This is a genomic window from Vibrio phycocola (assembly GCF_054404255.1).
Map to the genome: position 1 here is coordinate 230687 of NZ_JBTAMQ010000007.1, position 95932 is coordinate 326618.

General features: G+C 40.5%; 80 protein-coding genes and 1 pseudogene (1 of these 81 only partly in view). 45 read left to right on the forward strand and 36 right to left on the reverse strand.

Annotated features, from left to right (window positions below):
- The 3 genes in view from ACXJY6_RS11370 to ACXJY6_RS11380 are tightly spaced (at most 15 nt apart) and all read left to right on the forward strand, a layout consistent with a single transcriptional unit that may run on beyond the window.
- Positions 1-414 carry the 3' end of an ATP-binding cassette domain-containing protein gene (locus ACXJY6_RS11370; protein WP_456050355.1) on the forward strand. The gene continues 414 nt to the left of window position 1, outside the view, so 414 of the gene's 828 nt are visible here — the last part of the coding sequence; its start codon lies off the left edge, out of view; its stop codon occupies positions 412-414.
- On the forward strand, positions 411-1214 hold the full coding sequence (locus ACXJY6_RS11375) for an ATP-binding cassette domain-containing protein (RefSeq protein ID WP_456050356.1): 804 nt from the start codon (positions 411-413) through the stop codon (positions 1212-1214). Before ACXJY6_RS11370 ends, ACXJY6_RS11375 begins: the two co-directional genes overlap by 4 nt.
- Positions 1215-1229: 15 nt before the next feature.
- Positions 1230-2612 carry an amidase gene (locus tag ACXJY6_RS11380; RefSeq protein ID WP_458768400.1) on the forward strand — a complete coding sequence of 461 codons (1383 nt, stop codon included), beginning with the start codon at positions 1230-1232 and terminating at the stop codon, positions 2610-2612.
- On the opposite strand, the gene ACXJY6_RS11385 is transcribed toward ACXJY6_RS11380, so the two are convergent.
- Positions 2593-3546 carry a P1 family peptidase gene (locus tag ACXJY6_RS11385; RefSeq protein ID WP_458768401.1) on the reverse strand — a complete coding sequence of 318 codons (954 nt, stop codon included), beginning with the start codon at positions 3544-3546 and terminating at the stop codon, positions 2593-2595. The genes ACXJY6_RS11380 and ACXJY6_RS11385 overlap by 20 nt on opposite strands.
- A 312-nt stretch (positions 3547-3858) precedes the next feature.
- On the opposite strand from ACXJY6_RS11385, the gene ACXJY6_RS11390 reads away from it, so the two are divergent.
- Positions 3859-4365, forward strand: coding sequence for a paraquat-inducible protein A (locus ACXJY6_RS11390; RefSeq protein ID WP_458768402.1), 507 nt, complete (start codon positions 3859-3861; stop codon positions 4363-4365).
- Between the two features lie 52 nt (positions 4366-4417).
- On the opposite strand, the gene ACXJY6_RS11395 is transcribed toward ACXJY6_RS11390, so the two are convergent.
- A complete protein-coding gene (locus ACXJY6_RS11395; protein ID WP_458768403.1) occupies positions 4418-5287 on the reverse strand; it encodes an endonuclease/exonuclease/phosphatase family protein in 870 nt (289 codons plus the stop codon).
- 324 nt (positions 5288-5611) lie between these two features.
- On the opposite strand from ACXJY6_RS11395, the gene nrdD reads away from it, so the two are divergent.
- Both nrdD and nrdG read left to right on the forward strand, forming a co-directional pair.
- Positions 5612-7732: an anaerobic ribonucleoside-triphosphate reductase gene (gene nrdD, locus ACXJY6_RS11400; RefSeq protein ID WP_458768404.1), complete on the forward strand. Its 2121-nt coding sequence runs from the start codon at positions 5612-5614 to the stop codon at positions 7730-7732.
- Between the two features lie 9 nt (positions 7733-7741).
- Positions 7742-8218 (forward strand): anaerobic ribonucleoside-triphosphate reductase-activating protein, encoded by a 477-nt coding sequence (gene nrdG, locus ACXJY6_RS11405; RefSeq protein WP_456050363.1) that lies wholly within the window; start codon positions 7742-7744, stop codon positions 8216-8218.
- A gap of 127 nt (positions 8219-8345) precedes the next feature.
- On the opposite strand, the pseudogene ACXJY6_RS11410 reads toward nrdG, so the two are convergent.
- Positions 8346-9956, reverse strand: a pseudogene (locus ACXJY6_RS11410) (methyl-accepting chemotaxis protein); the annotation flags it as partial.
- Between the two features lie 237 nt (positions 9957-10193).
- Between ACXJY6_RS11410 and ACXJY6_RS11415 the strand changes: the two are divergent.
- From ACXJY6_RS11415 to ACXJY6_RS11445, 7 genes are all read left to right on the forward strand, one after another.
- Entirely contained in the window at positions 10194-10664 is a 471-nt protein-coding gene (locus ACXJY6_RS11415; protein ID WP_458768405.1) for a YcxB family protein, read from the forward strand.
- A 290-nt stretch (positions 10665-10954) separates the two neighbouring features.
- A complete protein-coding gene (gene cra / locus ACXJY6_RS11420; protein ID WP_456050366.1) occupies positions 10955-11938 on the forward strand; it encodes a catabolite repressor/activator in 984 nt (327 codons plus the stop codon).
- Positions 11939-12020: 82 nt separating this feature from the next.
- On the forward strand, positions 12021-13166 hold the full coding sequence (locus ACXJY6_RS11425; RefSeq protein ID WP_458768406.1) for an exonuclease SbcCD subunit D: 1146 nt from the start codon (positions 12021-12023) through the stop codon (positions 13164-13166).
- Positions 13166-16210 carry an AAA family ATPase gene (locus ACXJY6_RS11430; RefSeq protein ID WP_458768407.1) on the forward strand — a complete coding sequence of 1015 codons (3045 nt, stop codon included), beginning with the start codon at positions 13166-13168 and terminating at the stop codon, positions 16208-16210. The genes ACXJY6_RS11425 and ACXJY6_RS11430 overlap by 1 nt, the downstream gene beginning before the upstream one ends.
- 117 nt (positions 16211-16327) lie before the next feature.
- On the forward strand, positions 16328-18370 hold the full coding sequence (locus ACXJY6_RS11435; protein WP_458768408.1) for a hybrid sensor histidine kinase/response regulator: 2043 nt from the start codon (positions 16328-16330) through the stop codon (positions 18368-18370).
- Positions 18371-18491: 121 nt separating this feature from the next.
- A complete protein-coding gene (locus tag ACXJY6_RS11440) occupies positions 18492-20099 on the forward strand; it encodes a putative bifunctional diguanylate cyclase/phosphodiesterase (RefSeq protein WP_458768409.1) in 1608 nt (535 codons plus the stop codon).
- A gap of 119 nt (positions 20100-20218) precedes the next feature.
- Positions 20219-21079, forward strand: a complete 861-nt coding sequence (locus ACXJY6_RS11445) for a DMT family transporter (RefSeq protein WP_458768410.1) — start codon at positions 20219-20221, stop codon at positions 21077-21079.
- Between the two features lie 57 nt (positions 21080-21136).
- Here the strand turns inward: ACXJY6_RS11445 and ACXJY6_RS11450 are convergent, their stop codons facing one another.
- The 5 genes from ACXJY6_RS11450 to ACXJY6_RS11470 all read right to left on the reverse strand — a co-directional run bounded on the left by ACXJY6_RS11450 (position 21137) and on the right by ACXJY6_RS11470 (position 25827).
- Positions 21137-22006 carry a dioxygenase family protein gene (locus tag ACXJY6_RS11450; RefSeq protein ID WP_458768411.1) on the reverse strand — a complete coding sequence of 290 codons (870 nt, stop codon included), beginning with the start codon at positions 22004-22006 and terminating at the stop codon, positions 21137-21139.
- A gap of 11 nt (positions 22007-22017) precedes the next feature.
- A complete protein-coding gene (locus ACXJY6_RS11455) occupies positions 22018-23325 on the reverse strand; it encodes a TRAP transporter large permease (RefSeq protein ID WP_456050373.1) in 1308 nt (435 codons plus the stop codon).
- The gene (locus tag ACXJY6_RS11460; protein WP_458768412.1) at positions 23322-23870 is read right to left on the reverse strand and encodes a TRAP transporter small permease subunit; all 549 of its coding nucleotides are present in this window, start codon (positions 23868-23870) and stop codon (positions 23322-23324) included. The genes ACXJY6_RS11455 and ACXJY6_RS11460 overlap by 4 nt, the downstream gene beginning before the upstream one ends.
- 41 nt (positions 23871-23911) lie before the next feature.
- Complete coding sequence (locus ACXJY6_RS11465; protein WP_458768413.1) at positions 23912-24997, reverse strand: C4-dicarboxylate TRAP transporter substrate-binding protein; 1086 nt, start codon at positions 24995-24997, stop codon at positions 23912-23914.
- Between the two features lie 149 nt (positions 24998-25146).
- A complete protein-coding gene (locus tag ACXJY6_RS11470) occupies positions 25147-25827 on the reverse strand; it encodes a malonic semialdehyde reductase (protein ID WP_458768414.1) in 681 nt (226 codons plus the stop codon).
- A 213-nt stretch (positions 25828-26040) separates the two neighbouring features.
- Between ACXJY6_RS11470 and ACXJY6_RS11475 the strand changes: the two genes are divergently transcribed.
- On the forward strand, positions 26041-26442 hold the full coding sequence (locus ACXJY6_RS11475; RefSeq protein WP_458768415.1) for a YciI family protein: 402 nt from the start codon (positions 26041-26043) through the stop codon (positions 26440-26442).
- Between the two features lie 160 nt (positions 26443-26602).
- Positions 26603-27466, forward strand: a complete 864-nt coding sequence (locus ACXJY6_RS11480) for a fumarylacetoacetate hydrolase family protein (protein ID WP_458768416.1) — start codon at positions 26603-26605, stop codon at positions 27464-27466.
- 54 nt (positions 27467-27520) lie between these two features.
- Here ACXJY6_RS11480 and ACXJY6_RS11485 read toward each other — a convergent pair whose 3' ends face one another.
- The 8 genes from ACXJY6_RS11485 to ACXJY6_RS11520 form a co-directional block, all read right to left on the reverse strand.
- Positions 27521-28042, reverse strand: coding sequence for a DUF2058 domain-containing protein (locus ACXJY6_RS11485; RefSeq protein WP_458768417.1), 522 nt, complete (start codon positions 28040-28042; stop codon positions 27521-27523).
- A gap of 121 nt (positions 28043-28163) precedes the next feature.
- The gene (locus ACXJY6_RS11490) at positions 28164-30086 is read right to left on the reverse strand and encodes a putative bifunctional diguanylate cyclase/phosphodiesterase (protein WP_458768418.1); all 1923 of its coding nucleotides are present in this window, start codon (positions 30084-30086) and stop codon (positions 28164-28166) included.
- 849 nt (positions 30087-30935) lie between these two features.
- Positions 30936-31943, reverse strand: a complete 1008-nt coding sequence (locus ACXJY6_RS11495; protein WP_456050381.1) for an MBL fold metallo-hydrolase — start codon at positions 31941-31943, stop codon at positions 30936-30938.
- A gap of 30 nt (positions 31944-31973) precedes the next feature.
- On the reverse strand, positions 31974-33011 hold the full coding sequence (locus tag ACXJY6_RS11500) for an MBL fold metallo-hydrolase (RefSeq protein ID WP_458768419.1): 1038 nt from the start codon (positions 33009-33011) through the stop codon (positions 31974-31976).
- A gap of 183 nt (positions 33012-33194) precedes the next feature.
- On the reverse strand, positions 33195-33638 hold the full coding sequence (locus ACXJY6_RS11505) for a MarR family winged helix-turn-helix transcriptional regulator (protein ID WP_458768420.1): 444 nt from the start codon (positions 33636-33638) through the stop codon (positions 33195-33197).
- A gap of 212 nt (positions 33639-33850) precedes the next feature.
- Positions 33851-34684 (reverse strand): 5'-nucleotidase, lipoprotein e(P4) family, encoded by an 834-nt coding sequence (locus tag ACXJY6_RS11510; protein WP_458768421.1) that lies wholly within the window; start codon positions 34682-34684, stop codon positions 33851-33853.
- A 254-nt stretch (positions 34685-34938) separates the two neighbouring features.
- Complete coding sequence (locus tag ACXJY6_RS11515) at positions 34939-35550, reverse strand: glutathione S-transferase family protein (RefSeq protein WP_456050385.1); 612 nt, start codon at positions 35548-35550, stop codon at positions 34939-34941.
- Positions 35551-35599: 49 nt separating this feature from the next.
- Positions 35600-36757: an iron-containing alcohol dehydrogenase gene (locus tag ACXJY6_RS11520; RefSeq protein WP_456050386.1), complete on the reverse strand. Its 1158-nt coding sequence runs from the start codon at positions 36755-36757 to the stop codon at positions 35600-35602.
- 145 nt (positions 36758-36902) lie between these two features.
- Here ACXJY6_RS11520 and ACXJY6_RS11525 point away from each other — a divergent pair, with 145 nt between their 5' ends.
- Both ACXJY6_RS11525 and ACXJY6_RS11530 read left to right on the forward strand, forming a co-directional pair.
- Positions 36903-37832, forward strand: coding sequence for a LysR family transcriptional regulator (locus tag ACXJY6_RS11525; RefSeq protein WP_456050387.1), 930 nt, complete (start codon positions 36903-36905; stop codon positions 37830-37832).
- A 61-nt stretch (positions 37833-37893) separates the two neighbouring features.
- Positions 37894-39072 (forward strand): GGDEF domain-containing protein, encoded by a 1179-nt coding sequence (locus ACXJY6_RS11530; RefSeq protein ID WP_456050388.1) that lies wholly within the window; start codon positions 37894-37896, stop codon positions 39070-39072.
- A 149-nt stretch (positions 39073-39221) separates the two neighbouring features.
- Here the strand turns inward: ACXJY6_RS11530 and ACXJY6_RS11535 are convergent, their stop codons facing one another.
- Complete coding sequence (locus ACXJY6_RS11535) at positions 39222-40355, reverse strand: Gfo/Idh/MocA family protein (protein ID WP_456050389.1); 1134 nt, start codon at positions 40353-40355, stop codon at positions 39222-39224.
- A 57-nt stretch (positions 40356-40412) separates the two neighbouring features.
- Positions 40413-41630: a D-mannonate dehydratase ManD gene (gene manD / locus ACXJY6_RS11540; RefSeq protein ID WP_458768422.1), complete on the reverse strand. Its 1218-nt coding sequence runs from the start codon at positions 41628-41630 to the stop codon at positions 40413-40415.
- A 137-nt stretch (positions 41631-41767) separates the two neighbouring features.
- Between manD and ACXJY6_RS11545 the strand changes: the two genes are divergently transcribed.
- The gene (locus ACXJY6_RS11545) at positions 41768-42793 is read left to right on the forward strand and encodes a LacI family DNA-binding transcriptional regulator (protein ID WP_458768423.1); all 1026 of its coding nucleotides are present in this window, start codon (positions 41768-41770) and stop codon (positions 42791-42793) included.
- Between the two features lie 75 nt (positions 42794-42868).
- Here the strand turns inward: ACXJY6_RS11545 and ACXJY6_RS11550 are convergent, their stop codons facing one another.
- Complete coding sequence (locus ACXJY6_RS11550; protein WP_458768424.1) at positions 42869-44185, reverse strand: NAD(P)/FAD-dependent oxidoreductase; 1317 nt, start codon at positions 44183-44185, stop codon at positions 42869-42871.
- A gap of 454 nt (positions 44186-44639) precedes the next feature.
- Between ACXJY6_RS11550 and ACXJY6_RS11555 the strand changes: the two genes are divergently transcribed.
- Positions 44640-45395 carry an SDR family NAD(P)-dependent oxidoreductase gene (locus ACXJY6_RS11555; protein WP_456050393.1) on the forward strand — a complete coding sequence of 252 codons (756 nt, stop codon included), beginning with the start codon at positions 44640-44642 and terminating at the stop codon, positions 45393-45395.
- Between the two features lie 201 nt (positions 45396-45596).
- On the opposite strand, the gene ACXJY6_RS11560 is transcribed toward ACXJY6_RS11555, so the two are convergent.
- Positions 45597-46220 carry a bifunctional 4-hydroxy-2-oxoglutarate aldolase/2-dehydro-3-deoxy-phosphogluconate aldolase gene (locus ACXJY6_RS11560; RefSeq protein ID WP_456050394.1) on the reverse strand — a complete coding sequence of 208 codons (624 nt, stop codon included), beginning with the start codon at positions 46218-46220 and terminating at the stop codon, positions 45597-45599.
- A gap of 17 nt (positions 46221-46237) precedes the next feature.
- Positions 46238-47170 (reverse strand): 2-dehydro-3-deoxygluconokinase, encoded by a 933-nt coding sequence (gene kdgK, locus ACXJY6_RS11565; RefSeq protein WP_458768425.1) that lies wholly within the window; start codon positions 47168-47170, stop codon positions 46238-46240.
- Positions 47171-47532: 362 nt separating this feature from the next.
- Here kdgK and ACXJY6_RS11570 point away from each other — a divergent pair, with 362 nt between their 5' ends.
- Both ACXJY6_RS11570 and ACXJY6_RS11575 read left to right on the forward strand, forming a co-directional pair.
- Positions 47533-49713 (forward strand): heparinase II/III domain-containing protein, encoded by a 2181-nt coding sequence (locus ACXJY6_RS11570; protein WP_456050396.1) that lies wholly within the window; start codon positions 47533-47535, stop codon positions 49711-49713.
- Positions 49714-49739: 26 nt separating this feature from the next.
- Entirely contained in the window at positions 49740-51890 is a 2151-nt protein-coding gene (locus ACXJY6_RS11575) for a heparinase II/III domain-containing protein (protein WP_458768426.1), read from the forward strand.
- A 221-nt stretch (positions 51891-52111) separates the two neighbouring features.
- Here ACXJY6_RS11575 and ACXJY6_RS11580 read toward each other — a convergent pair whose 3' ends face one another.
- Positions 52112-52828, reverse strand: a complete 717-nt coding sequence (locus ACXJY6_RS11580; protein ID WP_456050398.1) for a FadR/GntR family transcriptional regulator — start codon at positions 52826-52828, stop codon at positions 52112-52114.
- 425 nt (positions 52829-53253) lie between these two features.
- Here ACXJY6_RS11580 and ACXJY6_RS11585 point away from each other — a divergent pair, with 425 nt between their 5' ends.
- From ACXJY6_RS11585 to ACXJY6_RS11610, 6 genes are all read left to right on the forward strand, one after another.
- The gene (locus ACXJY6_RS11585) at positions 53254-53985 is read left to right on the forward strand and encodes a FadR/GntR family transcriptional regulator (protein ID WP_456050399.1); all 732 of its coding nucleotides are present in this window, start codon (positions 53254-53256) and stop codon (positions 53983-53985) included.
- Positions 53986-54108: 123 nt separating this feature from the next.
- Positions 54109-55977, forward strand: a complete 1869-nt coding sequence (locus tag ACXJY6_RS11590) for a putative nucleotidyltransferase substrate binding domain-containing protein (protein WP_458768427.1) — start codon at positions 54109-54111, stop codon at positions 55975-55977.
- 812 nt (positions 55978-56789) lie between these two features.
- On the forward strand, positions 56790-57776 hold the full coding sequence (locus ACXJY6_RS11595) for an ABC transporter substrate-binding protein (protein WP_456050401.1): 987 nt from the start codon (positions 56790-56792) through the stop codon (positions 57774-57776).
- A gap of 206 nt (positions 57777-57982) precedes the next feature.
- Entirely contained in the window at positions 57983-58882 is a 900-nt protein-coding gene (locus ACXJY6_RS11600; RefSeq protein WP_456050402.1) for an ABC transporter permease, read from the forward strand.
- Positions 58875-60095: a quaternary amine ABC transporter ATP-binding protein gene (locus ACXJY6_RS11605; protein ID WP_458768428.1), complete on the forward strand. Its 1221-nt coding sequence runs from the start codon at positions 58875-58877 to the stop codon at positions 60093-60095. Before ACXJY6_RS11600 ends, ACXJY6_RS11605 begins: the two co-directional genes overlap by 8 nt.
- Positions 60096-60581: 486 nt before the next feature.
- Positions 60582-61463 carry an NAD(P)-dependent oxidoreductase gene (locus tag ACXJY6_RS11610; RefSeq protein ID WP_456050404.1) on the forward strand — a complete coding sequence of 294 codons (882 nt, stop codon included), beginning with the start codon at positions 60582-60584 and terminating at the stop codon, positions 61461-61463.
- Positions 61464-61771: 308 nt separating this feature from the next.
- On the opposite strand, the gene ACXJY6_RS11615 is transcribed toward ACXJY6_RS11610, so the two are convergent.
- Both ACXJY6_RS11615 and kdgR read right to left on the reverse strand, forming a co-directional pair.
- Positions 61772-62287, reverse strand: coding sequence for a YgjV family protein (locus tag ACXJY6_RS11615; protein ID WP_458768429.1), 516 nt, complete (start codon positions 62285-62287; stop codon positions 61772-61774).
- A gap of 59 nt (positions 62288-62346) precedes the next feature.
- Positions 62347-63129 (reverse strand): DNA-binding transcriptional regulator KdgR, encoded by a 783-nt coding sequence (gene kdgR / locus ACXJY6_RS11620; protein WP_458768430.1) that lies wholly within the window; start codon positions 63127-63129, stop codon positions 62347-62349.
- Between the two features lie 206 nt (positions 63130-63335).
- Between kdgR and ACXJY6_RS11625 the strand changes: the two genes are divergently transcribed.
- Together ACXJY6_RS11625 and ACXJY6_RS11630 are read left to right on the forward strand one after the other, a co-directional pair.
- Positions 63336-64529 carry a DEAD/DEAH box helicase gene (locus tag ACXJY6_RS11625; RefSeq protein WP_458768431.1) on the forward strand — a complete coding sequence of 398 codons (1194 nt, stop codon included), beginning with the start codon at positions 63336-63338 and terminating at the stop codon, positions 64527-64529.
- 22 nt (positions 64530-64551) lie between these two features.
- Positions 64552-64725: a hypothetical protein gene (locus tag ACXJY6_RS11630; RefSeq protein WP_456050408.1), complete on the forward strand. Its 174-nt coding sequence runs from the start codon at positions 64552-64554 to the stop codon at positions 64723-64725.
- Here ACXJY6_RS11630 and ACXJY6_RS11635 read toward each other — a convergent pair.
- Positions 64722-65969 (reverse strand): GGDEF domain-containing protein, encoded by a 1248-nt coding sequence (locus ACXJY6_RS11635; protein ID WP_456050409.1) that lies wholly within the window; start codon positions 65967-65969, stop codon positions 64722-64724. The two genes, ACXJY6_RS11630 and ACXJY6_RS11635, sit on opposite strands and share 4 nt — an antisense overlap.
- Positions 65970-66202: 233 nt before the next feature.
- On the opposite strand from ACXJY6_RS11635, the gene ACXJY6_RS11640 reads away from it, so the two are divergent.
- The 8 genes from ACXJY6_RS11640 to ACXJY6_RS11675 all read left to right on the forward strand — a co-directional run bounded on the left by ACXJY6_RS11640 (position 66203) and on the right by ACXJY6_RS11675 (position 74361).
- Entirely contained in the window at positions 66203-66565 is a 363-nt protein-coding gene (locus ACXJY6_RS11640; RefSeq protein ID WP_456050410.1) for a late competence development ComFB family protein, read from the forward strand.
- Positions 66566-66585: 20 nt separating this feature from the next.
- Positions 66586-66876, forward strand: coding sequence for an HlyU family transcriptional regulator (locus ACXJY6_RS11645; RefSeq protein ID WP_456050411.1), 291 nt, complete (start codon positions 66586-66588; stop codon positions 66874-66876).
- A 257-nt stretch (positions 66877-67133) separates the two neighbouring features.
- Complete coding sequence (locus ACXJY6_RS11650) at positions 67134-68666, forward strand: Re/Si-specific NAD(P)(+) transhydrogenase subunit alpha (protein WP_458768432.1); 1533 nt, start codon at positions 67134-67136, stop codon at positions 68664-68666.
- Positions 68667-68677: 11 nt separating this feature from the next.
- Positions 68678-70054 carry a Re/Si-specific NAD(P)(+) transhydrogenase subunit beta gene (gene pntB, locus ACXJY6_RS11655; RefSeq protein ID WP_456050413.1) on the forward strand — a complete coding sequence of 459 codons (1377 nt, stop codon included), beginning with the start codon at positions 68678-68680 and terminating at the stop codon, positions 70052-70054.
- A 164-nt stretch (positions 70055-70218) separates the two neighbouring features.
- On the forward strand, positions 70219-71658 hold the full coding sequence (gene vxrA / locus ACXJY6_RS11660) for a sensor histidine kinase VxrA (RefSeq protein WP_458768433.1): 1440 nt from the start codon (positions 70219-70221) through the stop codon (positions 71656-71658).
- On the forward strand, positions 71633-72289 hold the full coding sequence (vxrB, locus tag ACXJY6_RS11665) for a response regulator transcription factor VxrB (RefSeq protein ID WP_456050415.1): 657 nt from the start codon (positions 71633-71635) through the stop codon (positions 72287-72289). The genes vxrA and vxrB overlap by 26 nt, the downstream gene beginning before the upstream one ends.
- 3 nt (positions 72290-72292) lie before the next feature.
- Positions 72293-73156 (forward strand): DUF2861 family protein, encoded by an 864-nt coding sequence (locus ACXJY6_RS11670; protein ID WP_456050416.1) that lies wholly within the window; start codon positions 72293-72295, stop codon positions 73154-73156.
- 65 nt (positions 73157-73221) lie between these two features.
- The gene (locus ACXJY6_RS11675; protein ID WP_456050417.1) at positions 73222-74361 is read left to right on the forward strand and encodes a conjugal transfer protein TraF; all 1140 of its coding nucleotides are present in this window, start codon (positions 73222-73224) and stop codon (positions 74359-74361) included.
- A 581-nt stretch (positions 74362-74942) separates the two neighbouring features.
- On the opposite strand, the gene ACXJY6_RS11680 is transcribed toward ACXJY6_RS11675, so the two are convergent.
- A complete protein-coding gene (locus ACXJY6_RS11680) occupies positions 74943-75323 on the reverse strand; it encodes a VOC family protein (RefSeq protein WP_456050418.1) in 381 nt (126 codons plus the stop codon).
- Between the two features lie 484 nt (positions 75324-75807).
- Between ACXJY6_RS11680 and ACXJY6_RS11685 the strand changes: the two genes are divergently transcribed.
- From ACXJY6_RS11685 to ACXJY6_RS11700, 4 genes are read left to right on the forward strand one after another with little or no spacing between them, the layout of a single operon-like run.
- Positions 75808-77340 carry a site-specific integrase gene (locus ACXJY6_RS11685; protein WP_458768434.1) on the forward strand — a complete coding sequence of 511 codons (1533 nt, stop codon included), beginning with the start codon at positions 75808-75810 and terminating at the stop codon, positions 77338-77340.
- Positions 77303-78964, forward strand: coding sequence for a site-specific integrase (locus ACXJY6_RS11690; protein ID WP_458768435.1), 1662 nt, complete (start codon positions 77303-77305; stop codon positions 78962-78964). Before ACXJY6_RS11685 ends, ACXJY6_RS11690 begins: the two co-directional genes overlap by 38 nt.
- A gap of 4 nt (positions 78965-78968) precedes the next feature.
- A complete protein-coding gene (locus tag ACXJY6_RS11695) occupies positions 78969-81539 on the forward strand; it encodes a hypothetical protein (RefSeq protein ID WP_458768436.1) in 2571 nt (856 codons plus the stop codon).
- Positions 81532-82026: a hypothetical protein gene (locus ACXJY6_RS11700; RefSeq protein ID WP_458768437.1), complete on the forward strand. Its 495-nt coding sequence runs from the start codon at positions 81532-81534 to the stop codon at positions 82024-82026. The genes ACXJY6_RS11695 and ACXJY6_RS11700 overlap by 8 nt, the downstream gene beginning before the upstream one ends.
- A 142-nt stretch (positions 82027-82168) precedes the next feature.
- On the opposite strand, the gene ACXJY6_RS11705 is transcribed toward ACXJY6_RS11700, so the two are convergent.
- Both ACXJY6_RS11705 and ACXJY6_RS11710 read right to left on the reverse strand, forming a co-directional pair.
- Entirely contained in the window at positions 82169-82408 is a 240-nt protein-coding gene (locus tag ACXJY6_RS11705) for a hypothetical protein (protein ID WP_458768438.1), read from the reverse strand.
- 242 nt (positions 82409-82650) lie between these two features.
- Positions 82651-83109, reverse strand: a complete 459-nt coding sequence (locus tag ACXJY6_RS11710; protein ID WP_458768439.1) for an Lrp/AsnC family transcriptional regulator — start codon at positions 83107-83109, stop codon at positions 82651-82653.
- A 128-nt stretch (positions 83110-83237) separates the two neighbouring features.
- On the opposite strand from ACXJY6_RS11710, the gene ACXJY6_RS11715 reads away from it, so the two are divergent.
- Both ACXJY6_RS11715 and ACXJY6_RS11720 read left to right on the forward strand, forming a co-directional pair.
- Positions 83238-84122 (forward strand): EamA family transporter, encoded by an 885-nt coding sequence (locus ACXJY6_RS11715; RefSeq protein ID WP_458768440.1) that lies wholly within the window; start codon positions 83238-83240, stop codon positions 84120-84122.
- 463 nt (positions 84123-84585) lie between these two features.
- Entirely contained in the window at positions 84586-85032 is a 447-nt protein-coding gene (locus ACXJY6_RS11720; RefSeq protein ID WP_458768441.1) for a hypothetical protein, read from the forward strand.
- 277 nt (positions 85033-85309) lie between these two features.
- On the opposite strand, the gene ACXJY6_RS11725 is transcribed toward ACXJY6_RS11720, so the two are convergent.
- The 6 genes from ACXJY6_RS11725 to ACXJY6_RS11750 all read right to left on the reverse strand — a co-directional run bounded on the left by ACXJY6_RS11725 (position 85310) and on the right by ACXJY6_RS11750 (position 91511).
- Positions 85310-86236, reverse strand: coding sequence for an Abi family protein (locus ACXJY6_RS11725; protein ID WP_458768442.1), 927 nt, complete (start codon positions 86234-86236; stop codon positions 85310-85312).
- Positions 86237-86416: 180 nt separating this feature from the next.
- Positions 86417-87382, reverse strand: a complete 966-nt coding sequence (locus tag ACXJY6_RS11730) for a putative phage abortive infection protein (protein ID WP_458768443.1) — start codon at positions 87380-87382, stop codon at positions 86417-86419.
- A 336-nt stretch (positions 87383-87718) separates the two neighbouring features.
- On the reverse strand, positions 87719-88186 hold the full coding sequence (locus tag ACXJY6_RS11735; protein ID WP_458768444.1) for a GNAT family N-acetyltransferase: 468 nt from the start codon (positions 88184-88186) through the stop codon (positions 87719-87721).
- A 58-nt stretch (positions 88187-88244) separates the two neighbouring features.
- Positions 88245-89018, reverse strand: a complete 774-nt coding sequence (locus tag ACXJY6_RS11740) for an N-formylglutamate amidohydrolase (protein ID WP_458768445.1) — start codon at positions 89016-89018, stop codon at positions 88245-88247.
- Positions 89019-89074: 56 nt separating this feature from the next.
- Positions 89075-89872, reverse strand: a complete 798-nt coding sequence (locus ACXJY6_RS11745; RefSeq protein ID WP_458768446.1) for a class I SAM-dependent methyltransferase — start codon at positions 89870-89872, stop codon at positions 89075-89077.
- Between the two features lie 304 nt (positions 89873-90176).
- Positions 90177-91511 (reverse strand): trypsin-like serine protease, encoded by a 1335-nt coding sequence (locus ACXJY6_RS11750; protein ID WP_458768447.1) that lies wholly within the window; start codon positions 91509-91511, stop codon positions 90177-90179.
- A 565-nt stretch (positions 91512-92076) separates the two neighbouring features.
- Between ACXJY6_RS11750 and ACXJY6_RS11755 the strand changes: the two genes are divergently transcribed.
- Both ACXJY6_RS11755 and ACXJY6_RS11760 read left to right on the forward strand, forming a co-directional pair.
- Entirely contained in the window at positions 92077-92565 is a 489-nt protein-coding gene (locus ACXJY6_RS11755; protein WP_458768448.1) for a mobile mystery protein A, read from the forward strand.
- Positions 92566-93303: 738 nt separating this feature from the next.
- Positions 93304-93906 (forward strand): hypothetical protein, encoded by a 603-nt coding sequence (locus ACXJY6_RS11760; protein WP_458768449.1) that lies wholly within the window; start codon positions 93304-93306, stop codon positions 93904-93906.
- Between the two features lie 222 nt (positions 93907-94128).
- Here the strand turns inward: ACXJY6_RS11760 and ACXJY6_RS11765 are convergent, their stop codons facing one another.
- Positions 94129-94674 carry a hypothetical protein gene (locus ACXJY6_RS11765; protein ID WP_458768450.1) on the reverse strand — a complete coding sequence of 182 codons (546 nt, stop codon included), beginning with the start codon at positions 94672-94674 and terminating at the stop codon, positions 94129-94131.
- Positions 94675-95026: 352 nt separating this feature from the next.
- Positions 95027-95710 (reverse strand): GIY-YIG nuclease family protein, encoded by a 684-nt coding sequence (locus tag ACXJY6_RS11770; protein ID WP_458768451.1) that lies wholly within the window; start codon positions 95708-95710, stop codon positions 95027-95029.
- Between the last annotated feature and the right edge of the window lie 222 nt (positions 95711-95932).

The window sequence follows — 95932 nt, forward strand, 5'->3', positions numbered from 1 at the left end:
ATTCCCGATGCAAAAAGAAAGATGCACGTATATCCGCATGAAATGTCCGGTGGACAACGTCAACGAGTGGGTATCGCAATTGCGTTGGCTTTAGAGCCTGATTTACTTATTGCCGATGAACCGACTACTGCTCTGGATGTTACGGTGCAAGCAGAAGTCCTCGATATTCTTGACGATTTAGTGAGTCAATTGGGGATTGCTCTGATATTGATATCACATGATTTAGGGGTGATTGCTCGCATTGCAGACCGTACGTTAGTGATGTACCAAGGAAATGAAATGGAGCAGGGGGAAACCGCACAGATATTGCGCCACCCTCGCTCAGAATACACTCGACAACTGATCGATGCTCAACCCCGGCGAGTTCGTGAAAATGCGACCTTGACGCAAGTGAATCAGGGAGAAGTGGTATGAGTGAAACACTTTTGGAAGTCATCGGTGTCTCGCGCGAGTTCAAGCTTGCAGATACCACGATTAAAGCCGTTAATGATGTCACTTTAACGCTTAAAAAGGGTGAAATTCTCGGCGTTGTCGGTGAAAGTGGTTCTGGGAAATCGACGTTGGCCCGTATGGTGATGGCACTCGATAGACCCACAGAAGGAAACATATTGTTTGAAACGTGGGATCTTTTCAAGCAACGAGCGGCTCGATTACAAACCATGAGGGTTAACTTTCAGATGGTATTTCAGGACCCATATGGCTCATTAAATCCGCGTCATAAAGTGAGTCGAATCGTCGCTGAACCTCTGCACTTGGAAGAGAACCCACCTAAAGGGAAAGCATTGCGTGAGCGAGTTACAACGCTTCTTGAAGAGGTTGGGCTATCGGCTTCTGATATGGATAAATACCCCCATGAGTTTTCCGGTGGACAACGTCAGCGCATTGCGATTGCACGAGCGCTGATTACCAAGCCAAAGTTGCTCGTTGCTGATGAAGCTACGTCTGCACTCGATCTTACCGTTCAAGCTCAGATTCTAAAATTGATTCTTAAAATGCGTGACACGCATGGTATCTCTGTACTTTTTATCACTCATAACATTGGGGTGGTTGATGCGATTTGTGACAGTGTCGCGGTGATGCAATCGGGGAAAGTCGTTGAAGCGGGGCCTGTTAGGCAAGTGCTTGATAACCCGAAAGAAGCCTACACCAAACGCCTTCTTTCTGCTGAGTTGACGTTGGATAATATTGGTCGTAAAGGCCATAGGGATATTTGATAGGGATATTAAACAATGACGGATTTTTCAAAGCTCAATACTCGAACCCTCGTGCAAGCGTATGCGAGTGGTGATACCAGTCCGACTGAGTATATGAATTGGTTAATAGAGAAAGTTGAAAGAGTAGAACCTAAAATTTGCTCTCTATATGCATTTAAACCTGAACAAGCATTGAAACTTGCCACACAATCGACGACTCGCTGGTTAAAAGGAGAACCTCTGAGCAAGCTTGACGGAGTTCCTGTAACGGTGAAAGAGTTGATCGCGACCAAAGGTGATCCGATTCCCATGGGGACCGCTGCCAGTGATAAAACTCCTGCTGAAGAAGATGCTCCAACCTCTGCACGTTTAAAAGAGGACGGTGCGATTATCTTTGCGAAAACAACATGCCCAGATTATGGGATGCTCTCTTCCGGACTCTCTACCTTTCATCATTTAAGTCGCAATCCGTGGGATTTGACTAAGAATCCTGGTGGCTCATCAGCTGGAGCCGCGGCAGCAGCAGCGGCAGGGTTGGGGCCATTGCATATCGGTACAGATATTGGTGGGTCAGTACGCCTTCCCGCAGGGTGGACTGGGCTGTTTGGTTTTAAGCCAACACTTGGGCGTATTCCTATTTATCCCTATTATACCGGGCGTGCAGCTGGACCAATGACGCGTACTGTTGACGATGCGGTTATGGTGATGCCAACGATTTCACGACCAGATCGCCGTGATACCACTTCTGTGAATTACCAGAAGTTGGACTGGGATGTTTCTGCGGCATCGATTCGAGGAATGAAAATTGGGTTAATGTTGGATGCTGGTTGCGGCATTGACGCTGAGCCAGAAGTCAAGGCAGCAGTGATTGAAGCAGCAAAGCGATTTGAAGCTGAAGGGGCGGAGATTATCGAGTTAGCACCGGTATTAAAACGTGAACACCTAGATGGTTTAGATGTGTTTTGGCGAGCTCGCTTTTGGGACACGATGCTAAAACTCACGCCTGAGAAAAGAGCGACTATTTTGCCTTATATTTATGAATGGGCAAAAACGGGCGGAGATGCAAACCCACTTGATGTAGTTAAAGGTTTCGACGGCACAATGGCGATGCGGGATGCATGCGCTGAGGTGTTTAATCGAGTTGATATCGTCCTTTCACCTGTGAATCCTAATGTTTCATATCCGGCCGACTGGGCTTCACCGACGAATGATCCACAAAAGCCTTTTGAACACATAGCATTCACTGTTCCTTGGAATATGGGAGAGCAGCCAGCGGCATCAATTAATTGTGGGTTCTCCAAATCAGGAATGCCTATTGGCTTGCAGATCGTCGCTCCAAGATTTGATGATCTTAAAGTGATTGCGTTAGCAAAAGCCTATGAACAGTGGCGTGGAGCGATTAATTGGCCATCCCTTTAATACCATAGCGCGTTTCGGCTGATTGAACTGCTTTCAGTACGGCGGTAGCCATGACTTCTGCAGCAAGAGCACCGATAACAGACACGTCTGCTTCATATTCACCCGTGGAAAGCGTAAATATGGTGTCACCATCATGAAGAGTGTGTATTGGGTTAATTACTCGAGCAAAACCATCATGTGCCATCATTGATACTTTTTGGGCTTGCGCTTTTGTCAATTTCGCATTGGTTGCAATGGTGCCAATGGTGGTATTTGACATCTTTGGGTTAATCCCAGTTGATATTATCTCTTTATATACATTGATCGTGCCGGCAAAATGAGTTTTATCTTCCGTTAACATTCCAGCAATCACTTTTCCAGAAGAGGGATCGATAACGTCACCTAAGCTATTTACTGCTACAATTGCCCCAATTACGATATCGTTACATCTTAGACTCGCAGTACCGAGTCCACCTTTCATTGCAAACTCTATTCCTTTAGTTTTACCGACCGATGCACCTGTGCCTGCACCGACGTTACCGCAGCGAGCTTCGTCATCGGTGGCGTTAACACACGCTTGGTATCCCATCGCTTTATCGGGACGAGCATGATAATCAGCAACAGGTAAATCAAACAGAACAGCACTTGGAACAATTGGAACAACACCCACACCGACGTCATACCCTCTGCCATGCTCTTCACACCAACTCATTACGCCATCTGCGCCGGCAAGTCCATAAGCACTGCCACCACCTAAATAGACGGCATGGACTCCTTGGATTAGGTTGACAGGATTGAGTGCATCGGTTTCACGAGTTCCGGGACCACCACCTGCAACGTCGACACCACAGACCGCATCTAAATCGGGTAATATCACCGTACATCCAGTTCCGCCTTGGTCATCTTGAGCATGCCCTACTTTAATTCCAGGGACATCACAGATAGAATCCAACATACTCCAGCTCCTTGCGCATTATAGTTGATCGCTTAATGGGTCATTCACGATTTGATTTCCTAACCTAACAATGAGAAATAATTTAAGCCAGTTATTTAAGCATAAAAACCCATGAATTTTTTGCATCGAATTCACTGTTCACTATTTTTTGAGCTTGAGTCTTGAACACCGGTTGCCTAACGTTAGCTGGAAGTCTATTATCGAACAGCTTTAGAGCGAGTTAACCGCTAGAAAAGCGATGTAAACTAAGTAGATTTACTACGGGCTGTTAGCATTTTATGGCAGAGGAGATCCCCGATTAAAGCGCAACCAATGAAAGATGAATCAGTTCTAATTCCTGCTATTGAAGCTAAAAAGTTACGTTGGTTATTACTTACGGCTACCATCTTCTTTGCCATTGGTATTGTGACTCCGATGATGACCGTTACTAAGTTTTTTGTCTTTGAAAATTCCTTTTCGGTGCTTTTCGGCGCGCTTGAGTTGCTGCTTGGCGGTCATTTCGTTTTGTTTCTGGTTGTCGCTGGGTTTAGTATTCTACTGCCACTACTCAAGATTTACGTACTTTATAATCTCTTATTACCCCGTAACAGATCATCACGAAAGACAAAACAATTCTTAAACCTTATGCATGAGTATGGTCGATGGGCCATGCTTGATGTCATGGTGGTTGCGGTCTTGATTGTTTCCGTCAAATTGGGAGCGATAGCCAGTATTCAAATTCATTTTGGCTTATTTGTCTTTGGTGCTAGTGTGTTGTTAATTATGCTTATCACCAACAAAATTGTTCATTTCACTAAAGTTGAAAGCGAGTTAGTGTAAACGGAAGAGCAATCGTACTCTGCTAAGTCCGACATATGCTGACATTCTCATTTCAATAATTAAGCGTTGCCGCAAGAGGGCAGTGATCACTCAATTGATATCTCTGGTCTTCTAGTGAATACAGAATTTGAGAGATCGATTTTGCGCTTATATCTGAGCTGGCAATCATGTGATCGACCAGATAGCGATGACGTTTCGTCTTACCACTCGGAACACATTCGGATTCTAGCTTACTTGATAACAGGTTCGGTGATGGCTTGGTATCCGCAGAGATTTCTCTCCACATCCAATCCCCACGATAGGTGAGATCGTGATTAAAATCACCAAGGATTAAGAAAGGCTGATTTTTCGCATTCCTTTGGTTAATCCATTCATGTAACTGCTTGCTTTGTTGTTTGAGGGTCACACAACTTTCTTCTTTTGATAGGTATTTTCCAATACACCCAGCTTTTAAATGTACTGAGAGCAGATGTATCGGTGACGAATTTTTGGGTTCAAGTACAACGTAGCTTGCGAATCTCAGTTTTCTGTTGGGAGAGAGAACAATATCTTTTGGATCACTGTAAGTGAGCGATTTGTTGATGGCGACACCAGTATATTGATTGATATCGCGATATTGGAGAGATTGATTTGATGACGTTGCTCGGTCGGACATGATGATATTAAAGTTTTTCCCGAGAACTTTGTTTAATACTCCTAAATCGTTCACTTCTTGAAAGGCAATAACATTCGGCTTGCGTTTTTCAATAATGGTTCGGTATGCATTTAAATCGGCTTTAGAACGTTTCGATTCATTAACCTGGGTTGCCTGTGTCGAACTCAGCCATTCAAAATTCCAACTCATTATATTTAGCGACTGCGCGTTAACGTTAAATGCTGTGCTAAGTAAAGCGAATAATACAAGAGGGTTTTGTATCGACAATGGCAGACTCCTTTGGTTGATTGTAGAACTTAAATTTTGCTAAAACCGGTTGATCTTGTGCAAAGCCTTATGCAGAAAGCCTGACGAAAATACTTCGCTATCTCTCACAAAAATAGAGTTTCATTATAAATTTTCACTAAATGAGACCTGTGATAAAAGATCGTAGCTATCTTATCCAAGAGCTAAATTTTCTTGATCTAAATCAATACATGTCTAGGTGATTAGAGTTTAATACACCACAACATATAGTGTCAGACAGTAAATATAAATCCCTATATAGTGTATCTGCCGATGCAACAAAAAAATCAAGGGAAGGAGAATATAATGAAACCAGTAGTGATTAAGCGTGATGGATCAAGCGCTGTATTTAACCGAGATCGTATCCAAGCAGCTGTCGAAGCGGCTGCAGACCACGGAAACAAAGAGATTGCCATTTACGCACTCAATGTAGCGTTGGCTGTCGAACTACAACTCGAAGGCAAACAGCAGGTTCACATCGCTGACATCCAAACTCTGGTTGAAAACGAATTGATGCAAGGACCGTACAAAACATTAGCGCGTTCTTACATCGAATATCGTCATGATAGAGATGTTTCCCGTGAGAAGCAAAGTGCATTGACGAGAGAAATTGAGGGGTTGATCGAAGAAAGCAACGCTGACCTACTCAATGAAAATGCGAACAAAGACGGTAAAGTGATTCCAACTCAGCGTGACTTACTTGCTGGTATCGTGGCAAAACATTACGCGAAAACTCGCATCTTACCGCGAGATATTGTGCAAGCGCACGAAGAAGGTGAGCTGCATTATCATGATTTAGATTACGCGCCATTCTTCCCAATGTTTAACTGCATGCTGATTGACCTAAAAGGTATGCTTACCCACGGTTTCAAAATGGGCAATGCTGAGATTGATACGCCTAAATCTATTGCTACTGCGACAGCGGTTACCGCACAAATTATTGCTCAAGTTGCGAGCCACATATACGGTGGTACCACGATTAACCGTATCGACGAAATTCTCGCGCCTTATGTTACTGCAAGCTACGATAAGAACCTCGAAATCGCGATGGAGTGGGACATTCATAACCCAGAAAAGTTTGCGACAGAGCGAACTGAGAAAGAGTGTTATGACGCATTTCAGTCGTTAGAGTATGAAGTTAATACATTGCACACCGCGAATGGTCAAACACCGTTTGTTACCTTTGGTTTTGGTTTGGGAACAAGCTGGCAGTCACGTTTAATTCAAGAGTCGATTTTGAAGAATCGTATTGCCGGTCTTGGCAAGAATCACAAAACACCGGTTTTCCCAAAATTGGTTTTTGCAATCAAAGATGGCTTAAACCACAAGAAATCGGATCAAAACTACGATATCAAGCAACTGGCGCTGGAATGTGCTTCTAAACGCATGTATCCCGACATCTTGAACTACGACCGGGTAGTTGAAGTAACTGGCTCGTTTAAGACGCCAATGGGATGCCGTAGCTTCCTAAATCCTTATGAAGAAAATGGCGAGTTAGTTCATGATGGACGTAATAATTTAGGGGTTGTCAGTTTAAATTTACCTCGCGTAGCAATTCAAGCTAAAGGCGATATCAACGCATTTTACGAACTGCTTGATCAGCGTTTATTAACCGCTCGTCGAGCACTAGAAACTCGTATTAGTCGCTTAGAAAAAGTCAAAGCGCGTGTCGCTCCTATTCTCTATATGGAAGGGGCATGTGGAATCCGTTTGAAAGCGGATGACTCGATTGCAGACCTATTTAAAAATGGTCGAGCGTCTATTTCACTCGGTTATATTGGGGTTCACGAAACCATTAATGCCTTGTTTGATAATGATAGCCACGTTTTTGATGATCAAATGCGTCGTGAAGAAGCGATCAAAGTGATTCAGTACTTAAAAAGAGCAACCGAGCAATGGGCAGAAGAGACTGGTTACGCATTTAGTCTTTACGGCACACCTAGTGAAAACCTATGTAACCGTTTCTGTAGTCTTGATGCAAAACAGTTTGGTGTTATTGAAGGCGTAACGGACAAGGGATACTACACCAACAGTTTCCACCTTGACGTTGAGAAAAAAGTAAACCCGTACGATAAGATTGATTTTGAAATGCCATATCCAAATCTTTCAACCGGTGGCTTTATTTGCTACGGCGAATTTCCGAACATGCGACGCAATGTCGAAGCGTTAGAGAATGTGTGGGATTACAGTTACTCACGTGTCCCTTACTACGGAACTAACACTCCAATAGATGAGTGCTACGAGTGTGGTTTTACTGGAGAATTTTCCTGTTCGAGCAAAGGCTTTGTTTGCCCTAAGTGTGGAAACCATGACTCTACGAAAGTATCGGTGACTCGCCGAGTGTGTGGCTATTTAGGCAGTCCTGATGCGAGACCTTTTAACTTCGGCAAACAAGAAGAAGTGCAGCGTCGAGTGAAGCATTTGTAAGGACAAGGTATGAACTACCATAACTATTATCCTATCGACGTGGTGAACGGGCCTGGAACTCGTGCAACGCTTTTTGTTTCTGGCTGCGAACATGCGTGTCGTGGGTGTTATAACCAGAGTACGTGGTCATTGCGCTCAGGGCACTCGTTTGATTCAGCAATGGAAGATCGAATCATTGCTGACTTGAACGATAAGCGTATTTACCGACGAGGGTTGTCGCTATCCGGCGGCGATCCAATGCATCCAGAAAATGTTGCAGATGTTTTGAATTTGGTCAAGCGTGTAAAGCAAGAATGCCCCGATAAGGATATTTGGCTGTGGACAGGGTACTTACTCGGCGAATTATCTGAGCACCAACGTCAACTTGTGCCTTACCTAGATGTTGTGATTGATGGGAAGTTTGAGCAAGATTTGGCTGACCCATCATTAGAGTGGCGAGGCAGCAGCAATCAGGTTGTTCACTATCTAACGCAGTCATCTCAGTAGTGAAATTAAGCTTATTCTTGAGCTATTAGTCACTTATTAGCAACAATTAAAAACGGCTCATACTTTGATATGAGCCGTTTTCTATTTTAGATTGTCAATTTTGCACAATACGTATTGATAATTTGGTTTAGTGGTTACGGAAGAAAGCGAGGAGTCGTTTCTGTTTCTCTGCCTCTTCAGACAACACTCGGCTGAACTTAGTGCTTTCACCGATACCGATTACATTTTCGTTGACCATCTCAACGGTGGCAGAAATGTTGCTTGAAATATCTTCTGTTACACTCGATTGCTCATTTGAAGCTGTTGCGACAAGTGTATTGATGTCAGAGATAGAGTTAACTGACTCAGATATCCCACTAAAAGCTTGTTGTAGTTGTTGGGCGACAGTCTGTGATTCATCAATTAATTTTGAGTTTGATTTCATATAATCATCGGCTTTACCCGCTTGGTCTTGAAGCTTGGTAATGATCTCTTGAATATCGACGGTTGATTGCTGAGTTTTCGCGGCTAACGAACGGACTTCATCTGCCACGACTGCGAATCCTCGTCCATGTTCACCTGCACGAGCGGCTTCAATAGCGGCATTGAGCGCGAGTAAGTTTGTTTGTTCTGAGATGCTGTTGATAACATCGATCACCGCTCCGATTTCAGTCGAGTATGATTTGAGTTGGTCGACAATTTCAGCCGATTCACGCACCGAATCGCCAATTTTTTGTGAAATCGTGTCTGAATCGCCAAGCGAGCAGTTACCGCCATCAACGTTTTTCATTGCTTCGGTCGCTGATTCGTGAGCTTGAGTGGCATTTTGACTCATTTCTAGGGCTGTACTAGACATTTCATTTACGGCCGCGGCTACCTGTTCAACCTGACAAAGCATTTGTTGTGAATTGGAATCAGCCTGTGTCATCGTCGACGCTAACGTTTCAGAGGAAGAGGAAACGTTGTCGGCAACCGACGTGAGTTGACCTACCATTGTCGAGAGTTTTTCAGCAGTTTTGTTATAGCCTTCTGCAAGCATTCCTAATTCATTGTTTCCTTGGTCGGGAACTCTTACCGTGAGATTTCCTTCCGACATCGTGGTCATTGCATTTTGCACTGTATTAATCGATGTCACTAAGTTTCTTGCGATGACAAGTGCGATGAAAATGACACCAACAGATACCGCAATCATTAATCCAACCATCATCATGACGGATTGGTCATAGATGATATCACCGTATTGACTGGCTTCTTCAGCTCCGGCTTCGTTAATGTCTGATAGTTTTAAAAGTGTATTGGAATAATTATTGTAGGCAGTTAATGATGCGCCCAAAAATAACGTTTTTGCTTCATCATTTTTATTTTGCTCAGATAACCTCAGGAGGTTGCCTTGTATAGTTAGGTAATCTTGATATTGACGCTTAAATTGCGACAGTAACTCGCGTTCTTCGCTGCTCGACACCAGTTTGCTGTAGGTATTAACTGAATCATTGACGTCGTTTTTAACACTATTGATCGAAGTTGTTGCACTGCGTATTTGAGAAGAGTCAGTAGAAATAATATGCACGGCTTCTTGGTTACGAAGATCAGCTGTTTGTGTATTAATCCGTTCTACAAGTTGAACGGAAGGTAACCAATTTGTTGAAATCACCGTTGATTGGTGGTTGATAATTTGCATTTCGTAAATGGATAAAAGCACTAAGCCAATTAATGCAATAATTGGGATGCAAAACCCACCCAATAATAGCTTACTGATCTTGATGTTTTTCATGCTGATGTTCTCTTTAAAATGGGCAAATAAGAAATAAAATGAGTAGAATTTTAGTATGATGTGAAAGTAGTTACCTAACACCATCCTGTATATACTAGTTGCTACTTTTGAGTTTTGTCGGAAATGTGACAAATTTTTTCTACGTGTTTTTGTGTTTGTTTAGGACGACAGTGTCACATCTAAGATTCTGTTATTATTTAACTATATTTCAATGAATGATTGACGATGAAAACCATTTACCAGATCAATGAATCAGATTATGTATTCGCTTATATGCTTTCTCGACGCCTGAGTCGATCGAGCTGGTTTATTCGCGGGTTCGTTGTATGCGTGTTTATCGCGGCGTATGTATGGCTTCCATTGGCTTTAAAACCCATCATTGTGAGTATCGGGGTCGTGGGGTTTGGGATCTGGGTTGTTGCTAGGTTAGGTTCGCCACATATTGCTCGGCGCTATTACCGACGACATAAAGCGGTACGAGAGCCTTATAGTATTGAGTTATTTCCGGAGTCTGTCGTGATTGCATCGACACGAGGTCGTTCACGCCTTCGGTGGAATACCATTCACAGTTGGCGTGAGGATCAACATAATGTGATTATTTTTCTTTCAGCGAAACAGTTCTATATTGTGCCGAAGCGAATAGCTGAAACGGGATTCAGCATTGATGAATTACTGCTGCGGTTACGCCAATTTTGATCATTAGCGAGTTTTTAGATGTTTTTGCAGTTTATCACCTGTGAAATCAAGCAGGGGATTGAGACTAATTATGTTTCGGGAGAAGTAGAACCTTGAGAAATCTTAAACTAAACTCCAATTAAGTCATCATAAATGAAAAGTAAAATCTCATTATTGTCTACTAGACCAAGGGAAAATGTAGATGTAGATGCCATTTATTAAAAATAGCCATGTAGTACTACGTTTTATTTTTATACTTAAATGTATGCGAGTAAAACGAACTGAGAATATATACGATGAGAGCCATTGATATGACTATAGGTGAAGTAGCAAAGCTAGCTGGTGTTTCAAAAACAACAGTGAGCTGTGTTATCAATGGCCAAGCAGCCCAAAATCGCATCAGTAAAGAGACGCAAAAACGAATTATGACCATTGTTAAGCAATACAACTCTCAGCCAACTCGCCCTGACTCGGTACTATCTGACGATGAAAGCCGTTGTTTTGGTTTGATTATTACGGATATTGAAAATACGAGTAACGCTCGATTTATCAAACGATTCGAAAAGCTGGCTCGTGAAGCAGGATTTACGGTATTGGTCTCAAGTACTGAAGATGATCCGGAAATAGAAAAGTCGATTGCACAAGCACTCGTTACTCGTCGGGTCGATGCACTAATTGTTGAAACGTCCCTAGGTGATGGGACGGGCTTTTACAAAGCGATTCAAGACACCGGAACGCCTGTTATTGCGATAGACCGTTCGTTAGATGATGAATTTTTTTCGTGTGTTATTAGTGAAGATTTTGGCGCTGCATTTGATTTGTCTGCCTCTATCATTTCTCCAAGTATCACGTCAATTGGGCTGATTGGAGCACTGCCTGAATTAAGCGTATCACGCGAGCGACAACTAGGCTTTGAATTTGCGGTGAAAAAGAAGGGGATCCGCTCTGTTGTCGCACATGGCCAATCGTTTAGTCGTGAAGAAGGCGCACGCTTGTTTTCAGAATGGGTAGAGCAAGGGTGTGTGCCTGATTCTATTGTGTGTACATCACATAGCCTTCTTGAAGGCGTATTAGATGTGCTAAATCAGCACGATGAACTGCTGAGTATGGTTCGTTTGGCAACTTTTGGAGATAGTAACTTGCTAGACTTTTTGCCATTTCGGATCAACTCTGTACCTCAGCAATATGACTTGTTTGCGAAAAGCGCTCTAGCGTTTGCTTTAGATGCTGCAGATCATAATTACCAATCCGGTGTTGAACTCATCCCACGTATCTTGAAAGTGCGTAAGAAATAAGATTTATCTCCCATTTCATCCTGTGTTAACGGCTGTTGATTGCTGTATGATTAAGTCATTCGTGGCTAACACATTCTAATTCATGAAATTTATCCATACCTCTGATTGGCATCTAGGGCGAAGCTTTCACAATCGCTCTCTTATCGATGATCAAGCTTATATATTGCGCCAATTGACTCGTTATCTCGGTGAGCATTCTGATATCGATGCACTACTGATTGCTGGCGATATTTATGACCGCTCAGTGCCACCAACTGTCGCAATTGAATTGTTAGAACAGGTTATTGATCAAGTCTGTCAAAAGCTTAACGTGCCGATTATCCTAATTCCAGGAAACCATGATAGTGCCGTGCGTCTGGGGTTTGCTGCTTCTCATATGAGTGGCTCAGGGCTGCATATCTTATCCGAAATCAAATCGATCACAACACCGGTAATTTTAGAAGACAATAAAGGTCAACAGGTGGCATTTTACGGTATTCCATACGTGGATCCAGAATTCATTCGTAACGACTTTTCAGTACAAATAAAAACCCATGATGAGATGTATCAGTTTTTGATTGGGGAAATTACCCGTGACATTAATTCGAATATTCCTAATGTGCTTCTTGCCCATTGTTTTGTGGATGGTGCCGATGAATCTGATTCAGAGCGCCCCTTATCATTAGGTGGGTTAGATAAAGTTCGTCCGAGTCAATTTGAAGCTTTTGATTACGTCGCCCTCGGTCATTTACATCAACCTCAAAAGAGAATCAAAGAATCGATTCGTTATTCGGGTTCGTTGTTGAAATACAGTTTTTCAGAGCATCAGCAGAATAAGTCAATGACGATTGTTGAGCTGAATGAAGATGGAGAGTTTTCCACGACTCCGTTGAAATTTAGTCCGATGCGTGATGTTCGGGTTATTGAAGGTGAGCTTTCCGCTATTATCGAAAATGCGAGCAGAGATGCGCATTCAGAGGATTATCTATTAGTACGCCTGCTAGACAAACATGCGATGCTCGATCCTATGGAAAAACTGCGAACAGTGTATCCCAACGTACTCCATATCGAAAAGCCGGGCTTAATGCGAGAAGGTTTAGATATGCCAAGTTCAAGTCAGCTAAAACGTGGTGAGCTCGATATGTTTGGTGATTTCTTCCAAGAAATTCAAGGTGAAGCGCTCACCGATTCGCAATTGGAAGTGATCAAACAGACTTTGAGTGAGATTAATCAAGGTGGAGGTGAATAATGCGTCCACTAAAGTTAACTCTATCTGCGTTTGGCCCTTTTCCTCATCAGGAAAATATTGACTTTGGTAAGCTTGGTCATACGCCCTTTTTCTTGATTAATGGCCCGACGGGGAGTGGCAAAAGTACCATTTTAGATGCGATCTGTTATGCCTTGTATGGTTCAACCACCGGTAATGAGCGCACTGGTGACCAAATGCGCAGCGATCTCGCCAGTGAAGGCACTGAAACTCAAGTGTGTTTCGAGTTTGAATTGGGGGAGCGGCGATTTAGAATTGAACGTAAGCCAGAGCAGTGGCTCCCAAAGCAGCGGGGGACGGGGTTAACTCGACATGTGCACCGAGCATCTTTAGAGCAGTGGGTGTCAGAAGATTGGGAAACTGTCGCGGTTAAACCGAATCCCGTGAACACGAAAATCAACGAACTGATTGGCTTGAGCGCCGATCAATTTCGCCAAGTCATGGTGATTCCTCAAGGTAAGTTTCGTGATTTATTACTGGCCAGTTCTAAAGATCGAGAACAGATCTTCGGGCAATTATTTAGCACCAATGTTTACAGTCGTTTAGAGAGTGCATTGGCAGAACAAGCGAGTGGAATTAGAAAGGAAAAAGACGCATTTGATCAGCAGCTGAAAGGTATTTTAGATTTAGTTAGCGTGGAGAATGAACCGGAATTGGTGAGCAAGTTGGATGAGCTTGCTCCTGAGCTTTCACATGTTAAACAAGAATGTGATGTGTTAGCGAAAGCGCTGGATGATGCAAAACGTAGTCATCAGAAACAAGAACATCTTGTTTCACGTTTTGCTTTGAGAGATCAATTATCTCAACAGATAAGTCTAAATACGCAGAAGCGCACTGAGATTGAAGACCAAAGAGTGGTGCGAGACCGAGCGTTAGAAGCACAAAAAATTGCTCACTTACATCTTGCTCAAGTTGAAAGTGATAAAAAAGTAGCGACCTTGAGTTTGACATTAGAGAAGTTACGCGCTCAAGAACAGACGTTAAATCAACATATAAAAACCGCAACCATTGAGCTTGATAAAGCGACTAAGGCTTTGGAAGCGAAACCGAAATTGCAACAAAATATATTTGAGATTGAGCAGCAACAAGATCGACTTTCTGAGATTCAAAAGCTACAAAAAAGTATCGAGCAATCAAATGGAAAGCTTAGTGCAACCGGGCTTAGTATTACTAAGAAACAGGAAGAATTAGTCCGTTATCAAACTAAACTTGATCAACTTGAACGCGATAGTAAAGTCGCCAGTGATAGTAAGCAGCAAATTGCGCTGTTGCGTTTAGAACTTGAAAAGCTGTCATCGGTTAAAAAGATGCTTTCTCAACGCAGAGATTTAGCTCAACAAGACGCTAAACTCAATAATCAGTTAACAGGTTGGTTGAAGACATTAGAAAAACAGCAACTGCAAGAGCGCAGTGCAAGAGCCGAAGCATTAAAACTGGAAGGCCAGTGGTTGCTGAATCAAGCCGCTAATATTGCCCAGACCTTAGGTGAAAATAGCCCGTGTCCAGTATGTGGTTCCCTTGAACATCCAATACCTGCGCAATTTTCAGGTGACACGGTCACTAAAGAGCAAGTTGATAAGGCCCGCCAACACGCAACTCAGTCGGAGCTAAAACTCAAGGAGATTGAGAATACTATCTCATCATTACGTCTAGAGCTTGAGCGCATTTCTCAACAAATAAAAGGACTTAATGTCGATGTTATGGCGCTTTGGTATGGTTCAGAAACAGAACTTGAAAGCCATTACACTGTCACAAATAATGGACTCAATGAGCTCACCAATCTCGATTTAGACATTATTAATCAACGTTTAGAAAAAGGGCGTGCTCTGGTTGAGCAAGGTAATGCAGAGCTTGTGACACTTGATAAGCAACGAGAACAATGCGCTCTTGAAGTCGCAAGTTATCAAGCACGATTAGATACGTTAATGTTGGTGGATATAAAAGCAGTGAGTCGAAACCAACTGGAGATTAAACTTAGCGAACTACGCACTCAGGTATTGTTAATCGATCAACATTTTGAGAAAGCGCAGAAAGATGTTACGGATTTAAATACGCAATTAACCGTTATCGAAACCAAACTGACGAGTGGCGAGAAAGAACTGCAGCAGTCGACGGCCCAACACCATATAAATTGTGAATCATGGGAAAGCGGGCTCACGGATAGCCCATTTAGTCATCTGCAGGAGTATCAGAACGCGTTTAGAGAAAAAGAAGACATAGACAGGTTAAGTATTGAAATTAAAACCTTTGATGAATTACAGGTCAAATTGTCGTCACAGCTTGAACAGATTAAAACGGAACTGGTCGATCAAGACCTCCCTAATCTAGATCTTAGCCAACTGAAGATAGAGCGTGCAAACGAGGAGCTCGTCAATCGTTCTGCGCAGCTAAGCAAAACTCAGTCCCGTTACGATGCGCTACACAGCGCTCATTCGCGCTTAGAAGTACTTAAGAAGAGAAATCAGGTACTAGAAGAAGAGTATAAGATTTTAGGGACGTTAAGTGATGTGGCCAATGGGAAAAACCATCTTCGAGTGAGTTTACATCGCTTTGTGCTAGGAGTACTACTAGATGACGTTCTAATTCAAGCATCCATTCGTTTACAAGCCATGAGTTTTGGTCGCTATCATCTTGTGCGCAAAAATGAACGCAATAAAGGTAATGCAAGTTCAGGGCTCGATTTGTTAGTCGAAGATTCCTACACCAGTAAAACACGTGATGTCGCGACCTTGTCAGGAGGAGAGTCGTTTATCGCGGCATTGTCACTGGCATTAGCCCTTTCGGATGTTGTCCAAGCTCACAGTGGCGGAGTTCGTTTAGATACATTGTTTATTGATGAAGGTTTTGGCAGTTTAGATACAGAATCACTCGATCTTGCAATAGAGTCGCTTATCGAGCTGCAGAAAGGAGGACGTACGATAGGAATTATTTCTCACGTCAATGAATTGAAAGAACAGATGGAAAGCAGGATTGATATAGGAAGAAGTGAGCATGGCAGCAAAATTACGCTCATTTCCTCACAATAGTGAATGACATCATAAATCATATGAAATAATGATTTTGTGTAGGTCATTGCTATAATAGTGGCTTCTTTTATACATTTTGGTTCTGATAAACACAAAAAAGGTTATCGTACATATTTTATGGATTCGATTAAGCAAATTTATCATGATTCCGAGCCTAACCTTTCGCCGATTGGGTGGGGGGGATTTATATGTTTCCCTTTATTCTATTTTATTTGGGCCGAACTCTTTCCTCAGCCTTATGAGAATTTAGTTTTTCGCCTGTTCCTAGGCTTTATGATGCTTGCTATTGTGAAGCGTCGCTCTGTTCCTGTAAGGTTTCAGAAATATCTACCCTATTATTTCATCGTCATGACGACGATGTGCTTACCCTATTTCTTTTTCTATATGTTGGTGATGAATAATTGGTCCAACGTATGGGGTATGTCATGTATGTCGGCTATTTTACTCCATGTACTCATTGTTCCGCGGGCAAAAATTGTATTTTGTCAGGTAGTGGTTGCAGTTTTAGCGGCCTATCTGGCAGTATTTTGGGAGATTGGGTATGCACCGTTCACCGTGGTCGACTGGCCACAAGCCTGTATTTTTATTTTCGCATACGTTTTGGGTGAAGTATTTGTACACCGAAATCAAAGCACCTATGAGACTCAAGTCTCTATAGCTAAATCTTTTGGAGCCGGTATTGCTCACGAAATGCGAAATCCAATGAGCACGATTAAGACGTCTGTCGATGTTCTTAAAGCGCTAACACCGGTTCCAGATGAGTCAGATTCAACGCTAAATATTAGTAAGAAAGATCTTGTACAGATTCATGCGGTATTAAACGATGCAGACAATGTTCTTCATTCTGCGAGTGATGCGATTGATCTATTACTGGCTTCTATCGATAGCAATCGCATTAGTTCGACAAGCTTTAAACGTTGCAAGGCTTCAGAGGTTATTCGAGATGCAATTTTTAGCTTTCCATATAAAGAGAGTCGAGATAGAAACCGAGTTAATATTATTGTCCACGATGATTTTGAATATTTTGGAAGCCAAACGTTACTCAAGTACTCGATATATAACTTACTTAAGAATGCTTTTTACTATAACTATTCTGAAACGTTTTTTATTCAAATAGAGCTGATGCAATATGGTGCTAAGAACGTTATTCGAGTTCGTGATAATGGCGTTGGTGTTGAGAATGATATACTCGAGCATATTTTTGATGACTTTTATTCTTCTGGGAAACACGATGGTTTCGGATTAGGTTTACCATTCTGCCGTAAAGTAATGGAGTCTTTTGGTGGTACTATCACCTGCCAATCTGAGGTTGAGCAATGGACCGAATTCGAACTTAATTTTCCTTTATATGAGTCCAGTAAGGTTAGGGATACCAAATCGAATGTTCTGAAAACCAAGCATGTCTTATATATTGGAGAAAGAGATGAGATAAGTGGTAACCTGGCATCATGGGCGAACTCCCAAGGTTTTAATTATAGCCGGATGCACCTTCATCGAGCCTGCCACTCGAAAAGTACCTACTTTGACTTGGTCATCGTTGATATTGAAAAAGCGTACTTTCAGCTAACTGATTTGCTTGCATTTGAAGATAATTTGCATTTTTCAAAGTCTAAAATTTGTTATTTACATGATAAGAACAGTAATTCAGTACATACACTGCCTAACAATTTAGGCGCGCTTTTAGTGACATCACAGCGTTGGAAAGAAGAAGGGAATGAATTACTGGATGAATTAATATTCAATAATCATCAGCCTGAACGTCAAAAGTACCAACTCTCTATTAAGCCTTATAATCGTAGGGTCCTGATAGTTGATGATAATCGCTCTTTACGAATGATTACGTCGATTCTTTTAGAAAGAGAAGGCTATATCGTTGAACAAGCTCAAAATGGCCGAGAAGCGTTAGAGTTGATCCGGGCGCATCAATATGACGTGGTATTACTTGATATAGAAATGCCTCAGCTTAATGGATTAGAGCTGACTTCGTTGGTTCGTTCCTCACATGAAGATTTTAATAATATCGTGATTATTGGTTACACCGGAGATAACAGTCCAGCGACGATTGAGCAGTTGCGTGAAGCTGGTATGAATGACTATCTTGTCAAACCCGCAGATAAGCAGGTTCTGCTAACTCAATTAGAGAAGTGGTGCTCTAAATGATATCCACTCATCCCGACATATTTAAACCTTTCAATTATGCACATTGTTTAATTGTGACTACTATTATAATTGGTATCTTGTCTGTAAACTTATCGTCATTATATTACTAGAGTGAGTCTTTGTGATTACACAGTTAATTTGTTTGGTTCTTGTTGTTGTTGGTTTACTCCTTATTGTTTCTAGTATCCGGCCGATTTATCGTATTTCTAAACTAGAAAAACTTTCTGGTTGGTTGATACTGACCTTTCTTTTGGTTTTCTTCGTATTTGGTTATGGTTTTTTCTTTTTTGACTTGTTCGTGAGTGAAACAGTAGATAGTACGCGTCAGTTTATTTCTATGATTATGTTTGGAGGTTCAGTTTTTGTCGCTCTGGTGTCTAAACTTTCTTTTCAAACGATTTTAAAAGCGAATACGTTTGCTGAACATCAATCCCATTATGCACTCCATGATAATTTAACGGGCCTAGCGAACCGTAAATACCTCTTCGATACGTTAGAGCTGAAAATATCAGAGCAAACATCGTTTGTGTTACTATTTATCGACCTAAACAACTTTAAACATATTAATGATGGTCTCGGCCACCAATTTGGCGACAAGTTTTTAAAAGTGGTGTCCAATCGGTTAGCGACCAGCCTTTTAGATATGAGTAAAATATACCGAATTGGCGGCGATGAATTTGCGTTAGTTATTGAGGAAAGTGAAACTCTTGGCGTCAGTCGGGTCATCGATAAAATGCATCGCAGTATTGAAGCTCCCGTCATGGTCGACAATTATCCTATGAAAATCTCTATTAGTGTTGGCGCTACGCGATACCCATTAGATGGAAATGCAGTTGAGACGTTGTTCAAACAAGCCGATCTCGCAATGTATGAGTCGAAACGCAAACAAAATTATTTAGAATATTACCATTCTGACATGGGCGAGGCCTCATACGAACGGCTGAATCTGCTTATTCAATTGTCAGAGGCCATTCGCAATAGTGAATTTGAGGTTTATTATCAGCCGATTGTCGATGCGACTAGTGGCATCATAGTAAGCTATGAAGCCTTAATTCGCTGGCCTCAACACGATGGGAAGTTTATTCCACCAGATAAATTTATTCCACTGGCAGAGAAGAGCGCTCTTATTTGTTCGATTACTAAACGGGTAATTGAACAAGTATCGAAGGATATTTTAACTTTTCGACAGAGAGGGTTTGATGGCAGCGTGCACATTAACTTATCCGCTAAAGATCTACTGTCATTGGATCTATTATTGCAGCTTGACCATTTAATTGAAGAGGGGAGCCTTAAATTTGGTGATGTCTCATTTGAAATCACAGAAAGTGCAATGCACGAAGATTTGGATAAAACCAAGCATGTGATGACAGCAATGAACCGCCGAGGTTTTACATTTAGCATCGATGATTTCGGTACAGGGTTTTCGTCTTTGGTATTACTGCGAGAGCTACCGATTGAACAAATCAAAATCGACAAGTCATTTATTTTGGGATATCACGATGACGAAACCAATCGTTCAATTATTAATTCAATTTTAAACTTAGCTCAAGATATTAACTGTAGTGTGGTTGCAGAAGGCGTCGAAACCATAGAAATACGACAAAAACTGCAAGACTTGGGATGCTGCTATTTACAGGGGTATTTGTTTTCTAAACCGCAACCGTTGTCAAATATTGATCTAACAGTTAAGCAATATAAAAACCACTCCTCTGATTCTTATCAAAATTAATGCCTCATTAACATCATCAGATAAATTATCTTTATGTAATAACTTAATCGTCTTTCACAAATTGTGTTAACGCGTACCATTGTGTTTCATCAATAGATTAGCTGAATGTAGGGAACACAATGCACGATAAGATAGATCGAACTACGGTGATAACCACCATTATTGCGCTATTGGCGTTCGCAGGAAATTCGGTGTTATGCCGGATTGCGTTAGCAGAAGGGAATATTGATGCCGGAAGTTTCACCTTGTTACGAATTCTGTCGGGAGCATTTGTGCTGCTAGCGATAGTACTCGTAAAAAATAGATCTAGGACGAAACATCTGCGCCCGAATTGGGTTGCATCAGCTTTATTATTTATCTATGCATTAAGTTTTTCGTACGCCTATTTGTCGCTCGACACTGGTGCAGGGGCACTGATTTTATTTGGTGCGGTGCAATTAACGTTAATTGGAATCAGTTGGAAGTCTGGCCATCGATTGACACCTATCGAGTTAGGCGGTGTCGTGTTGTCATTTGTTGGGCTTGTGTATCTTGTGTTACCCACTCTTAGTACGCCATCTGCATTTGGTGCAAGTTTAATGACGTTATCGGGTATCGCATGGGGTGGTTATACACTCATTGGACGTAAGTCTACAGCGCCATTGAATGATACCGCACTGAACTTTGGAGCAGCCTCAGTTTTGATCGTGTTGTGGATGCTGATTGATACTGGTGAGCGTCACTATAGTGTGAAAGGGATCAGTTACGCGGTTATGTCTGGAGCATTAGCTTCGGGAATTGGATACGCAATTTGGTACCATGCTCTTAAGGGGCTAACCACATTACGTGCGGGGGTTGTTCAATTATTAGTTCCAATCATAGCGTCTATTGGGGGCGTTTTATTCAGTAATGAAGCGCTAAGTTCAAGGCTAGTTATAGCGAGTGGTTTAGTGTTAGGTGGTTTACTCATTGTGATAGTACAGCGTTCAACTTCCAAGTAAGATCATTGCCCACTATAGAAGCGGGCGATGATGTATGTAGCATGAGTTAGGTTCACACTACGCTTTGATTAAGATCGGATCAAAATCAATTCGTGAATAACTGCCTTCCACTTTCCCGGATAGTTCAAATCCTTGTTCAGGGAATGTGCCCGCTTCTTGAGGGATATAGGTCGTAACGAGATCCTCACGTACACCAAATACAGTATCTTGATCTAAATACGGGTCATCATCTGGGAACACCTCAGTGACTAATGAACGAAACCCCTGTGCACTTACAATGTAATGCAAATGAGATGGTCTCCATGGGTGGCGACCAGTTGCATCCAATAGCTTGCCAACAGGACCATCACTCGGGACGGTGTAAGAAACCGGACGCACAGTAGTGAACGCGTATCGCCCATTTTCATCGGTGGTAAACATGCCGTGGAAACTATTGATATCTTGTTCATCATCTTGAGATGAATACATCCCATTTGGAGCGGTTTGCCAAATGTCGACACTTGCACCAGCAATAGGATTTCCATCGGTATCTTTGACCGTACCTTCGACGAGAATGACTTCGCCTTCATAGTGGCGTTTAAAATCTGCGCCTTTGTCCATTGGTGGTGCACCAGTGACATGAAACGGACCAAGTACACTTGAACTCGTCGCTTTAGGGGCAGAATTAATCATATCCACCAGAGATGAAACACCTAATACATCAGAGAGAAGCACAAACTCATTTCGTTCTTCGGTCGTGATATCACCAGTCCACTTTAAAAGTTCGAGAGAATGTCGCCATTCGTCGTGCGTTAACTGTGTCTCTTTAACAAAACTATGTAAATGACGAGCGAGGCTAGACATTAGTTCTTTTGTACGTGGATCGGTGTCATCACCAAAATACCCAATGAACGTATCGGTAATATTCTCTGCGGTAACGGTTCTCATAATTTATCCCCTTAATTTAATATTCCTATGCTTAATACTGGGTATTTAATTAATACGATTAGTACCATTAGCATGATAAATGTGAATGGAAGAGCACCCATAAATACATCTTTGAGGCTGATCCGGTCGTCGTCTAAACTGGATTTAATAACAAAACAGCTAATACCCAGCGGTGGAGTAAGTAAGCCTATTTCAGCGCCAACTACGGTAATAATGCCAAACCAAACTAGGCTTAATCCCATAGGTTCAATGAGTGGCAAAAATAGAGGAACAACAATTAAAATAATTGATGCTGTATCGAGTAACGTGCCTAAAAAAAGCATCAAACATACATAGATAAACATTGTCATAAAAATGCTCATCTCATTTTGTTCTAATATTTCCGCAAGTTCATTTGGTAAGCCTGCGATGCCTAACATCCGACTATAGATCGACGCTGCTGTGATTAAAAATAAAATAGACGCAGTAATGTGTCCGGTTTCTATTAACGCTTCCCAGAATATTTTTAGGGTCATTTTTCGTCGTGCAAAGGCAATCAAAAGCCCGCAAGCTGCACCCGCTGCTCCCGCTTCGACTGGCGTTAGCCAACCCGTATAAATTCCGCCTAAAACAATTGAGATCAAGCCAATTAGCGGCAGGGTCTTTTCGGCAATTTCACGAAATGACATCCACTCGGTGTCAATTTTTCTTGCTCCGCCAATGAAGCTACTGAAAAAATGACCCATAAACCAAATCGAAACAATATAAGCAAATGTCAGTATTAAGCCCGGTACAACACCGGCTAAGAACATATCACCCACGGATTGCTCAGCGACGAATGAATAGATAATGAGCATGGCCGACGGTGGAATGATCATGCCTAAAACAGAAGAGCCCGCAACCACACCAACCGCAAATCTTGGGTTGTAACCATATTTCAACATTTGCGGGACCGATACTTTTGCAAAAACCGAAGCCGATGCAATTGAAGAACCCGTCACTGCTGCGAAAATACCGTTGGCACCAACTGTTGCCATGCCTATTCCACCTTTCAAGTTTTTGAACCCCGAGTTCATCACTTGATAGATATCCGATCCCATACCCGCTTTTGAAACTACTAGGCCCATAAATGTAAATAATGGAACAGTTGCAAAAGTGTATTCCATCACACTGTCCGAAACGGCAACTTTTAGCAGGTTGATAGAAAGCTCTAGATTGTCTCGTAGTAGCCATATCGCGACGATCGACACGACACTTAATGCAACTGGAATGTAAAAACCAATGTAGACACTGACTATAATCGCAAGGACAGAGAGGTATCCAATCTCGATTGGGCTCATGATTTATCTCCTGGCGTTGATAAGGTTTTTGCTTGCTCACCCAAGATCACTTTGAAAGCAAAGATAAATGTGCAAAGTACGGCGCTCAGAAATATTGTGAGCTTGATTGGCCACCACGGCGCAACAAATATGCCTGGCACACCAAAATAGTCTTTGGTTTCTAACATTTCGATAAATTCCGGCCAGATAGCCACCGCGATCATAACCATTAAGCATGCGGAAATAGCATTAATTAACTTTCGAATAAAACTTATAAATTTGGGGAACCTTGGCTCCATAAGAACCAAAAATCCATCTGATCGAGTTAATCGATTAACTCGAATCACATCAGGCAGTTGCAAAAATACGATAAGCACCATCGAAAATTGAACAACTTCTACTGCCCCCATAAAAGGCTTGTTAAATAAGCCTCTCGCTATCACGTCATAATCTACCGCTAACACAAGTAGCAACACGACGAGTGTTCCTACTGTGTTTGCGATCATTGCTATGCCGTCGGTTATGCGCGAGAAAGGCGTTATCACTTTAATCAATAAACTTGACATAGCGAGGCTCCAATTATTAATCCGTAGACTTAACAGAATGTTTAATTAAGTTCGGTTGCCCAATCACGGATAGGGGTAGCGCCTTGTGTCGTTAATTTGTTGATATATGCTTGAATGATTTCTGTTCCCGGCTCACCGGATTTTTCAAGGGTGTCGGCCAGTTCTTTCGCCAGGTTTGGCATTGATTCTGCCCATGCTCGCTGTGCTTCCGGTGTCATTGTTATAATGGTTCCACCAGATGCGACATATGCCTCACGACTTTCTTGAGCACGATCCATTGCGATATTTGCCAAGTGATCACGATACTTGATAGCGACTTCTTGAATCGCGGCTTTAACTTCATCAGGCAGTTTTTTCCAGAATCGTTCATTGGCCGTGACTGTTTTGGTATTGACTGCGCCAAAATTAGCCTGAGTCATGTAGGGCGCGACTTCCGCTATCTTGAATGTCTTCGCTGCTTCAGGCCAAAGCATTGCGTGATCAACTAAGCCAGTTGCTAGCATATTATAAAAGTCGGTTAATCCACCTCTAACTCCAGCAACATCTCCAATACCTTCGAGATAGCGTAAGTTTGTTCCTGCACCAGCAACCTTAGTCCCTTTCAGTTGCGTCGCATCGGTTATTGGGTTTTTACTATAGAGTTGATAAGTATTTAGAACGACGCCCGTTGCAAGGTAGACTTGTTTTTGTTTAGCAAACTCTTTTTGCATTGTCGGATATTCTTTTGCAATTTCATCGACGGCTTTAGCAACAACGCGAGCATCATTGGACACAAAAGGGGTAACTGCAGCGAGTGATTGGCTAGGTAACTTAGAACTGTGAAAAATCGTTGTTACGATACCAATATCGCCTAAACCCAGTTTTACCCCTTCTAATACGCCTTTGGGTTTAACGATAGAGCCACCGTAGGACTCTTGCCATTTTATGGCGTAGTTGCCCGTTTCAGCGAGTTTCTTATCTACCTCAGGTATGAAAAAGTTTGAAAATTCATGAACCCACATTGATTTTGCTGGGTAGCCATCAATGACTGTGGCTTTGATGGTTTCCGTCGCGCTTGCTGGTAGAGACATCAAAATGGCCACCGCCATTCCCCATCCTTTTACGTGTAGTCTGTTAGAAGTTTTCATCGTTCATCGTCCTTTAAAATATATTTGTACTTAATGTTTCACTCTTGTGCTCTATATATTTCTTTGGCGTAAATTTTATAAATTGTTGTTTTTTTTATTGTTCTTCTTGGTATTTCTTAAGTGCTTTATTGAAACTGTAAACGTGCTATTTAGAGAAATGTACACACTTCTTCAAATTCAAATCGAGGTAATTTTTGAAAGAGTGCCGTTTCATCGGCATAACCTAAATTACATAAGAAGTTGGATTGTAAACGAGTGCCCGCGAAGAAGGTTTCATCTACAATCTGATTTGAAAATCCAGACATGGGGCCGACATCTAATCCTAATGCTCGTGCTGCGATCATTAAGTAAGCACCTTGAAGCGTACCGTTTAGAAAAGCGGTTCTATCGCAGTACTCCGTTTTCCCTCGAAAAAGAGGCGTTCTATCTTCATGTGGAAAGAGAAACGGAAGCTTTTCCCAGAAATCTAGATCGTGAGCAATAATTACCGTCACGGGAGCCGCGCGCATTTTATCGATATTTTTTTCTTTTAGTGATGCTGCAAGTTTATCTTTACCTTCTTGCGAGGTAACAAAGAAGAACCTTGCTGGACTGCAGTTCATACTCGTCGCACCATTGGCAACTATTTGATAGAGCTCTTTGAGCAATGATTCAGGAATGGGTTTGTCTTGCCACGCATAATGTGAGCGAGCATCATTTAATATCACGTCAATAGAATCAGAATCTAGCCTTGGTTTTCGAATTCGCAACGCCCGAACACTTTCCTGAGCTCTTGCTCTCACTTGTTCTAGGTTGGTTTCAGATGATTTATAGTCACTCGAATCTGCCATTCCTTCTTCCTTTTTTGCTGTATTCACATACGGTGTGATTACCCATTTGATTGATATCTAGGTGTCAATTTAATGTCTAGAATTAACGGTTTTTACTTACTTGCTTTCACAAACATTTAACACTTGCACAATTTTTAACGATGTTTTAATGTGATGTCAATTAATATCGATATTTTTATTTTAGAATTGCGTCAAGGCAAAAAGGAGATAAAAATGATTTCGTGGCAAGACTACAAAACCGAAGCGAAAGAACGTGGTGCTCTGGCATTGGAAGTATTTGTTGTAGAGAGTAAACCCAATACCGATCTCGAAGTGATCAAGCACTATTTACCTTCCCATCTGGCATATCAAGCTGAACTCGAAGCATTAGGTTCACTTATGTTAGCGGGACCAATGTCCGACTCGACTGGTGAATCATTGGAAGGGGCTGGGTTGATTGTATATCGAGCATCGACCTTAGAAAAAGCGACGCAACTGGCTGAAGCCGATCCGATGCACAGTAGTGGCGCTAGAGTGTTTAAGATTAGGCGTTGGTTGATCAATGAAGGGAGTATGCAAATTGATATCAGATTATCGGCTCAAGTGGTCACCCTTAGCGGTGATGAATCAAATTAGCTCTAGTGAATATTGAGTTGCAATTCTGTATTAAGCTATAAAATATCTAAATTTAATTTATTTTTTAAATAATAACGATATTTTTTATAATTTATGGATATTATCAATATTAATGGGTATATTAACGTTAACAAATTGATAACAGCAAAAGGGGATCAGCATGAGAATTGTCTCATTTGAATGTGAAGGAAAAAGCCGTATCGGTATAAAAACCGATGATCAGGTCATAGATCTAAGTGTGGCGGCAGCTCATTTACCCACCGATTTATTAAGTTTGATTCAATCAGATATTGATATTGAACAGGAGCTCAGTTCGATTGTTGATAACTGCCCTCAAAATGCGAAAGTTTCGAGTGAAGGTTTACGTTTTACACCACTTGTATCAAACCCACCGAAAATTATTTGTATTGGACGAAACTATGCTGCCCATGCGGTAGAAGGTGGTGTAGAGCCGCCGTCATACCCCGAGATTTTCTTTCGTGGAGGAGAATCATTAATTGGACATGAAGCCCCAATTATTCGTCCTCGATGTTCTGATAAGTTAGATTATGAAGGCGAGATAGCCGCAGTCATTGGTAAAAAGGCTCGTCATATAAAAGCAGAGAATGGGTTAGAGTATATTGCAGGCTACGCATTGTTTAATGATGCAACCATTCGAGATTATCAGCGTAAAAGCTCGCAATGGACAATCGGCAAAAATTTTGATGGTACCGGGGCGTTTGGTCCAGAGTTTGTTACTTCCAATGAACTCCCAGCTGGAATGGAAGGGGTTCAATTAGTCACTCGGCTTAATGGGCAAGTGATGCAAAATGCCAATACATCAGATTTTATATTCCCAATGGCAAAATTGATTGAGATATTGAGTGAGTGTATGACCTTGATGCCAGGTGACGTCATTATTACAGGTACACCATCTGGTGTCGGTTATGTAAGAAAGCCACCGGTATTTATGAAGCCCGGTGATGTTGTTGAAGTTGAAGCAGAAGGGTTGGGTATTTTAAGAAACTCGATTGAAGATGAATAACCATTAAGTTGCAATAAAGCCTTGATTATTTCAAGGCTTTATTAACGAGCTAAATTACCACATTAGATCGTCAGGTACGACGAAATCGGCATATGGATCATCTTCAGCAATGGTGTCGGGCTCTTGTACTTTCTGGTCAATAATATAGTCATTATCTCGTTGAGCAATTTTGTTGGCAACGCTGCTTGGAATTACAGCGTAATTTTCACCGTCTCGAGCAATCGCTAGTATGCCCTTAATCAGTTGATTACGAATGGGTTCGTCGACGTAGAGGGACTTAACCAGTGTGCCGTCTGTAAAGTTGTATTTAATCTCGCCATCTTTGCGATCAACTTTATTCATCGAGATCAGTTGAACGATTTGAGCTTGAATTTCTCGCTTGATTCGTTGCTGGTTATTTTGATTGTTCAGCTCTTTATCTCGTTCTAATTGTTGCTGTTTTTGTTCTTCTACTGCCGCTTTTACTTCACGAGCTTGGACTCGTGATTTTTTTGCGCCTTTTTTGGCTTTTTTTAGTTTTTTCTCATTCACTAAACCAGCTTTAAGCATTTGCTCTTGAAGGGTAAGTTTTGCCATGGTGTTCTCGATTTTACTATGATGATAAGTATTTTACGCAGTTACCAAGATAAATAAAGTGCTTTGCTCTTGAATGTAAATAGCTTGATAGAGCGGAATACTGCTTGTGCATTCGATGTCTTTATTGACTGAGTTTATGTTCAAACTCAGCAATCGTAATGGGCTTACTGAACAAATACCCTTGAAACACCATCGCATCTATCGACATTAGAATATCCAACTGCTCTTGTTGTTCGATGCCTTCACAAACTACTCTAAGATTGAAGTTTTTCGCCAAATCAACAATCGACTTAACAAGTACTAGCGATGCAGGGTCTGTGTTTAAGTTGTCTACGAAGCTTTTATCTATTTTAATCTCATCGACAGGAAAGGTACGCAGGTGGCTCAATGAAGAAAATCCAGTACCAAAATCATCCAATGAGATCGACAAACCGTAGTCTTTTAGTTGAGTAAGCTTATGATGGGCATCGTCGATAGCTTCAATTAATAGTGACTCGGTAATTTCTAAAGTTAATTGCGAGCGTTTAAATTCATACTTATCAATAATTTGAATGACTTCATTGACAAAGCTCTCTTGCCAAATCTGTTTTGCGCTGATATTCACCGATAGAGTTAGGTGACGAGTATTATCAGACGCATGCCACTGCGAGAGTTGTTTACAAGCAAGTTCAAGTACGCGGTTGCCGATTGGAATGATTAAATTACTGTCTTCGGCAATATGAAGAAAAGCCCAAGGTAATAGAAGCCCACGAGTAGGGTGCTGCCATCGAACTAGTGCTTCTGCTCCTAATATTTTTTTATCAGAATTGTATTGGGGCTGCAGATGGATCGTGAGGTCATCTCTCGTCAGTGATTCGATCATATCTTTTTGAAGCATTGCGATATTAGTTAATTCTTGAATGATTCGATTGTTTATAAACTGTAAGCTATTTCCCGTTGTATTTTTGGCTTCAATTAGTGCGTATTTGACAAGGCTAAGTAGCTCTTCACTGGAATGGCTACTGTCATTAAATAAAATACCTCCGACACTGCATGTAATGCGGTAGTCGATATTCATATTGTTGTGGCTAATGATGTAGCTTTGACTTAGCTGCTCAAACAGTCGCGTAATCGTTGAATCGATCTTAGCCTGTGCCGCGGCTTCAGAAGTATCGATATCTTCAAATAAGATAATATATTCGTCACGTTCGTAGCGCGCGATCGTTGCCATATCCTCGATGGTGTTTTGGATACGGTTCGCGACTTCAACAAGAATGTTATCTCCTTCTTTGTTGCCATAGCAATCATTTAAAAGTTTGAATTTATCAATATCTAATTGCAGTACCGCGCTATAGGAATGAGCTGAGTTTTCAGCTTTGACGGCTTGGTTTAATTTTTTTAGTATCTGACTTCGATTGATTAGCCCAGTTAAATGATCAAAATACGCCAGTTTTGTGATTTCGAGTTCCGTATTTTTTCGTCGTGTGATTTCGAGAGCGATTCCTACCATCAATGTTGGGTTCCCGTCAGCATCGACATCGGCTATTTTACCTCTATCCCACACCCATATAACCTCTCCGTCAGGTCGCTGTATACGGTACTCGATGTCAAACACCTGGTTGTGATTTAGTGCTTGAACAATTGCCTGATAAACTCGACCTTTGTCTTCGGGTAAGATGCAGTCTTCATATTCAGAAAAGGTGGTTTGACTACCGGGGTCCGTACCACAGAGTTTATGCCAGTTATCATCACATACAGCAATATCGGTTTGTATGTGCCATTCCCATATACCTTCCTTAGATACCTTTAAGACATGTTCGAGCCGAGACTTACTGCGGTGTGCGTCCTCTCTTTGAGAAATAAGTTCGGTGATATCTTGTTCTATAACGAGGTTTTTTTGTGTTTCAGATATATCGACATATGGGATTTGCAGAGATAGCATATGTCGCTTTTCACTGGTTTGAGGGTCGATATAGGTTATATGACATTCTTTTGTTGGATTAGAGAATGGGCTTGAGTCATCCTGGTCGCAGGTCAATGGTTTTTGTTGAATTTTTTGATTCAAACTATCTTCATTAAGACCAATGATTTCGTCGATTGAATGGCCATATTTCTGAGCTGAGATTGTGTTGCAGTGGATAATTGTACCAGATGAATCTTTAAAGTAGACGGAGCTAGGGACCTTGTTGAAAAGATAATTTGTGATTTGACGTTGTTTCCCTAGTTCAAATTTTACAATGTAAATGTGGAGACAAAAGAAACTAAGTAACGTAACCCAAACTATAATTAAACAGGTAAATTTAGATAGATTAGAAGTTAGGGTAGGGAAAATGAAAGAAAAAATGCTAGCAATGATGGTAAAAAACAAAAATGTAAAAAAATAATGTTTGAAATGCTTTATACCAGATATTTCATTCATAAATAGTTTACCCGTTTTAAAACTAGAAATACGCAAATGTATAACTTACAAGAGCGAACTTCTATCGTTAATATAGTCAATAGCGCTCGATTATGTCTATTTCAGTCCTTAACCTATTGAATTAATGATTATATAACCAGTCTAAATGTTTCGTATCATAACTAAGACAGTATATATACTAAAATATGATTATCAAAGTAAAAGAGATTAAAAACTCAAATGTTTTTAATCTCTAGTCTAATTTATTGATAGCTAATATATTTGTCTTTGCAAAAAATTAGCATTGTTTAATATAAAATTTCGCTTATGTTAGGCTTATTATTAATGTGTCTAAATAGAGGCTATAGGAATCAACGTATTTTGGATTCATTTATTTTTTGTATGTAATGGGAGGTGTTAGATAATAATGGAATTGAATTTTAATCATTATTAAAGCATTAGATGAAGTCAATTCAACCAATGCTTTGTGGTCATTCTCTAAACGACTTGCATAACTTATGCTAGATATCGAGCACCAGTTTCTGCGATTTCAATCTCACCAGAATAGCCAGCATCCCTTAGTGATTTAACCGTTGCGCTGGTATCTACGTGAAGGGGTGGTAAATGTGTCAATATTACCTTCTTCACTTTGGCTTTTGATGCGGTCATCGCTATGTCTTCATTTGACATATGAGCTTTTCGCATATTGTCTCTTTGTTCTGCGTTGCTTAGCACATTTTTTGCAAAGTCACCTTCTGCCATATGAGCATCAATGACCAAGATATCGGCATTTTGAGATAGCTCTACGATATCTTCCGAGTAGGCCGTATCGCCAGTGACGACAACGGATTGGCCTTCGGCTTCAAAACGATAAGCAAAGTTCGTTATGGTGTGGATTCCTTCAACGGTCTTGACTGTTATCCCATCAAGCTCAAACGTTTCAGGTTTACTGACTTCTTTGATGGTCACATTCTTCGCTAAGCCTTCGGCGGGGAACCCGTAGTGCATACGGTAGTCAAGATCTTCTTTATAGAAGGTCATCGTCATGTCGTATAGCTGCTGAGTCTGTCGCGGACCAACGATGTTAAGCTCTCGCCGTCCCATTGGTCCATTCCAACCCCCGATAAAGAAGGTTGAAAAGTCTGAGTTATGATCGGCGTGATGATGAGTAAATAGCAAGTTTTTTACTTTTGATGGGACAATTCCTGCTTTAAGTAATCCATGTGTCGCACCGCCTCCGCAGTCAACTAAAAAGTATTTATCTTTGAATTGCACCAGAGTGGCTGGCCATGTGCGATCTCTATTTAGAGTCTCCATCGGCGGACCCGCAATACCAATGGTGATGACCTGAAAACCTTCAGGTATCGGTTCAGCATTTGGTTTTGGCCTCTCCGGTGCTGCTTGTGTTGCTGCGACTACAGGAGAAATTCCCGTTGAGATTAGCGCGGCTGCTCCAGCCATTTTCCCTGCTGAAGTTAAAAACTCTCTGCGGGATGAATTGTTGTGTTCGTTATTATTAGACATCTTTCTGCCTTCTGTTCTATGTTTCATGCATTAAGGATTAATTTCAAGACCATCGGTTGCTTCTAATACTTGACCTTTAAAGCCTGCCTTGTCGAAGTAAGGTTGTATTGTGTCAATATTAAAAGGTGCGGGCGGTAAGTGTGTGAGTACGACGGTTTTAACTTGGGCTTCGGTAGCTGTTTTTGCCACGTCATCGATGCCCATGTGAGGCGCGACATCAAAGTTTCCTGCGTACTCGTATTTGGGTTTAGGTTTGACAATGTTCTCATCGGTGAAGGTTTGTTCATCAGCACCTTTCTGAGCGGTGACAGTGGTAATGTTTGCATCGATGACTAGGACATCCGCTCCTTTGGCTAACTCGATTAATTTCGGATCAAAAGATGTATCACCTGAAACCACAATTGATTTACCATCAACGTCAAAACGATAACCAAGGTTATACATGGTGTGGGTTAATGCTTCGGTACGTACCTGCATACCATCAAGTTCAAAGTTGTTTCGGCCTTTGAGTTCTGTTACGTCAATGCCAGTGAACATGCCAAGTTCGGTAATACCGCCTTTATAACCACGGTATTGACGATAGGTGAGGTCATCGGCAAAAAAGTCGAGCATAAAGTTATAGTACCCACCACATCGCGGCGGCCCCATAATGGACATTTCTTTGCCGCCAGTCATCCAGCGATTGATCATTAAATCGATAAAGTCAGTGGTGTGATCTGCGTGGAGGTGAGTAAAAAGAATGGCGCTGATTTTATTGTGAGCAAATCCATGTTGATCCATGACATCATTAACACCATTACCGGTATCGAGCAGATAATATTTGTTATTGAATTGAATCATCGTGCACGATGAGGCTCGGTTTTTATCGGGAATAGGGTTACCGGTCCCCACTGTGACGACACTGAACGAATGAGTATGATTATGCAGCTTTGGTTTGGGAGGAGCGGCATTTGCTTCGTTCATTGAACCCAGGAGGCCTGCGGAAGTGGCGGAAATGGTCACTGCACCAATCGCAGCACTTTTAATAAATGTTCGGCGGTCGAGTTGGCACACATCGACATTTTTCATCGTTTATCCTCGGAGTAAAGTGAAAATATGCAATGAGAAGGCATATAAACAACTTTTATTAGTACACAAGATGAGTGGAATTTTAGTTAAACCACTTAACCTAATTACTAAGAAATAAACGAATTCCTTTTTTTATTCTGTGCTGAAAAACACATTATTATAAATAAAGGATAAGCAATTAACCTATTTTGCGCGTTTGGTTATATTAACAATCACTTTTTGTAACAGTGAGACGTAAAGTCCGATTTCTTCTTCAGTGAACCCTTCGAAAATATCCGCTTTGTGCTGGTCAATGAGGCCAAGAAGGGGCGACTTAAGTTTTTTACCGAGTGGCGTTAGAAAAATTCGATTGACTCTCATGTCGCTTTCACTCTGAACCCGAACAACGACGTTAGCTTCTTCAAGGTCGTTAATAATCTTAACTAATGAAATTTTACTGAGTTTGATTAACTCCATGAGTTGCTTTTGGCTCAAGCCATCTTCTTCATACAGATAAAATAGAATTCGTAACTGTTGCTTTGACAAGTTGTAGCTCGATTCTGCAAGCTTGTTGGTGAGATCTTGGTGAAGATAGTTTCCTACGATATTGGTAAGAAAGGCGGGACAATTGTCGGTGTAATCTTTCAAAGGTAAATCTCTCTGTTGAAACCACTTACTTATGAATCTAGGTTATCATGTTCATTGCTAAATACGTTATAGTTAGGTGGTTAAAAGCTCTTCTCTGGAGATATATGGTTGGGAAGCAAGCGCCAAAGCTAAGAATCAATGAGAACCGAGTGATATGAAATTAGGCATAAAAAGAGTATTTTTTATGCCTAATTAGGTTAATTAGCGAATAATTACTCCGCTTTTGGTTGCCAAGACGTTAGGTGCGCTTTACGCATTTGGTCTTTTTCAGCGGCTGAGGCTTTCCAGTTATTTTTGTAAACTTTGCCTTCCCAATCACCGTAGCTCGGATTGGGTAATACGATGAACTGAGTACCAAAAAGTGCCTTGTTTTTCTCAACAGCGGCATAGGACTCTTCTAAGGTTTCCACTCTAAAATCGACAGAGAAATCGTTTAAGTTGTCACCCATAAACAATGCAATATCATGTTGTTGAACGACTTGCTGGCGACGAGGCTCTTTGTTGCTGGTCTCTGTCTTCATAAGAAGTTGAGAATCCGTCACTTGCGGGAAAGTGAGCTCTTGCATGTTTTTTAGAGTTCCAGCACGACCAACTTCTTTGCGGTTGGTGATATAAAATATCGCGACGTCTTTGCTGTCTGCATACTGTAGAAACTCAACGGCACCAGGTATTGCTTTCGCTTCTGCGGCATCCATCCATTTTGCCCACGTTTTAGAAGAGTAGCCTTCATTCCGACCAATTAACCATGCTTCATAGGCACCGTTATCAAGGACTGCTTCATCTGCATCAACAACGATAGCAACTTTCTTGTCACCAGTGTAGTTTGCAAGATAAGTGTCTAGTTGCATTTTTGCTAGGTTGAACGCTTGATATGATAATGCTTTGTATTCGCCAGAAGCTTGCATCCATAAGCTCGACATTACCAATTGTTCATTCAATGCTTTGGTGTCATATTCAGCTGTTTCTGCCCAGCTAAAAGGTGTTGCTACACAACCTAATACTAGGGTTGTTGATAGCGCTAGAGAGCGTAGTTTTGTCATCGGCATGTGTCACTCCTGTGTGATACCGTCATGGTTGATGGTCATTAGTTCTGACCTGAGCAAAATAATATACGCCCCGGAATTCAATAATTCGAGCAAAAAACCTATTTTTTACAACTTGTTGATATAATGATGAAATGTAATGGATTACTTTTTGGTATTTTGTAATATTCGCGTGTTTTTTGACCTACCACCATCGTGGTGTTGGTAGGTCAAATAACGAGTCTAAAACAATGAATCGTGTTAAGAATGATATGTAGCTATCCAAGTTCAGATGCTGCTTGATACGCTTTACGTTGTTGTATTTTAGCTAGATAGGCTAGGGTTGCGTTGTAACCTGCCAGAAGGTTTTGCATTGCGGCGAACTCAAGTGTAATCGCCATCATGATATCCGCGGCAGTAAATTCATCACCAGCGAAATAGGCTTGGTGAGAAAGCGTCGCTTCGATATAGTCCATATCTAGCTGTATTTCTTTATTCATGTACCGATCGATCAATTTCGGTTCTTCTCGCTGCTCGCCTGCCAGCATCATATTAGCGATCACAGGCATTGCTAGTGAACCCTCCGCAAAATGCAGCCATTGTAAATATTGATAATATGCCGGCGTACCTTGTGATGGTCGAAGTGAATTCGCATCGCTGGCTTGATCAAGTAAGTATTCAGTAATCGCTCCAGATTCACATAAGATAATGTCACCGTCGGCAATGACAGGGGCCTTACCCAGCGCATGTACCTTTTTAAGGCTTTGAGGGGCGAGTTGCGTTGTTGCATCACGTTGATGATGTACGATTTCGTACGGTAGGTTAAGCTCTTTGAGTAACCATATAACGCGCTTAGATCGTGAACGGTTTAGGTGATGAACAGTAATCATAATGATCCTTATATTGCATTGATTATATTATTTTTTTTATTATAAATACTTAAAGAGATTCAGTTAGGATTTTACGACTCACCTCGAGCGTAACTTGCTGATCTTCTCCGAGTGCTGTCATTTGATGTACTTCTAAGTTATTAACTAAGATGTCGATATCACTTTTGCTAATATTGATTTCTGATAAGCGAACGGGCATCTTCATTTGACGGAAAAAAGTTTCAGTTGCTGAAATGGCTTGTTCGATTCGTTCATCTTCGCAGCCTTCGGTGATTCCCCAGATACGTTCACCATATTGAAGTAATTTAGCGCGTTTCGCATCAGTTCGATTTCTAAGCAATGCAGGAAGTACGACGGTTAGGCTTCGAGCGTGGTCAATACCATAAGTGCCAGTAAGCTCATGGCCTATCATGTGAGTTGACCAATCTTGTGGGACGCCTGAACCAATTAAACCATTCAACGCTAGGCTTGCTGCCCACATTATATTTGATCGAACATCCAGGTCATTGCGTTGTTCTTCGCTTATGGCTTTTGGGCCTTCTTCTTTCAGCGTTAGTAGCAAACCTTCCGCAAATCTATCTTGTACTTTGGCGTTTACAGGATAAGTTAAGTATTGCTCTACTACGTGAACAAATGCGTCGGCAACACCATTACTAATCTGCCTGGGAGATAAACTCAATGTCACTGTTGGATCTAGTACGGCAAATTTAGGGCGAACTGCTTCGGCTAAAAATGGTAGTTTGTGACCATCGCGAGTGACGACTGAGCCAATATTACTTTCTGATCCAGTTGCGGGCAGCGTAAGAACTGCACCAATTGGAAGTGCGTGTTTGACAGGAAGACGCTGGGTGATGATATCCCATGGATCTTCGCCTTCATATAAAGCTGCTGCAGCGATAAATTTAGTACCATCAATGACAGAGCCACCACCAATCGCGAGAAGGTAATCGATTTTTTCTGCTTTGACGAGTTCCACAGCTTTCATCAAAGTATCGTACTTTGGATTTGGTTCAATACCTGAGAATTCTTGCCATGTGTGACTCGCCAACGCCTGCTCAACTTGTTGATAGACACCGTTTTGTTTTATTGATCCACCACCATACGTAATGAGTACACGGGCACTGGTTGGAATCTCCTTGGCAATAGACGCTATTTGTTCTGTGCCGAAATTGATTTTTGTACTGTTTTGGAAACTGAAATTAAGCATGGTAAGTACCTTGAGCATAAGTTGAATATTTGCAGTCTAATGTGTACAGCTAAATAAGACAATGCAGATAAAAATGAAAACAATGTTTAATTTATTGATACAATAACAGCGAAGATAGTATCGGTTTAGATTGAAGAGGTCGTAAGTGACGGTCATTTTTGAACAGTTGAAAAGTATGGTGGTGTTTGCTCAAGTGGTTGAGCAGGGTAGCCTAAGTGCTGCAGCGAAGCAGTTGGAGCTTTCTCGGGCGGTGATTAGCTATCACGTAAAGAAGTTAGAACAGAAGTTGGGCGTTAAATTACTTAATCGATCAACCAGAAGCCTACACCTCACAGAAGCTGGAGAACAGTATTATCAACACTGTCGAAATATCTCTCAGCAAGCAACCGCCGCACAATTACAGATGGAAAATCTGAATCAAGAACCACAAGGGACATTAAAAATATCTTGCCCGGTTAATGCAGGATTAACCTCGATTGTCCCCGCACTAAACCAATTTAAGCGACTGTACCCAAAGATAAAGCTGGATATTGTGCTCACTGATGAAGTCGTTAATATCATTCAAGACGGTTATGATCTTGCTATTCGCGGCGCGTCATTGAAAGACTCTGGATTGCAAGCGACTAAGCTGGCAACATTACAGACTTGTTTATGCGCATCACGTGAATACTTAAATCAATATGGTCGACCACGGACACCGGACGAGTTAACGACTCACGAATGGGTAATATACACAACCGGACCGTCCACATTAACTTTAAAAAAGGGAACTAAAACGTTTAGTTTTAAAATGAAAGGAAGTGTTAGCACCAATAATTCCGCCGCTCGAACAGCGTTTATCGAAGGAGGGCATGGCGTGGGAAGAATTCCGCTTTACGATGCACTTCCAAAAATTAAAAGTGGCACACTAGAGTCATTACTGGATGACTATGAAACCGACCAGATAGATGTGTATGCGGTTTATCCTCCCGGTACTGCAAGCTCAAAGAAACTGCGTTTGTTGCTCGATTATTTGATAAATTATGTTTCAGTACAAATGTCAGAGCTTTCCGCATCGAGTACGGTTAGACATTGAGTTGAATTAGATATCTATTACGTGTGATACTTCGCACTATCTACTACACATGGAGAGTGAAATGAGCGTAGAACAAGCCTATTTTTTTAGTGTTGCTTTGATCAATTTGGTTTTTGCGCTTGCTGGAACTCGAGTAAAAGAACATAAAGGAAACTCGAACTCTATATTGTTCTTCATGGTTTCATTTTTTGCTTACTTTGTGAGTTGGTTTGTCTATATATTTGAAATGAATAAGGCACTCGAAATAGTTGGGGCTATGTCAGCCTCGATTTTTGTTTGGGGGATGGTTGCTTTCGCTTCTAAGCGATGTTTTGTCTCGTTTCCAATGTCGGTACTAGCAATATTTTTTACGCTTCAATGCTCAGCTCAAATCTATGCCATTTTACAAGCTGATTTGACTGCTTATCTTCATGTTAGCGCTGTATTTTTACCGATTGCATTCTTTACCATTTCTTATATGTTTCTTAAATTAAAAGCCGAACGACACCCTTCAGATGTATTATTGGGGTACGCATTTATTTTTATGGCGGTTGTTATTTTAGGCCGTTCAATATTATTGGAAACATCACCAGAGTTATTCGCTAAATCAAGTATATATACTCAAATTATATGGCCGGCATTTTGCGCGGTTATTGGGGTGTTTTCATTGCTAAGTTATACCGAAGAAGCCCAACTTCGCTTAAAGAAAGAATCTAATACCGACCATTTAACTGGGCTCGCGAATCGACGTATGTTTGAAATGGCGCTATCCAGTTCGTTGGCTCACTTTAAACGTACTAATCAATATGGCGCGGTAATTTATTTGGATTTAGACCGATTCAAACCAGTGAATGATGAATACGGTCACCATGTTGGCGACCTCTTGTTAAGTGAGTTGGGGAGTCGTATCCAAACATTTACTCGTGAAGATGAGTTAGCGGCTCGACTTGGTGGAGATGAATTTGCATTGTTGCTGTCATTTGGTAGTAGTAGTGAAATTAATATGAAATTACAAGCCAAGGCATTAGCTTCTCGTTTGCAAGAATTGATCAAAAAGCCGTTCGAATTTGCAGAGGGTACCATTAATATTACTGGCAGCATTGGCATTCATATTATTGATCCTGAATGTCAAAACGCTGAAAAAGTGATGACCGCGGCTGATAATGCAATGTACCAATCAAAAGACCTACAAAATGGGTACATTATTTTTTCGAACCCTGTAACTCGAGTTAAAGGTTCGATGACTGCAAGTGAAGTGTAAACGTGTTACTCGTCGATTAGAGCGGGTAGGAAATATGAGAACGCGTTTAAAAATGCCCTTAGTGATCATACATCTAGGGGCATTTTAGTCTTCGGTTTAAATCGAAGAAACCAATGTTGATGTTTAGAGAACTGATAAATCGTTGATGTTTAGAGAACTGATAAATCGACCCAACGGTCATCTTTACGAATAATGTCGATTATATTTTGATACTGCGACCCTTCTTTGAAGGTTTGATAGGGTTCCACCGATTTACCTTCGATATCTTTAACAAATTCAGTGGCAAGGTGGGTCCAACTGCGTTGAGTATCATCGGCGATATCTGGTAGCGATGTGGCAATTTCAGAAGGTAGATCGATTTCAGTCCAAACTTTTTTCTCATCCCACAAATACAACGGCCCACTTCCATAATGACCTTTGATATAAATCGATCCTTTGCTTCCATGGAATACAATATGGTCTTCATTGAAACGAGGAACGAGTCCACCATGCTTAAACAGAACTGAAACGGGTTGTTTTGCAGGTAAACGACTTTCCAGTTTCATCAGAACCGTATAAGACCATTCAACGTCGCACTCTTTCCATTCTAGTTTTGGATCTTCTATGTCTTTTGGAATGAAGTTACGTCGTTCCATGAAGTTGTGTACACCATCGACGACAGGGGCTTTCGGCATATCGTTTCGAACTTCGCCCTGAACCGACAACACGTTCTCGCCAATAACAGAAGTCACGATAGAAAGAAGGTGAGTGAAGTTATTGTTTAAGCGACCACCACCATTTTCTTTGGTGTGCGACCAACCAAATGGAATATGTCTATCGAGATTGAAATGAGAAATACACTCAACTTCTGTAGGCTCACCAATGCATCCTTGAGCGACAAGTTCCTTCGCTTGCATGATATGAGGCATATAACGGAAGCTAGAAGCAAATGCCGTTTTTACTTCCTTCTGTTGAGCCAATTGATACAATTCAGTCGCTGTTTGGCCGCTTTCTGTCATCGGTTTATCGCAAAAGACATGACAACCAAAGTTGATTGCTTGAGTAATGGGTTCAACGTGAGCACCACCCGGCGTCGCAATCGAAACAATATCAGGCTTACATGTTTCTAATGCTGTTTGCCAATCGGTGCCGAAATAGGGAATATTAAGCTTTTCAGCGACACTTTTAACCACATCTGGGTTACGCCCAACGATGCCAACAACCTCTGCACCAGCGTCACGAAACGCGAGTGCGTGCCCTTGACCAGCAAAACCAGTTCCGAAAACTAATACTGTTTTTTTCATTGTTATTCCTTTCTTAAATTTGATGTTTTTATCTGGAATGTTGATACGACTGTGCGGTTACCAGTGCCAAAGAGTGCCATCTTCCAACCGACTTACCGGAAGGTAAGAACGTTTGTATGAGTATTTCGCTGCGGTTTCTTCGTCAAATTCAACACCTAAACCCGGGGCATCGCTCACCATGATCATGCCATTTTCTAGACGCATATCATGTTTAAAAATCGAACGACATTCATCATTCCCAAACCCGACAAACTCTTGAATACCAAAGTTATGCGTTGAGATGTTTAAGTGCATGTGTGCGGCAAAACAGATAGGAGACAAATCAGGAGCACCGTGTGGTGCAGTGCGAATATTGTGTACGTCAGCGTAATCGGAGATTTTTTTCACACCAGTAATCCCACCAGCATGAGTCGCGGCTACTCGGATATAGTCAATTAATTGGTTTTGCATCAGATCTTTACAATCCCAAATTGTGTTATAGGTTTCACCAATTGCTAGTGGGGTCGTCGTATGGTGACGGATTAATTTATAGTTTTCTTGGTTCTCGGCAATAGAGGCATCCTCTAAAAAGAGTAGATTGTATTCTTCGAGCATCTTGCCAAGCTTTGCTGATTCAATTGGAGTCAAACGACTATGAACATCGTGAAGAAACTCAACTTGATCTCCAAAACGCTCTCGGGCTTGTTTAAATAACTCCGGCACTAATTTGAAGTACTTCGGCGTCGACCAATCTTGTTCTGGTGGAAGTGGGCGGTTTCCCTGAAGCTCAAAGTAGTCTTTTTTGTCACCTAGCACGCCGTAGGTTTCAGATAAACCGGGGATAGCGGTCTGAAGTCTAACGGCCTTAAAACCTTGGTCGATTGACTCTTGCACTTTATCTAATGTGTCTTCAATATTCTCACCATTCGCATGAGCATATAGGCTGACACCGGTTCGGCATTTTCCACCTAAAAGTTGATAAACTGGTAACCCTGTCACTTTTCCCTTGATATCCCATAATGCCATATCAATCGCCGCAATCGCGGCCATAGTGATTGGGCCTCGACGCCAATAGACACCTTTATATAAATATTGCCATATGTCTTCAATACTATGGGCATCTCGTCCAATAAGACACGGGGTAACATGTTCTTCAAGGTAAGTTACAACGGCGAGTTCGCGTCCATTTACCGTGGCATCGCCTAAACCATAAATTCCGTTTTCGGTCGTCACTTTTACGGTAACAAAGTTTCTGCCGGGGTTGGTGACAAATACCTGGATGTCAGTGATTTTCATTGTTTACTCCAGTGAAATATACGATGTTTACCAAATAAGTAAAACGGTTTAGTAAATCGATTTACTTGTTTAGGTTAAACGATCAAGATAGAATGTCAAATCCGCAGATTGATCGGTTTAACAAAAATTATATTTAGATGACTAAAATCAAAATTGTTGATGTTGCAACTCATGCTGGCGTATCCAAAAGCACAGTATCTCAATACCTAAACGGCCGATTTGGGCATATGTCGGTGGCAACAAAAGAGCGTATTCGTTGTGCTGTTGAAGAGCTAAATTACGTACCGAACCCAATAGCACGTAGCTTAAAAAGTGATAAGACCAAAACCGTTGGTGTGATTGTTCGTGATATTACAGGGTTTAATACTAGCCGAGTTTTGCGAGGGATCGATGATTGCTGTAAGAAGGCAGGGTATAACGTATTAATCTACAACACGGATTTTGATGCCGATGTAGAGCGTCGGTCATTAGAAACCTTAAAGCAGATGTGTATTGATGGCATTATTATTACGTCATCAGGCAAAAATGCTGACCTTATTAACCAATATCACCATTCCGGTTATCCGATAGTGCAATTTCAATTGGAGTATAACGACTGTCAATCCAATATGGTTCTGTCCGATTACCGCACGGCGGCGAAAAAGGCGACGGAGTACTTGATTTCACTTGGACACAAACGGATCGGCTTTATGACACAGCACTTTGGAGGCAGTCGCTCGCGTAAAGAGCGTTATCAAGGGTATCTTGATGCATTGAGTGTTAACAATATTTCTTATGATGACGAGTTGATTCAGTATTGGGATCGTGACCAAGGGTTTAAGTCTTCGCCTGTAGAGCTTTTAGATAGCGATAATGCTCCGACCGCTTTTTTTACCCAACACTTAGCCATTACAACAGACTTACTAAAACTGTGCAGTCAGCATTGTATTGACGTGCCTCAGCGTGTTTCTATTGTTGGGTTTGACGATATTCCCATGGTAGATATGTTTAAAGTTCCTGTAACCGTCATTCAGCAAGATTCTTATCGTATTGGGTACGAGTCGGCAAGCATGCTATTAAAGGATTTGACGGACAAGGCTAAGACGGAAGCGGTCAAAAAAGTTATTGTGCCATGTGAATTGGTGATTCGAGATTCGTGCAACTCACCGCTTGAGAAGATGTAACTTGTAAGTAGTGAAGCAAACGCCCTAGCAATAATTAAATATGTAGTCGGGCGCAAAATGAATTGAATCAATCGATTAGATAGGCGTATATCCATTGAGCATGACATCATAAACTGGCCGTAAGAAGGTCTCTTCCATGGTCCACGCTAATGCACTTTCTGATAATGGATCAACAACTTGAAACGGTAGCGCAGTAACAGGTTCAAGTGAATAGTTGAACTCCCATAACATCGCATGACCGACATCAAGAATCATTGGGCAAGAAGTATAGCCATCCCATTTCGCCACTGGCTCTTTACCTTCAATAATCGAACGGAGGTTGCTGGTAATTACCGGAAGTTGGGATTTCACAGATGCGGCCGTTTTACCTATCGGTGTGCCAACACAATCTCCCAAGCCAAATACATTATTGTAGCGTTTATGTTGCATAGTGTATTTGTCTACTTCTAAATAGCCTTTGTATTTCTCTTTGTCTGCTAAGCTTGATTCACTGATAACCTTTGGTGGGGTCATTGGAGGAACTACGTGAATAAAATCCCAACCAACGGTGTTACTGCTTCCATCTGACAATGTGAACGTTGCTTCATTTCTAGCGATATCAATCGAACTTAAGGTTTGCTCATAATTTGGCGTAATATTGCGACGTTGCCAGACTTCTTTTAATTTTTGATCGAATGATTTTACCGCAAACAGTTTAGCTTCAGATGTAAAGTAATCGAATGTGAACTCATCTCGTCTTCCAGATTCGTTGGCGAAATACTCTACCAAGTTCGTGGCCTTCATTGGTGCACCCGCACATTTCATCGCGCCTTGCGGTCGAGTAAATACTGCCCGTTTTTCGCCGGGCTGACTAAGAAATTGGTGCGCCTGTTGATAGCTTGCCATACCCGCTTCAGGGCTGTGATAGATACTCGTAACACCTTGTTTGCCAATTAGATTTGTATCCATACCTTCTATCATGTCATAGCGCAATTCGATTCCTGTCGACACGATTAGGTAATCGTAATGTAGACGCTCACCTTTACTAGTTATCACCGTATTCGTATCGGGTAAAAACTCTTCGACAGTCGCTTTTTTATGGATGATGTTAGCATCAAGGTATTTTTCGATAGGGCTGATAACATCGGAGCGTTGTTGGTATGAGCCAGCAAGCAGAAGAGTTTGACCAGGCTGGTACCAATGGAAATCTCTAGGCTCAACGATGGTAACTTTTGCCCCGTCGAGATGACGCATTAGCATGTTCGCCAGTCCAATACCACCAGCCCCACCACCGGTAATGACAATATTTGCTTTGGTCGGTATTTTACTTATATGTGAATAACCAATTCCGGCTGCGCCCAATGCTCCTATACCAAGACCTGCTTTTAGTATGGTTCTTCTCGAAATAGCCATCTTTGACTTCCTATATTGAATGCCTTCTCGCTGACTTGCTCTATTGAAGGTTTTTTAGCTGTATATCATTATATGCTAAATATAGACCCTATTTTGGTAGATGCACTTTATTTATTTGCTTATGCCAATAAATTTGTTGATAACTGTGTGGAATTTAACGATTTTACGATTTAACATGTGCAACTTGAAGTATAAACACATCAATGTGGTGAAATTATTGTTGATGATCATTTCAATAGGTTATGAAGAAATCTAAGATTGTTATGGAGAGAAAATCGATAAGTGCGTGATTGAATATATATGTAATGAGTTACAGATCTCATTTTAACTTGTTGGCAAATGCTAAATGGTTTTATTTATTATGCTATTATAATACAATACTATTAGATGTGAGAGCTAAGAGTATCGCTTTTACTTCTTAGTAGAGGCTAACTAACCAAAAGAGAGTAAGAAAATGAGTAATAAAGTTGCATTTATTTCTGGTGCTACTGGTGGAATTGGCTTCCAAGTCGCTAAGCGCCTTGGCCAAGACGGTTACACAGTCGTATTAAACGGAATTGAAGATGAAAAAGGCGCAGAGCGTATTGCTGAGCTTAGTGCTGAAGGGATTGAAGCGGAATACTACGGTTTCGATGTAACTGACGATAAAGCTGTGACCGAAAACATTAATGCTATCGGCGAAAAATACGGAAAAATTGATGTTGTGGTAAACAACGCTGGTGGTCTTGGTGGTCGTAGCCCAATGGAAGAGATGACGACTGAGTTCTACCGTTTTGTCATGGCGCTAAATTTAGACAGCGCATTCTTCGTATCACGTGCTGCAATTCCATTCTTGAAAAAAGCGGAAGGTGGCTCAATCGTTAACTTTACGTCTAACGCAGGTTGGAATGCGGGTGGCCCTGGCGCTGGTATTTACGGTGTTTCTAAAGGTGCAGTCCATACTCTAACTCGCGCTTTAGCAAAAGAGTTGGCACCAGCTGGTATTCGCGTAAATGCAGTTTCTCCTGGTACAATCGATACGCCTTTCCACGCTCAAATTAAAGCGACTAAACCAGAAGTCTTTGCTTCTTGGAAAGACAGCATTATGTTAGGTCGTCTTGGCGAGCCAGAAGAGGTCGCTTCTGTTATCTCATTCCTTGTAAGTAAAGATGCTTCATTCATCACTGCTGAAACACTTCAAATTGGTGGTGGTCAAGCATTGGGTATCTAATCCCTTTAGTTTGAACTGAATTAACAATTTTTCGCAAAACAAAGCCACTTAGTTCGCATATTTCCCCCAAATAGAGCTAGGTGGTTTTTTTATGTGCGGTGCATAAGATTCTCATACTGCATGAGAAAAGTGTTTTCAGTTTAACAAAAAAGCCCCAACACGAATGTCGGGGCTATTAAGCTGGAGAGCGTAGAATGAAAATTAGCTTACTTTCGCAACTGCATCTTTGATCAATACGCCAAGCTCTTCCCACTGTTCATTATCAATAAGATTGGTTGGTACCATCCAAGTACCACCACAAGCTAAGACAGCAGGGATAGAAAGGTAGTTGTCGATGTTTGAAAGACTTACACCACCAGTAGGCATAAATTTCACTGGATAAACAGCGGTAAGAGCTTTCAACATACCTACGCCACCTGATGGTTCCGCAGGGAAGAATTTAACGGTTTTAAGACCAAGTTCCATTGCTTGTTCAACAAGGCTAGGGTTATTTACGCCAGGTACAATTGGCATATCTTTTTGCTGACAGTATTTAACCGTTGTTGGATTAAGCCCAGGGCTCACAATGAAATCAACGCCAGCGTCGATAGCTTGATCAACTTGCTCAGGCGTTAAAACAGTACCCGCGCCGATTAGCATATCTGGGTATGCTTCACGCATAATTTTAATTGCACCTACTGCAGCTTCAGTACGAAAAGTTACTTCAGCACACGGCATGCCATTGTCCATCAGCGCTTTTGCTAGTGGAAGAGCATGCTCAAGTTTGTTGAGAGCAATTACTGGGATTACCTTTAAGTCAGCAAGTTGTTGATCTAGTGTTGACATATTTAGTCCTTAAAAAATTATAATCCGATGTCTGGCATCGCTTCAGTTGGAATAATTGCACCTTGATATTGAATCACTGTGCCTGCGACTTTGTGTCCCGATAATGCAGAATCTTTCGCACTGTATCCGTTTAAGCGGCGAGCTAAATAGCCCGCGCTAAATGAATCACCAGCTGCTGTTGTATCGACTACATTTTCAACTGCTTTAGTCGGGACGTATTGAATATTGTCGGCTTCAATAATTACACATTCTTTACTGCCACGTTTGATGGCAATTTCTTGCACACCTTGTCCTTGAGTGCGTTCAATACATTGTTCGATATTGTCGTCACCGTAAAGATCTTGCTCATCGTCAAACGTGAGTAGTGCAATATCGGTCAAGGATAACGCTTGCAAGTATGTTTTCTGAGCTTCTTCAAGTGAAGTCCATAACTTAGGGCGGTAATTATTATCAAAAATAACTTTGCCACCGTTAGCTTTAATTTTTTCTAATACGGAAAACAGCTGCTTTCGGCCATTTTCAGTAAGAATAGCAAGGGTAATACCGCTTAGGTATACAGCATCAAAGCCAGACAATGTTTCGATTAATTTTGTACTTTCATCTTGATCAAACAGATATTTCGCAGCGGCGTCGTTTCTCCAATAATAGAAACAGCGTTCTCCGGTGTCATCGGTTTCAATGTAGTACATTCCTGGTTGCTTGTTATCTAAGCGTAAAATATGTTGAGTGTTAATGCCTTCTTTTGACCATGCATCGAGCATGTTTTGACTAAAACCATCTTGACCAAGAGCGGTGATGTAATTGGTCTTGATTGCGGTGTTTTGTGTTAGTCGGGAAAGATACAATGCAGTATTGAGAGTATCACCACCGAAGCGCTGGGTTAGAAAGTCGCCAGATTGTTGAAGCTCAATCATGCATTCGCCAATCACTGCAATGTTAAATGTCGTCATTTGATCACCTAATTGATGGGGCATAGTTTTAAAAAATATAGGGACAGTGATGAACATATCTTACTCAATCACAGTCGCTCCATGCGATAACCCTGATTCTATCACAATAATAACTGAAAATTCATTTTGTAATACAATAGTTCCAATTGTTCGTGATGTAAGTCAAAAATAATCTTACTCAAAGTGATTAAAAATGGAGCGTCTACTGCGAATTTTGTCATGGTTCAGTGCGTTTGATTGCTTTATTGAACAATCTTTTATGTGATTTAGTTCTGCGTTTGGTCATAAGAAGGATGAAACTCAAGCCATATTGTATTACTTTATACTCAGTTGAAATTTGTTTTGTCGCTGAGGTTTGTTAGATGAAGAATGAAATATCCGCTATTTTACTGAATGGAGCAGAGATCGCTCAACTGCAAAAAGAAGTAGGGCGTGACAGCTTAATGGGTAAAACCATTGCGGCTATTAAGAAAGATGTTGATGCGTTTATGGCTTTAGAGTACGACGTACCTGGTCATGGTGAAGCGGGAGGCTATGAGCATAATCGTCATAAGCAAAATTATAATTATATGAATCTTGCTGGTCGGATGTACTTGGTGACGAACGATAAAAAATATGCTCGTTTTGTCGCAGAATTATTAGCCATGTATGCTGATAAATATCTTCAGTTCGATTTTCATGTTCAAAAAAACACCAACCCGACAGGGCGTCTATTTCACCAAATTTTAAATGAACATATGTGGTTGTTATACGCAAGTTTGGCGTATTCATGTGTAGAATCATTTATGTCAGTGACCGAACGTGAACACGTGGTCAATAACCTTTTCCAACCAATGTTGGATATGTTTACTGAAAAATATGGTCATGACTTTGATCGTATTCATAATCACGGGATCTGGGCAGTTGCCGCAGTGGGTGTGTGTGGTTTAGCTATTGGAAAGCGTGAATATTTAGAAATGTCAGTATTCGGTCTAGATAATTACCGTGCTGGCAAAAAAGAAATGGGTGTAGGTGGTTTCTTAGCACAAATTTCAAAACTGTTTGCTCCATCTGGCTATTATATTGAAGGTCCTTACTACCACCGTTTTGCTATTCGACCATTGTGTGTGTTTGCCGAAGTTTTGCATCGTCACATGCCTGAGTTAGATATCTACAACTTTAAAGATAAAGTCATTGGCAATACCGTCCAAGCATTATTGGCTACCGCCTATCCAAATGGGGAATTTCCTGCGTTAAACGACGCTTCTCACACTATGGGTATCACCGATATGGGTGTTCAGGTAGCAGTAAGCTTATACAGCAAACATTACGGTCTTGATGACAATCTTCTTGGGATGGCTAAGATTCAAAATCGTGTTTGGATGCACGCTTGTGGATTGGAACTGTCTAGTGCATTGGAACAGGCCGAAAACGATCGTGGTGAAGCGATCGGTATGCCATTTTGGCCAAGCGTTGAGCTAAATGAAGGCCCAGAAGGTGATAAAGGTGCTCAAGGCTTTGTCCGCATGCAAGACGACAGCAAAGATGTTTTCCAATTAGTGATGAATTACGGTCAGCATGGTATGGGACACGGTCACTTTGACACCCTAGGTATTAGCTATTTTAACCGTGGACAAGAAGTATTACGTGAATACGGATTCGGTCGCTGGGTGAACGTTGAACCTAAATTTGGTGGCCGCTATTTAGATGAAAACAAATCCTATGCTCGCCAGACCATTGCTCACAATGCGATAACCGTTGATGAAACCTGCCAAAATTACTTTAGTGTTGAGCGTGCCGATAGTGTTCATGGAATCCCACATTTCTTTGAAGTGAAGGATGCTACGGTTAACGGAATGAGTGCTTTTGCAAATGGTCATTATGATGACTTAGGCATGCAACGCAGTGTCTTTATGCTCAAGCTAGCCGAACTAGAAGCACCATTACTGCTTGATCTCTATCGTTTAAATGTCGAAGACGATAACGAGCACCAATTTGATTATTCACATCAGTTCGATGGTCAAGTGATTCGCACAAATTTTGAATATAGTGCGCATCAGGAACTAGACACATTAGGTGATGACTACGGCTACGAACACCTTTGGAATGAAGCGAGCGGCAAAGTATCGGGTTCTGCACTGGTGAGTTGGTTACAAAACAACAGTTACTACACGTGGCTTGGTACAAACTCAAATACAGAGAGTGAACTTTTCTTCACTCGTACTGGGGCGAACGATCCTAGCTTTAACTTACGCAGTCAAACGTCGTTTATTTTACGAGCTAAAGGCCAATCTACTTTGTTTGCTTCTGCACTTGAGACTCACGGTTATTTCAATGAAGAGTTTGAGCAATCTGTGAATGCGCGTGGCAAAGTTCAAGATATTCGTGTTATTGCTCACTCTGAGGCGGGTTCAGTAGTAGAGATAGAGACTCTAGATTCGACAGTGACGTTCATGGTGAGTAATCAGGAAGGTGTCGTCGAAAGTACGAATCATCTAGTAAAAGCAAACGGCAAAGATTATCAGTGGACAGGCGTATATTCGCTAGACGTTCAGGCAAAATAAGTTAAGGCTATCAGGAGAAATAAATAATGAGTTACCAACCACTGTTAATGAACTTTGATGAAGCCGCTGAGCTGGCCAAGGAATTGGGAAAAGATAGCCTACTTGGTAAAGCACTCGCGCGTGATATTTTGGCTACCGATTCATACATGACTCAAGTCGGTATTGAGGTACCTGGGCACGGTGAAGGTGGTGGTTATGAACACAACCGCCATAAGCAAAACTATATTCATATGGATCTCGCAGGGCGTTTGTTCTTGGTGACTGGTGAGCAGAAATATCGTGATTATATTGTTGATATGTTGACGGCATACGCAACTGTTTATCCAACGCTTGAAAGCAATGTGAGTCGTGATACTAACCCTCCAGGAAAACTCTTTCACCAAACACTGAACGAGAACATGTGGATGCTGTACTCTTCGTGCGCGTATAGCTGTGTTTACCATACGCTAGAGGAGTCCCAAAAACGTCAGATTGAAGATGATCTCTTTAAACATATGATCGAAATGTTTGTCGTTACGTATGGTCACGATTTTGACATCGTTCATAACCATGGACTTTGGGCTGTTGCTGCAGTAGGTATCTGTGGTTACGCTATCAACGACCAAGAGTCGGTAGATAAAGCATTATATGGGCTGAAAATGGATAAAGTGAGCGGTGGCTTCCTTGCGCAGCTCGATCAGTTATTCTCGCCCGACGGTTACTATATGGAAGGTCCGTATTATCACCGTTTTTCGTTACGCCCGATCTACCTGTTTGCAGAATCCATTGAGCGTCGTCAGCCAGAGCTTAAGATTTATGAATTTAACGATTCAGTGATCAAGACAACTTCTTATGCTGTGTTTAAAACTGCTTTCCCAGACGGCACCTTGCCTGCGTTGAATGATTCGTCGAAAACCATCAGCATTAATGATGAAGGTGTCATCATGGCAACGTCGGTGTGTTATCACCGTTATGAACAGTCTGAAACCTTATTAGGTATGGCTAATCACCAACAGAATGTATGGGTGCATACTGCAGGCTTAACTTTGTCTAAAGCCGTCGAGGAAGCAGATGAAATTAAGCCATTTAGTTGGGGCAGTCTGTTCATGACAGACGGTCCACAAGGTGAAAAGGGTGGGGTGAGTATTCTGCGTCACCGTGATGCAAAAGATGATGACACGATGGCATTGATTTGGTTTGGTCAGCATGGATCGGATCATCAATATCACTCTGCTTTGGATCATGGTCATTATGACGGTCTACATCTTAGTGTTTTTAACCGTGGCCACGAAGTGCTGCATGATTATGGATATGGTCGTTGGGTTAACGTTGAGCCAAAATTCGGTGGCCGTTATATTCCTGAAAACAAGTCCTACTGTAAGCAGACCGTTGCCCACAATACTGTGGTGGTTGATCAGAAAACTCAGAACAATTTCAATACTGCATTGGCAGAGTCGAAATTTGGTCAGAAACATTTCTTCTTGACCGATGACCCATCACTTCAGGCGATGAGTGGTACGGTTTCGGAATACTACGATGGCATCGATATGCAACGAAGTGTTTTATTGGCTGAATTAGCTGAGTTTGAAAAACCGTTGGTTATAGATGTGTATCGAATTACCGCAGATGCTGAACATCAATACGATTTGCCTTATCACTATAAAGGGCAAATTATTCGTACCGACTTTGATTATAAAGTGGAAAGTAAGCTACGCCCACTCGGTGAGGGTAACGGTTACCAACATCTGTGGAATTTGGGTTCCGCAACGGTTGAGAATAGCTCTCTCGTGACATGGCTTCATGATTCCAGCTATTACACATTGGTATCAAGTGTACCTGCTAACTCATCTGGCGAAGTTATTTTTACTCGTACTGGCGCAAACGATCCTGATTTTAATCTACGAAGTGAACCTGCTCTGATATTGCGTCAGAATGCGAAAGATCATGTGTTCGCATCGGTATTGGAAACTCATGGTTACTTTAATGAATCTATTGAAGCTTCGCTTGATGCTCGTGGGTTGGTAACAAGTGTTAGTGTTATCGGCCACAATAACGTTGGTAGTGTGGTTGAAATAACATTAATATCGGGTAAAAAATATGTATTTGGTATTTCGAATCAGAATAACCCAGTAGGTGAACATTGTGTTGAGTTTGACGGTGTTAAATACCAATGGATAGGCGCAACGGCACAGTTATAATTTAACTAGCAATTGTTTGTAAATTGATTTCATATAAAAAGCCGAGTTACTAATTTAGTAATTCGGCTTTTATTTATCAATCAATTTATTTAGAAAATTATTTATTGATGATATTAACATGATCACGATAACATAAATTAGGAGTCTATTTTTCGATAAGCGAAATAGACTCCTAATTTATCTGGATATATTTAAACTTTATTACGAGAAAATATATAGCATTAAGCAGGATTGAGAGATAATAACTCGTGGTTATTTTTCAATAAGATATTTGAGGCTAATCGGGCTGCATCCGCATCTTTATTCATGATTGCTTGATATACAGCGCGATGTTCTTTTATGCAGAAGTGACCACGAACAGAGGTATGATCGAAGAAACTACGGTAAACCGTAGTGAGCACGTTACCAAAAGGGGTAAAGAAATCATTAGCCGTTGATTGGAAAATGAGGCAATGAAAGTTAAGGTCAGCGTCGGTCCATGCATCCGCATCTTGAGTTTTGCTTGCACTCTCCATACTGTTAAAGTGAAGCGTTAAACGTTCGCGTTGCTCTTCGGATGCATGCAATGCACTAAATGCGCATGCTTCAGGTTCTATTGATTTACGTAACCCTAAAAATTGTTCCAAAAAGTGTTGTGGGTCTTCACCATCTTTTAGCCATTCAAGTAACTGCCTATCCAAAAACTGCCAATGTTTACGAGGCTGAATAAAGGTGCCAACTTTAGGCTTGGAACTAATGAGGCCTTTAGAAGCCAGTAGCTTGATTGATTCCCTTAGCGCAGTGCGACTGACACCAAATGTTTTACAAAGCTCGAGTTCATTGGGAAGTTTAGAGCCAACTGGTAACTGCCCATTGATAATTTGAGTGGCGATTTGCTGGGCGATATAGACATTGAGCCTATAGGTCATCGGAGTAAAAGAGAATGTATCGTCGCTCATTGTTATGTACTCATAAGAAGGCCGTTAAATGACTGGCAAAAACATCTCATATTGTGTAATTACTCGATATAGATATATAAAAGCTTGACAGGTATCATGCATATCGTGGTATTAACACAAGGGTGAGATAAATAACTAAAATTATAATTATTTAATGTTAAATAGAATTATAAATGTAGGTAAATAATACAATAATACCTATATTCGTCAATCAAAGGAGTGATGTGAATTGATAAGAATCTATAATTATGTGATCGACCTCTAATCTAAGTAAGAGCGCTGCATTTATTACCAATAAATATAGCGAGGATAATGCCTTTCTCCTATATAAATAGTTGTTAATCCGAAATAAGTGGAGGATTGGCATAATAATGGTACAATGTAGTTAAATATTACAAAAATCAAATTTGAAGAATAATAACCTTATGAAAGACAGTGAATTTAATTTAATCGGCGGTTCGAAACGAAGTTTGCATGTGCAAGTTGCACGCGAGATTGCACGTGGCATTTTATCTGGGAAATTGCCTCAAGGGTCTATTATCCCATGTGAAATGGCATTATGTGAGCAGTTTGGAGTAAGTCGTACCGCACTACGTGAAGCAGTAAAACTGCTTACTTCAAAATGTTTGCTTGAGTCTCGACCAAAGATCGGAACCCGTGTGGTTCACCGCTCTAACTGGAATTTCTTAGACCCACAATTAATCGAGTGGATGGACGGTATTATTGATAGTGCCGAATTTTACCATCAATTCTTAGGGTTACGTCGAGCTATTGAACCAGAAGCTTGCGCATTGGCGGCAAAATCGGCGACTGTAGAGCAACGTATTGAACTAACGGAAACCTTCCACAAAATGTGTGAAGTTGCCGAAGATTCTAAAATTAATGGCTTTGACCAAGATGAGTGGACTTCTGTTGATATGAAATTCCATAACTTGATCTTTAACTCAACTGGCAATGATTTCTACCTTCCTTTTGGTAATATTTTAATGACGATGTACAAAAATTTCATTGTTCATTCATCACAAGATGGTGGCCTATGTTTACAAGAACATCGTGATATCTATGAAGCAATCATGGCTGGTAATTCTGATAAAGCACGTGAATGTTCTGCAAGTCATTTACAAGAAGTGAAGCATCGTCTTCCTCCTCTAAGCTAATATCGCGCGAATTCAAATTTTGTAATATTCAGCAGTTGAGTTTGACTCAGCTGCTTTTTTTTTGCCCTAAACATTAATTACGATATACTGGCTATCATATTACAATATTATTTATGAGGGTTTATGGACGACTCATTGCTTGTCAATATCGAACAGTATATCTCTGCTGTTGAGCCATTTAATAATTTACCGCCAGAAGTAATCAAGGAATTAGCCGCTATTGTTAAAATCACCTACCTTCGCCGTGGTGAAATTATTGATCCTTGCGATGATTCAGAGATGTATTTATACATTGTCAGAACCGGCGCAATGGAGCAGCGAAAATTAGATGGGCAATTGCGTGCAAGGTTGGGTCGAGATGATATCTTTGGGTTCACATTCTTAGATGGAGATACGACGGAAGATCGACGTTATACTGCGATTGCAATCGAAAACACCCTACTGTATCTGATTCCTCAAACTGCTTTAGTTCTATTATTTGAACGTAAACCCGAGTATGCAGAATTCTTTGCCTCTCGAGCACAAATCCGTTTGAAAACAGCCTATGACGTTGTGTGGTCGAATAAGGAGAAAGGCTTATTTATAAAGCGAGTGGGGGAAGTGGCCAGTAGTGTTATCGCAGTGGTTACCTCAGATATGTCGATAAAAGATGTCGCTCATGAAATGCGAGTCGTTAAGCGCTCATCCTGCGCCGTTATTTATGAAAATAACCAAATTGTCGGCTTGATTACAGATAGAGATATGACAAAACGAGTGATTGCCAATGAAGCACCGTTTTCTGACCCTATTAGTTCAGTGATGACTCCAAATCCATTTATTGTAAGTCCAGACGCATTAATCTTGGAAGCGGCTTCTATGATGATGGAGCACAATATTCGTAATATTCCGGTGGTAAAAGACGGGCATGCTATTGGGTTACTCACAACATCGCATCTTGTACAAAATCACAGAATGCAGGCCATTTTCTTAATCGAAAAAATTAAGTATACCGATAGTGTTGCAGAATTAGCGGAATTAACTTCTGAGCGCCAAGTTATCTTTGAGGCTTTAGTTGAGGGGAAAGTCGCACCGGATATTATTGGTAAAGTCATGTCTATGATTATGGATGCTTACACGCGTCGATTAATTCAAATGGCGATTGACCGCTTTGGTGAGCCACCTTGCGATTTTAACTGGATTACAGCAGGATCTCATGCTCGGAATGAGTTGAATATTACGTCGGATCAGGACACCGCTTTAGTATTATCCGATGATGCGACAAAAGGTGATAAAGTGTATTTTGGTCAATTAGCATCTTATGTTTCTAATGGACTTGACCAATGTGGTTATCCACTGTGTAGTGGTAAATATATGGCGGCAACACCTAAATGGTGTCAGACCGTTTCCGTTTGGAAAGAGTATTATAAAAAGTGGGTGAATAACCCAGAATATGAGTGCCTACTAAATATAAGTGTTTTTTTAGAAATAAGGTCGGTATATGGTAACTCTGAATATACTGTGATATTGCGTGATGAACTCCACCAAAATATTAAACTAAATGAAAGCTTCTTACCTGCGTTAGTTCGAGATGCAGTAAATACACACCCACCACTTGGAATATTTAATAGCTTTGTTTTGGAAAAAAATGGAGAGCAAAGCAAAGTACTTAATATTAAAAAATATGCGATTAATCTAATTATTGATCTAGCCCGTATTTACGGCTTGGCAATTGAATGTCCATCGTCAAGTACTCAAGAGCGTTTCCATTCAGCAATGAATGCTGGGATTTTAAGTAATGATGCTTATAAAAATATTATTGGGGCATATCAATTTATTGCACAATTTCGCTATAGCCAACAAGTAGAGCAGTTGAAACAGGGAGAGATTGCAAATAATTATATCGATCCAAATACCTTTGGCAGTTTTGAGCGACAACACTTAAAAGACGCATTTAGAATTATCGCCGATTTACAAGATGCCGCAAAATTACGATTTGGTTCAATCAATCATTAATTACTTTATTGGATTACGATCTTCAGTTTCGATTAAGTATCATCATTGCTACTAATATAATTGGAATGATGAATGTCAGCGAACTCCCTACATTTTTGGGTGTAATCCAAATTGGGATAATTAATCATGTTATTGTTTCATATATAGTATCGGATCTTCATTTTGAACGAATAACATGAATGGTGAAATACGATAGTGTAGGCAGTTTTATTGCCACTGTTTGCATTATTAATTTACTCAAGAGTTCTTTGATATTGGTATTTGGAAGCATTCTATTTGTTTAAATGATTAATCCATATCCATTTTAAAGGACTATTGCTCATAAGCTACGGCAATATTTGGATACATAATTTAAATTTAGATATTCTAGGACGATAGCTATTTGGCTCTTTATTTTAGTTATTTTATTTAAATTTCAGTTACTTAAATGTTTTTACTTTTATTGGGCAAGGGACGAGGAATTTGACCTTATTCGTTATTTCACGTAAGGTAAGTGATTCAATAAAGTTAAAAATAAGTGCTATGGAGTAATTATTTGAACTAAACAGAGATTTTCATCGCTTTGACTTGTCGGGATAGTTGCGAATAAACGCAATGTGTTCAATTAGGTTTGAACAGAAAAGTCAAAGCCATAAAAGTCACTTAGTAGGTGGTTTGGACAGGTTTTGTCGTTAATTCGCGTCAGTGGGTTAATAACGAAGGTAAACTATAGGCAGTCGGTTTTGTTGTGCGACCGTTGTAGCTTGTCGATGTTAATTGTGTTTTCAAATGATCATTCCGTTTGATATCTAATGAGAGAAACGGAGACGAAAATGAAATTGAAGTTTTTAGCGCTACTTGCTGTAGCCAGTCAGTCGGCCTATGCCGCTGAGGAATGTGGAAAAGTGACTATCGCAGACATGAACTGGACGTCTGCAACACTTATCGCAAATGTCGACCTCTTCATTCTAGAAAATGGCTTTGGTTGCGACGCTGAACTGGTTCCTGGTGACACAATGCCAACTAGTACTTCTATGATTGAAAAAAATGAACCAGATTTAGTTCCAGAAATGTGGGCAAATGCGGTTACAGATTTACTTAATCAAGGCGTTGCTGATAAACGTATCCGCTTTGCTGGTCAGTCTCTGAGCGATGGTGGTGAAGAAGGTTTCTGGGTTCCTAAGTATCTTGTTGATAAATACCCAGAGATGAGCACTATCGAAGGTGTTATCAAACACGCCGACCTATTTAAGCACCCAGAAGATCCAGAGCTTTCTGCATTTTATGGTTGCCCTGCTGGTTGGAACTGTCAAATTTCATCAGAAAACTTATTCGGTGCGCTGAAATTGGAAGAAGCCGGTTTTGAACTTCTTGATCCAGGTTCAGGTGCTGGTCTTGCAGGTGCTATAGCTAAAGCTTACGAACGTGGTCAAGGTTGGTTTGGTTACTACTGGGCACCAACAGCGATCCTTGGTAAGTATGAAATGGTTAAAGTCGATTTCGGCACGGGTGTTGATAAGGAAGAATTCCTTACTTGTACATCAAGCATAGATTGTGAGTCACCTAAAGTGACGATGTACCCACCTTCGATCGTTAGCACTGTTGTAACTGAGTCATTTGCTGTTAGAGATCCAATGATTATGGATTACCTAAATAAGCGTTCATTTACAAACCCACAAATGAACAGTCTTTTAGCTTGGATGGAAGACAACCAAGCTGATGGCGAAGTCGCAATGGAACACTTCCTTTCTGAATTCCCAGAAATCTGGCGCCCATGGTTGGCACCAGAAGTTGCTGATAAAGTCGCAGCAGCGCTATAGATGATAAGAATGGCCAGCATTTGCTGGCCTATTTCATTGCTGTCATCAATTTCTTAGTTTATTCGATTTGATTTTTATTGAGTTTTTCATTGTATTAAACAGTGAAGATCTTAAGTTAATTATTCTAGCTACATAAAAGTTCTGAAAAATCATTGTTTTGGTTATAAAACGATGATCATAAAGTAAATTAAAAGAGGTAATTTATTATGGCGGATGCGTCCTGGTTAAGTCAGATTCCGGAGATGGATCGCTCTGATTTGATCACAATCCGTAAGACTCTAGATGGAGCTTATCGTAGCTTTTCTAGAGAGTATGGAGAAGCGATTGAATCAATTTTTGACCCTATGTTAAGTTTTTTGATTTGGTTCGAGAAACTGTTGCTTAGTTCACCTTGGTGGTTAGTCATTGCTTGTGTCACCGGTCTTGTATATTTGGCAAGTCGCTCATGGAAATTATGTGTGGGTGTGGTGGTTTCCTTAATGCTGATAGGTTACTTCGGTATGTGGGAAGACACGATGAGAACCATGAGTATTATTACCGTCAGTACTTTGATGGCGATCGTTTTTGGTATTCCTATTGGTATTGTGATGGCTCGTTCTGACAGAATGCGTTCGTTAATCACACCTGTTCTTGATTTAATGCAAACGATGCCAGCCTTTGTTTACCTTATCCCGGTCGTAATGTTGCTTGGAATCGGTAAAATCCCTGGTTTAATTGCGGTAGTTATTTATGCCATACCACCTGTAATTCGTTTGACTAACCTTGGTATTCGACTTGTAGACCGAGAGGTATTGGAAGCGGCTACAGCATTTGGTGCGAGTCCGACACAAAGACTACTTGGCGTTCAATTGCCTCTAGCAATGCCAAATATCATGGCGGGTATCAACCAAACGATTATGATGGCTTTGTCTATGGTCGTTATTGCTTCGATGATCGGAGTAAAAGGGTTAGGGCAACCCGTTCTGAAGTCTATTACTAACCAATACTTTACTCTCGGACTTTTAAATGGTTTGGCTATTGTGGTTTTAGCTATTATTTTTGATCGAACGTCACAAGCGTATGCTAAACGTACCCAAGCTCATTTGGGAGGAAACCAACATGACTAAGCCACTTATTCAAATTAAAGGGCTTTATAAGCTGTTTGGAAGTAACCCTCGGAAATATATGCCGTTGGTTCATGAAGGTATGAGCAAGGATGATATTCTAGCAAAGACTGGTCATACATTGGGATTGAAAGATATCAACTTAGATATCAATAAAGGCGAAATCTTTGTCATTATGGGGCTTTCTGGCTCTGGTAAATCAACGCTGATTCGTCACTTCAATCGCCTAATTGATCCAACAGAAGGTGTGATTCTGGTTGAAGACACCGATGTAATGAAGCTCAATGAAAAAGAACTAGAAACTTTTCGACGTAAAAAAATGTCGATGGTATTCCAACGTTTTGGATTATTACCTCATCGCAATGTTATTGAAAACGTTGCTTATGGTTTGGCAGTACAAGGCATACCTAAGTCTCAACGTCTTGAGAAAGCCAATGAGTGGTTAGAAACTGTAGGTTTAGGTGGATATGGTAAGCAGTTTCCAGCTCAACTTTCCGGTGGCCAGCAACAACGTGTCGGTTTAGCTCGAGCTTTGTGTACTGATGCTGAAATCCTTTTGATGGATGAAGCTTTCTCAGCATTGGATCCATTGATTCGCTCTGAAATGCAAGATCAGCTAATTGAATTGCAGCAGAAACTACATAAAACCATTATATTCATTACACATGATCTCGATGAAGCACTGCGACTAGGTGATCGAATTGCGATTCTGAAAGATGGAGAAATGGTTCAGCAGGGCACACCCGATGACATATTGCTTAACCCTGCAGATGATTATGTAGAAGCATTTGTTAAGGATGTGAACCGAGCTCGTGCATTGACAGTTGAAACTGTGATGAAGCCACCTGCACTTCGTATCACAACTGACAGTATTGATGAAGCTCTAGCGCAGATGAAACGTGTTAAAGATGACTACGGTTACCACGTAACGAAAGCCGGTTTCCAAGGTCTGATTACACAAGAGGCGCTAGAAGAAGCCTCACGTCAAGTCGGCTCTGATGCGTTTGATAATGATATTTATGAAGAAGTATCGACGATTGCACCTGATGCATTATTGGAAAGTGTTATTTCTGATACGCTAGAATGCGATTATTCATTACCCGTGGTTGATGAAGACGGTAATCTGAAAGGTGAATTGGACAGAAGTACACTTGCTGAAGTTCTTTCTGATTCTGACTCTGACGAAGCCGAAACAAGACCAGAGCAGATAGCGTAAGCTAACTTTTGATCTGAAAAAACTAGGCGTTTCTCGCATGAAAATCATCGTGCGATGAAGCGTCTTTTTTTTGGCTTAAATTTGAATATATAGAGTCGTATAAGTGTTCTAAAAGCAACGACTATTCGTCGATATTTGATAAATGGAAAGCGTCAAGTCTGAGCATGACTTACTCTTCTATTATAATACAATACATAAGTGTAAAGTCTCATAGCATCATTAAACATTGTTTGTCGTTCCAGCTTGAACACTTTCGCTTAGTAAGTTTATGACTAGCCCGATTTTCAATGTTTTATCACTTTAAATGGGTCGAAGCGCATATAGTGAGGTGTATTTGCATGATAAATACGCATATTAATTTGTGATCAAGTCACATAATGCACACGTAAGTGCCATTTTAGGGCACTCAATGATTGCGAAAACCTGTGTTCAGGTATATTCTACTCGGGTACTTTGGACATATAATAATACATTTAGGAGTTAAACATGACTAAACCAGTCATCGGTTTCATCGGCCTTGGCCTTATGGGCGGCAATATGGTTGAAAACCTACAGAAACGCGGCTACCAAGTAAACGTAATGGACCTTAGCCAAGATGCAGTTGATGCTGTTCTTGCTCGTGGGAATGCCACTCAATTTACTTCAGCTAAAGAATTAGCAGCAGCGAGTGACGTTGTTGAATTCTGTCTTACAACTTCTGCTGTTGTTGAAAAGATTGTTTACGGTGAAGAAGGTGTTCTAGCTGGTATTAAAGAAGGTTCAACTTTAATCGACTTTGGTACTTCTATCCCTGCTTCTACTCAAAAAATTGGTGCTGCTCTTGCCGAAAAAGGCTGTGGTATGATCGATGCTCCTCTAGGTCGTACTCCTGCACACGCTAAAGATGGTCTATTGAACATCATGGCTGCCGGTGAAATTGAAACTTTCAATAAAGTTAAACCACTTCTAGAAGAGCAAGGTGAAAACGTATTCCATCTTGGTGCACTAGGTGCTGGTCATACAACTAAGTTGATCAATAACTTCATTGGTATGACAACTGTTACTGCTATGTCTCAAGCATTCGCAGTTGCTAAAGCAGCTGGTGTTGACGGTCAGCAATTATTTGACATCATGTCTGCTGGTCCATCTAACTCACCATTCATGCAGTTCACTAAATTCTACGCTGTAGATGGTGAAGAGAAGTTAGGTTTCTCTGTAGCAAACGCAAACAAAGATTTAGGTTACTTCCTGCAAATGGTTTCAGACTTAGGTTCTGAGTCTCCAATTGCTGAAGGTACTTCTAAAGCGCTACAAGCTGGTGTTGATGCTGGTCTTGGCCAAAATGACGTACCTGTAATTTTCGATTACTTCACTAAACTAGAGAAGTAATTCGATCAAAACCTATCTGTGGTTAGACAGTACTGTTTGTTATTGTTTGACTGCAGTTAGGTTTATCTTCATTCTCCGCTGGAAATCTTCTCCCTCTAATAATTAGATTCATACTTCATTTTAATTTTATTCGTTTAATCAAATAGTTACTTTAATCCATTATTGTATGTAAACAATACAATTGCCATGGTGACGTTGTAACTTTAAAGATGAAAATCTTTACGAAATAACTGAATCAAAGAGAGGATGTTAGTGGATTACGAAAAATAATGAGTGTAGAAGTCGCTAGGAGGCTTTCTAATCACGCTTTATATCGTAGCGTTTTCTGCCAATAATTTATTTTGCTGATATAAACGGTATATTGTGAATAAATTCATCGCCGTTAATGTCGCTTCTAGCAGTGTTCCGCCAATCGATCCCACTAAGATATTGTTAGTTAACCAGCAAAATGAAGCGAGAAGAAATCCGACTCTCATTGCAATCCCTTTCAACATAAAGACAGTGAATGTTCCAATTGTCGCGCCCATAACCGACCATATTTGCCACCACGATTCAGTCAGATATAGGCCAAGTGACAATGTCACAATGATGAAAAAGATGGCAATATATTTAGAGCTTGTATAAATAGAAGTTCCTGTTCTTAACGCAGAAATGAAGGAGGCAAGCGCTGATACCGTCGAACCAAGTAACAAGTAATGAATCATATGGTTAAGGTTAAAAACACACATAATCATCTTTAGGCGGCGGTCATCTTTTTGGTAGAAAGCCCACATTCCAAGGCCATAACTCACAAACCCCAACGCTTGCGCAAACCACATATCCATTAGTTAAATTCCCAGGTAAAAAACAAAATGTTATTACGACCGATAAGAGATAGGTTCGCTTAAACGGGATAGTTATCAAATCCCATTTGCAGTGAAATATTTCGGCATGCATTGTGAAGTAGATCGACATAATGACTCAAGTTATCGTCATTAAACCTAAGGGTCGGGAGAGAGATAGATAGACCAGCAATCACGGTTCCAAAGCGATCATATACTGGCGCAGCAACACAACGAATGCCAGATTCTTGTTCTTCATTGTCTTGAGCGAAATGGTTACCCTTAACGGTCTTTAATTCTATGAGTAACTGGTCGATATCTTTGATGGTTCGCTCGGTATGCTGAATAAATTCAATATCTTTTAATGTATCTCGAATGAATGGTTCATCCTTTTCTGCTAACAATACTTTTCCTATGGCAGTACTGTAGAGTGGGTTGCGTCTTCCGATTCGAGATTGCATGCATAAGTTGTATTTTGAATCGATCTTATGAATATAGATAATCGCATTTTCATCGAGAGTGCCCAGGTGGAGGGCTTCCATCGTCTGTTCAGAGATGAGGTTCATTTCTTTGTGAGCAATGGCAATAAGGTCAACATACTCTAGGGATTTAGAACCGAGTTCAAAGAGTTTCAGAGTTAATGAATACTTATCGGCTTCGCCTTCTTGAGCGATGTAACCAAGTGATTTCATGGTTTGCAAAAAGCGGTAAGTCGTGGCCTTAGACATCATCAGACGTTGCGATAATTCCGAAACCCCGATCTCTTTTTGCTCGCCGAGTGCTTGGAGAATATTGAACACTTTTAATACTGACGAGACAGCTTCAGGTTGGGTTGATTTTTCCATCACTCTTTACTCATAACTTTAGTTGCCAACATTATATCTGTGGGATACCGATATTCCAGTTTTTTTAAAAACCGATTTCAAAATTATGAAACCGTGAGCACTAAACTACCACGAGTTTATCGTCGCTGTCATCTTTACGTAGGCGTAAAGTTATAAAAAGAGTACACTGCGTAGCGAATTTACCTGAACAAAAAGTTAGAGATCACATGTCATTCAAATCATTGGAATTATCAACGCATTTAGTATCAGCATTGGAAAAGCAAGGCTATAGTAAGCCGACGCCAATTCAGAAAAAAGCGATTCCGATAGCTCTGAAAGGTGAAAATCTAATCGCGGCTGCGCAAACCGGGACAGGTAAAACCGCCAGTTTCGTCTTACCTATTTTGGAAAGGCTATCTCACGCGCAAACTCAACGTAAAAAGCGAGTTAGAGCTATTATTCTTACGCCTACTCGAGAGCTAGCGATTCAAGTGAATCGTAGTATTTCGAATTATGGAGAAGGCGGTAACTTGAAGTCGTTTGCCATCTATGGTGGCGTTGACTATAAAGAGCAGAAACAAGCGTTGATTGATGGAGTCGACATTGTGGTGGCAACTCCAGGACGCTTAATCGATTTATATGGTCAGCATGCTATTCATTTTGAAGAAGTAGAAGTCCTTGTCCTCGATGAAGCTGACCGTATGCTCGATATGGGATTTATTGAAGATATCAATAAGGTACTTGACCGATTACCTGAACAGATTCAATTTTTACTCTTTTCAGCAACCCTCTCTAATCCTATCCGAGATTTAGCCAAATCTGCCATATCTCAAGCTCACGAAATAGTCCTTGCGAAATTTGATGCATCTAAAGAGGCCATTAATCAGTGGTTGGTCACGGTTGATAAAGATAAGAAATCAGCGCTGCTTGCCCACTTATTGGATGAAGGAGAGTGGTCACAAGCATTGATTTTCATTGAAACCAAGCATGGTGCTGCAAAACTCGTTCAACAATTGGAAAAACGTGGTATTACATCGGAAGCTATACACAGTGGACGTAATCAAGCGTCACGAACACGTGTATTGGAAGAATTTAAGCAAGGGAAGGTTAAGTATTTGATTGCAACAGGTGTTGCGGCTCGAGGAATTGATATTGAGTCCTTACCTTGTGTTATTAACTACGATTTGCCTTATCCTGCCGACGAATATATTCACCGTATCGGTCGAACTGGACGTGCTGGTAACTCGGGTGAAGCAATCTCCTTAGTTTCGAAAGATAACTTCAAAAACTTATGCATGATAGAAAGTCGGTTAGGTCACCTGTTGGAGAGGCGAGTTATTGAAGGTTTTGAACCAAGGAAAGAAGTACCTATTTCGATTCTTAATTATGTTCCGAAACATAAGCGTGAGAAAGACGCTTAATTGTAATGATGAGGAATTAGAGATGAAAATGGTATGTGGCAATTGTCGTCAATTTGAACGGGCAAAGGATAAGCCCGTTTCTATATGCGGTGCTTGGGGAAACCCGACAACACCAATGCGTGCTGGCTGTGAGTTTTGGATGTTAAAACTTACAAGAGATGTGAAAAACGAATCTCTAATAGCAAAAAATAATTAAGCGATGATTTGGTTGATTTCAACGCGATTACGGCCAGCTTGTTTGGCTTTATATAATGCGTTGTCGGCAAATTTTAACACTTCATTTGGCTTGCCACTGGTTTGATTGTCGCTAACCCCAATGCTTATCGTTACATTCACTTTTTCAACTTCATTTTTGCGTCGACGTTTAAGAGCACCAACTTTATCGTTTTTAGGACGAGATGCCTCATTACGTAATACCATTTCATAGTCAGCGATATCTTGACGCAAATCATTTAGAAAGGGCTGTGCGGACTGTGCATCTTTACCTTTAAATATAATCGTAAACTCTTCTCCACCATAACGATACGCTTTTGCTTTTCCTCGAACGGATTGAATTCGGCTTGCTACTAACTTGAGTACATCATCCCCCGTATCATGACCATAAGTATCATTAAACTTTTTAAAATGGTCGACATCTAACATAGCGATAGAGAAGTTACGACCAAGGTTTTTCATGTCTATTTCTAATGCTCGGCGACCGGGAAGGTTGGTCAAACGGTCATTAAAGGCCATTTGCTGCCCTGCGACAATGAGGTAAATAATTGACATAACGCCAGCCAAGCTAAACAAAATAGAAGAGATAAAATCAATATGGAAAAGAATAAACGTGCTACTTGATAAAAGAATTGTCGTGTACACACAGCTATCGATAATTCGATTTTTGTTTAATACATAGATTGCTGTAATGCCAATGATTGCGACTAGAAAAAGAGTTAATAGAAATGGTAAATGTGATATTGAAGGTATCGCGGTTAACAGCGTACTTTGCTCGACGAGAAAGTTCGTGTCTTTTGCATAACTCACGATTAATTTTGCCCAAAGGACAAAAGCACCAAGGGATAGTAAATAGAAGAAATAGCTTTTATTTAGCAAATCGGTATTTTTGAAAAGATACGTCAGAATAATAGAAATCGGTAAAAGTAAGCTGAGTAATGTTAACTCTAGCAAGGTTGTTCCCGACGATAGAGGTACTTGAAGACGTGTTTGGATAATATAGTAACTGACTAGCATAACCGACGACAACATACCCATGCGACTTTGCTTGAAAATCTGGGCGACAAAAATCGAGATAACAAACAAAATATAGGGTAGGTGTTGGATCAGATCTTGATTGTTAGCATCAACTAACAGGTGATGCTGACTACTATACAACCCCGCTACTACGAGCAGAAGTGGTAAAGTAAACCGAACCCAAGGTGTGCTAAGCAGTAAGCTAGACATAAGTTAATAATTCGCTGAACACGTGCTAATTAGATGATAGTATTTATTAAGCATACTTTGAATTATCAAATTTCCAAGTTTTTTGGGAAAAATTAATTTTTATGTTTAGTCTAAGTCTTTGATTTTGCGATTTAGAGCACTAAGTTGAATAATTTTTGTAAAAGAAATGGTCAATTTGTTGATTGACGTATTATTCTTAATCAATAAGCATAATTGTAAAGTTAGGAGATTCAATGCAAATCAGTGTAGATGTTCATAATTATATGGAAGTTCTTGTTGGGCAGCTGTTAGCCGGTTCAAGTTACGTTGATAAGTACAATGACGAACAATTGGCAGATCTGGCGTGTTTGGCCTTAAGTCAATTGCGACCTGTGTATATTCGTCACGATATCGACTTTTTAGCGGCTCTCCCGTTGGGGAAAATGGATACTTTAAAGCAATATGCAAATGATGCCGTCTTGGCTGCTGAATCAATGATTATTAATGACCAAAGAAAACGCAGAGATACCGATATTCCGGTTGTTATCACAAGCCAGCGCAGCGAAGATCTAGAACTTGAATGGTATGAAAAACCGATCGTGAATAAAATTAACTAATAGTAGGTAAGGGGAGTTAAGTGGGCTTTTTATCCCGTTTGTTTGGTGGCTCTGATGATCAGGCGCCGAAAGATGAGTACGCTAAAGTTGAACCGGTGGAACACAATGGTTTTTCGATATATGCCAGTTCGATAAAGGAAGGTAGTCAATATCGAGTTGCCGGGAAAATCGAGAAAATGGTTGATAACGAATTACTATCTCATAGATTCGTTCGCTCCGATGTTTTAGCGTCACAAGGTGATGCAAATGATTTGATGATAAATAAAGCCAAAGTATTTATTGATCAAATGGGCGAGAATATCTTCCAGTAAAGCAAAATCATTGATAGATATCATATTGATAGAAGCCACAAGTAGCTAAACTTGTGGCTTTATTTTTATAGAATATTTACACAAGCGTATAACTAGTATTTAATGTGCGACCGGCAAGGTAACATCTTAGAATTGATTCGTTATAAATCGTTGTTTTTTCGAAGAACAATGTCAAATTATTTATAATAAATCATACTTATCCATGTCGTTATATTATAAATAAATAATCTATTTGGGCCCATAGTCAAGGATTTGAAATGCAGATTGGAGTACCTAAAGAAACACTAGCGGGAGAGTCGCGAGTGGCTGCATCACCGAGTTCGGTACAGCAGTTAATTAAACTTGGATTTGATGTAATTATTGAATCTACCTCAGGAGATAAAGCGAGTTTTGATGATTCAGCATTCGAAGCCTCAGGGGCGAAAGTGGTGTCTACATCAGAAGCGTGGAATGCAGACATTATTTTTAAGGTAAATGCCCCTTCGGACGACGAAATTTCTTACCTTAAAGATGGTGCTTCGTTAGTCAGTTTCATTTGGCCAGCTCAACATTCAGAATTAATGGAGAAGCTGTCGTCTAAAAACATTAATGTTATGGCGATGGACTGTGTTCCTCGTATTTCACGTGCTCAAGCATTAGATGCATTATCATCTATGGCAAACATTGCCGGATACCGTGCAGTTGTAGAAGCAGCACATGAGTTTGGTCGGTTTTTTACTGGGCAAATTACTGCGGCAGGTAAAGTTCCACCTGCTAAGGTCTTTATTGCAGGAGCAGGCGTTGCTGGGTTAGCCGCTATTGGTGCCGCTGGCAGCCTTGGGGCAATCGTTAGAGCTTTTGATGTTCGTCCTGAAGTAAAAGAACAAGTTCAGTCAATGGGTGCTGAGTTTCTAGAAGTTGAATTTGAAGAGGCTGCGGGATCGGGAGATGGTTACGCAAAAGAAATGTCCGACGAGTTCAACCAAAAAGCCGCAGAACTCTACGCAGCGCAAGCACAAGATGTTGATATCATTATTACCACGGCATTGATTCCAGGTCGTCCAGCTCCGAAGCTTATTACCAAAGAAATGGTTGATAACATGAAGGCGGGCAGTGTAATTGTCGATTTGGCAGCAGCCAATGGTGGTAACTGTGAATATACAGTTGCCGATGAAGTGGTGGTTACGGATAACGGTGTTAAGGTTATTGGCTATACCGATATGGTAGGGCGATTACCAACGCAATCTTCGCAACTTTACGCTACTAACCTTGTCAACTTAACCAAACTTCTTTGTAAAGAAAAAGACGGTAATATCGATATCAATTTTGATGATGTTGTTCTTCGTGGTGTCACCGTGGTTAAAGAAGGCGAAGTGACTTGGCCTGCTCCACCAATACAAGTTTCTGCTCAACCTCAAGCGAAACCAGAACCTGTTAAAGCCGAACCTAAAGAAGAAGCGCCAGTTTCACCCGCGAAGAAAATTGGCGGGTTAATCGTTGGGTTAGGTGTGTTTGCGTGGATAGCTTCCGTAGCACCAGCCGCCTTCTTAAGTCATTTTACCGTATTTGTTTTAGCATGTGTGGTCGGATATTACGTGGTGTGGAATGTGAGCCATTCTCTTCATACGCCTTTAATGTCAGTAACGAACGCAATTTCAGGCATTATCGTTATTGGTGCATTGTTGCAGATCGGTCAAGGAAGTGGCGTTGTCACGTTCTTGTCTTTCATCGCGATATTAATTGCGAGTATCAATATATTTGGTGGTTTCACCGTTACCAAGCGTATGCTTGAAATGTTCCGTAAGAACTAAGGGAGTAGCGAATGTCTGCAGGATTAGTACAAGCAGCGTACATTGTTGCTGCTTTATTTTTTATTATGAGTCTCGCTGGGTTATCGAAACAGGAATCTGCAAAAGCAGGTAACTATTACGGTATTACAGGGATGACGATTGCGTTGATCGCTACCATATTTAGCCAAAGCACTTCGGGGATTACATGGATTATCCTTGCGATGGTTATTGGTGGTGCAATCGGTATGCATTTGGCGAAAAAGGTCGAAATGACTGAAATGCCAGAATTGGTAGCTGTACTCCATAGCTTTGTGGGTATGGCGGCGGTTTTAGTTGGTTACAATAGTTATATCGAAGCGCCCGAAATGGCGACTCATGCTGAACACGTAATTCATTTAGTCGAAGTATACTTGGGTATCTTCATTGGCGCGGTAACCTTTACTGGTTCGATAGTCGCCTTTGGGAAATTACGAGGTGTGATTAATTCTTCTGCACTGAACCTTCCACATAAACACAAAATGAATTTGGCGGCGATAGTCGTATCTACATTGCTATTGATTTACTTTGTGAATGTAGATGGAAGTCTATTTGCTCTGATCGTGATGACGTTAATAGCATTTGCATTCGGTTACCACTTGGTTGCATCTATTGGTGGTGCAGATATGCCAGTTGTCGTGTCTATGCTTAACTCATACTCTGGTTGGGCCGCTGCTGCCGCTGGTTTTATGTTGGCAAATGACTTGCTGATTGTAACAGGTGCATTGGTTGGTTCATCAGGAGCGATTTTGTCTTACATCATGTGTAAAGCAATGAACCGTTCTTTCGTAAGTGTGATCGCCGGCGGATTTGGCCAAGAAGTTGTTATTTCAGGTGATGAAGAGCAGGGTGAACACCGAGAAGTGTTTGTTGATGAAGTCGCGGATACTTTGAAAAACTCTAGATCGGTTATTATCACTCCCGGATACGGTATGGCAGTAGCGCAAGCTCAGTACCCTGTTTATGAACTGACTGAAAAGCTACGTTCAATGGGAATAACGGTTCGCTTTGGTATTCACCCAGTTGCTGGGCGTTTGCCAGGTCATATGAATGTGTTATTGGCTGAAGCGAAAGTTCCTTATGATATTGTATTAGAGATGGATGAAATCAACGATGATTTCTCTGATACTGACACAGTATTAGTAATTGGAGCGAATGACACGGTTAACCCAGCTGCACTAGATGATCCAAATAGTCCAATTGCTGGAATGCCTGTGCTTGAAGTATGGAATGCACAACACGTGATTGTATTTAAGCGTTCCATGAGTACTGGCTATGCCGGAGTTCAAAATCCTTTATTCTTTAAAGAAAACACTCAAATGTTATTTGGTGATGCAAAATCTAGCGTTGATGATATTGTAAAAGCGTTATAGATTTTTAATGATAGATCAGTAGACAATTAGCCAGCGATATTCTCGCTGGCTATTTTGTTGTACATTAAGCCTATTCTTGACAACAATATAACATCTAGGACGCACTTCTCGACATAATGGCTAGAAGTGAAATGGTGAAGTATAAAGGCAGAGTTAGCGATAGAATGAAGTTAAGACTGATTTTTCTGATGTTTATATCGGCTAATGTATTTGCAGAATCTTTGCCTGAACGAATCGATGAATTTGTTCGTTTATTTGACTATCAAAATGCAACAGTAACTTATGATATTCGGACAATCGAAGCCGATTATCCAACACGTCTTTTAACACCAGAATCTCTCTTACCGCAAACGGCCAATTATCCAATTAAAGATATTCAACAGTTGTATAAACTGGCGGTTAACTGTACAGGTTCAATTCCATTAAGCCCATTGATCACCGAACCTCTCGTTTTTACACGGGCAATGTGTAATGGGACAAAACTTACAGCGCGTTGGTTTGCGAGAAGCTCTATGATTCACCCTGGTGGAGGCTCATACGCAGAGCGCTATATTGCCGTTCACCCAGATACACGTGAACAGCTATTAAAATACACACACATTCAAGAACGTCCAACTCGTCCTGTTACAACACTTTTAGGACGACTTCAGAGGCTGGAATATACCGCTATCAATGCTTTGTTGGGCGGAGCGACGATGTTTAGCTCCAACAATGAATTTTGGCTAAGAAAAGGCGATAGATATTTTATTTTTAACGAAAAGTTATGGACCGACAAGGCAGATAGCGTTGGTCTATCATACTCGTTTGCTAAAGATCACACGACTTGCTTTGTTCAACGTGGGAACTTGTGTTGGAATTTAAAAGATCAATCAGAGCTACTTCGCTACATTATGGTGGGGCTGGTTGTAGTGAATTTCTTATTAATTATAAGTTGGTTCATCTATCGAGGGAATTCTAAGCGTAAGGAACTTAAGAGTCGTATGTTGGTCTTACAAATATTGACTCATGAGCTGCGTACCCCTATTGCTAGTTTATCTTTAACTGTCGAAGGTTTTCGTCGTGAGTTCGAGGTTCTTCCTGAATCGTTGTATGAAGAATTTCGTCGATTATGTGAAGATTCAAGGCGGTTGCGCCAATTGGCTGAAGCGAGCAAAGATTATTTACAGTCAGATAATCAATCACTTGCGGCTGATTGGGTTCCGTCTATTCAAGAATGGCTAGAATTTAAAGTAGCTGAAGAATTTAAAGAAGATATTGAACTTGTTATTAACCAAGATATTGCAGCAAAACTGAACGTATATTGGTTATGGACGTGTATTGATAACTTATTACGCAACGCTTTTAAATATGGCGTTGCACCCGTAAAATTGGAAGTCATTACTTCAAGAGACTCGGTCATATTTAAAGTTATTGACCAAGGATGTCTAAATCGAAAACATTGGCGAAAATTGCGTAAAGCATTCGTGAGTGAAAGTGGCTTAGGACTTGGATTGACAATTGTTGAATCGATGGTGGGAAGAATGGGTGGCAGTATGTCTCTAATCGGCCCGCCTTCAACATTTATTTTGGAGATACCCTGTGAAACAGACGTTGCTTCTAGTTGAAGACGATAAAAACCTAGCGGATGGATTATTGGTAAGTTTAGAACAAGCTGATTATACCGTATTACATGCAGAACGCATTTCAGAGGTGAAACAACATTGGGATAAAGCGGATTTGGTGATTCTAGATCGTCAGTTACCAGATGGTGATTCAGTTTCGCATTTACCTGATTGGAAAAGAATTAAAGATGTGCCGGTTATTTTGTTAACCGCTTTAGTTACGGTGAAAGATAAAGTCGCCGGTTTGGATTCAGGAGCTGATGATTATTTAACTAAGCCGTTCGCCGAAGCTGAATTATTTGCGCGTATCCGTGCTCAGTTGCGTACACCAGAAAGTGGTATGTCAGATAATCAAGTGGTTACGGAAAACTTAGTGATTGATAAAGCTACCCGTGAGGTGCTGTTTGATGGCCAAGCTGTTACCTTAACTCGAACAGAATTTGATCTATTGCTCTTTTTAGCAAGTAATTTAGGCCGAGTATTTACGCGAGATGAATTACTAGATCATGTGTGGGGATATAATCATTTTCCAACAACCCGTACTGTCGATACTCATGTATTGCAACTACGTCAAAAATTGCCTGGACTCGAAATTGAGACTCTCCGTGGCGTTGGTTACAAAATGAAAGCTTAATTGATGAACAAAATTGCTGTTATGTTGGGTGCGCTTATGATGGTACCCACGGTTTATGCTGAAAATGATTGGTTTGCGAGAACGACACCTTTAGCCCAAGCTCATCAACATCTATTAACCGGTGAATTATCGGGGATGTTTGATTCTATGGTTGAAGTATGGCAGAACGCAGACTCGACTGATGTATCTGAGCATTTAAATGCATTAGCCTTACAGGGATTGGAATTAGATTGTGGTAAGGGATTTACCACACAACCGTTACCGAAGTGGATTAAGTCGGTAACGCTTCGACGAATTGAGATTCAAAGCCCTGGTCGCGACGCCTATCAATTTATCCTCGATGTTTCATCAACAGAAGAAATACAAGAAGTGTATATTCGACGTTGGGTAGATAAAGCGCCATCGGGTGAAAGCACGTTATCAAAAATTCAAAGTGACGATGTAACAAACTATATCCGCCGCTACAATATACCACAGAAACTTACTCCTGGTTTATACCGTGTCAGTGCTGTTAGGCTCGACGGATCAGAATGGAGTCAGTGGATCATTTTGGAAGAACCAGAAGCAAATCATTCGGTTCATTGGGTGTCCCAAGATGAATGGAAAGTCGTAAAATCAGCGTTGCCGAACTCCTATTGTCCGTTACCGAAACTGAATGTGTCTCTCTACAGTTTTGATGAAGGTAAGTACGTTGAAATCTGGCATAAAGCTTATGAATCTGATTACCCATTATCGTTACCGCGTAACGTAAATGCGCCAAGCCGATATATTTTAGCGGTTTCTATGAATTATCAACGATGGCAAGGCCCGATTCTAATCGAGCAATCTCAAGTAATTAGTAAAACTTATGATGTTACCGACGATTAAAAAACAGTAAAGAAACCGTTCATCCTGCCGTTATAGGTAAAAACCCACAGAGGAATTTATCTAATATGGCACTGCGACTTAAAACTTTGGCTTTAGCTACGGCATTTGTATCAATGTCATCTCACTCTGCCTCGTATGCGATAGAAGCTCGCGGTGATGCGATGGGCGGAGTTGGGGTCGTATCAGCTAGCTATCTAACAGCCCCATTTTATAATCCCGCTTTAACGGCTATTTATCGACGTAACGATGATGCTGGTATGATCCTACCGAGTATCGGTGGAAGTTATGAAGATCCCGATCAATTCGTTGATGCGATAGAAAATTTGGCCGATTTAATTGAAGAAGCGGAATCTAGCCCCAGCTTAGCATTGGAAAGCGAGCTTGAAACTGCCTTGGAAAATATGCAAGGTAAGCAACTTAAGTCTGAATTAGGCGCAGTAGTCGCGATTGGGATTCCAAATTCATTTGTCTCCATGACGGCATATGGAAAAGTATATGCAGAAACTTATGTCACTTCGGATATTGATACGTCAGATTCAAACACCATTAATAACGCTCAAAATAGTTCTATAAATGCAGTGTCTGTTGGGATTGCAGAAGCAGGTTTGACACTAGCAAAGTATTCTCACTATCTTGGACAGCATATTGCACTTGGAATAACGCCTAAAGTTCAACGTATTTATACCTTTGTCTATAACGCTAGCTTTGATGATTACTCGATCCTGGATGTCGGAGATAACTCAACAAAAGAGTCGATGATTAACGTGGATGCGGGGGCGGTATGGTTTTATGGGCCTCTACGTGTTGGTTTATCGGCGATGAATTTAATTTCTAAGGATATAGAAACTCAGTCCGTTAATGGTAACCAATACTATTATAGCCTGGAACCTCAATATACTGTCGGGTTTGGGTTAGTGGCTGACTATGCAACACTCAGTGTGGATTATGATCTAAAAGAAGAGTCTCATTACGTTGGGTTTGATGATAATACACAGATGATCAGAGTAGGAGGGGAGATTGACTTGCTGCGCCAGTTAAAGCTTAGAGCCGGCTACAACAAGAACCTTGCTTATGATAGTACAGATCCGACGTGGACTGCGGGTGTAGGAATTTCGCCCTTGGGTTTAGTGGAGCTTGATTTGGCGGTGAGCTACTCCGGTCCTGATTCTAAAGGAGCTTATATCAATTTCTTAAGTACGTTCTAACTTCTAAAGTGCCTAATTTATTTTAATGCCCGCATATGCGGGCATTTTTATGCCTGAAATACTAGGAGTTCTGGCGTAAGTAAACATTCACTCATCAACTTAATGTTTGTCGTGAAATAAGTGAAGAGTTTAGATCTATTTAGGATCTATTAGTAGTGTAAAACACTGTAACCCATATCTAACAATCTATGTAACATAGTCAAAAAATCTAATATAAGATCGTATTGTCTAACGCACTATAACTAAATGTATTGTGGCAGGTGGACTAATACAATTACGGTTTTATTGGACGAGATATACGTTTTTTTAAGGGGAACTGTAAATGCTGAAAGAAAAGTATAGTTATGTGAGAAATTTCTTTTAGCGGTTTATTGAATGGTGATATTGAGTCAAATTAAGAGCGCTAAATAGTGCAATTAAGCAGAGAGAAAAATTTATGACACCTTTAATTGATTGTAAGTTAGCAGTAGGTGGCAATGTTTAATATCGAGAATAAGAGTAGAAAGTAGAATGGCTGATCACCTAATGCCATAGTGAAAGATAGTGATGCAGCCAATTTGCTTTGATTAGGTCTTAGTTGGTTACTTCATTGAGTGCAGGCCTATGGTATTGCCCTCGGTATCACATAACACACTAATAAACCCATGTTCACCGATTTGCATTTTGGGAACGAGTATTTCACCACCGCTCGATAACACACGAGATTCTTCGACAGCACAATCGTCACATGAAAAGTAGACTAGGGTGCTATTACCACCGGCTTTAACATTGCTCATATAGGCTAATGCGCCACTCGCACCATACTGTTCCATATTGCTTGGGAAACACCACATCTCGATTTCTATCATTGCAGGACTTTCTAACTTTTCCAATTTTACATTTAATACTGATTCGTAAAATTTACGAGCTCTAGGCATATCATCAACATAAATTTCAAACCATCCAACGGGATTAGATATCATAATTCCATCCTTAGTCACGAGCTTAATGAGGAATATCAGTCTAGCTCTAATTAAGAAAATTGTTAAGCAGTTGTTAATTACACAAGCTTAATAGGTGATGTTTATCTAGAGTAATTGCCTGAAATATAAATGCAGAGTTCAGAGCACGATCAACTACAATTTGGAAGTCTTCTATCGAATTACACGCCAAATTAGCGATTCTTAAACTACGCATTATGTACGTTATGTTAAATATGGATGAGTTTAAGTTAAGTTCATAAGAATGCCTAAATCAATCACTTACCTCCCACTATGCCTACTTGTTAATTTATGATGATGGGTTTATGATAAGTTCATATCTTAATAGTTCTGAGTTTTTGTTAGGTTCATAGGTGCTGAGTATTTAACAGTATTCATTTCCCATCGTGAACAACAATATGTTGGTATTAGCTTAGTTGCCAAATAATTACCTCGGACAGTAATTTTGAGGGATTTCGTTAAACTTATGACTTACACAAATTGGCATGTGTTAAGCAACGGGCAACGGGCGCATCTCATGATTGATGACGTGACTACCTTACCTTCCATGTTCGTCACAATCTATGGGATTAATGAGCTGAGTAAGAAACGTTTGGGTACTCAGGAAAATATCCTCGGTTCGCTACGCTTCTTTTATGTGTATTACTACAAGAAACACAAGCAAACATTTGATTACGACTTCTATAGGTCAAAATACAACATCGCCTATTTCATCAAAGAACTGGATGGTTTCTTTCATTACCTCCTTGGTCAGCAACATCTGAATGATGAGGAAGATATTATCAGTCTTGGCTTTTTGCATTCCGCTATTTCTAAAGCAAACAAGGTCACCTATGGCAACCACGTTAGGAATGTTGGCAAGTTCCTTAAGTATCTCAACTATCGATATATGAATTTGGCATTCCAAGATCTGTCGCCAATAGAAGCTCACAAAATTCACGAGACAAACCGCAGAGACCTCGCTGACAGAATAAAAGTCTTCAGTAAGGTTGAAGTTTCGAGGAACGAGCCAGCGCATCGGTTTAAAAGCATCACCGAGAAGCAGAGTGTCGAGCTAACGAATATGCTAATCCCATCCACACCTGAATTTACGGATGCGGATACAGGTGAACGATTCTCGGCTGTGATTAATCCACAAAACCCGTTTGAAGATGGGTTTCAACAATACCGCAACTATCTGATTCATCGATTAATGTTTAACTATGGCTTACGTGTTGGCGAGGTGCTGTTGTTGATGAAGGATACTGTGGGAGCATCTCAGCCAGACTCAAAGGGTAACGTTCGCTACATTTTGGTCGTTCAGAACCTGCCCGATGAAATAGTTGATCCAAGGAAGAAAGCGCCGTCTATCAAGACAGAACATTCTCACCGACAAATCGAACTCACTGAGGACGATTTCATCATGCTGTCGATTTATATGGAACAATACCGTGACCCACTTTTTGTAGAAAAAGGCATAGATGATCATCAGATTCTGTTTATTAAAGGTTCGGGCAAATTATCTCCATTAAGTTACGATGCAATTCGAACCTTTTATAAGGAAAAAATTGACCCGACATTTATTGCTCTTTACCCCTACTATCGAACGAAGAGCAATAAGTTTATTGATTACCTAGTAAATATTACTCCACACGTAGGACGGCATACGTGGGCTTATATCACATTGGAATTTATCTACAACAGTCTCCTGAGGGAATCAGTAATGCTTGCGCAAGACTATGGCATTCAAGCTAGGATGAACGGTGTACTTGAACCAGCCGTGGAACAACTGCGTACCTTGGGGGGGTGGTCTGTGACTAGTAAGGTTCCATTGAGGTACGCCAAGCGATTTCTTGAGTTGGTCAGTAACCAGAGTAACCAAAAGCGTACAAAACGAGCTGACTGGCAGACCGCTATTTCTGAAAGAACTGTTCCAATAGATGGAACTGGGTCAACCTACAACGTATTAGAAGATAATGGATATGATGAAGACTTCCCATTCGACGACCTATTCAATTGACGGCTCTTTTCAAGAAAAGAGCCATTCTGAACAGTCGTCTCCCCTATTCACTCAAGAACAAATAAAGTGGATCGAGGATATTGAGCTGCCTGCAAGGCTATACCTTGCTAATGCGACAGAGTTCGATGATCAATTTTTGTATCTTCACAACGATTGGCGTTACCGATATTCAGGTGAAAACAAGGCAATTTTATTTGGCAAGGGTAAAAATTTCCGTGATTTATCGCCTGAGACAATAAAACTCTTAAAGTACTTAACGGTCGAGTACATCAATGAGAACTCAGCAAGCGTTGCTGACAAGTTTGCTCGGTATGTCGCAATTAGTTTAGAGGAAGTTGAATCTATCACGCGAGATGCGCTAATTGCTAAATTGCACATGCTTGTTGCGAAGGTAAAGCGAAAGCATTCTGATAACAGTCAGTTTTACTATACGCTTTATGCTTTACGCAAACTAGAACGCAGTGGGTTCTTCGAAAGCACTGATATCAGTGTTGATCTTGAAGATTTGTTGTTGGAAGTGCCTCGGCCTCTGAACGCCAACTGGGGGCGTTATCAAAATCTAGATCTCGTTATCCCTGATGAAGTATGTCTAATGGTTGAACAAGGTATTCAGCTTTGGGCATCCAAACTGTGTCCTAAACTTGATACCAAAGAAAAGAAGATTGCACATTTAGAGAAGCTAAAAATAGAATTAAAAATTGAGGAGTTACGAGATTGCATCGTTGTTGGCATTGTCTATTATACAGGGGCACGACCAGTTCAAATCGGTAAATTTGCTGGCGGTGATTTTGTCATTGATACTGAGAACAAGCATGGAATGCGCTACTCAGTGCTTATTCCATACGCTAAGAAGTCTAAGTTAACCATTGACCGAGTTCGTGTTGCTATCCCTGAAGAGCTTGGAAAGCTAATCTTGCTGTATAAGCATTTAGAGGCAATTGGTGATAAAGATATATTAGTGCCAACGAAGTACTCCACACAAAAAATGGTCGATCAATCGATTAAGGAAATGCTTCTCAAGTTATCTCCTAAGGACATTAAAGATGCAGTTAAAAACGGTGATTACATACAGCCTGTATATAACGCAAGTCTTTTTCGTCACAACGTTGGTCACTCAATGGCGATGAGTGGCGCATCTGCTCCTGAGATAGCTTATATCCTTGGGCAGTCGTCTTATGTTGTTGCAGATCGCTATATCGCTGCCACCCCTGAGATGGCCGACATTCGTGAAGCTGCATTAGGTCGTAACCCCGTGTTCAAAAATATGATGGCACTTATGTTGACAGGCAATATAGTCAACAGCAGTAAATGGAAAGGTCGTCTCGTTGCTACCTCAATAGGTGGAAAACTTCATCATCACCTTGGTGGGTGTAATTACGAAGAAGATATCTGCCCTTTTTCACAAGGTCGTGGGTGCTACGGGTGCTTGTACTTCATCCCCTTTACAGATGGAAAGCATAAAGAAGTACATGATTCTTTGAATGATGAGATCACTGAAACCCGAAATGTTGCCGATGACACAGGAATTATTAATCACCCCCTACTTAAGGAATTAGTGAGACGGAAACAACACGTAATTCAGATTATGGCTCGTGTTGAAATGGCAAAACTAAGGAAGACGTAAGTAGATGACTCAAGACACAATCCTCAATCAGCAAGCGAAAAACCTTCTTGCTTATGTTGAGAAATATAAAACTAAATTCGAAGAACGTCTTGTCGCTTATAATGCTGTTGGACAATTACAGTGGAATACATCCTCTTGGCATTTTGGTGAGAAAGGCGTTGCATGGCTTAAAGAGACAAAAGACCACGGCTTTAAGTGGGATGAAGTATCCAGTCGAGTTAAAGGTCTTACTAAGATGGGTATCTCACCAGTGTTTCAAGACTTTATGCGTGCTTATCATATGCATCAGGTGTGCTCTTCAAGTGGCTTACCATCGGGCTCCGCATTAGATAAGCCACTGCAAGTCATGAAACGCTGGTATTGGGAGATGGTTTCAACAACAGGTCAGACTCACCCCATGTACCTAACCGCCGATATCATTCATGCTGCTATGGATCGCCACAGAGAAAACTCTATGAGTCCTGTTAATGTAAGCGATTATTGTGACGTTGCAGTAAAAGCTATCAGTCTACTTCGTCAATATAATCTATTTTTGGTGAATGTTGAGGTCGAAAATAAGCACCCGTGCCGTAATGGTACACATAACACTAAAGCGAGGAAGCAAGCTGAACAGGCAGACCCCGACAAAACTGATGATAAGAAATTAATTTCAATCCGTGCATTTATGAGCGTCATTGAGCTAATGGTATTGGCTAAAAGTGATTATCAGCGGATTTTTTATAACATGCTATTACTAGCTATTATCTGTGGCTTTCGTTTTCAAGAAATCATGTTGTTGAAAATGGATTCATTAGTCAGGCGAGAGATTACAGATGAAGATAAGCGGCAGCACGCGATTGATCAGGGCTGGCCTACTTATAAGCTTGGCATCGAGTATCTAGGTGCAAAAAAAGCGGGATGGCGAATTCATTGGTTAGCACCAACCTCTTACCTTGTGGTTGAGATGATCTATAAATCTGTAGAAGCAATGACCTCGGATTTTCGCGAAACTATTAAGGGGTTTAGGAATTCCAATTTCACTAATATGCTACCTAGCAAGATCACAGAGCTTCCTGATGACTGGATAGAATGTCGAGAGCTGTACGACATTATGTTCTCTGGTTCAGGTGGTACGCGAAATGCTCTGACTAAGTCCATTTTGATTTCCATTAAAAGCTATAGTGGTCATGAGCCTAAGGTGATTCCCATTCACAAACAGAAGAAAAATTGCTTCTTCACCAAAGAGCAGTTGAATGATTACGTATATCAGCGATATGCCCAGACCAAAAATTTTGAATCTGGACACCAATGTGTAGTGTCTGTTAAAGATAGTGGTAACTGGGAGCACTTTAATTACGAAGATTTAATGTTCATAATGCCCCAGGGTGCCTTTGGAATTATGCGAGACCTTGTTTCGTTACAGCATATTTACCCCCTGGATGAACACTCAGTAGAGGCATGGTTAGGTGGTGCGAAAAACCGTAAGTCTATCTTCGATCACTTCAATCTATATGAAGATGATGGATCTCGTATCAGCATCAAAAAACATGTTCCAAGACATAATATCAATACATTCTTGGCTATCGCTGGAGTGACGGATCACGTCCAAGCCATCTTAATGGGGCGTGTTGATATCACACAAAATAAACATTACCAGCACCAAGCCGAATCGCAGTCCTACCAGACTGCCTCTCTAGCAATCAACATGCTGGAAAAGGCTTATGATGAGAACAAGAAATCTCTCATGAAGGACGATCAACTCTCTCTCTTTGATGCTGATGCCAAACCTGTACCGCAACCCAAACCATCAGTTTTAGTAGAACCAGAACCACAAAAAACTGAGGTGAGTCGCCGTATGGCTGCTCTAGCTAAGTCGGTTAAGCCAACTAAAAACACTGGTATTGCTAATGTTAAAGAATCAACCTCAATCATGGTAAATCCTGACCTCAGCATGGAGCATAATCTGAAGCAGAACATGCAGACTTTTGGTGAAACAAGTGCTGAGGTCGCTCACTACATGGCAGGCACGATGTCGGAAAGATTTCTACCAGAACTTAAAAGTGCTCATGACAAGTTGGTGCAACAAAATTTGGCTGATAAAGCTAAAGATTTACTGGAACGCCATGCCAAGCTGCATCCTCTTGGGTTTGGTGCCTGTACACGTGACGTGGCACGCTGGGGCTGTCCTCATGCACTCAAATGCCAGTCAGGTCTACCTTGTGGCTACTTCACCCTTACAGGGCGCTTGGGTGAAGCCGAAGAGGCATCGCGACGTTTGTCAAGCAAGAGAGAGGAAGTCATAACACTTCGTAAGCTCACTGACAAAAATCCGAACTTCAAACTCGCGTTAAAAGAACAGGAAGAAGCCGTCATAGTTCTTGAGGCTCTTGAAGCGGATGCAATTGAGGCTCAGTGTGCTAAGAAATTAGTATCACTTTTGTCTGACGATAAAGATAACCCACTTGGTCGTATCATTGCACGGATCAATGAACAGATGCTCATTGGTAAAACACCGAAAACCCTTGCTGATCTTTTCTTCATTGAACAGAAACGCATTGAGCGAGATTCTACAAAGAAGGATGCTGATAATGGCTAAAACACCACGCAGTCGTAACGCAGATGACAAGGTAATTCAGGGTAAAGAGCTTGATGCATACATCAGGGCTGAACTACAAGCTATGGTGCGTGAAGGGCTGGAGGAGTCCCCTATTCAGCCATCGACTTTACATGCACGACTTAAGGTAAAAGGAATTATAAAAGGTGGTGTGAGCACCTTGACTTCCCGAAAAAATATTATTAATGAGTACAAGCTTCGCCAACATGCCAACCATGAAAATGGCAAGGGTGAGTTAACTCCAGAAGAGAAAGCTATGTTGGCAGAGGGGCGAACTGGTGCTGCTTATATCAGTAAAGCAGATCGCTTAGAAACCGAGCTTAAAGAATTTAAAGCGAGATATGAGCGAAACATTCTGGGAGTTGCTGACATCATCGAGTATGTTGACAATTCAACGCCGTTAAAGGTTGAAGATTTGCTTGAGAATGAATTAATTCGGGAGTTAGCTGAACGTAAAAGGAACGGCTAATGAGTGAGATGGATAGGAAGTAGACGCCTCCGAATTGGTGGTCAAACTCACTAGGCCACTACAATTGGCCTTACTAAGGAAATTCTAGATTAGATCTTGGGGTCAGGTCATTCGGCCATTACCTGCTTAATTTAGCTAACGGCTAAAGAGCATCATCAGAATCGTTTTTTAGTTGGTCATACTCAGCTTTCACGTCTGGATTTTCAAACGCTTCGAGTTTTAACGCTTCAAGCTTACTTAGTTTTTTTAAAGTCCAACTACCATCTCCATTGTTTATCCATTCGATCTGATCACCTTCATTCCAAGACAAATCTTTCTGTAACTCATCAGGTATTAAGAAGTAGTGCTCACCATCTTCATCTTGTTCGATTTTTACTCGCATATGCTCACGACTGATACTAAAACTGAGGAATATATTAGGTTTATCCTATTACAATAGCTTAGGCAATAGCGACGCTTGAGAAATGATAGGGAAAGCAGAGCTAGATTGGAATGAAGCAAAGACTAGTTGGTAGCTGAACTTGTCCAACGAGCTGTTGGACATAAACGTGTCAGTGGTTTTTCTGATTTATCTATTATTGAATAACTTTAGATATCCCAAAAAGCAACCAGACACAGATTAAGTCATATAGAAGGCGGAACTGCACCATGTGCTTTTGAGTGCTTTAGAACAACCGAGGTTCTAAAATATTTCACACTGTCATCTTTGTGTAAAACTCGGTTTGTGAACTCATCGAATGCATCCGTATCGGTAGATAGCACCTGTAAAACAACATCGTGATCACCAGTGACAACCCAAGAATTCAGCACTTCTGGCTCCTTGTTAACTCTTGCCAAAAATTTATTGACGATAGAGTTGTGATCTCTCTCGAACGTGACCATTACTAACATACTCAATGGCCACCCCATATTTTTGGGGTTGACTATAGCTACTTCACGCTCAATCACTCCACTGTTTCTTAATTGCCTGACCCTACGGTAACAAGCGGGCTCTGAGAGGCCGACTTTTTCTGCTATCGAACTCATAGGGGCTTTTGCGTCAGTCTGCAGTTGCTCTAGGATTTTCATATCTAACGCATCCATATAATTCAAGTCCTCTTCCAAATCAAAATTGATAAAAATTATTGAAATGATACAGATATTAACTTAGGTAATCAGCAGTTTCTGATAAATTTTATCTCAGCTCATCATTACTTTATAGAGATAGCCCTATGCATCTTCAATCAAGCAAGTTCGAAATTAGTGCGGCAGTCACTGCGATCCTTATTGCCATGATCTCTATTACAGCAGGGGCTTCCATTGCTAAATCCATGTTCTCAACTCTAACCCCAGAAAACGTAACTGTTCTTCGTCTGCTCGTCTCTGCAATAATCTTGTTTTTTGGGCTGAAAGCTTGGGAAGTTCGCTTCGTGAGAAAAGGTTTCCTCATGGTGCTTGCTTATGGCGCTGCGGTAGCGGGGATGAATCTATTTTTCTATCTAGCCATAAAAACGGTTCCCGTTGGCGTGGCACTTGCCATCGAACTTATTGGCCCCTTATGCGTTGCTGCCGTTTATTCTCAGAATCGCTCGGATTACATATGGGTAGTATTAGCTGCAATTGGAATCTATTTTTTACTACCATCGTCATCACAAGTGAGTGACTTAGATGTAGTGGGGTTACTTTATGCGTTAGTTGCCGCATTTTTCTGGGGAACATACATCCTTGTGGGCAAGAAAGCGGGAGAACATTATGGAACTAAAACGCCTGCATTAGGTTTGATCTTTGCTTCATTGATTGTAATTCCTTTCGGAGATAGCACCGTGGCATACGTTTCTCTGAATATCGAGGTAGCTCTATGGGTCGTTGCTATTGCATTACTGTCCAGTGCGATTCCTTTAATGCTGGAGATGTTTGCATTACGTAGATTACCTACGAATACTTACGGTGTGTTGACGAGTGGAGAGCCGCTGATTGGAACAATTGTTAGCTATTTAATACTAGGTGAACAGCTAACTCTTGTTCAATGTTTTGGTATCGGAACTATTGTTATTGCCTCTATCGGTACAGTGCTATCACCTTCTTCGCATAGGACAATTTTAGAGACTGACCAGTAGCTGGCGTATCGCCATAAATTATTGGGCTCTGTTGGTTGTGACTAGAGCATCTAGGTTTAGTTGATAGCCATACTCCCTAGTTGGCTCGCATAAAAATGCAGCCTCACACTATCAGGCTGGATACTCCAATTTTGACAGAAGGTAGGAGTTTTCGGCCACGGTCTCTCTGCGGGTGACCATGAGAAAAAGTACGGTGATCTCAGTGGCACGATTCGCCACTGAGTAATTACGTTGACAAACTTTGGGGCAGAACCGAGATGGGTGCTTCGAGTGCAATCTACCTTTCGGGTAACTTTTTGTATCCAAAATCACAATCAAACAGCGTTTAACACAGAGTCTGAAACGCTATGCCCCTTAGATCCATAGCGTAGTTAATCTTAACTTTTCTCTAGGAACATCTTTGACTCAACTTCCCATAAATTACTACTATGGTACGAATGAACTTAACTGAAAACTAAAGCTTATGAAAATTCTAAACATAGCAGGGTTACTTGTAACCATTCTAAGTGGCATATTAGCAATTGGCGGGGGACAATTACTTTTCAAAAATGGGAAAGAAAAGTACAAAGAAGAGAAGCAAAGTACCGCAACTCATACTTATCTAAATAAAGTTTCAGAAGAGATAAACAAGTCGCTCCCATTAATGCTTGATTCAAATGTTAGACTAGAAAAAGTAACAAATGTCGATAACACGCTAGTTTATAAAATCACCATTGTTGATGTTGAAGTCGAACAAGTCGATAAAAAGAAACTTCATGAGCTAATGAGTAAAAAATTGTCTCAGGGTTACTGTTTTTCGGATGATATGAAACTATTTCGAGAACAGAAAATTCCATTAATCTATTCGTACTTCGATAAGGTTGGAGAACAAATACTTTATATTGCTTTAAATACCGATATCTGCGATTAACTGCAATTTTTGGAAACTTCTCATAGCTCTCGTTTATTGAGTCCATGCCGATAAATCAGGGATAGAATTTATCGGTTGAAAACCACATTATCACGTTTTGGGGCATTTTTGAGTTTGACTGATTTTAGCCAACAACCTGTTGACCCAATTTTTCTTATGAAGATTTACCGTGCTCTAAACACATTACGGGGCATAAACGCGTTAGATTTTAAGGTTTAACACGCTGGATATAGACTAGAAGAAATATCTTGAAACCTTAAACGTATGTATGAGACTGTTATTCGAAAATTTTTAGTTGAGGTTCTTTAACTTCTATCACTTGACCAGACTTAATTTTGAGTACGCTCGTATTTGAGGATAGATTTCGTTTTAACTGGCGCCATGAGCGTACTGTCTTAACTCGTTCTTTGCCTTGGTAATATTTCAATGTGTTAGGCTTGCAGACGTTTTTTGCATGCTCAAACCAACCTTGTTGCTGTATGTAGAGCAACTTATCTTGGGATATCCAACCAATTAAGCTTTCTATGATTTCTATCTTTCTATTCAGATACACAAACACATCTTCTTCTGTATGGACACTGCTATGTTTCCAAGCAGGCTCATTATGAGAAAGGCGGTTTCTGAATAAACGAATACTTTTAACAAGATCCTGTATATGGTTTAAAGTTGAAAGCGAACCACTCAAAGGCCAAGTTTGAAACACTGTACCCAATGATTGTGGCCAAAAGTATCTATTATCAGCTCCTGAGCCATCATAAAACTCAGTATCTAAGGCATATTCCCACGTTGAAAAATCAGTCTTAGCGATTACTTGCCCAACGGTCGGTGTACCATCAATACCTTTACGCTGTAGTTCTTTGTAGGCTTTATCATGGGCTTTCTTGAAATTTTCCTTCAAATTATACACAGCGTGGGGTTCCCTAGCTCGCGGTTGCCCCTGCTCTTTAGGAGCAAAACTACTGTATGTGGGCCTTCGATACCAATGACCTATATAACGATCTGACAAAGCGCTATGAATTGCGTTACGTAGCGTAACCTCTACAATCTGATTAAGTGGAGCAAAACAAGCAACTACCGCTTTATTCCACTCGTATGCACCATATAGTTCTTCATCACTTTGATGCTCAAAAACTTCTCTATAACTTCTTAATCGAGGCTCACTAATTAGATGTTCTATGTTAGAATGATTGTCAAATCTTGCCACTGCGTTAACTCATTTTTGTTGTTTGTTTTATTATACATATTGACACTCATCTAGTTAACACGTATCTTTACCTCATAGCCGGAATGGGACTCCTCTGAACTTATTAGTTAATGGCCCTTTTTGAGCTAAGGTATACGACCCTCGGACATATGAGCCGGGGGTTTTTTGCTATCTGAAGCCTCATAACGCCGCATTAGCATTACTTAGTTCCACCGAAGCCAAATCATCCTGTAAGTTTTCAGGCTTAGGCTTGTAGCATACATCCCAATTATATAACCCATTTAACATGTTGTATTTTCCTAACAACCTATTAAATTTTTCCGAGCTATATGAACTTACAGAGTTGTAAAAAAGTAGATTTAGTTCATACCTAGATAGTTGTGCACGCAAAATATTAGCATAAGCATCATATCGATAAGATGAGTCTGCAACTTCTAACGTATAGTACAAGTTCCTAAAGTAGTGACCTAATATATGACCATGATTGTGATAAAAATCATCATATATTTTACCAATCAAACCTAATCTATCCTTTGAGCTCAATTGCCTTATCAATGTATCGCCAATAGCTACTAGCTTACACTTGTCACTCTCACTAATATTTGCATCAAAAAGCCCCTTGAACAGTTCGTTCTTATCCTTACTCAATGAAAAATAATACTCGACTATATTTTTTCCGTTACCTTCAACTAAGGGTGAACGTTCTTTGATAACTTCGGACAAAAAATGATATGAAGATTCTGGTAACTGCGTTGGCTCTTCTTGTATTTTCCGTCTTGCAATATCAAAGCAATACTCTTCGTATAGTTCAAAAAAATCACCCGATAACGCTTTGAAAGCATCAAGACCAAGGTAACTTTCATATGCAGTTTGACTAACTTTTGAGTGATGGAAATTTAGTAATGCATAGAAAGAGTTTTCTTCACTTTGTTGTTTAAACTGCATTTTAGTTTGATCCATTGAATATAAAAGACCAATAAATGCAAGAATACTAACAATAGGGCTTAAAATCCCCCCAAAAAAAGAACCAAACTCCCCCCAACTAGTATGAGAATCTGACAACCCTCCGTGAAACTGGATCACATATAAAAGCAGTATTGCAAAAGCAAAAATACTAAATACACCTATTAAAAAATTGTATCTCATACGTACAACTACTCTCTTAACTAGAATAAGTATGCTAATGCTTATCAGACGACAAGTTGTCGTCTTTCATCCCTCAATGTTGCTGCCTTTTTCATATTTTCTCAACTGATAATCAATAAGTAATTCCACATGAAGAGAAACTAAGTTGCAAGATATCGCCTAATAACGGGAACGCAAAATTATCAACTCAATCGGATAAATTTAAGTAGGCCAATTTCAGATTAATAAGATATGAATGAGCAAAAGCTCTAACAAGGAAAGGGGCAGAAACGATTTAGAATAAATAAACCAGCTTGATGAACTCGAATAAGAATATGTGTCTTGATTCCTTAAGTTCTATTTAACCGATTTTTCCATTATGAAGTTACACAACCTTTGACTACGAACCAACACTTTCTGTTCTTTTGTTGTCACGAATCCAAAGTGTTCATAAAACGGGCGAGCTGTAATACTCACTTCCGAATATAGACGACGTATTCCTCTATTTTCGGCTTGTTCCAGCACATAGCTCATCAAAGCGCGACCAACGCCGCAACCTTGATATTCATGATGGCAATAAAAGTGTTCAATAACTCCGTCTTCTTGAAGGTCCGCATAACCAACTACTTTCCCATCTATTTCAGCTACATACGGATTTAGCTCCGAAACTCGCTTTTCCCATAGTTCTGCATCGAACTTACTTGGAGCCCAGGCTTCTACTTGCCGTTGCGAGTAATCATTAATATTGATTTTTCGAATGGTGTTAAAAAATATGCTCCAAAGAACATCAATATCTTCAGTTTTAAAATCTCGAATAATTATCAATTGCTGACTCCTTCCTGAATCTAGTTATCTCTCTTGAAGTCTTAATCTCTTGTTATATTTATTTTCCTTGGATAAACTTTGATTGTAAGAAAACTTTTTCAAGTCTTAGTTTTGCTGCAGAAAAAACCTCACTGTCAATCACTGGAGATCTCTTTGCTTCACAAGATTCTATTGGTAAATAGTTCGTGTATCTCAACTCAACTGCAATGGCTTCAACTTTTTGATTATCTATATACTTCTGAGTCAGATAGCCACCACTAAAAACTTCATTTACTACCGTTTGAAAGCCATGTTTACAAAATGATGAAACGATATTAGATATAAAGCTATCAGAACAACTTTTACCATTTACGTTTCCGATGCAAACATCACTACTGATTGGCCCCATAAAACTATGAAGATCAATTACGTATGCAACTCCAAATCTCTCTATTGAGTTTGTTACCATTTTATCTAGTGCTTCATGGTAAGGTTTATAATAATCACTCACCCTCTTATTCAGTTCTAATTTAGTAGGTGGATTTTGGTATATTTCCTCACCCCATGTGTTTTTGCTGTATATCAGAGAGTTGCGATAAGTACCAAATAGATTTCTATGTTGACTTCTATTTAGATCTACAACATACCTACTTATATCCGTAGAGATTATATTTACACTATAATTATTAAGAAAGTCATACAACTCATTCAAATACCAATCTGTATTCGGCATAGAACTTATACCTTGACGCGATAAATTTTTCGTCATTTCTTCACACAATTCAATACCACTATGTGGAAAACTGAAAATATATGGTGATGGTTCATTATCTCGGATTTTTAACCAAGTCATAAGACTCTCTGTATAAAATATAACGCCGCGTTATGAAGTCGCTCTTAAACGCTTTGTTAACTTGTTTTTCGTGCGATGACTAACCCATGGTTACTTGCTCCAAGCAAACTGGGTTCATTGCACACAGACAAATGATAACTAAGCCAAGTTTGATACTGCTCTGGAGTGAATTCATTAACGCCAGCCGAGATAAGACGACTAAAGCTATCTGTGGCAGCATGATCCAACTTCGAGAAACCAGAACTACAAATCAAGCTTTCGATTTCCTGAGGCTCTGCGAAATAGCCAACTTTGAAGAAGGAATCAGCATTTTTATCAGACACCGTCCCATTCTCGCGCAACTCAGAAAAAACACTGTCCGTCACCAGATTCGGAAACTTCTGAGCGAACATACCAGCCACAAAGAAACGCGAAATATAGGCGACCGCTAGAACACCATTGGGCTTTAGAATGCGTTGAGCTTCAGCAAGCGCAAGCTTTCTCTGAGAATGAGACTTGAGATGATATAAAGGTCCCAAAACGACACACACATCTTGAGATGAACTTTCAACAAACGGAACTGCACAGGCATCACCTTGATGGATGCTAAGGTTCAAGTTTTGCTCTAACGCTTTTGTTTTTAGGATATCGACTTGATCAGAAGCTAACTCAACCGCTGTTACCTTTGCGCCATTTCGTGCAAACTCAAGAGAGTAACGCCCAGTCGCAGCGCCTAACTCACAAACTGATGTACCCACTTCAATAAATGGTGACAGTAGATGCATTGTCGTATCGTACTCAATTCGCGCGATATACTGTCTAGTTAAACGAGAATCTTCATCTGCTCCTGTGTATTGAGCGATCAACTCTTCCAATGTAGTTCCCTCTTACCTGGTTAATCTTTTAATATCGTGCCAGCACGAAGTCGTCCATTCAGTATATCCAAAGCGTCATAGGTAACCAATGGAATCATATGAATGTAATATAGTATCGTTATTAATTTCTAATGAAAAATCGTGCAAGCACCCATTGCCATAGACTCTAGACACATCATCTAACTGCATCTTTCCAACATTCAAGAAATTGTATGTACAAATTGAAAGCCTTTGGTATGGCCAACACCTGAGCTTCTTTATCAAGTTATAGTTGGGTGTGTTTTCTTCGGTAATGATGGTCAGCTTATTTGCGTCTAAAGAATCTAATAGCACCTAGCGCAAGTAATACGAACCAACTTGAGCTACCACCGCTACTACTGCTGCTATCATCGTCGTTTGTGTCATTGTAAATAACTTCGTCTGTGCTTGACTCTGTTGCAATGTAAGCCCCTACATCGAATGACACGGATGAAGTTACTTGAAGTTCTTCTACTTGGTCATCATAGATTTCCTCGTTAGATGAGTTAAATGTAACCTGTACAGTACAACCCTCTTCTGAATCAAGAACACTTGGGCAGTCCGAAAAATCTGATGAGAAGTACCCTGTTGCATCTGTTAATGAAAGATCTAGAGTTTGGCTGCTAGTAGTGAAGTTTTGAATTGGAACCTCAATTGTGTGCTCGTCTGAATCACCTTCTGTAACTTCAACCCCTGCCCCGTATGGGTATACAAGCGCGTTAATCGTTGATGTGAACAAGTCCATTGATAGTGTGAAGTGTTGAAATTGAGCTAGGTGTGAATCTGATGTACCATTTAATACCGCATAAATAGCACCGTCATACATTACTGGCGAACCGCTATCCCCTTCGGCTGACATTGCATCATCAACCCCTGCAAGCCAATGAGCATCTGATCCGCTCCAAGTACAGCTAGTATCTGTTGCATCAACACAAGCGGTATAATTAAACGTTTCATACGTTGCGTCATATTCTAAAGCAGAGTAAGGCGTAATCCATGTACGTGTGTTGTGAAATGTCATTTCCTGTAATGTGTCTGGTAGTTCGTCGTTTTCATCATACCCCCAACCCCAGAAATCAAGGTCGGTATACGTTGGAACATTGGAGGTGTTTGAATCGACGTCGTAAAGAGGTTTAATCAAGCGACCTGTCCGGTGTTCAATTGGTGTATCTAGCACTAACACAACCAAGTCTTTGTTCATTCCATTATCTGCTGTAAAAGAATCAAATCTATAGTCAAGCCCACCACTTGCATAGAGTGTTGAATACGTGGCTGTTACGTCAGTGTCCCAAATGTCTTGAGATATTGTGAGCATATCGGATGCACTTGATGAATCATTGTTTGAATAGATGTCAACGTTGCGTGTGTATGATTCGGTCGCCTCAATACCAGTATAAACCGTAATATCAGTTGAATCGCTCGAAACGCAATGGTCGGCTGTAACGATGTAGTAGCCCCCTACTAACGTACCGCCACAATTACCTGCATCTGATGATAGCTTTACATAAAAGTCTTCATAGTCGTCAGAAGAAAGGCTCGTACCATTTTGGACAGCGTGTGCGTATTGCCCTAAAGAGCATACAATAATGACCGAGACTGCTACATTTTTTATAATATTCATTAACTTGTACTCCGGTTTAAATCTGTCATTCTAGCCTCTATATTTCATAGCAATTTGATCTAATCGAACAAACTTGAAGACATTTTTAACTTTTTTCTACAGTGCGGAGTTTTTACTCTAGAGGGTTATTGTTTGCAGTAAAATGAGAGGTTTAGGGAGTAAATCCAGATTAAAAACACTCTCGGTTACAGCACTCTTTTTAACGGTCTTTGAGGAGATTGAGTCAAGCAATAAGTCGGTTTTCAATTCGTTGTATTGTCTTTATCTCGCAATGGGGCAGAAGCACTTTAGGTAGATTGGTCTAACTAGCTTTTGCCCCGATTAGAGTCTGATTTTCCGGAGTTGGCTCCTTTAAACATTACTGGCTACACCTGATGCGGTCAATGTATGAAATGATTTCAAGTTTTAGAGCATGGCCTTTTGGGGGGTATTTCATATTCATGACCGTTCATAGTAGTTAAATATCTATAGCCAGTAATCAAATATAGATACAATCATGCCACTTGTGTCTTGGAATAAGATTACATTACTATTTGATTTATACTTAATGTTGGAGGTTAAATTTATGCACCTGAAGGGAAAGCATTTACAAAGCTCAGTTAAATCTACCATACAAAATCAATACCAATCCATTGCAAACTCAACGGTGGGAAGTCAGCTATTTCGTATTCCAAATGAAGGTTGGATTCGTACCGTTCGAACTGCTTTGGGTATGTCTGGAGCACAATTGGCCCGCAGGGTAGGATTAAGTCGCAACCGCATTTCTGTTCTAGAGCGAAGAGAGGTATCAGGGGATATCACTCTCAACCAACTTAAAGAGTTGGCTGATAAGTTGAACTGTGATCTAAACTATGCTCTTGTTCCTCGTAAGACAATCGAAGCCACTATTGAAGAAAGAGTGGAGTCGATTACACAAAATATTTTAGATACCAATTCTCAGAGCATGTTTCTTGAAGCTCAATCTCTTGATGAAAAAGCTCAAAAGCTTCTCTTTGATTCGGTGAAAGAGCAAATCAGATTAGGTGGTTTACATTCTCTTTGGAATGATAAGTAGGATTGAATTTCGTTCGGTATGTAAATAATTTAGAGTCATAAAAACCGAATAACTTTTAAAAGTAATCAGTTTTGGTTATTAGTTATTTTAAAACAATAAGTTATGGATTTTCATCTGATTGTTGTAATTATTATTAATTACAACAAAAAAACTTGATTATGTTAAAAAACCACGCCCCACGAACTTAAGGGTGATTTAGTATTTATTTAATTTAAAACAAATAGTTATAAGCAAATTTCCGTTCTGTTTTACTCACTTTTATTGTAATAAATACGTAACAGTTCCAAAAAATATCCGACATATTTGAATAGGTTTTCATTTGATTTTTTTATTATTTAAAACAATGAGTTATTTTATGTAAATTTAGTCTTACACTTCAAATTTCCCTAAAAATTTCCAAAAGTTTTAAAAAATATCCCGCAAATTTAGGGACTCTTCGGCTAGAACTATTTTGATTTAAGGTATTAATCCCCTGATACCAGTTGCGATTAAGAATAACATCAGAAATGTAAGTTAGATCTATAGTTTTCACCCTGCACTATCTTAGTTTCGTATCAATTTGTCTGAAAATAATTTTTAGATTACAGTACATGTAGTACCTCTCTTAATTATCTTCATACCATTTGGGGCCGAGACGCCAACACTTTGAATTAACTAAAGAGTCTTTAGTTTTTAATATTTTCAATACGTGCTCCAATCGAACGTGATTAACGAACTCCTTAAACGGAAAATGCAGCTATGAGAACATCCAAAAACCGACCTAGCTCTGGTGATGTTAATGACTCGGACACTTCTCAAGAAGAAGCACAAGAGCGACTATTCTTAGCACTCAAGACTAAAATTCTAAATGAGTACGAGTTTTATGAAGCTAACGAAATGGCGAATCGTCTCTTTGATAATGACGCTAATTGTTATGACTCCTTCCAGAAGCTTGAGTGCTCAGGTCAGGTGTTATATGTTGAGACAGAAACGACGTCGTTATATCCGACATTTCAGCTAGATAGTAACAACTTTATCTACAGCACATTGCTGGCTACTTTGCCAAGGATGTATGAGAAAATGACAGGTTGGGATGTCGTGTTTTGGTTAACAAACCCAACGACGGTGACTATAGTTCATTACGAGTATTCTAACAACGAGGTGCAGGATATTATAAATAAAGAACTATCTTTAAATCAGTTAGCGGAATATATCGTTGATAATGAAACTCCAGACGGGACTATCACAGCAAAGCCCATAGACTTATTGCGACACGGTGACTCAAAGTTATTTCAATGTTTTGTAGACGATTTGCTAAATCGAGATACTCGTAAAATTCCTATAGTAAATCTACTCGACTAGAGCAACGGAAAGATAAGTTAACTCGAGAAAGAAAACTGAATCGCAACCCACTTAATAGACTCTTTTCAGTTAGAAAAATCACTAACAGATAGGTGCTCTTATAAGCCAATAAGTGAACCTCTCATCGGTACAAACTTGCTCTGTAATCAGATTAGAGCTACCAAATGGCAAAACCGGCAATACTTAACGTGAACTGCTTTCTACTCGGCTCACTATTGACCGCTAATATGAGTCTTTAGCCACTATCGTATTTGTCGCATTTTTTAGCATCTCAGCCACATCGGGACTCAATGCAAGTTTTTGTTTATATTTAGAGCTATTTGATATAGAGAGTTGCTTCTGAAGGGAGATAAGGTTCATTACGCTGGCATAAAGATTAGCACTAGCCCGATAAACTACTTTACATGACTGCACGGCTTCACTTTCGAGACCTACGCGTCTAACTAACCTGTGATACTGAGTTTTAAGGATATCTTTAAAGGCTCGAGTCATTACAGCAGCATCAACTAGCTCTTCAATTAACTTGGTGTCAAAGAGCTCCTCAGGGCGCTTCGAATCGTCAATAATTGTATAGAGCTTATTTAAGGAATCAACTCTACGATTTATAGACTTAGTTAGCTGTGTTAACGCGATTTTGATTTCGTTGTTAGAGAAGTCACCGGCTGGGCTAATCAAATTTTTTTCAACTTCGAGGTGAATGGCATCTGTTATTAACCTACCTATATCCACACTAGCGTTAGCCTCAAACATTGTAATAATTCTACTCATGGCAACTCCTTCTCCCCTACCAAACAAAGCTATCACAATAACTTAGCGATGTCGCGTAGCTGGAAACTGTATGACACTATTTCACTATCAATCGTTGTAATTAGAAATATAAATTGACTACCTGAAGCTAAGGTGTGCTCTACATGTCCCCTCTCTTGAAATAGGGCAGAAACTGCTTAGAGCAATTACGTTAAATCATTGATGGACATAAGCTTCTTAGAGTAATAACTTAAATTAGGAAAATACGGATAACTCTTAGTATTGGAAAGTTACTGAGTTAACTGCCGAGTCTTGCTGATGCAGACCTTGTGAGATGTTAGAGCCTGTCCAAATTTAACTCCGTTGGGAGCCTTCATGTAGAGCTTGGTTTTATAAGATCCTGAATGGTTTTCTTTAGCTTGTACATTTGACTCGATGGATGGTCATTCAAAATCCACTCGATGGCTTGTTTCTTGTTATGACCGCGGGGAGCTTGGATAATATTCCCACGGATTTGCCATTGAAAGGACTCCTCATCTTCGGCAACACCAACACCTTGCAGCTCAGCAGAAAGTCGCTTGCGAAGTACTTGATATGATTTCGCTTCGTAGTCTATTTTCTTCTTTTTGCGAGAGTAAATAGCGCTATCGCTTGCCTCCATCTGAGATAACACTTTTTGGGCTTGAGCTGAATTTCCTCGGATAAAGCTCCCCCTTCGGATATTTAGAATGGGGTTCCCCTCTGCCATCAACTTTAAAATCCAGTATTCTTCAGCATCAGAGCGATCTAGCTCACTCTCATTGAAGCTTTCCAATTCAATCAGTTCCCAGTTGCGATTTAGTTCTTTAAGTGCTTGATGGTAAGGATACTTCGGCTCTTGTTTTTTTACATCGCTTTTGTGGCTAGAAAAGCGAGCAGTTGGGTTCGTTGTATAACCAACATAAAACGCATGAATGCTCTGTTCGCCGAGTTCAAAATCTTTCTTACTCTTAAAGTCTTCATATCCCAAACAGTAAATAGTCGTTATTTTTTTCTGATTTTTAGGTGCGGCATTCATTTGCGAGCTTTCTATGCCTCTTAAAAGGGTTAACTTGAAGTTCTAAATTGTAAGACTTCACTGGACATTACCCTGATTAGGAAAGGTATGTCAAATGGCTATCGGTAACATATTAGGGATAAGGATAAGTGCGCTAGCTGGAAATGGTCGAGTAGACGACACTTGTTACCAAGTGCCGCCCCTCTAAGAACCGTACGTGCAACTTTCACTGCATACGGCTCA

Excerpts from the sequence above, each read along its gene's own strand:
- ACXJY6_RS11375 (WP_456050356.1), top strand. The coding sequence starts at position 411 with ATGAGTGAAACACTTTTGGAAGTCATCGGTGTCTCGCGCGAGTTCAAG.
- ACXJY6_RS11380 (WP_458768400.1), top strand. The coding sequence starts at position 1,230 with ATGACGGATTTTTCAAAGCTCAATACTCGAACCCTCGTGCAAGCGTAT.
- ACXJY6_RS11385 (WP_458768401.1), bottom strand. The coding sequence starts at position 3,546 with ATGTTGGATTCTATCTGTGATGTCCCTGGAATTAAAGTAGGGCATGCT.
- ACXJY6_RS11390 (WP_458768402.1), top strand. The coding sequence starts at position 3,859 with ATGAAAGATGAATCAGTTCTAATTCCTGCTATTGAAGCTAAAAAGTTA.
- nrdD (WP_458768404.1), top strand. The coding sequence starts at position 5,612 with ATGAAACCAGTAGTGATTAAGCGTGATGGATCAAGCGCTGTATTTAAC.
- nrdG (WP_456050363.1), top strand. The coding sequence starts at position 7,742 with ATGAACTACCATAACTATTATCCTATCGACGTGGTGAACGGGCCTGGA.
- ACXJY6_RS11415 (WP_458768405.1), top strand. The coding sequence starts at position 10,194 with ATGAAAACCATTTACCAGATCAATGAATCAGATTATGTATTCGCTTAT.
- cra (WP_456050366.1), top strand. The coding sequence starts at position 10,955 with ATGACTATAGGTGAAGTAGCAAAGCTAGCTGGTGTTTCAAAAACAACA.
- ACXJY6_RS11425 (WP_458768406.1), top strand. The coding sequence starts at position 12,021 with ATGAAATTTATCCATACCTCTGATTGGCATCTAGGGCGAAGCTTTCAC.
- ACXJY6_RS11430 (WP_458768407.1), top strand. The coding sequence starts at position 13,166 with ATGCGTCCACTAAAGTTAACTCTATCTGCGTTTGGCCCTTTTCCTCAT.
- ACXJY6_RS11435 (WP_458768408.1), top strand. The coding sequence starts at position 16,328 with ATGGATTCGATTAAGCAAATTTATCATGATTCCGAGCCTAACCTTTCG.
- ACXJY6_RS11445 (WP_458768410.1), top strand. The coding sequence starts at position 20,219 with ATGCACGATAAGATAGATCGAACTACGGTGATAACCACCATTATTGCG.
- ACXJY6_RS11450 (WP_458768411.1), bottom strand. The coding sequence starts at position 22,006 with ATGAGAACCGTTACCGCAGAGAATATTACCGATACGTTCATTGGGTAT.
- ACXJY6_RS11455 (WP_456050373.1), bottom strand. The coding sequence starts at position 23,325 with ATGAGCCCAATCGAGATTGGATACCTCTCTGTCCTTGCGATTATAGTC.
- ACXJY6_RS11460 (WP_458768412.1), bottom strand. The coding sequence starts at position 23,870 with ATGTCAAGTTTATTGATTAAAGTGATAACGCCTTTCTCGCGCATAACC.
- ACXJY6_RS11465 (WP_458768413.1), bottom strand. The coding sequence starts at position 24,997 with ATGAAAACTTCTAACAGACTACACGTAAAAGGATGGGGAATGGCGGTG.
- ACXJY6_RS11470 (WP_458768414.1), bottom strand. The coding sequence starts at position 25,827 with ATGGCAGATTCGAGTGACTATAAATCATCTGAAACCAACCTAGAACAA.
- ACXJY6_RS11475 (WP_458768415.1), top strand. The coding sequence starts at position 26,041 with ATGATTTCGTGGCAAGACTACAAAACCGAAGCGAAAGAACGTGGTGCT.
- ACXJY6_RS11480 (WP_458768416.1), top strand. The coding sequence starts at position 26,603 with ATGAGAATTGTCTCATTTGAATGTGAAGGAAAAAGCCGTATCGGTATA.
- ACXJY6_RS11485 (WP_458768417.1), bottom strand. The coding sequence starts at position 28,042 with ATGGCAAAACTTACCCTTCAAGAGCAAATGCTTAAAGCTGGTTTAGTG.
- ACXJY6_RS11495 (WP_456050381.1), bottom strand. The coding sequence starts at position 31,943 with ATGTCTAATAATAACGAACACAACAATTCATCCCGCAGAGAGTTTTTA.
- ACXJY6_RS11500 (WP_458768419.1), bottom strand. The coding sequence starts at position 33,011 with ATGAAAAATGTCGATGTGTGCCAACTCGACCGCCGAACATTTATTAAA.
- ACXJY6_RS11510 (WP_458768421.1), bottom strand. The coding sequence starts at position 34,684 with ATGCCGATGACAAAACTACGCTCTCTAGCGCTATCAACAACCCTAGTA.
- ACXJY6_RS11515 (WP_456050385.1), bottom strand. The coding sequence starts at position 35,550 with ATGATTACTGTTCATCACCTAAACCGTTCACGATCTAAGCGCGTTATA.
- ACXJY6_RS11520 (WP_456050386.1), bottom strand. The coding sequence starts at position 36,757 with ATGCTTAATTTCAGTTTCCAAAACAGTACAAAAATCAATTTCGGCACA.
- ACXJY6_RS11530 (WP_456050388.1), top strand. The coding sequence starts at position 37,894 with ATGAGCGTAGAACAAGCCTATTTTTTTAGTGTTGCTTTGATCAATTTG.
- ACXJY6_RS11535 (WP_456050389.1), bottom strand. The coding sequence starts at position 40,355 with ATGAAAAAAACAGTATTAGTTTTCGGAACTGGTTTTGCTGGTCAAGGG.
- manD (WP_458768422.1), bottom strand. The coding sequence starts at position 41,630 with ATGAAAATCACTGACATCCAGGTATTTGTCACCAACCCCGGCAGAAAC.
- ACXJY6_RS11545 (WP_458768423.1), top strand. The coding sequence starts at position 41,768 with ATGACTAAAATCAAAATTGTTGATGTTGCAACTCATGCTGGCGTATCC.
- ACXJY6_RS11550 (WP_458768424.1), bottom strand. The coding sequence starts at position 44,185 with ATGGCTATTTCGAGAAGAACCATACTAAAAGCAGGTCTTGGTATAGGA.
- ACXJY6_RS11555 (WP_456050393.1), top strand. The coding sequence starts at position 44,640 with ATGAGTAATAAAGTTGCATTTATTTCTGGTGCTACTGGTGGAATTGGC.
- ACXJY6_RS11560 (WP_456050394.1), bottom strand. The coding sequence starts at position 46,220 with ATGTCAACACTAGATCAACAACTTGCTGACTTAAAGGTAATCCCAGTA.
- kdgK (WP_458768425.1), bottom strand. The coding sequence starts at position 47,170 with ATGACGACATTTAACATTGCAGTGATTGGCGAATGCATGATTGAGCTT.
- ACXJY6_RS11570 (WP_456050396.1), top strand. The coding sequence starts at position 47,533 with ATGAAGAATGAAATATCCGCTATTTTACTGAATGGAGCAGAGATCGCT.
- ACXJY6_RS11575 (WP_458768426.1), top strand. The coding sequence starts at position 49,740 with ATGAGTTACCAACCACTGTTAATGAACTTTGATGAAGCCGCTGAGCTG.
- ACXJY6_RS11580 (WP_456050398.1), bottom strand. The coding sequence starts at position 52,828 with ATGAGCGACGATACATTCTCTTTTACTCCGATGACCTATAGGCTCAAT.
- ACXJY6_RS11585 (WP_456050399.1), top strand. The coding sequence starts at position 53,254 with ATGAAAGACAGTGAATTTAATTTAATCGGCGGTTCGAAACGAAGTTTG.
- ACXJY6_RS11590 (WP_458768427.1), top strand. The coding sequence starts at position 54,109 with ATGGACGACTCATTGCTTGTCAATATCGAACAGTATATCTCTGCTGTT.
- ACXJY6_RS11595 (WP_456050401.1), top strand. The coding sequence starts at position 56,790 with ATGAAATTGAAGTTTTTAGCGCTACTTGCTGTAGCCAGTCAGTCGGCC.
- ACXJY6_RS11600 (WP_456050402.1), top strand. The coding sequence starts at position 57,983 with ATGGCGGATGCGTCCTGGTTAAGTCAGATTCCGGAGATGGATCGCTCT.
- ACXJY6_RS11605 (WP_458768428.1), top strand. The coding sequence starts at position 58,875 with ATGACTAAGCCACTTATTCAAATTAAAGGGCTTTATAAGCTGTTTGGA.
- ACXJY6_RS11610 (WP_456050404.1), top strand. The coding sequence starts at position 60,582 with ATGACTAAACCAGTCATCGGTTTCATCGGCCTTGGCCTTATGGGCGGC.
- ACXJY6_RS11615 (WP_458768429.1), bottom strand. The coding sequence starts at position 62,287 with ATGGATATGTGGTTTGCGCAAGCGTTGGGGTTTGTGAGTTATGGCCTT.
- kdgR (WP_458768430.1), bottom strand. The coding sequence starts at position 63,129 with ATGGAAAAATCAACCCAACCTGAAGCTGTCTCGTCAGTATTAAAAGTG.
- ACXJY6_RS11625 (WP_458768431.1), top strand. The coding sequence starts at position 63,336 with ATGTCATTCAAATCATTGGAATTATCAACGCATTTAGTATCAGCATTG.
- ACXJY6_RS11630 (WP_456050408.1), top strand. The coding sequence starts at position 64,552 with ATGAAAATGGTATGTGGCAATTGTCGTCAATTTGAACGGGCAAAGGAT.
- ACXJY6_RS11635 (WP_456050409.1), bottom strand. The coding sequence starts at position 65,969 with ATGTCTAGCTTACTGCTTAGCACACCTTGGGTTCGGTTTACTTTACCA.
- ACXJY6_RS11640 (WP_456050410.1), top strand. The coding sequence starts at position 66,203 with ATGCAAATCAGTGTAGATGTTCATAATTATATGGAAGTTCTTGTTGGG.
- ACXJY6_RS11650 (WP_458768432.1), top strand. The coding sequence starts at position 67,134 with ATGCAGATTGGAGTACCTAAAGAAACACTAGCGGGAGAGTCGCGAGTG.
- pntB (WP_456050413.1), top strand. The coding sequence starts at position 68,678 with ATGTCTGCAGGATTAGTACAAGCAGCGTACATTGTTGCTGCTTTATTT.
- vxrA (WP_458768433.1), top strand. The coding sequence starts at position 70,219 with ATGAAGTTAAGACTGATTTTTCTGATGTTTATATCGGCTAATGTATTT.
- ACXJY6_RS11670 (WP_456050416.1), top strand. The coding sequence starts at position 72,293 with ATGAACAAAATTGCTGTTATGTTGGGTGCGCTTATGATGGTACCCACG.
- ACXJY6_RS11675 (WP_456050417.1), top strand. The coding sequence starts at position 73,222 with ATGGCACTGCGACTTAAAACTTTGGCTTTAGCTACGGCATTTGTATCA.
- ACXJY6_RS11680 (WP_456050418.1), bottom strand. The coding sequence starts at position 75,323 with ATGATATCTAATCCCGTTGGATGGTTTGAAATTTATGTTGATGATATG.
- ACXJY6_RS11685 (WP_458768434.1), top strand. The coding sequence starts at position 75,808 with ATGACTTACACAAATTGGCATGTGTTAAGCAACGGGCAACGGGCGCAT.
- ACXJY6_RS11690 (WP_458768435.1), top strand. The coding sequence starts at position 77,303 with ATGATGAAGACTTCCCATTCGACGACCTATTCAATTGACGGCTCTTTT.
- ACXJY6_RS11695 (WP_458768436.1), top strand. The coding sequence starts at position 78,969 with ATGACTCAAGACACAATCCTCAATCAGCAAGCGAAAAACCTTCTTGCT.
- ACXJY6_RS11700 (WP_458768437.1), top strand. The coding sequence starts at position 81,532 with ATGGCTAAAACACCACGCAGTCGTAACGCAGATGACAAGGTAATTCAG.
- ACXJY6_RS11705 (WP_458768438.1), bottom strand. The coding sequence starts at position 82,408 with ATGCGAGTAAAAATCGAACAAGATGAAGATGGTGAGCACTACTTCTTA.
- ACXJY6_RS11710 (WP_458768439.1), bottom strand. The coding sequence starts at position 83,109 with ATGGATGCGTTAGATATGAAAATCCTAGAGCAACTGCAGACTGACGCA.
- ACXJY6_RS11715 (WP_458768440.1), top strand. The coding sequence starts at position 83,238 with ATGCATCTTCAATCAAGCAAGTTCGAAATTAGTGCGGCAGTCACTGCG.
- ACXJY6_RS11720 (WP_458768441.1), top strand. The coding sequence starts at position 84,586 with ATGAAAATTCTAAACATAGCAGGGTTACTTGTAACCATTCTAAGTGGC.
- ACXJY6_RS11730 (WP_458768443.1), bottom strand. The coding sequence starts at position 87,382 with ATGAGATACAATTTTTTAATAGGTGTATTTAGTATTTTTGCTTTTGCA.
- ACXJY6_RS11740 (WP_458768445.1), bottom strand. The coding sequence starts at position 89,018 with ATGACTTGGTTAAAAATCCGAGATAATGAACCATCACCATATATTTTC.
- ACXJY6_RS11750 (WP_458768447.1), bottom strand. The coding sequence starts at position 91,511 with ATGAATATTATAAAAAATGTAGCAGTCTCGGTCATTATTGTATGCTCT.
- ACXJY6_RS11755 (WP_458768448.1), top strand. The coding sequence starts at position 92,077 with ATGCACCTGAAGGGAAAGCATTTACAAAGCTCAGTTAAATCTACCATA.
- ACXJY6_RS11760 (WP_458768449.1), top strand. The coding sequence starts at position 93,304 with ATGAGAACATCCAAAAACCGACCTAGCTCTGGTGATGTTAATGACTCG.
- ACXJY6_RS11765 (WP_458768450.1), bottom strand. The coding sequence starts at position 94,674 with ATGAGTAGAATTATTACAATGTTTGAGGCTAACGCTAGTGTGGATATA.
- ACXJY6_RS11770 (WP_458768451.1), bottom strand. The coding sequence starts at position 95,710 with ATGAATGCCGCACCTAAAAATCAGAAAAAAATAACGACTATTTACTGT.